119 protein-coding genes and 2 tRNA genes (1 of these 121 running past the window's edge) are annotated in these 106994 nt (G+C 70.5%); 82 read left to right on the top strand and 39 right to left on the bottom strand.

Annotated elements, in window-relative coordinates; all coding sequences use genetic code 11:
- Together ABD292_RS42640 and ABD292_RS42635 are read right to left on the bottom strand one after the other, a co-directional pair.
- Positions 1–442, bottom strand: the beginning of a protein-coding gene (locus ABD292_RS42640) for a M56 family metallopeptidase (RefSeq protein ID WP_344217952.1). The gene continues 464 nt to the left of window position 1, outside the view; only the first 442 of its 906 coding nucleotides appear in the window; it begins with the start codon at positions 440–442; its stop codon lies off the left edge, out of view.
- Positions 439–885 carry a BlaI/MecI/CopY family transcriptional regulator gene (locus ABD292_RS42635; protein ID WP_344217950.1) on the bottom strand — a complete coding sequence of 149 codons (447 nt, stop codon included), beginning with the start codon at positions 883–885 and terminating at the stop codon, positions 439–441. The genes ABD292_RS42640 and ABD292_RS42635 overlap by 4 nt, the downstream gene beginning before the upstream one ends.
- Between ABD292_RS42635 and ABD292_RS42630 the strand changes: the two genes are divergently transcribed.
- Entirely contained in the window at positions 884–1390 is a 507-nt protein-coding gene (locus ABD292_RS42630; RefSeq protein WP_344217948.1) for an O-acetyl-ADP-ribose deacetylase, read from the top strand. The two genes, ABD292_RS42635 and ABD292_RS42630, sit on opposite strands and share 2 nt — an antisense overlap.
- Here the strand turns inward: ABD292_RS42630 and ABD292_RS42625 are convergent.
- Entirely contained in the window at positions 1387–2187 is an 801-nt protein-coding gene (locus ABD292_RS42625) for a class I SAM-dependent methyltransferase (protein WP_344217946.1), read from the bottom strand. The genes ABD292_RS42630 and ABD292_RS42625 overlap by 4 nt on opposite strands.
- A 38-nt stretch (positions 2188–2225) precedes the next feature.
- Positions 2226–2966 (bottom strand): SDR family NAD(P)-dependent oxidoreductase, encoded by a 741-nt coding sequence (locus tag ABD292_RS42620; RefSeq protein WP_344217944.1) that lies wholly within the window; start codon positions 2964–2966, stop codon positions 2226–2228.
- 111 nt (positions 2967–3077) lie between these two features.
- Here ABD292_RS42620 and mshA point away from each other — a divergent pair, with 111 nt between their 5' ends.
- The 3 genes from mshA to ABD292_RS42605 are packed head-to-tail and all read left to right on the top strand — an operon-like array spanning position 3078 to position 5627.
- A complete protein-coding gene (mshA, locus tag ABD292_RS42615) occupies positions 3078–4355 on the top strand; it encodes a D-inositol-3-phosphate glycosyltransferase (RefSeq protein WP_344217942.1) in 1278 nt (425 codons plus the stop codon).
- A gap of 11 nt (positions 4356–4366) precedes the next feature.
- Positions 4367–4846, top strand: a complete 480-nt coding sequence (locus ABD292_RS42610; protein ID WP_344217940.1) for a type III secretion system chaperone family protein — start codon at positions 4367–4369, stop codon at positions 4844–4846.
- A 37-nt stretch (positions 4847–4883) separates the two neighbouring features.
- Positions 4884–5627, top strand: coding sequence for a phosphoglyceromutase (locus tag ABD292_RS42605; RefSeq protein WP_329585812.1), 744 nt, complete (start codon positions 4884–4886; stop codon positions 5625–5627).
- A 4-nt stretch (positions 5628–5631) separates the two neighbouring features.
- Here ABD292_RS42605 and ABD292_RS42600 read toward each other — a convergent pair whose 3' ends face one another.
- Both ABD292_RS42600 and phoU read right to left on the bottom strand, forming a co-directional pair.
- Positions 5632–5865 carry a hypothetical protein gene (locus ABD292_RS42600; RefSeq protein ID WP_344217937.1) on the bottom strand — a complete coding sequence of 78 codons (234 nt, stop codon included), beginning with the start codon at positions 5863–5865 and terminating at the stop codon, positions 5632–5634.
- 49 nt (positions 5866–5914) lie between these two features.
- On the bottom strand, positions 5915–6559 hold the full coding sequence (gene phoU, locus ABD292_RS42595) for a phosphate signaling complex protein PhoU (RefSeq protein WP_344217935.1): 645 nt from the start codon (positions 6557–6559) through the stop codon (positions 5915–5917).
- Positions 6560–6692: 133 nt separating this feature from the next.
- On the opposite strand from phoU, the gene ABD292_RS42590 reads away from it, so the two are divergent.
- Entirely contained in the window at positions 6693–7868 is a 1176-nt protein-coding gene (locus ABD292_RS42590) for a sensor histidine kinase (RefSeq protein ID WP_344218092.1), read from the top strand.
- A 45-nt stretch (positions 7869–7913) separates the two neighbouring features.
- Positions 7914–8606, top strand: coding sequence for a response regulator transcription factor (locus ABD292_RS42585; RefSeq protein ID WP_242377497.1), 693 nt, complete (start codon positions 7914–7916; stop codon positions 8604–8606).
- A gap of 67 nt (positions 8607–8673) precedes the next feature.
- Here ABD292_RS42585 and ABD292_RS42580 read toward each other — a convergent pair whose 3' ends face one another.
- On the bottom strand, positions 8674–9255 hold the full coding sequence (locus ABD292_RS42580) for a copper chaperone PCu(A)C domain-containing protein (protein ID WP_344217931.1): 582 nt from the start codon (positions 9253–9255) through the stop codon (positions 8674–8676).
- Positions 9256–9529: 274 nt separating this feature from the next.
- Here ABD292_RS42580 and ABD292_RS42575 point away from each other — a divergent pair, with 274 nt between their 5' ends.
- The 4 genes from ABD292_RS42575 (at position 9530) to ABD292_RS42560 (ending at position 11352) form a co-directional block, all read left to right on the top strand.
- Positions 9530–10012 (top strand): CarD family transcriptional regulator, encoded by a 483-nt coding sequence (locus tag ABD292_RS42575; RefSeq protein WP_020544658.1) that lies wholly within the window; start codon positions 9530–9532, stop codon positions 10010–10012.
- 17 nt (positions 10013–10029) lie between these two features.
- A complete protein-coding gene (gene ispF / locus ABD292_RS42570) occupies positions 10030–10503 on the top strand; it encodes a 2-C-methyl-D-erythritol 2,4-cyclodiphosphate synthase (protein WP_344217929.1) in 474 nt (157 codons plus the stop codon).
- A gap of 187 nt (positions 10504–10690) precedes the next feature.
- The gene (locus tag ABD292_RS42565) at positions 10691–10987 is read left to right on the top strand and encodes a GlsB/YeaQ/YmgE family stress response membrane protein (protein WP_344217927.1); all 297 of its coding nucleotides are present in this window, start codon (positions 10691–10693) and stop codon (positions 10985–10987) included.
- A gap of 95 nt (positions 10988–11082) precedes the next feature.
- Positions 11083–11352 carry a GlsB/YeaQ/YmgE family stress response membrane protein gene (locus ABD292_RS42560; protein WP_026214636.1) on the top strand — a complete coding sequence of 90 codons (270 nt, stop codon included), beginning with the start codon at positions 11083–11085 and terminating at the stop codon, positions 11350–11352.
- A gap of 120 nt (positions 11353–11472) precedes the next feature.
- On the opposite strand, the gene ABD292_RS42555 is transcribed toward ABD292_RS42560, so the two are convergent.
- The gene (locus ABD292_RS42555) at positions 11473–12933 is read right to left on the bottom strand and encodes a DUF2637 domain-containing protein (protein ID WP_344217925.1); all 1461 of its coding nucleotides are present in this window, start codon (positions 12931–12933) and stop codon (positions 11473–11475) included.
- Between the two features lie 52 nt (positions 12934–12985).
- On the opposite strand from ABD292_RS42555, the gene ABD292_RS42550 reads away from it, so the two are divergent.
- The 4 genes from ABD292_RS42550 (at position 12986) to ABD292_RS42535 (ending at position 15944) form a co-directional block, all read left to right on the top strand.
- Positions 12986–13372 carry a PPOX class F420-dependent oxidoreductase gene (locus ABD292_RS42550; RefSeq protein WP_344217923.1) on the top strand — a complete coding sequence of 129 codons (387 nt, stop codon included), beginning with the start codon at positions 12986–12988 and terminating at the stop codon, positions 13370–13372.
- 43 nt (positions 13373–13415) lie between these two features.
- The gene (gene cysS, locus ABD292_RS42545; RefSeq protein WP_344217921.1) at positions 13416–14807 is read left to right on the top strand and encodes a cysteine--tRNA ligase; all 1392 of its coding nucleotides are present in this window, start codon (positions 13416–13418) and stop codon (positions 14805–14807) included.
- Between the two features lie 66 nt (positions 14808–14873).
- Entirely contained in the window at positions 14874–15851 is a 978-nt protein-coding gene (gene rlmB, locus ABD292_RS42540) for a 23S rRNA (guanosine(2251)-2'-O)-methyltransferase RlmB (protein ID WP_344217919.1), read from the top strand.
- A gap of 20 nt (positions 15852–15871) precedes the next feature.
- Positions 15872–15944 (top strand) — tRNA-Thr (locus ABD292_RS42535).
- 96 nt (positions 15945–16040) lie between these two features.
- Here ABD292_RS42535 and ABD292_RS42530 read toward each other — a convergent pair.
- Complete coding sequence (locus ABD292_RS42530) at positions 16041–16448, bottom strand: hypothetical protein (RefSeq protein WP_344217917.1); 408 nt, start codon at positions 16446–16448, stop codon at positions 16041–16043.
- Positions 16449–16625: 177 nt separating this feature from the next.
- On the opposite strand from ABD292_RS42530, the gene ABD292_RS42525 reads away from it, so the two are divergent.
- On the top strand, positions 16626–17111 hold the full coding sequence (locus tag ABD292_RS42525) for an HAD family hydrolase (protein ID WP_344217915.1): 486 nt from the start codon (positions 16626–16628) through the stop codon (positions 17109–17111).
- 313 nt (positions 17112–17424) lie between these two features.
- Here ABD292_RS42525 and ABD292_RS42520 read toward each other — a convergent pair whose 3' ends face one another.
- The 3 genes from ABD292_RS42520 to ABD292_RS42510 all read right to left on the bottom strand — a co-directional run bounded on the left by ABD292_RS42520 (position 17425) and on the right by ABD292_RS42510 (position 22776).
- Complete coding sequence (locus ABD292_RS42520; RefSeq protein ID WP_344217913.1) at positions 17425–19761, bottom strand: hypothetical protein; 2337 nt, start codon at positions 19759–19761, stop codon at positions 17425–17427.
- Between the two features lie 1641 nt (positions 19762–21402).
- Complete coding sequence (locus ABD292_RS42515; protein WP_344217911.1) at positions 21403–21816, bottom strand: DUF4279 domain-containing protein; 414 nt, start codon at positions 21814–21816, stop codon at positions 21403–21405.
- Positions 21817–21867: 51 nt separating this feature from the next.
- Positions 21868–22776 (bottom strand): DUF1963 domain-containing protein, encoded by a 909-nt coding sequence (locus ABD292_RS42510; protein ID WP_344217909.1) that lies wholly within the window; start codon positions 22774–22776, stop codon positions 21868–21870.
- Between the two features lie 300 nt (positions 22777–23076).
- On the opposite strand from ABD292_RS42510, the gene ABD292_RS42505 reads away from it, so the two are divergent.
- The 5 genes from ABD292_RS42505 to ABD292_RS49120 all read left to right on the top strand — a co-directional run bounded on the left by ABD292_RS42505 (position 23077) and on the right by ABD292_RS49120 (position 25732).
- The gene (locus ABD292_RS42505) at positions 23077–23574 is read left to right on the top strand and encodes a nucleoside phosphorylase-I family protein (RefSeq protein WP_344217907.1); all 498 of its coding nucleotides are present in this window, start codon (positions 23077–23079) and stop codon (positions 23572–23574) included.
- Between the two features lie 281 nt (positions 23575–23855).
- The gene (locus ABD292_RS42500; protein ID WP_344217905.1) at positions 23856–24020 is read left to right on the top strand and encodes a hypothetical protein; all 165 of its coding nucleotides are present in this window, start codon (positions 23856–23858) and stop codon (positions 24018–24020) included.
- An 83-nt stretch (positions 24021–24103) separates the two neighbouring features.
- Entirely contained in the window at positions 24104–24895 is a 792-nt protein-coding gene (locus ABD292_RS42495; RefSeq protein ID WP_344217903.1) for a GNAT family N-acetyltransferase, read from the top strand.
- Between the two features lie 131 nt (positions 24896–25026).
- The gene (locus ABD292_RS42490; RefSeq protein WP_344217900.1) at positions 25027–25515 is read left to right on the top strand and encodes a serine/threonine-protein kinase; all 489 of its coding nucleotides are present in this window, start codon (positions 25027–25029) and stop codon (positions 25513–25515) included.
- Between the two features lie 19 nt (positions 25516–25534).
- Positions 25535–25732 carry a protein kinase family protein gene (locus tag ABD292_RS49120; protein WP_425565244.1) on the top strand — a complete coding sequence of 66 codons (198 nt, stop codon included), beginning with the start codon at positions 25535–25537 and terminating at the stop codon, positions 25730–25732.
- A 44-nt stretch (positions 25733–25776) separates the two neighbouring features.
- On the opposite strand, the gene ABD292_RS42485 is transcribed toward ABD292_RS49120, so the two are convergent.
- The 3 genes from ABD292_RS42485 to ABD292_RS42475 form a co-directional block, all read right to left on the bottom strand.
- On the bottom strand, positions 25777–26127 hold the full coding sequence (locus ABD292_RS42485) for a DUF1330 domain-containing protein (protein ID WP_344217899.1): 351 nt from the start codon (positions 26125–26127) through the stop codon (positions 25777–25779).
- 107 nt (positions 26128–26234) lie between these two features.
- Entirely contained in the window at positions 26235–26963 is a 729-nt protein-coding gene (locus ABD292_RS42480; RefSeq protein ID WP_344217898.1) for an SDR family oxidoreductase, read from the bottom strand.
- Positions 26964–26995: 32 nt separating this feature from the next.
- Entirely contained in the window at positions 26996–28039 is a 1044-nt protein-coding gene (locus ABD292_RS42475; RefSeq protein WP_344217896.1) for a DUF418 domain-containing protein, read from the bottom strand.
- A gap of 384 nt (positions 28040–28423) precedes the next feature.
- Between ABD292_RS42475 and ABD292_RS42470 the strand changes: the two genes are divergently transcribed.
- A complete protein-coding gene (locus ABD292_RS42470) occupies positions 28424–28894 on the top strand; it encodes a hypothetical protein (RefSeq protein WP_344217894.1) in 471 nt (156 codons plus the stop codon).
- Positions 28895–29252: 358 nt separating this feature from the next.
- On the opposite strand, the gene ABD292_RS42465 is transcribed toward ABD292_RS42470, so the two are convergent.
- Positions 29253–29711, bottom strand: a complete 459-nt coding sequence (locus ABD292_RS42465) for a MarR family winged helix-turn-helix transcriptional regulator (RefSeq protein WP_344217892.1) — start codon at positions 29709–29711, stop codon at positions 29253–29255.
- A gap of 63 nt (positions 29712–29774) precedes the next feature.
- On the opposite strand from ABD292_RS42465, the gene ABD292_RS42460 reads away from it, so the two are divergent.
- The 4 genes from ABD292_RS42460 (at position 29775) to ABD292_RS42445 (ending at position 32100) form a co-directional block, all read left to right on the top strand.
- Entirely contained in the window at positions 29775–30278 is a 504-nt protein-coding gene (locus ABD292_RS42460) for an SgcJ/EcaC family oxidoreductase (RefSeq protein ID WP_344217890.1), read from the top strand.
- A gap of 17 nt (positions 30279–30295) precedes the next feature.
- Positions 30296–30640 carry a VOC family protein gene (locus ABD292_RS42455; protein WP_344217888.1) on the top strand — a complete coding sequence of 115 codons (345 nt, stop codon included), beginning with the start codon at positions 30296–30298 and terminating at the stop codon, positions 30638–30640.
- Between the two features lie 41 nt (positions 30641–30681).
- On the top strand, positions 30682–30885 hold the full coding sequence (locus ABD292_RS42450; protein WP_344217886.1) for a hypothetical protein: 204 nt from the start codon (positions 30682–30684) through the stop codon (positions 30883–30885).
- An 81-nt stretch (positions 30886–30966) separates the two neighbouring features.
- A complete protein-coding gene (locus ABD292_RS42445) occupies positions 30967–32100 on the top strand; it encodes an NAD(P)/FAD-dependent oxidoreductase (protein WP_344217884.1) in 1134 nt (377 codons plus the stop codon).
- A 6-nt stretch (positions 32101–32106) separates the two neighbouring features.
- Here the strand turns inward: ABD292_RS42445 and ABD292_RS42440 are convergent, their stop codons facing one another.
- Positions 32107–32562: a flavodoxin family protein gene (locus ABD292_RS42440; RefSeq protein WP_344217882.1), complete on the bottom strand. Its 456-nt coding sequence runs from the start codon at positions 32560–32562 to the stop codon at positions 32107–32109.
- A gap of 204 nt (positions 32563–32766) precedes the next feature.
- A complete protein-coding gene (locus ABD292_RS42435) occupies positions 32767–33759 on the bottom strand; it encodes a sugar-binding transcriptional regulator (protein ID WP_344217880.1) in 993 nt (330 codons plus the stop codon).
- A 297-nt stretch (positions 33760–34056) separates the two neighbouring features.
- Between ABD292_RS42435 and ABD292_RS42430 the strand changes: the two genes are divergently transcribed.
- The 8 genes from ABD292_RS42430 to ABD292_RS42395 are packed head-to-tail and all read left to right on the top strand — an operon-like array spanning position 34057 to position 42613.
- Positions 34057–35049, top strand: a complete 993-nt coding sequence (locus ABD292_RS42430) for a sugar phosphate isomerase/epimerase family protein (RefSeq protein WP_344218090.1) — start codon at positions 34057–34059, stop codon at positions 35047–35049.
- Positions 35046–35939 (top strand): transketolase, encoded by an 894-nt coding sequence (locus ABD292_RS42425; protein WP_344217878.1) that lies wholly within the window; start codon positions 35046–35048, stop codon positions 35937–35939. Before ABD292_RS42430 ends, ABD292_RS42425 begins: the two co-directional genes overlap by 4 nt.
- Entirely contained in the window at positions 35936–36886 is a 951-nt protein-coding gene (locus tag ABD292_RS42420; RefSeq protein WP_344217876.1) for a transketolase family protein, read from the top strand. The genes ABD292_RS42425 and ABD292_RS42420 overlap by 4 nt, the downstream gene beginning before the upstream one ends.
- Positions 36879–38336: an FGGY family carbohydrate kinase gene (locus tag ABD292_RS42415; protein WP_344217874.1), complete on the top strand. Its 1458-nt coding sequence runs from the start codon at positions 36879–36881 to the stop codon at positions 38334–38336. Before ABD292_RS42420 ends, ABD292_RS42415 begins: the two co-directional genes overlap by 8 nt.
- Positions 38333–38977 carry a DUF2291 family protein gene (locus ABD292_RS42410; protein WP_344217872.1) on the top strand — a complete coding sequence of 215 codons (645 nt, stop codon included), beginning with the start codon at positions 38333–38335 and terminating at the stop codon, positions 38975–38977. The genes ABD292_RS42415 and ABD292_RS42410 overlap by 4 nt, the downstream gene beginning before the upstream one ends.
- A complete protein-coding gene (locus ABD292_RS42405; protein ID WP_344217870.1) occupies positions 38974–40512 on the top strand; it encodes a sugar ABC transporter ATP-binding protein in 1539 nt (512 codons plus the stop codon). Before ABD292_RS42410 ends, ABD292_RS42405 begins: the two co-directional genes overlap by 4 nt.
- Positions 40509–41594, top strand: coding sequence for an ABC transporter permease (locus ABD292_RS42400; protein ID WP_344217868.1), 1086 nt, complete (start codon positions 40509–40511; stop codon positions 41592–41594). Before ABD292_RS42405 ends, ABD292_RS42400 begins: the two co-directional genes overlap by 4 nt.
- A gap of 29 nt (positions 41595–41623) precedes the next feature.
- Positions 41624–42613: a D-ribose ABC transporter substrate-binding protein gene (locus ABD292_RS42395; RefSeq protein ID WP_344217866.1), complete on the top strand. Its 990-nt coding sequence runs from the start codon at positions 41624–41626 to the stop codon at positions 42611–42613.
- A 32-nt stretch (positions 42614–42645) separates the two neighbouring features.
- Here ABD292_RS42395 and ABD292_RS42390 read toward each other — a convergent pair whose 3' ends face one another.
- Positions 42646–43032 (bottom strand): winged helix-turn-helix transcriptional regulator, encoded by a 387-nt coding sequence (locus ABD292_RS42390; protein ID WP_344217864.1) that lies wholly within the window; start codon positions 43030–43032, stop codon positions 42646–42648.
- A gap of 91 nt (positions 43033–43123) precedes the next feature.
- Between ABD292_RS42390 and ABD292_RS42385 the strand changes: the two genes are divergently transcribed.
- Together ABD292_RS42385 and ABD292_RS42380 are read left to right on the top strand one after the other, a co-directional pair.
- On the top strand, positions 43124–44086 hold the full coding sequence (locus ABD292_RS42385; protein WP_344217862.1) for an NADP-dependent oxidoreductase: 963 nt from the start codon (positions 43124–43126) through the stop codon (positions 44084–44086).
- 59 nt (positions 44087–44145) lie between these two features.
- Positions 44146–44496 carry a YbaB/EbfC family nucleoid-associated protein gene (locus tag ABD292_RS42380; protein WP_344217860.1) on the top strand — a complete coding sequence of 117 codons (351 nt, stop codon included), beginning with the start codon at positions 44146–44148 and terminating at the stop codon, positions 44494–44496.
- An 11-nt stretch (positions 44497–44507) separates the two neighbouring features.
- Here the strand turns inward: ABD292_RS42380 and ABD292_RS42375 are convergent, their stop codons facing one another.
- Positions 44508–45458, bottom strand: coding sequence for a WXG100-like domain-containing protein (locus ABD292_RS42375; protein ID WP_344217858.1), 951 nt, complete (start codon positions 45456–45458; stop codon positions 44508–44510).
- Between the two features lie 24 nt (positions 45459–45482).
- Positions 45483–45875, bottom strand: a complete 393-nt coding sequence (locus ABD292_RS42370; RefSeq protein WP_344217856.1) for a hypothetical protein — start codon at positions 45873–45875, stop codon at positions 45483–45485.
- 190 nt (positions 45876–46065) lie between these two features.
- On the opposite strand from ABD292_RS42370, the gene ABD292_RS42365 reads away from it, so the two are divergent.
- Both ABD292_RS42365 and ABD292_RS42360 read left to right on the top strand, forming a co-directional pair.
- A complete protein-coding gene (locus ABD292_RS42365) occupies positions 46066–47313 on the top strand; it encodes a ricin-type beta-trefoil lectin domain protein (protein ID WP_344217854.1) in 1248 nt (415 codons plus the stop codon).
- 100 nt (positions 47314–47413) lie between these two features.
- Positions 47414–48448 (top strand): zinc-dependent alcohol dehydrogenase family protein, encoded by a 1035-nt coding sequence (locus ABD292_RS42360; protein ID WP_344217852.1) that lies wholly within the window; start codon positions 47414–47416, stop codon positions 48446–48448.
- Here the strand turns inward: ABD292_RS42360 and ABD292_RS42355 are convergent.
- Positions 48435–49808: a sensor histidine kinase gene (locus tag ABD292_RS42355; protein ID WP_344217850.1), complete on the bottom strand. Its 1374-nt coding sequence runs from the start codon at positions 49806–49808 to the stop codon at positions 48435–48437. The two genes, ABD292_RS42360 and ABD292_RS42355, sit on opposite strands and share 14 nt — an antisense overlap.
- A gap of 129 nt (positions 49809–49937) precedes the next feature.
- On the opposite strand from ABD292_RS42355, the gene ABD292_RS42350 reads away from it, so the two are divergent.
- Positions 49938–51194, top strand: coding sequence for a cation:proton antiporter (locus ABD292_RS42350; protein ID WP_344217848.1), 1257 nt, complete (start codon positions 49938–49940; stop codon positions 51192–51194).
- A 7-nt stretch (positions 51195–51201) separates the two neighbouring features.
- Here the strand turns inward: ABD292_RS42350 and ABD292_RS42345 are convergent, their stop codons facing one another.
- Together ABD292_RS42345 and ABD292_RS42340 are read right to left on the bottom strand one after the other, a co-directional pair.
- The gene (locus ABD292_RS42345; RefSeq protein ID WP_344218088.1) at positions 51202–52800 is read right to left on the bottom strand and encodes an alpha/beta hydrolase; all 1599 of its coding nucleotides are present in this window, start codon (positions 52798–52800) and stop codon (positions 51202–51204) included.
- A 101-nt stretch (positions 52801–52901) separates the two neighbouring features.
- Entirely contained in the window at positions 52902–53663 is a 762-nt protein-coding gene (locus ABD292_RS42340) for a class I SAM-dependent methyltransferase (protein ID WP_344217846.1), read from the bottom strand.
- Between the two features lie 102 nt (positions 53664–53765).
- On the opposite strand from ABD292_RS42340, the gene ABD292_RS42335 reads away from it, so the two are divergent.
- Positions 53766–54302 (top strand): CGNR zinc finger domain-containing protein, encoded by a 537-nt coding sequence (locus ABD292_RS42335; RefSeq protein WP_344217844.1) that lies wholly within the window; start codon positions 53766–53768, stop codon positions 54300–54302.
- Positions 54303–54353: 51 nt separating this feature from the next.
- Here ABD292_RS42335 and ABD292_RS42330 read toward each other — a convergent pair whose 3' ends face one another.
- Genes ABD292_RS42330 through ABD292_RS42320 form a run of 3 tightly spaced genes read right to left on the bottom strand, consistent with a single transcriptional unit; the run spans position 54354 to position 55197 of the window.
- Complete coding sequence (locus ABD292_RS42330; protein ID WP_281249570.1) at positions 54354–54479, bottom strand: hypothetical protein; 126 nt, start codon at positions 54477–54479, stop codon at positions 54354–54356.
- Between the two features lie 31 nt (positions 54480–54510).
- Positions 54511–54894, bottom strand: coding sequence for a ClpX C4-type zinc finger protein (locus ABD292_RS49115; RefSeq protein WP_371251275.1), 384 nt, complete (start codon positions 54892–54894; stop codon positions 54511–54513).
- Positions 54895–54912: 18 nt separating this feature from the next.
- The gene (locus tag ABD292_RS42320; RefSeq protein ID WP_344217841.1) at positions 54913–55197 is read right to left on the bottom strand and encodes a hypothetical protein; all 285 of its coding nucleotides are present in this window, start codon (positions 55195–55197) and stop codon (positions 54913–54915) included.
- Positions 55198–55572: 375 nt separating this feature from the next.
- Here ABD292_RS42320 and ABD292_RS42315 point away from each other — a divergent pair, with 375 nt between their 5' ends.
- From ABD292_RS42315 to ABD292_RS42280, 8 genes are all read left to right on the top strand, one after another.
- Positions 55573–57384: a glycosyltransferase family 2 protein gene (locus ABD292_RS42315; protein ID WP_344217839.1), complete on the top strand. Its 1812-nt coding sequence runs from the start codon at positions 55573–55575 to the stop codon at positions 57382–57384.
- A 93-nt stretch (positions 57385–57477) separates the two neighbouring features.
- Positions 57478–58521 carry an energy-coupling factor ABC transporter permease gene (locus ABD292_RS42310; protein WP_344217837.1) on the top strand — a complete coding sequence of 348 codons (1044 nt, stop codon included), beginning with the start codon at positions 57478–57480 and terminating at the stop codon, positions 58519–58521.
- 4 nt (positions 58522–58525) lie between these two features.
- Positions 58526–59296: a cobalt ECF transporter T component CbiQ gene (cbiQ, locus tag ABD292_RS42305; protein ID WP_344217835.1), complete on the top strand. Its 771-nt coding sequence runs from the start codon at positions 58526–58528 to the stop codon at positions 59294–59296.
- Entirely contained in the window at positions 59290–60027 is a 738-nt protein-coding gene (locus tag ABD292_RS42300; RefSeq protein ID WP_344217833.1) for an energy-coupling factor ABC transporter ATP-binding protein, read from the top strand. The genes cbiQ and ABD292_RS42300 overlap by 7 nt, the downstream gene beginning before the upstream one ends.
- Before the next feature lie 104 nt (positions 60028–60131).
- Positions 60132–60470 carry an STAS domain-containing protein gene (locus ABD292_RS42295; RefSeq protein ID WP_091080528.1) on the top strand — a complete coding sequence of 113 codons (339 nt, stop codon included), beginning with the start codon at positions 60132–60134 and terminating at the stop codon, positions 60468–60470.
- A gap of 48 nt (positions 60471–60518) precedes the next feature.
- Positions 60519–61292 carry an SDR family NAD(P)-dependent oxidoreductase gene (locus tag ABD292_RS42290; protein WP_091080530.1) on the top strand — a complete coding sequence of 258 codons (774 nt, stop codon included), beginning with the start codon at positions 60519–60521 and terminating at the stop codon, positions 61290–61292.
- A gap of 16 nt (positions 61293–61308) precedes the next feature.
- Positions 61309–62073: a crotonase/enoyl-CoA hydratase family protein gene (locus ABD292_RS42285; protein WP_344217830.1), complete on the top strand. Its 765-nt coding sequence runs from the start codon at positions 61309–61311 to the stop codon at positions 62071–62073.
- 111 nt (positions 62074–62184) lie between these two features.
- Positions 62185–62811 (top strand): rhomboid family intramembrane serine protease, encoded by a 627-nt coding sequence (locus tag ABD292_RS42280; protein ID WP_344217828.1) that lies wholly within the window; start codon positions 62185–62187, stop codon positions 62809–62811.
- Positions 62812–62839: 28 nt separating this feature from the next.
- Here ABD292_RS42280 and serC read toward each other — a convergent pair whose 3' ends face one another.
- Both serC and ABD292_RS42270 read right to left on the bottom strand, forming a co-directional pair.
- Complete coding sequence (gene serC / locus ABD292_RS42275) at positions 62840–63949, bottom strand: phosphoserine transaminase (protein ID WP_344217826.1); 1110 nt, start codon at positions 63947–63949, stop codon at positions 62840–62842.
- Positions 63950–64148: 199 nt separating this feature from the next.
- The gene (locus tag ABD292_RS42270; protein ID WP_344217824.1) at positions 64149–65255 is read right to left on the bottom strand and encodes a citrate synthase 2; all 1107 of its coding nucleotides are present in this window, start codon (positions 65253–65255) and stop codon (positions 64149–64151) included.
- Between the two features lie 182 nt (positions 65256–65437).
- Here ABD292_RS42270 and pdxH point away from each other — a divergent pair, with 182 nt between their 5' ends.
- Positions 65438–66091: a pyridoxamine 5'-phosphate oxidase gene (gene pdxH, locus ABD292_RS42265; RefSeq protein ID WP_344217822.1), complete on the top strand. Its 654-nt coding sequence runs from the start codon at positions 65438–65440 to the stop codon at positions 66089–66091.
- 10 nt (positions 66092–66101) lie between these two features.
- Positions 66102–67358: an MFS transporter gene (locus tag ABD292_RS42260; protein ID WP_344217820.1), complete on the top strand. Its 1257-nt coding sequence runs from the start codon at positions 66102–66104 to the stop codon at positions 67356–67358.
- Between the two features lie 89 nt (positions 67359–67447).
- Here the strand turns inward: ABD292_RS42260 and ABD292_RS42255 are convergent, their stop codons facing one another.
- Positions 67448–68083 (bottom strand): UdgX family uracil-DNA binding protein, encoded by a 636-nt coding sequence (locus ABD292_RS42255; RefSeq protein WP_344217818.1) that lies wholly within the window; start codon positions 68081–68083, stop codon positions 67448–67450.
- An 87-nt stretch (positions 68084–68170) separates the two neighbouring features.
- On the opposite strand from ABD292_RS42255, the gene ABD292_RS42250 reads away from it, so the two are divergent.
- The 4 genes from ABD292_RS42250 to ABD292_RS42235 all read left to right on the top strand — a co-directional run bounded on the left by ABD292_RS42250 (position 68171) and on the right by ABD292_RS42235 (position 72467).
- Positions 68171–68878, top strand: coding sequence for an iron-dependent transcriptional repressor DtxR (locus ABD292_RS42250; protein WP_344217816.1), 708 nt, complete (start codon positions 68171–68173; stop codon positions 68876–68878).
- Between the two features lie 123 nt (positions 68879–69001).
- Positions 69002–71227, top strand: a complete 2226-nt coding sequence (locus tag ABD292_RS42245; protein ID WP_344217814.1) for an ATP-binding SpoIIE family protein phosphatase — start codon at positions 69002–69004, stop codon at positions 71225–71227.
- A 16-nt stretch (positions 71228–71243) separates the two neighbouring features.
- Positions 71244–72032: an alpha/beta fold hydrolase gene (locus ABD292_RS42240; protein WP_344217812.1), complete on the top strand. Its 789-nt coding sequence runs from the start codon at positions 71244–71246 to the stop codon at positions 72030–72032.
- Between the two features lie 12 nt (positions 72033–72044).
- Entirely contained in the window at positions 72045–72467 is a 423-nt protein-coding gene (locus ABD292_RS42235) for a MarR family winged helix-turn-helix transcriptional regulator (RefSeq protein WP_344217810.1), read from the top strand.
- Here the strand turns inward: ABD292_RS42235 and ABD292_RS42230 are convergent.
- Entirely contained in the window at positions 72464–72628 is a 165-nt protein-coding gene (locus ABD292_RS42230) for a hypothetical protein (protein ID WP_177240627.1), read from the bottom strand. The two genes, ABD292_RS42235 and ABD292_RS42230, sit on opposite strands and share 4 nt — an antisense overlap.
- Positions 72629–72682: 54 nt before the next feature.
- Positions 72683–73828 carry an acyl-CoA dehydrogenase family protein gene (locus ABD292_RS42225; protein ID WP_344217808.1) on the bottom strand — a complete coding sequence of 382 codons (1146 nt, stop codon included), beginning with the start codon at positions 73826–73828 and terminating at the stop codon, positions 72683–72685.
- 203 nt (positions 73829–74031) lie between these two features.
- Between ABD292_RS42225 and ABD292_RS42220 the strand changes: the two genes are divergently transcribed.
- The 6 genes from ABD292_RS42220 (at position 74032) to ABD292_RS42195 (ending at position 79881) form a co-directional block, all read left to right on the top strand.
- Positions 74032–75390 (top strand): hypothetical protein, encoded by a 1359-nt coding sequence (locus tag ABD292_RS42220; protein ID WP_344217806.1) that lies wholly within the window; start codon positions 74032–74034, stop codon positions 75388–75390.
- A complete protein-coding gene (locus ABD292_RS42215; RefSeq protein ID WP_344217804.1) occupies positions 75390–76178 on the top strand; it encodes a class F sortase in 789 nt (262 codons plus the stop codon). The genes ABD292_RS42220 and ABD292_RS42215 overlap by 1 nt, the downstream gene beginning before the upstream one ends.
- Before the next feature lie 123 nt (positions 76179–76301).
- A complete protein-coding gene (locus ABD292_RS42210) occupies positions 76302–77186 on the top strand; it encodes a hypothetical protein (protein WP_344217802.1) in 885 nt (294 codons plus the stop codon).
- A gap of 5 nt (positions 77187–77191) precedes the next feature.
- Positions 77192–77962: a class F sortase gene (locus tag ABD292_RS42205; RefSeq protein WP_344217800.1), complete on the top strand. Its 771-nt coding sequence runs from the start codon at positions 77192–77194 to the stop codon at positions 77960–77962.
- A gap of 47 nt (positions 77963–78009) precedes the next feature.
- Positions 78010–78663, top strand: coding sequence for a hypothetical protein (locus ABD292_RS42200; RefSeq protein ID WP_344217798.1), 654 nt, complete (start codon positions 78010–78012; stop codon positions 78661–78663).
- Positions 78664–78735: 72 nt separating this feature from the next.
- Positions 78736–79881, top strand: a complete 1146-nt coding sequence (locus ABD292_RS42195; RefSeq protein WP_329585644.1) for an acetyl-CoA C-acetyltransferase — start codon at positions 78736–78738, stop codon at positions 79879–79881.
- A 62-nt stretch (positions 79882–79943) separates the two neighbouring features.
- Here ABD292_RS42195 and ABD292_RS42190 read toward each other — a convergent pair whose 3' ends face one another.
- A complete protein-coding gene (locus ABD292_RS42190; protein ID WP_344217795.1) occupies positions 79944–80297 on the bottom strand; it encodes a MerR family transcriptional regulator in 354 nt (117 codons plus the stop codon).
- Positions 80298–80355: 58 nt separating this feature from the next.
- On the opposite strand from ABD292_RS42190, the gene ABD292_RS42185 reads away from it, so the two are divergent.
- Positions 80356–81549, top strand: coding sequence for an MFS transporter (locus ABD292_RS42185; RefSeq protein WP_344217793.1), 1194 nt, complete (start codon positions 80356–80358; stop codon positions 81547–81549).
- Here the strand turns inward: ABD292_RS42185 and ABD292_RS42180 are convergent.
- Positions 81503–82891 (bottom strand): serine hydrolase domain-containing protein, encoded by a 1389-nt coding sequence (locus ABD292_RS42180; protein ID WP_344217791.1) that lies wholly within the window; start codon positions 82889–82891, stop codon positions 81503–81505. The genes ABD292_RS42185 and ABD292_RS42180 overlap by 47 nt on opposite strands.
- Before the next feature lie 135 nt (positions 82892–83026).
- On the opposite strand from ABD292_RS42180, the gene ABD292_RS42175 reads away from it, so the two are divergent.
- The 4 genes from ABD292_RS42175 to ABD292_RS42160 all read left to right on the top strand — a co-directional run bounded on the left by ABD292_RS42175 (position 83027) and on the right by ABD292_RS42160 (position 88195).
- The gene (locus ABD292_RS42175) at positions 83027–84898 is read left to right on the top strand and encodes an acyl-CoA dehydrogenase family protein (protein ID WP_344217789.1); all 1872 of its coding nucleotides are present in this window, start codon (positions 83027–83029) and stop codon (positions 84896–84898) included.
- A 222-nt stretch (positions 84899–85120) separates the two neighbouring features.
- Positions 85121–86389, top strand: a complete 1269-nt coding sequence (locus tag ABD292_RS42170; protein ID WP_344218086.1) for an extracellular solute-binding protein — start codon at positions 85121–85123, stop codon at positions 86387–86389.
- 79 nt (positions 86390–86468) lie between these two features.
- Positions 86469–87353: a carbohydrate ABC transporter permease gene (locus ABD292_RS42165; protein WP_344217787.1), complete on the top strand. Its 885-nt coding sequence runs from the start codon at positions 86469–86471 to the stop codon at positions 87351–87353.
- On the top strand, positions 87353–88195 hold the full coding sequence (locus ABD292_RS42160) for a carbohydrate ABC transporter permease (protein ID WP_344218084.1): 843 nt from the start codon (positions 87353–87355) through the stop codon (positions 88193–88195). Before ABD292_RS42165 ends, ABD292_RS42160 begins: the two co-directional genes overlap by 1 nt.
- 37 nt (positions 88196–88232) lie before the next feature.
- Here ABD292_RS42160 and ABD292_RS42155 read toward each other — a convergent pair whose 3' ends face one another.
- Entirely contained in the window at positions 88233–88970 is a 738-nt protein-coding gene (locus ABD292_RS42155) for a class I SAM-dependent methyltransferase (RefSeq protein ID WP_344217785.1), read from the bottom strand.
- Between the two features lie 126 nt (positions 88971–89096).
- On the opposite strand from ABD292_RS42155, the gene ABD292_RS42150 reads away from it, so the two are divergent.
- Together ABD292_RS42150 and ABD292_RS42145 are read left to right on the top strand one after the other, a co-directional pair.
- Positions 89097–89636, top strand: a complete 540-nt coding sequence (locus ABD292_RS42150; RefSeq protein WP_344217783.1) for an RNA polymerase sigma factor — start codon at positions 89097–89099, stop codon at positions 89634–89636.
- A complete protein-coding gene (locus ABD292_RS42145; RefSeq protein ID WP_344217781.1) occupies positions 89623–90654 on the top strand; it encodes a hypothetical protein in 1032 nt (343 codons plus the stop codon). The genes ABD292_RS42150 and ABD292_RS42145 overlap by 14 nt, the downstream gene beginning before the upstream one ends.
- Here the strand turns inward: ABD292_RS42145 and ABD292_RS42140 are convergent.
- On the bottom strand, positions 90643–91665 hold the full coding sequence (locus tag ABD292_RS42140; RefSeq protein WP_344217779.1) for an adenosine deaminase: 1023 nt from the start codon (positions 91663–91665) through the stop codon (positions 90643–90645). The two genes, ABD292_RS42145 and ABD292_RS42140, sit on opposite strands and share 12 nt — an antisense overlap.
- Before the next feature lie 81 nt (positions 91666–91746).
- Here ABD292_RS42140 and ABD292_RS42135 point away from each other — a divergent pair, with 81 nt between their 5' ends.
- A complete protein-coding gene (locus ABD292_RS42135; RefSeq protein WP_344217777.1) occupies positions 91747–92403 on the top strand; it encodes a hypothetical protein in 657 nt (218 codons plus the stop codon).
- 51 nt (positions 92404–92454) lie between these two features.
- The gene (locus ABD292_RS42130; RefSeq protein WP_344217775.1) at positions 92455–93024 is read left to right on the top strand and encodes a hypothetical protein; all 570 of its coding nucleotides are present in this window, start codon (positions 92455–92457) and stop codon (positions 93022–93024) included.
- On the opposite strand, the gene ABD292_RS42125 is transcribed toward ABD292_RS42130, so the two are convergent.
- Positions 93025–94233 (bottom strand): pyridoxal phosphate-dependent aminotransferase, encoded by a 1209-nt coding sequence (locus ABD292_RS42125; protein WP_344217773.1) that lies wholly within the window; start codon positions 94231–94233, stop codon positions 93025–93027.
- Positions 94234–94390: 157 nt separating this feature from the next.
- Between ABD292_RS42125 and ABD292_RS42120 the strand changes: the two genes are divergently transcribed.
- From ABD292_RS42120 to rplL, 8 genes are all read left to right on the top strand, one after another.
- Positions 94391–94463 (top strand) — tRNA-Trp (locus tag ABD292_RS42120).
- A gap of 77 nt (positions 94464–94540) precedes the next feature.
- Entirely contained in the window at positions 94541–94786 is a 246-nt protein-coding gene (gene secE, locus ABD292_RS42115) for a preprotein translocase subunit SecE (RefSeq protein ID WP_344217771.1), read from the top strand.
- Positions 94787–94849: 63 nt separating this feature from the next.
- Positions 94850–95614 carry a transcription termination/antitermination protein NusG gene (nusG, locus tag ABD292_RS42110; protein WP_344217769.1) on the top strand — a complete coding sequence of 255 codons (765 nt, stop codon included), beginning with the start codon at positions 94850–94852 and terminating at the stop codon, positions 95612–95614.
- Between the two features lie 121 nt (positions 95615–95735).
- Positions 95736–96167, top strand: coding sequence for a 50S ribosomal protein L11 (gene rplK / locus ABD292_RS42105; RefSeq protein ID WP_020544879.1), 432 nt, complete (start codon positions 95736–95738; stop codon positions 96165–96167).
- A gap of 69 nt (positions 96168–96236) precedes the next feature.
- A complete protein-coding gene (gene rplA, locus ABD292_RS42100) occupies positions 96237–96956 on the top strand; it encodes a 50S ribosomal protein L1 (RefSeq protein ID WP_091080601.1) in 720 nt (239 codons plus the stop codon).
- 195 nt (positions 96957–97151) lie between these two features.
- Positions 97152–97973: an SCO4651 family lipoprotein gene (locus ABD292_RS42095; protein WP_344217765.1), complete on the top strand. Its 822-nt coding sequence runs from the start codon at positions 97152–97154 to the stop codon at positions 97971–97973.
- Between the two features lie 251 nt (positions 97974–98224).
- Positions 98225–98749, top strand: coding sequence for a 50S ribosomal protein L10 (rplJ, locus tag ABD292_RS42090; RefSeq protein ID WP_329585600.1), 525 nt, complete (start codon positions 98225–98227; stop codon positions 98747–98749).
- Between the two features lie 72 nt (positions 98750–98821).
- The gene (rplL, locus tag ABD292_RS42085; protein ID WP_020544883.1) at positions 98822–99214 is read left to right on the top strand and encodes a 50S ribosomal protein L7/L12; all 393 of its coding nucleotides are present in this window, start codon (positions 98822–98824) and stop codon (positions 99212–99214) included.
- A 110-nt stretch (positions 99215–99324) separates the two neighbouring features.
- On the opposite strand, the gene ABD292_RS42080 is transcribed toward rplL, so the two are convergent.
- Positions 99325–99990: a TetR/AcrR family transcriptional regulator gene (locus ABD292_RS42080; protein ID WP_344217762.1), complete on the bottom strand. Its 666-nt coding sequence runs from the start codon at positions 99988–99990 to the stop codon at positions 99325–99327.
- A 52-nt stretch (positions 99991–100042) separates the two neighbouring features.
- On the opposite strand from ABD292_RS42080, the gene ABD292_RS42075 reads away from it, so the two are divergent.
- Together ABD292_RS42075 and ABD292_RS42070 are read left to right on the top strand one after the other, a co-directional pair.
- Positions 100043–101227: a hypothetical protein gene (locus ABD292_RS42075; protein WP_344217760.1), complete on the top strand. Its 1185-nt coding sequence runs from the start codon at positions 100043–100045 to the stop codon at positions 101225–101227.
- A 10-nt stretch (positions 101228–101237) separates the two neighbouring features.
- Positions 101238–103160 carry a glycosyltransferase family 39 protein gene (locus ABD292_RS42070; RefSeq protein ID WP_344217758.1) on the top strand — a complete coding sequence of 641 codons (1923 nt, stop codon included), beginning with the start codon at positions 101238–101240 and terminating at the stop codon, positions 103158–103160.
- On the opposite strand, the gene ABD292_RS42065 is transcribed toward ABD292_RS42070, so the two are convergent.
- The gene (locus ABD292_RS42065; RefSeq protein ID WP_344217756.1) at positions 103147–103548 is read right to left on the bottom strand and encodes a nuclear transport factor 2 family protein; all 402 of its coding nucleotides are present in this window, start codon (positions 103546–103548) and stop codon (positions 103147–103149) included. The two genes, ABD292_RS42070 and ABD292_RS42065, sit on opposite strands and share 14 nt — an antisense overlap.
- Before the next feature lie 85 nt (positions 103549–103633).
- On the opposite strand from ABD292_RS42065, the gene ABD292_RS42060 reads away from it, so the two are divergent.
- The 4 genes from ABD292_RS42060 (at position 103634) to ABD292_RS42045 (ending at position 106450) form a co-directional block, all read left to right on the top strand.
- Positions 103634–104200: a TetR/AcrR family transcriptional regulator gene (locus tag ABD292_RS42060; RefSeq protein WP_344217754.1), complete on the top strand. Its 567-nt coding sequence runs from the start codon at positions 103634–103636 to the stop codon at positions 104198–104200.
- Between the two features lie 65 nt (positions 104201–104265).
- Positions 104266–105267, top strand: coding sequence for an ABC transporter ATP-binding protein (locus ABD292_RS42055; RefSeq protein ID WP_329585583.1), 1002 nt, complete (start codon positions 104266–104268; stop codon positions 105265–105267).
- Between the two features lie 188 nt (positions 105268–105455).
- Positions 105456–105956, top strand: a complete 501-nt coding sequence (locus ABD292_RS42050) for a hypothetical protein (RefSeq protein ID WP_344217751.1) — start codon at positions 105456–105458, stop codon at positions 105954–105956.
- A 2-nt stretch (positions 105957–105958) separates the two neighbouring features.
- Positions 105959–106450: a hypothetical protein gene (locus tag ABD292_RS42045; RefSeq protein WP_344217749.1), complete on the top strand. Its 492-nt coding sequence runs from the start codon at positions 105959–105961 to the stop codon at positions 106448–106450.
- Positions 106451–106994: the final 544 nt, after the last annotated feature.

Genomic DNA, 106994 nt, shown 5'->3' with positions numbered 1-106994 from the left:
CGCAGTAGGCGGCCGCGCCGGGGTGGTCGAGCACCCGCACGCCGGGGATCGCCGGGTCGTCGTGGGCGATGAGCGCGAGCAGCGTGCGGTGCCGGTGACGCGCCCGCAGCGCCTGGACCCCGGCGGTGAGCAGCACCGCGACGAGGACGGCCAGCGCGGTGACGCCCGCGATCATGGCGAGCACGTGCAGCGCGTCCCACGGGGTGGCCGGAGTCTCCCCCCGCGCGAACGCGATGAGCCCCGGCAGCACGCCGAGGTCGTAGGGCTGGACCGCGTACGCCAGCATCGCGCCGGTCGTCGCGAGCCCCCAGGCCACGCCCAGGGACTGCCAGAGGAAGATGGCCAGCCGCGGCGCGCGCGGAGTCCAGTCGGCTCTGGTGAAACGCCAGGAGCCGACAGCGCACGCCGCAGCGAGCACCGCCAGCGCCGCTGCCGTGATCACTCTTCCTCCAGCTCCGTGAGGGCTCTGCGCAGGATGTCCGCCTCGGGGCCTGAGACGGCCTGGGCGAAGCGGGTGAGGGCGGCCGACCGGTCGCCCGTCATGCCCAAGGCTTCCAGCATAAGCTCGGCGACGTAGGCGTCGCGGCTTTCGGCCGGCTGATATCTCCAGGCCCGGCCGTCGCGGGTGCGCTGCAGGAACCCTTTGCGGGTGAGACGGTCGAGCACGGTCATCACCGTGGTCGGCGCGAGGTCACGGTCGGCGATGAGCCTGCCGACCTCGCGGGCGGTCAGTGCGCCGTCCTCCGCCCACAGGATGTCCATGATGCTGCGCTCAAGCTCGCCAAGACCCTTCACGTCCTTCAGGGTAGCTCTACAAGGCGTCGAGCTGGCATTCGGGTGCCGGATGTCACAGACCCGATTCTTGCCGGGGGAAGAGGCGGACATGAACATCACGCTGGTCCAGGGCGACATCACCGCGCAGCAGGTGGACGCCGTCGTCAACGCCGCCAACTCCTCCCTCATGGGCGGCGGCGGCGTGGACGGCGCCATCCACCGGCGTGGCGGCCCCGACATCCTGCGGGCCTGCCGGGAGCTGCGCGCCGGCCGGTACGGGCGCGGCCTGCCGACCGGCCAGGCGGTGGCCACGACCGCGGGCCTGCTGCCCGCCCGCTGGGTGATCCACACCGTCGGGCCCGTCCACTCGGCCGCGGAGGACCGCTCGCACCTGCTGGCCTCCTGCTACCGCGAGTCGCTGCGGGTGGCCGACGAGTTGGAGGCCGCCACGGTGGCCTTCCCCGCCATCTCCACCGGCATCTACGGCTGGCCGATGGACGACGCCGCCCGCATCGCCCTGGCGGCCGTGCGGGCGGCGGAGACGTCGGTGACGGAGGTGAGGTTCGTGCTGTTCGACTCGGCGGCGTACGAGGTCTTCGAGGCCCGGCTCGGTTAGGGCACGGACCGGGGGTCGATGGCGGCCCACGGCAGCGTCAGCTCGCCGAGCCGCCACCGCCGCCACCCGCCGAGCGGCGGCCGGTCGCACACCGGCCAGGAGCCCATGAGGAGGCGTACGGCGGCCAGCCAGCGCTGCCGCGCCCCGTGCGCCCCATAGGGGGCGCTCACCGCCCAGGCGTGGTCGAAATCGCGCAGGAACGCATGGATCCGCTCACCCGGCACGTTCCGGTGGATGAGCGTCTTCGGCAGCCGGTCGGCGAGGTCGGAGGGCCGCTCGAAGGCGTCGAACCTGGCCGAGAACGTCAGCGTGCCCGGCCCCTCGGGCGACAGGCCCACCCAGACCGCCCGCCGCCCGTTCTCCGAGCAGGTGCCCTCGACCAGCGCGCCGTCCGGGGCGAGCTTGCCGCACAGCACCTCCCAGTAGTGCCAAGCGTCCGCCTCGGGGTACTGGCGCAGCACGTTGAACGCCCGGACCAGCGCCGGCGGCCGGTCCACGGGCAGCTCGAAGCCGCCGAGCCGGAAGCTCAGGCCCTCCCGCTCGTACGGCTTCGCCAGCGCCACCCGCGCCGGGTCGATCTCGATGCCCACCACCTCGACCCGGGGCGCGACCCGGCGCAGCCGGGTGAACAGCTCCAGCGTCGTGGTGTGCGAGGCCCCGTAGCCCAGGTCGACCACCAGGGGCCGCTCGGCCGCCCGCAGCCGCCGCCCGTGGACCGCGACCACCCAGCGGTCGCTGCGGCGCAGCCGGTTGTGGCCCGTCGTGCCCCTGGTGACGGCCCCGACGGGCCTGCTCATCGGACCCTGCTCACTGCACCCTGCTCATCGGACCCTGTTCATCGGACGCGGTGCACCTTGTGCTGGGCCGCCTGGGCGCGCGGCCTGATGACCAGGCGGTCGATGTTGACGTGGGCCGGCCTGGTGACGCACCAGGCGATGGCGTCGGCGACGTCGTCGCTGCTCAGCGGGTCGGGGACGCCTTCGTAGACGCGGTCGGCGGCCTCCTGGTCGCCGCGGAACCTGGTGACCGCGAAGCCCTCGCTCCGCACCATGCCCGGCGCGATCTCCACCACGCGCACCGGCTGACCGACCAGCTCCAGGCGCAGGGTCTCGGCCATCGAGGTCTGGGCGTGCTTGGCCGCGCAGTAGCCGCCGCCGCCCTCGTACGACACCAGGCCGGCGGTCGAGGTCAGCATCACCAGCACGCCGTCGCCGGAGTCGATCAGCTTGGGGGTCAGCGCCTGCGTCATGCGCAGGGAGCCGAGCACGTTGACGTCGTACATGCGCTGCCAGTCGTCGAGCCGCCCCTCGGCCACGGACTCCAGGCCGAGCGCGCCGCCCGCGTTGTTGACCAGCACGTCGCAGCGCTCCAGCGAGGCCGCGAGCGTGGCCACCGACTCGTCGGAGGTCACGTCGAGCGTCACCGCCCGGATGCCGGGCACCTCGGCGGCCAGCTTGTCGAGCCGGTCGCGCCGGCGCGCGCCGGCCACCACGTCGTACCCCTCGGCGGCGAGCCGGCGCGCCGTCGCCTCGCCGATCCCGCTGCTCGCCCCGGTCACCACAGCCGTCTTCCGCATGCCCCACATCCTGCCAGCGCGGGGCCGGCGCGTCTGACGTGCCCCCGGTGTGGTCACATGTCGGGAATGTCGTAAAAATCTGGATGGTTAGCAGCAGGGAGGTGATGTCGAGTGAGGCGACGACGGGTCAGCCGGGTCGCGACCATCAGCATGCACACGTCGCCGCTGCACCAGCCCGGTACGGGCGACGCCGGCGGCATGAACGTGTACATCGTGGAGTCCGCCAAGCGGCTCGCCGAGCTCGGCGTGGAGGTGGAGATCTTCACCCGCGCCACCGCCCGCGACCTGCCCCCCGTGGCCGAGCTCGCCCCCGGCGTCCTCGTCCGGCACGTCACCGCCGGCCCGTACGAGGAGATGGACCGCGCCGACCTGCCCGCCCAGCTGTGCGCGTTCCTGTCCGAGGTGCTGCGCATCGAGGCCATGTACGACCCCGGCCGCTACGACGTCATCCACTCCCACTACTGGCTCTCCGGCCAGGTCGGCTGGCTGGCCAAGGAGCGCTGGGGCGTCCCCCTCGTCCACACCATGCACACCATGGCCAAGGTCAAGAACCTCCTGCTCGCCGCCGGCGACAAGCCCGAGCCGCAGGCCCGCGTGGTCGGCGAGGAGCAGGTCGTGCAGATCGCCGACCGCCTGGTCGCCAACACCGGCGACGAGGCCCGCGAGCTCATCGACCTGTACGGCGCCCCCGAGCAGCGCGTCGCCGTCGTCAACCCCGGCGTCAACCTCAACGTCTTCAGGCCCGCCTCGCAGGCCGCCGCCCGGCACCGCCTGGGCCTGCCGCTGGGCGCGCACGTGCTGCTGTTCGTCGGCCGCATCCAGCCGCTCAAGGCGCCCGACGTGCTGCTGCGGGCCGCGTCCCGGCTGCTCATCGAGGATCCGTCGCTGCGCGGGCGGCTCGTCGTGGCCTGCGTCGGCGGCCCGTCAGGCAACGGACTCGCCCGCCCGTCGATCCTCGCCGAGCTGGCCGTCGAGCGGGGCATCCTCGACGTCGTCAGGCTCGTGCCCGCCGTGCCGCAGCAGGAGCTCGCCGACTGGTACCGGGCGGCCACGGTCACGGTCGTGCCGTCGTACAGCGAGTCCTTCGGCCTCGTCGCCCTGGAGTCGCAGGCGTGCGGCACGCCGGTCGCCGCCGCGGCCGTCGGCGGGCTGCGCACCGCCGTCAGGGACGGCGTCTCCGGCCTGCTCCTCGACACCCACGACCCGGCCGAGTGGGCGCGGGCGCTGAGCCGCTTCGTCACCGAGCCCGCCTGGCGCGACCGGCTCGCCGACGGCGCCCGCGCGCACGCCGCCGCCTTCGGCTGGCAGGCCACGGCGTCCCGGCTGGTGGAGGTCTACGCGGCCGCGGTCGCCCACCTGCACAAGACGCCCGTGGCGATCAATCTGTAGCCTGCGTAACCATGCGAGAGATCGTAGAAGCCGCGCTGAAGGCCTCGGAGGTCACCTACGACGAGCCGAGGCCGGGGGCGTTCCTCGTCAAGCTCCCCGGACAGCACAAGCTCGCCACCATGACCTGGCTCATCGTGGGCGAGCGGGTGCTGCACGTCGAGGCGTTCTTCTGCCGCAGGCCGGACGAGAACCACGAGGAGTTCCAGCGCTGGCTGCTGGAGAAGAACGGCTCCATGTACGGCGTGCACTTCTCCCTCGACCCCGTCGGCGACGTCTACCTCGTGGGCCGCGTCCCGCTGGCCGCCGTGGACGCCGACGAGATCGACCGGCTGCTCGGCTGCGTGCTCACCTACGCCGACGACTGGTTCGACCGGGCCCTTGAGCTGGGCTTCGCCTCCTCGATCCGGCGCGAGTGGGCCTGGCGGGCCAAGCGCGGCGAGTCGCTGGCGAACCTCCAGGCGTTCGCCCGCTTCGCCGACCCCGACCGCTGAAAGCCCGCGCGGACCGGCCACCCCTAGGATTGGGGCCATGGCGACTTTGGTGCTGCTACGGCATGGCGAGAGTGACTGGAACGCGAAGGGCCTGTTCACCGGCTGGGTGGACGTGAGCCTGTCCGCCAAGGGCGAGGAAGAGGCCCGCCGGGGCGGCAAGCTCCTGGTGGAGGCCGGGCTGCGCCCGGACATCGTCCACACCAGCCTGCTCAGCCGGGCCATCCAGACGGCCCAGCTCGCGCTGGCCGAGGCCGACCTGGCCTGGCTGCCGGTCAAGCGGAGCTGGCGGCTCAACGAGCGCCACTACGGCGCTCTCCAGGGCAAGAACAAGGCGCAGACGCGCGAGGAGTTCGGCGACGAGCAGTTCATGCTCTGGCGCCGCTCCTACGACGTGCCGCCGCCCCCGATCGCCGACGACGACGAGTTCTCCCAGGCCGGCGACCGCCGCTACGCGCTGCTCCCGCCGGAGCTCATGCCCCGCACGGAGTGCCTGAAGGACGTCGTGGAGCGCATGCTCCCCTACTGGTACGACGAGATCGTCCCCGACCTCTCGGCCGGCCGCACGGTGCTGGTGGCCGCCCACGGCAACTCGCTGCGGGCCCTGGTCAAGCACCTCGACGGCGTCAGCGACGAGGCCATCGCCGGGCTCAACATCCCGACCGGCATCCCGCTGCGCTACGAGCTCGACGCCGACTTCCGCCCGCTCGTCAAGGGCGGCGAATACCTCGACCCCGAGGCCGCCAAGGCCGCCATCGAGGCCGTGGCCAACCAGGGCCGCTGAGGCTTCACCCGCCTGTGGTAGGGCCGAACGGGAGACCCCGTTCGGCCTTGTCCACGCAGTCCGGGCAGACCGGCTGGTCCGCCGAGCGGGCCAGCGCCTCCGGCGTCGCCGGCCGCAGCGTGCCCGCGACGGTGATGCCCGGCGGCAGCCCGGTCGCCCGGTCCACCAGGAACGTCGTCACCTCCGCGGGGTCGTAGTCGAACTCCCGCCTGCACGCGTAGCAGCGACCGCGCTCCATGAGGCCCGCCCCTTCCGACGCCCGACGGGCCCCAGCCTACGACGTGGTTTCAGCTCGGGCGGCTGCCGGTGACGAGGTAGACGACGTCCTGCGCGACCCGTACGGCGTGGTCGGCGTAACGCTCGTAGTAGCGGCCGATGAGCGTGACGTCGATCGCCGACTCCACCCCGTGCGGCCAGTCCTTGCTGAGCAGCATCCGGAACAGCCGGCGGTGCAGCCGGTCCATCGCGTCGTCGTCCTGCGGCAGCTCCAGCGCCGACTCCACGTCGCGCGAGGCGACGCAGCTGCCGGCCTTGGTGACGAGGGCCTCGGCGATCTGGCCCATCTCCACGATCGTGGAGCGCATCTGCGCCGGGATCGCCGAGTCGGGGTGGCGCAGCCGGGCGACCTTGGCGACGTGGACCGCGAGGTCGCCCATCCGCTCCAGGTCGGTGCCCATGCGCAGCGCGGTGATGACCAGCCGCAGGTCCACCGCCACCGGCTGCTGCCTGGCCATCAGGTCGAAGATGGTGGTCTCGATCTCGGCGAAGATCGCGTTGACCTCCTCGTCGCGCGAGATGACGCTCTCGGCGATCGCCAGGTCCGAGTCGAGGAGGGCGGTGGTGGCACGGGAGATGGCGGACCGGACCAGCCTGGTCATCTCGACCAGTTTGTCGGTCAGTCCTTCGAGTTCTTCATGGTAGGCGTCGCGCATGTCGTCACCGTACGAGGCGCATGATGAACGAACTTCGACCGCGAGATGAACTTTCCACGAAAGGGACGTTCATCCCCTGATGAGAGGGCATGTAGCCCGAAGCGGGCCACCTACCATCGAAGACATGAGTGAGATGGCCATGAGCTTCGCGGCCCTGGCCGGGTTCGTCGTGGGAGCCCTGGCGGTCCTGTTCTACCGCAACCAGATCGAGGCGCCGAGCCGCGCCGCCGCCGACGAGGGGGCGACGCCGGGGACGGCGCTGCCGCAGGGCGTGGCCTCCGTGCTCGCCGTGCTGCCCTCCTCCGCCGTGGTGCTCGACGCGCACGACCGGGTGCTGCGCGCCAGCTCGGCGGCGCGGGCGTTCGGGCTGGTCAGGGGGGACCGGCTGATGGCCGCCGAACTGCTCGCCCTGGCCCGCCAGGTACGCCGCGACGGCGAGATCCGCGAGAGCGAGATCGACGTCGCCGGGCACAAGTTCGGCCAGGAGACCACAAACTTCGCCGTCCGCGTCGCGCCGCTCGGCTCCTACGGCCAGGTGCTGGTGCTGGCGGAGGACCAGACCGAGCGGCGCCGCGTCGAGGCCGTGCGCCGCGACTTCGTCGCCAACGTCAGCCACGAGCTGAAGACCCCCGTCGGCGCGCTCAGCCTGCTGGCCGAGACCATCCAGGACGCCGCCGACGACCCCGAGGCCGTCACCCGCTTCGCCAACCGCATGCAGCACGAGGCGGCCAGGCTCAACTACCTGGTCCAGGACCTCATCACGCTGAGCAGGATCCAGGGCGCCGAGCCCATCCCCATCCCCGAGCAGGTCGCGATCGACGAGGCCGTCCAGGACGCCATCGACCACTGCAACACCAAGGCCGGGGCGAAGGACATCGCGATCGTCACCGGCGGCACCGAGGGCCTGCGCGTCTGGGGCGACGACGAGCTGCTCGTCACCGCCCTGCGCAACCTCATCGACAACGCCGTCGCCTACAGCCCCGAGCACACCCGGGTCGTCGTCAGCGTCAGACCGGCCGGTGACTCGGTCGAGATCAGCGTCAGCGACCAGGGCATCGGCATCCCGGAGGAGGCGCTGGAGCGCATCTTCGAGCGCTTCTTCCGGGTCGACGCGGCGCGGTCCCGAGCCACCGGCGGCACCGGTCTCGGCCTCGCCATCGTCAAGCACGTCGCCGTCGCGCACGCCGGCGAGGTGTCCGTCTGGAGCAAGGAAGGGTCCGGCTCCACCTTCACCCTCCGCCTGCCGGCCTTCGGCGGCACGGCGGTGGCAGTACCACCCGCAACCCCTCTGGAGGCAGCCCGTGACTGAGCGGAGCCCACGAACCATCGGACACAGCACCCCTAAGGAGGCGTCGTGACCCGGGTGCTCGTCGTCGAGGACGAGGAGTCGTTCTCCGACGCCCTGTCCTACATGTTGCGCAAGGAGGGGTTCGAGGTGTCGGTCGCGGCCACCGGACCGGAGGCGCTCGACACGTTCGACCGCAACGGCGCCGACCTGGTGCTGCTCGACCTCATGCTGCCCGGCCTGCCCGGCACGGAGGTGTGCCGGTCGCTGCGGCAGCGCTCCAAGGTGCCGGTGATCATGCTGACCGCCAAGGACAGCGAGATCGACAAGGTCGTCGGCCTGGAGCTCGGCGCCGACGACTATGTCACCAAGCCGTTCTCCTCGCGCGAGCTGGTCGCCCGCATCCGGGCGGTGCTGCGCCGCCAGGGCGACGTCGTGGAGGAGCTGGAGAGCGCCGTGCTCGCCGTCGGTCCGGTGCGCATGGACGTCGACCGGCACGTGGTGGCGGTGCGCGGCGAGCAGGTGCAGCTGCCGCTGAAGGAGTTCGAGCTGCTGGAGGTGCTGCTGCGCAACGCCGGCCGGGTGCTCACCCGCGGCCAGCTCATCGACCGCGTCTGGGGCGCCGACTACGTGGGCGACACCAAGACGCTCGACGTGCACGTCAAGCGCCTGCGCGCGAAGATCGAGGCCGATCCGTCCAACCCGCGGTGCATCCTCACCGTGCGCGGCCTCGGCTACAAGTTCGACGTGGTGGACGACTGAAAAACCCCTTGTTCCGGTACGTGACGCGTACCGGGACAAGGGGTTTTCCGCTGTCTCGGGGCTGTCGCTAGTGCGACTCCTCCTCGGCGGGGGCCGAGGCGGAGGGAGTGGGCGTGGGGGCGGGGGTCGCGCCGGGGGCCGGGGGGTATTCGGCGAACTCGCGGCTGCGCGTGACCACAGGCACGTTGAGGGACACGGTGCCGGCGTTGGCGAACTGGAGGTCCAGCTTGATGGTCTCGCCGCCCCTGAGGCTCTTGGAGATGCTCTCGAGCATGAGCTGAGGGCTGGGCTTGCCGGTGTTGACGAGCTGGTTGCTCGGGATCTGGATCGGGCTGGCGATCTTGACGCTGCCCATGTTCCCGGCCGAGACCGCCTGCAGGGTGTCGGGGGTGGCCGCGGTGTTGAGGATGTTGAGGTAGATCGGGGCGGAGCCGCGCCACGGGAGCTGGGCTCCGGAGTCGGGGCCGAGGATGAACGCCTGCGGGATGTTGATGCCACGCGAACCGTAAGCGCCGTTCTCGATCAGAACCTGAGCTTCGTTAGGGGCGTACGGCTTGGCGGTGGTGGCGTCGAATCCCGCGCCGCAGCCGGCGAGCACGGGGGCAGCCAAGAACGCTGCGGCGGCGACAATCCAGCGACGGCTGGTCACGAGCGGGTACTCCTTGGGTCTTGCGCATGCGTGTCGGGGGCTCTCGCGCATGTATCAACGGCGCGTGAGTGCAGCGCCAACCATATCGATCCGAATCCATGGTCATATCCGCGCCCCCGCAGGTCATTCGCTATGTCCGGAAATGTCAGGCATAGAGTTGAGCGCATGTCAAGCCCCAATATGCGGCTTTGACCTGCAGTTATGAGGATTTCACTGTTCCGGGAGGCTGTGGATGCGTGGTACCCTGGAGTACAGCGGAAGGGGTACTTGTCACATGACTTTCCAGGTCGGCGACACTGTCGTCTACCCCCACCATGGGGCTGCTCGGATCGAAGCAATCACGACGCGATCCATCAAGGGTGAGGAAAAGACCTACCTGGTGCTCAAGGTCGACAAGGGCGACCTTACCGTCCAGGTGCCAGCCGAAAACGCAGAACTTGTCGGTGTGCGCGATGTCGTCGGCCAGGAAGGCCTTGAGCGGGTTTTCGATGTCCTTCGCATGCCGCACACGGAAGAGCCGACCAACTGGTCTCGTCGATACAAGGCCAATCTGGAGAAGCTCGCGTCCGGAGATGTGAACAAGGTCGCCGAAGTCGTTCGGGACCTGTGGCGGAGGGACCGCGAGCGCGGTCTGTCCGCGGGCGAGAAGCGCATGCTCGCCAAGGCGCGCCAGATCCTGGTCAGTGAGCTGGCGCTCGCCGAGAAGACCAATGAGGACAAGGCCGAGGCCCTTCTCGACGAGGTTCTCAACAGCTGAACACGAATCTTCCACGGGTGGGCGTCGGTGTCGACGTCCACCCGTTCGCTTCCAAGGACTCAGGGCGCGAGCTGAGCCTCGCCGGGCTGCGCTGGCCGGGGGAGCTCGGGCTTGAGGGCCACTCCGACGGCGACGCCGCCGCCCACGCGGCCTGCGACGCGCTGCTGTCCGCGGCCGGCCTCGGCGACCTCGGCCGCCTGTTCGGCACCGCCGACCCGCGCTGGGCGGGCGCCACGGGCGTCGTCCTGCTGGAGGAGACCGCCCGCCAGGTGCGCGCCGCGGGCTACGAGATCGGCAACATCGCCGTCCAGGTGATCGGCAACCGGCCGAAGCTCGCGCCGCGCCGCGTCGAGGCCGAGCTCGCGCTGACCAACGCCGCGGGCGCGCCCGTGAGCGTCTCCGCCACCACCACCGACGGGCTCGGGCTGACCGGCCGTGGTGAGGGCATCGCCGCCGTCGCGACCGCGCTGGTGGTGAACCTCTCCGGCTAGCCGGGCGTCTCTCATGTGGGATGCGTGAGGGTGTCCCGGCGGGTCGTCAGCCAGCCCGCCTGAATCGGAGGCGGCGGTTCGTCACTGGCGCGGTACGGACCGCCGCCTTCTTCGTACATTGGGTTGTTTGTCCTGTTCAGGGGTACGTCTTCCCGAGACATGTGAACGTCTTCGGGGGGAGCTACACATGATCGGCGCGATTGTCTCCGCCGTGATCATCGGCGCCATCGTCGGTGCACTCGGCCGCCTGCTGGTCCCGGGCCGGCAGAACATGTCCATCGGGCTGACCCTCATCGTCGGCATCGTCGCGGCCTTGATCGGCACAGCGATCGCGTCAGCGCTCGGCGTGGCCAACACGAAAGGCATCAACTGGATCGAGCACATCATCCAGATCGTTCTGGCCGTCATAGGCGTGCTGCTCGTCACCCGGATGGGCATCAGGGGCGGTCGCGGAGGACGTTCTCGCGGCAGTACGACCACATGACCTGCGCAAATCAAAATCAGCGCATAATCGCCGGAGATCGGGTAGCGACATTCCCGTGAGCGTGAATGGGTCACCTCACGGGGAGGTTTCGAACCATGACAATCCAGTCCATCCTTGGCGCCATCGTGATTGGTGCCGTGATTGGCGCAATCGGTCGCCTGCTGCTTCCCGGTAGGCAGGCCATCGGGTGGATCCTCACCGTCGTCGTCGGCATCGTGGCCGCCCTCGTGGGCACGCTGCTCGCGCAGGTGCTGGGCGTGGAGACGACCCCCGGCATCGACTGGATCGAGCTGGTGATGCAGGTCGTGCTCGCCATCGTGGGCGTCGGCCTGGTCGCCGGACTCAAGCGCGGCCACCGCGTCTAGCGAACGCGAACAGACAGCAGGCCGGCGGCACGGCACTGGCGCGCTTACGCCGGAGATGCGCCGGACATACATCGGCCCGCCTCGCTCCGCGAGGCGGGCCTTCCTGCTGCGGCTTGTTCGTCAGTCCTCCGGCTCCGGAGGGCGCGGAGTGCTCCGCAGACGGCCGGACGGGGCCGGGGTGTCCTCGCGGATCACCGGGTGGGGGGCCGTGTCCTCTAACTCGCCCTCAGGGGCGTCCGGCGGGGACTGGGGCTTTGAGGGTTCGTCCCTGATGACGGGCTGGGGCTGGGTGTCGGCGTTCCTGGGGTCGGGGCGGGGGTGGACCAGGACGTCGGTGGGCTTGTAACGGTCACCCCAGCGGACCGGGCGGGTGGGGGGCTCCTGCGGTCGGGGGGCGGGTTCTGCGGGCTGTGCGGGCTCTGGGGCGGCGTCCTGGCTGGGCTGAGCGCCACGGCCCTCATGCTCGTCGTCCAGAGCGTCGTTGTGATGGTCGTCGCGGGGGGCGGGGTGTTCCTGCGGCGGCTCCTGGGCGCGCTCAGACGCGGGTGCGTCCGTGAACTCAGGCCGGGACTCCGGCTCCCGGAACTCCGGCTCTCGAGACTCTGGCTCCCGAGACTCCGGCTCTCGAGACTCTGGCTCCCGAGACTCCGGCTCCCGAGACTCTGGCTCCCGGGACTCCGGCTCCTGGGGCTCTGGCTCCGAAGCTTGCGGCTCCCGGGACTCCGGCTGCTGCCGCTCCTGTTCCCGGAGCTCCGCTGACTGCCCCGAAGCCCGCTCCGAAGCCCGCCCCGAAGCCCGCTCCCGGTCCTGGGGCTCCTGGGACTCTTTGGCGGCATGCCATTCGGCGACCTGAGCCGATACTGGGGCCTGAGGCGATGCCGGAGCGCTCAGCGACCCGGGCTCGTCGTCCTCCCTCGTGGCCGCCGCCCCCGCTTCGTAAGGCGAGACCGGGGGAGTCTCGGGGGCGGGGGTGGGCCCGACGACCGGCGTGGGCTCGAGCACCGCGGCCGCCGCCGCAGCCGGGGAACCCGTCGTACTCGCCGTCACCAGGGGCGGCGGACCCGCCTCGGCCGCGCTTCGCCCCCGGTGGAACGGCACGATGTCCGTCTCCGCGGCGCCGTCGTCCCCGGCACCCGAGGCACGCCCACCGGTCACCCTCCCGCCCGACTGGACGTGCTTGATCAGCAGCAGCCACAGCCACAGGGCCACGGCGAGCATGACCCACGGAGCCAGCGCCACCCCCACGGCCACCTGCCGGGCGTCGAAGGCGAAACGCGTCGCGGTGGCCACGTTGACCGCCGCCGCGGCGACGATGAGCAGGACCAGCACGGTCGCCGCCTGCACGCGTACCAGCACGCGGGCCGAACGCAGCAGCAGCACGCACACCAGCGCGACCACGAGCAGCGCGTCGAAGGCGGCCGGGTAGAGATAGGCGAGGTCGGTCCTGGCCTCGCCGACGACGGCGAGCGCGCGCAGGTCGTCGAACGAGAGCGCGCACGCGGCACCGGCGAGCGCGGCGACCGCGAGCCCCGCGAGGGCGATGCCCAGGCGGCGGAGCAAAGAGGGGGGAGTCACGTCCATGGCGGTTTCGAGCCTACAGAAGAATGTGATCCGAGACCGATCAAGGAGAGACATGGCCGAGTTGCCCGAGGAAGCGCGCAAACTCCTGGACGCGCCCAATTACGCCACCGTCACCAGCCTCAACGCCGACGGCGGCCCCCAGTCGACGGTGGTGTGGGTACGCGCCGACGGCGACGATGTGCTCTTCTCCACCGTGAAGGGCCGCGTGAAGCCGCGCAACTTCGAGCGCGACCCGCGGGCGAGCCTGCTGATCATCGACCCCGATGATCCGTACCGGTATCTGGAGGTCCGGGGCACGGTGACCATGACTCCGGACCCCGAGGGAGCCCTGATTCAGGAGCTCTCGCAGAAGTACCGAGGCCAGCCGTGGCAGGACAAGCCGGGCACCGAGCGCCTTGTTGTCCGGATTCGGCCGGACAGGGTCGTGTTGCGAGACTGATTTATCGGCCTGATGACGGCCATGAGGCGTTAGCCTTGCCTTCGTGAGCCTGCACATCTACGACACCAGCACGCGCGCCATCCGTGAATTCGTTCCGGTCGAAGCCGGCCGGGCGTCGATTTACCTGTGTGGGGCCACCGTGCAGGCTCCGCCGCATATCGGGCACATCCGCTCGGGCGTGAACTTCGACGTGCTCCGGCGCTGGCTGACCCGTTCCGGCTATGAGGTGACGTTCTGCCGCAACGTCACCGACATCGACGACAAGATCATCAGGGTGTCGGCCGCGGAGGGCGTGCCCTGGTTCGTGGTGGCCGAGCGCAACCAGCGGGCCTTCACGTGGGCGTACGACACGCTGGGCTGCCTGCCGCCGACGGTCGAGCCGCGGGCGACGGGGCACGTGCCCGAGATGATCACCCTCATGCAGCGGCTGATCGATCGCGGGCACGCCTACGCCTCCGGCGGTGACGTCTACTTCGACGTCCGCTCCTGGGCCGACCACTACGGCTCCCTCTCCAACCAGAAGCTGGAGAACATGCGGGGCGCGGGCGACACCGACGACGAGAGCTGCAAGCGCGACCCGCGCGACTTCGCCCTGTGGAAGGGCGAGAAGCCGGGCGAGCCCACCTGGCCCACGCCGTGGGGCCCCGGGCGTCCCGGCTGGCACCTCGAATGCTCGGCGATGGCCACGAAATACCTCGGGCCGACGTTCGACATCCACGGGGGCGGCATCGACCTGATCTTCCCGCACCACGAGAACGAGATCGCCCAGTCCCAGGCGGCCGGCGACGGGTTCGCCCGCAACTGGATGCACAACGGCATGCTCAAGATCGGCGCGGAGAAGATGAGCAAGTCGCTCGGCAACTCCCTGCTGATCCCCGAGATGGTGCAGAAGGTGCGCCCGGTCGAGCTCCGCTACTACCTGGCGGCGCCGCACTACCGCTCCTCCATCGAGTACTCCGAGGAGGCGCTGCTGGAGGCGGCGGCCGCCTACCAGCGCATCGAGGGCTTCGTCACCCGCGCCGCCGAGGTCATCCACGACGTGGACGCGGACGCGCCGCTGCCGCAGGCGTTCGTCGACGCTCTCAACGACGACCTGGGCACGCCCCAGGCGCTGGCGGTCGTCCACGAGGTGGTGCGCGAGGGCAACGTGGCGCTGTCGCGCGGCGACAAGGAGGCCGTGGCGCGGCTGCTCGCCGAGACCCAGAACATGCTCGACGTCCTCGGTCTCGACCCGCGTTCGCCGCAGTGGCGCGGCACCGGCTCCGACCTGTCGCCCGTCGTGGACGCGCTGGTGGCGGTGGCCCTGGAGCAGCGCAAGGCGGCCCGCGCCCGTAAGGACTACGCGGCGGCCGACGCGATCCGCGACCAGCTCGGGGCCGCGGGCATCACGGTCGAGGACACGCCGCACGGCGCCCGCTGGGAGCTGTCCCGCTGACGGAGCCTCACTCCGCCCGAGTGCGAGTGGAGTGAGGCGCCCGGCGGCCCGAGTACCCTTGTTCACATGGCAGCAGGCGGTAGGGCTTCGGGCAGGCCCGCGAAGAAGAAGGGCCCGACCAAGGGCACCGGAGGCCAGGTGCGCCGCGGTCTCCAGGGCAAGGGCGCGACCCCGCCTGCCGAGATGCGTCACTGGTACAAGGACAAGGCCCGCTCCGAGCGCGTCGCGCGCGAGGAGCGCGGCGGGGGCACGGGCGCCCGCCGCCCGTCCGCCGGAGCGTCCCGTCAGCGCCGCTCCGAGGACACGCCGGAGTACATCGGCGGCCGCAACCCGGTCCTGGAGGCCCTGCAGGCCGGCGTGCCCTGCACCGCCCTCTACGTCGCCCAGCGCATCGACAACGACGACCGCGTCCGCGACTCCATCAAGATCGCCGCGGAGCAGGGCATCGCGCTGCTCGAGATCACCCGCGACAAGCTCGACCGCCTGACCGAGGGCGCGGTCCACCAGGGCATCGCACTCCAGATCCCGGCGTACGACTACGCGCACCCGTCCGACCTCGTCGAACTCGCGCAGGACGCCGCCGAGACACCGCTGATCGTCGCCCTCGACTCGGTCACGGACCCGCGCAACCTCGGGGCCATCGCCCGCTCGGCCACCGCGTTCGGCGCCCACGGCCTGCTCATCCCGTCCCGCCGCTCGGCCGGCGTCACGGCGGGAGCCTGGAAGACCTCGGCCGGCACCCTCGCCAGCCTCCGCGTCGCCCGCGCCTCCAACCTCACCGCCGCCCTCCGCGAATACCGCGACGCCGGCCTGTTCGTCATCGGCCTGGACGGCACCGGCGACACCGACATCGCCGACGTCGACCTCCTGGCCGAACCCGCCGTCATCGTCGTCGGCTCCGAGGGCAAGGGCCTGTCCCGCCTGGTCCGCGAACAATGCGACGTCCTGGCCCGCATCCCGATGCAGGCCGCCGCCGAATCCCTGAACGCGGGGGTGGCGGCCGGAGTGGCGTTGTACGAGGTCGCTCGTCAGAGACGCCTCTAGCGTCTACACTGATAGGCCGCGCCGACGTAGCTCAATCGGCAGAGCATCTGTCTTGTAAACAGAAGGTCAGGGGTTCGATTCCCCTCGTCGGCTCTGCAGCTCAAAGGCCCTTCGGGATGATCCCGGAGGGCCTTTGTGATCTCCGTACAGCAGCGCCGTACAGCAACGGCCTCGCACCGAACCAACGCACTACTTCACGCCGAGCTCCTTACGCACTGCATGAACGTAGTTGTCGAAGGCAGCTTGGAGATCATCAAGATGCTGCATCCCATTCGTCCCCATGTAGGCCATTAGCTGATCCCTGGCCTTCTCCGCCGCGCGATAGCTCTCTGCGGAAGCGAAGACCTGGACCGTCAGCAGTGCGTTGAACAGGGCTTCGAACTGGTCTGGATCGAGGTCGGAGGGGGCCGGTCCCTCGTCGTACATCGTGTGGTACGCCGTCGCGTTCCAGTACCGGTTGAAAGTGTTCAGGAACTGGACGTGAGCCTCTCGGCGGTGCTCGTAGGAGCGGGTGATGGTCTCCCTACGGCCTTGCCAGAACTGGGTCAGTGCGACTCCACCGAGCGCGCTTACTGCCCCGAGAATGACCTGCCACATACCGTCCTTCTCCTGATCGAGAGCTGTTCCAGCCCACAGTGTCAGGAGAATCGGTGGCTTCAGTACCGATCAAGAAAAATGCCCCGCTTAGATCAGCGGGGCAGGCGTTGAGTAGATCTAGGTTTCAGGTTGGTGGAGTTTGCGCGAGCCGATCCAGAGCCTTACGGGTCTCGGGACTTGCGCCGCACGGCCGACATCGCGCCGGAGCTGGTCGACAAGGTGGAGACCGCGCTCATGGGCAACGAGGTCGAGGCCGCAACCAGCGCCGAGATCACGCCGGGTGTTCGCGAGTTCCTCGAAGCGTGCGCGGAGGCCGGCAGGCCGGTCGCCATCGTGAGCAACAACTCCGCGCCCGCTATCGAGACGTTCCTTGCTCTGGCCGACTTGGGGGAGTGGATCACCGCGGTTTCCGGGCGCCCGATTGGAGCGCCGGAGCAGATGAAGCCGCACCCGCAGTCTGTGCTGTGGGCATGCAAGGCGCTGGGCGTCGAGCCAGGCGAGGCCGTGCTAATCGGGGATTCCGACTTCGACATGCAGGCCGCGCGCAACGCCGGAACGTGCAGTATCGCCTACGCCAAGGGGTCAGGAAAGGCCGACAGGCTTACGCAAGCGGGAGCCGATGCAGTGACCGGCAGCATCGCTGAACTGGTCGAGCAGCAGTAGCAGGTCAAGATCAGCAGCCGCGCAGAGCGGTGCATGATTCAAACCTTCCCTACGTCATCAAGCCCCGCCCGATGGGCGGCGGGCGGCCGGGCGGTCCGGGCGGGCGTGCGGCCTCTCCGGGCCCGTCCCGCCCGGCCACCCCGCCGCACCAACGAACGCAGGCAGAAGACGCACACAGGACGTTCACCAGCACCATGCGAGATTGGCCCCGGGACTGAGCCGATGAGGTCAAAGCCTGCCTTCGGCCGGAGCACTCCGGGGCCGGGCGATCGCCACATGGCCCTGCACGTATGGGTGGCTGGGGCTGAGGGTCTCAACCGTCTCCCGAAGCGGGGGCAGATGTATCCAGCTCAGCATGCTCGACGGCGATAGGCGAATGCGCGTCCAGCAGCTCAGTAAATGGCGTGTCGTCGACGAACTTGAGGCGCAGCGGCTGATGCGAGTGGAGCAGCCGGATCCCATGCGGGACTAGCTGTGGAACCGCGACGTCGGGTAGCCAGGGCGCCGCGGTAGCGGATCCACTGAGTAAGAGCTCACGGCGCTCGCCGTCCTGCAGGACATACTCCGTTCGGCCGACGAAGTCGGTGACCGTCCTGGTGCACACGTACACGTTGGGGAATAGCCCATTGTGACGCAAGGTCGAGACCACCCGGCGGATCGAGGCACAAGCCATGGCGATTTCCGGTTCCTGAGGGAGCGAGGAGCGTGGGTGGCTGAGACCGTTCCTCACCCTTGCCACTTGGCCTGACCGCAGGTCCGCCGCGACACCGTGAAGCACGCTGATGATCTCTTGGAGTGATCCTGGTTCGATGTCGAAGACCAGGCTTCGGTGCAGGAAAGGGAAAGAATGTAGGGGCGAGTGGCGTGCGAGGTGGGGGAATGAAGCGTATGGCCTGTCCGCGGCGGGGATCAGGGCCTCGGGTTCCGCGCACATTCCGGCGATCATTGCGAATGTTTCGACGAGGGTGCCGAGTGCGTTGGCTCCGTCAGAAGAGTACTGTATGCCCCCGCGGGCCACCGCGGCCCTGGCGAGCAGAGGGTTGGCGAAGGCGCGCGCCCAGGACACACGGTACGTGAACCGCTGATCGCGCTTCTCGGGGTAGTGGTCGGCGAACATGAGCCAGCAAACGTAGGTGATCGTTTCCTGGAGGAGTTCTTCCAAGGCGACGAACAGGCTGACCCCGGAGCTGCGAACTTCCTCCGCATCCTGCTCCGTCTGGACGGCCCCATACTGCTCAAAAGCCGGAAGATGCCGAAGGACACGTGCCTCGACCACAGGCGGCGGAGGGAGCGGCATGCCGAGTTTCCAGAGGATCCGCTGCACCAGGACCCGCTCATTGTCTGCACTGGTTGGCAGCTCGAACCGTCCAGGGCCGACCAGTCGGAAGGCGTGCGTAGTCTGGGCGCGGCTGGCGAGCACGAGGGAACTCAGAGCATCCTCGGGTGTCCGGCTGGCCACAAAGTGCTCCAGTTGGTCCTGGACGCTCTTTCCTGGCTCGTTGCGCAGCGCCCATGACAGATCCTCCCTCAGGGGGCCGTCGTATAGCGCAAGCAGGAAGTTCGTTAGCCGGAGCGACGTCCAATTCCGCCGAGGCCTGAAACGTACCCCCAACCGACTCAGCTCGGCCTGACTGTTGAAGTAGCCGCCTTCGGTATGACGATTCCGGATTGGATAGCGAGTCTCGCTAGGGCCGAGGACGATCTCTCCAACGTCAACCAGCCGCTCCAAATGGCAGATGATCTCCGCGTTGGAGACGATCAGAATGAGCTGCAAGAGTTCAGCCTCGGATACGCCGGCAGCCAGGTCCGACGGTGCCTTGCGGGATGCGCCGCGGTCGAGGAGAAGATTTGCTTGCTTCCGAAGGCCGTTCGAGTCCTGTGTGAGCAATGACGCGAGGAGAGCCCTTCGCTCATAGGTGGTCAGCCCGCTCGCCACAAGCCACGGCAAGCCCCAATCATTGTTGGGACGATAGTAGGCCTCATCCGGCTTCATGATGTCACCAAAAAGTCGGGTGATCGCGATAGAGAGAGGAATATCCCTGCCGATGCTGCTATAAATCACTCCAGCATCCGTGGCGCCCGTACTAAACTTGACATGATTGACTTCGGGGCAACCCGGGTCGACGCAGACCACCTCGGCGCCGCACAGTGTGTTCGGCAGGCACCTGTGCTCGGCCACAGGCACGATGCCAAACGGTCCGACCGTGAGATCCGCGACCTGGAAGACCCCCTGTGGCAAGAGTTTGATGATCTCCATGCTCTCTTGGTGGGGCAGGAATCTTTGGTGGTCTCGGCCGTGGACGCTCATGTAGGCGGCCTCGACCTCGTTGCTGTAAACCCAGGGATAGCGGATCTTCAAAGCGCGGATGTCGGCGCCCAACGCGTCAATGAGGACGGGAAGATCGGTTGCCTTGTAATCCACTAGAAAGTTGTCACCCAGGGCAAATTGCCCGAGGATAGCCGCCTTGATGTCAGCCGGAGTCTTGTCCGGATGCTCGGCAGAGAGGGAGTCATAGAGATCGGTGCCGCCATCAGAGAGCGCGATCGCAGTGTCAAAGGCGTCCGGGAAGTGGTAGCCGTTCGACAGGATGCAGTCCAGTGTGAACTCACGGACGGCGAAGAGTCGTTGGAAGTTCAGATCTTCACGCAAGTCCATGCTCCTCAATCGCTAGGACTCCTCTAATATCGCAGTGGAGTCTCCCATGGCTCGAAATTTTGGAAACGCGTGGATTCCGTTGGGCGTCAGCTAACAGTGGTGGGGGGTGGGCAGATGTGCGCTTCGCTCGGGTCCTGCTGTCGTAGCCACTATCCACCCCGCAGGGGACTGTTGTCCGATCACAACATGATCGAGAGTGTGGTGTTCGCCTGACGAAGCAAGAGAATCGCTGATGAACGGGTTGATAAACACAATTATTCCCGTCACAACCAAGGGCTCTGGTGCCGTTTTACCGTCTTGCGGTCGATTTGTCGCCTCCAACCCGGAACTACCTGGTCGTAATCACCCGGAAGCATCGCACGGCGAGCGGCACGCCCTGGCGGCGGCCCCATCCCGGGCAACAGGCCATGCTCGTCCGCACCGACCGCGTTAAGGCAGACCGACCGTACTACTCGGTTAGCACCGCCCATGGTATGAACATCCAACTCATCTCCTCCTCGACCGGGACGATCATCTGGACCTCCGACGCGCTGCCAGGCACAACCTATCGTCGTCCTGCACAACTACATCGTTTGAGAATGAAAATGCATTACTGCAGATCGCCCGATAGTGGGAGCGACACTGGCCGTGCTCCAGGAGGAGGAGTCATCGCTCTGCCGTAGCGAGGGAGTTACGCAGCTGAGCGGGAGGGCTGGCCGGTGGAGTGCTGAATGGCCAGCTAAGTGGCAGCGGCTACGGATAGGGCCGGACGATTATAGGCGACGGATGACCGTCCGCGCAGGTCAGGTAGCACGTAGGCCAGGCTCTTGACCTCGATGAAATGGTTTCGCGTCGAAGTGGTGGAGGCCGAGACGATCGCTCACTTCGGTACTCGTCGTTGGGCCTGGGGCGATCGCTGCCGCGGACCGACTTCGTCGGCCCTTGCCACCGAATCCGAGGGCTGAGGTCTGCTGTACAGCAACCAGTACAGCAACGCCGACTCGGCCAACCGCACGGCGACCGGCTAGATCTGCTGGTCAAGTCTGTGCGAGGGTCATCGACGTGCCGTCTGCCCTGCCCTTGTAAACAGAAGGTCAGGGGTTCGATTCCCCTCGTCGGCTCTGCAACTCAAAGGCCCCTTCCGGGATTCGGGAGGGGCCTTTTTTTGATCTCTGTGCAGCCGCGCCGTACAGCAACGGCCTCGCACCGATCCGACGCCTACTGCACACGAAGCTCCTTACGCACTGCACGGATGTAGTTGTCGAAGGCAGCTTGGAGATCGTCGTGATGCTTCATCCCATCTGTCTTCGTGTAGATGATCAGATGATCCTTGGCCTTCTCCGCCGCCCGATAACTCGCTGCCGAGGCGAAGACCTGGACTGTCAGCAGCGCGTTGAACAGGGCTTTGAACTGCGCTGGATCGAGGTCGGGGGGCCCTGGTGGTACTTCGTGTGGAACGCCGTCGCATTCCAGTACCCGTTGAAGGTCTTCAGAAATTGGGCATGAGCCTCTCGCCGGTGCTGCGGGGATTGAACAGGCGCTGAGCCGCTGAAAGCTGTCGAGAACATCAGGCCGTGCACCGTCCAGCCTTCGCCGGTTTCGAGTGTTCCTGGTTGTGGGCGGCCTTGCGGCGATGAGGCTACTCCGTCGCCAGCTCTACGATAAGTCGTACTCGTCGATCCATAGATCGGCTCCAGCTTTGTGGAGAAAGCTGATGGCTTCTGCGTCGAGGATGAGCCCTCGCGGGTTGGAGTGCTCTCCCGGTTCGAACGACCGAAGCATGACCAACGTGGCCGTTGTGCCACCGGCGGTCAGCTCTCCGATTCGATCCCAGGCGCCGGCCAGCTGATTCATCACAGCTTCCGTCTGCTCACCGAGTGAGGTGGTCTCCGCGAGGCCGGAGTCGAGCATCCATTCGTGTCGTGGCGGTAGCAGGCGCCCACTCTTCCTGCCGCGTCGTGACTCCTTCGCCTCGGACCGAGTCGGCTCGACGCCCACGTATCGGGTGATCTGCTCGGGATCGTATTCATCGGACTGGATCATGAAGTAGACCTGCTGCTCGACGATCATGTGGAAACGGTAGCGGTAGAGCGTGAAAGGTGGCGTGCCATGTGGGTGAGTTCATGAGCCTTGGCTGAGGGACTCCACGGGGCGCTCGGGGCACTCCAAGCAGACGAACAGGTAGAGCGATCCGGCATCCTGGATCATGACATCGGCGGGATTCTGCACTTCCGGAGGAGCGTGAGGGGTCAGCAGCGGACGCTCTTCGATGGGAGCCCAGCGCCTGCCGCTCTCGATGTCGAGTTCCCCGCTCGCAATGGTCAGCAGATGTGCCATCTCGTGGCCTCTGCCGCACACCGACTGCTCCGGATCCTGAATCCAGTTCGCCCAGCCTCCGACCTTGCTTCCTGGAGCAGCCGCAAGGTGGGAGAAGTAACTCCAGCCGTCAGAGTTCGCGGCACTCTCTTCCCACGCCCAGACCCTGGCCCTGAGCTCTGCTGGAAGCTCCCAGCCATCCGGATACTCCTCCACCCGCTCCGGCGACAGGACGCAGGCCGTGGGGAGATACGAGTCGTCGCTCTCGGGATCGGGCTCGGGGGCCTTAATGAGCGGACTTCCGACCTCTTCAGCCTTCCGCCAGCGCACGATCGTGTGAGGCTCACTGTACGGTTTGTGATCGACCGGGCACCACAGCACTTGGAGGGTGTCTGTGTCATCAGGGAAAGGCAGCTCAGGAACATCTCGAGCGAAAAACTGCATGACCGGGATCAGCGGAAGTGGATCCCGGCCTTTAGATGGGCCATGGGACAGCGGCTCAGGACAGCTTGGCCAAGGCTCATCCGCAGGCCACAACAGCGGGCCACCCATGGAACTGTCGGTGATGGCGGGCTGTCCCTGACGCGGGTGCAGTCGGACCGTGGTCCGGCGCTGACCGGCCAGTTCAGGGAAAACAGTCGCTACATCGAACGGCGCCGAGGACGTCGTCAGTCCCATGCTCACCACTCCGATCGCAACGGACGACGTCGTCATGGCACACCGTAGAGCAGGGGACCGACAGAACCCCCTGTTCGCAGTTGTGATCGTCGTGCCATTCGCGTGCCGTCCCGAGGTGACGAGTGGGCGGCCACGAACTGCGGCACCTTCTTGCATCTGTTCAAGGGCAGTATCGAGCTGTAGCCTGTGGCTCAGTGATGATGATCTACCTAATGGGGGCCGATCGTCCCCTTGCTGGGAAGAGGATTTCTGTCGGCTGTGGCCTCCAGTTGAACCGTTCTCTCCAGGGATTTGGCCATGCGGAGACCGACCTTGGCGCTCGTGGCGATAGCGGGAATGGTGATCGTCGTGATCGCGGCTGCCGTCGCAGCCCTCGTGCCCGTCTTGTCGCTGTCATCGAGCGAAACCAGCTTGGCGATCACGCCGGCTCCTGCCGCGTCCCAGCAAGCCGGCGACCAGGAAGAAGAAGACGGGGAGCGGGTAGCTCCCGGAACCGCGTGGTCGCTGCAGCTCGACGAGACGGAGCGCCGAAGCCTCGTCGAGGCCGCGCGTAGAGCAGGTGCGTCCGTAGCGGTCGGTGTAGTTGCGAGTGGGATGATATATTACGGCGCCGTATATGGTCAGACCGAAGCCCAGGATAACTTCTACGCGATCGCCATTACCGACCGGATTAACTTCTGGAGCAGGCAGGGCGACAACGAATGGCGCTATGAGGGGGAATTTCAAACAGCGGGCTGCATTCCTCCCGTACCGCTCCGGCTGTACACCGAATGGGGCCTGAGTCTCTCGACAGAACGGCCGACCGGCCAGCCGCCGTGCCCCGTTCCTCAATAGGCAGCAATGCAGTGAGAAGCCCCTGAACAGGCGATTCGCAGCCAGGGCGATTTCGTGATCTTGCTGGCGGGCTTGTCGGCACGTCCGCGGCTGCTCGTGGATGACGTGGGCGTGGGGAGCCGGCTGGGTTTGTTCGGGAGGAGTAGCGGTTTCCGCAGCCGGTCGGGAAGGCGTACGCCTCCGTCGTTCCAGATACGCGATCTCCGCTTTCGAGCGGCTCGGCGCCGGTGGAGGAGTGACTCGACATCGTCGTCGCCATCGCCCGGCCACTGCGGCGGGGCATGGCCGAGGGGGTGTTCCGCCTGATCGGTCCGAAGGTCGTGGCCACGATCCTGCTCACCGTCGTGCACGGCGCCGCGGACGTGATCGCCGCAGGCGATCCACCGGAGCGCTGGTTGGAGGCCGTACGCGACCTCACCCGCCAATGGCTCGGATCGCCGGCGTGACGAGGCGCCGCTGGGGTTCGCTCGGTTGCGCCTAGTGGTGGGGCCGGACAAATCAGTTGTCATGACCCTTACTGTCTTGTCCTGTGACAGACATCGACGATTTGCTCGCGGCCTATGACCAGCAGATGCGGGGAGTGCCTCCCCACCCGCCCGCCGGGGTCACGTACGAGCAGGACGGTCCGCTGTTGCGGATCGTCGGACAGTTCCGCGGCTTCGTCAGCGCTCCGCGCGATGTCGGCGTCCGCGGCGGCGAGCTCGACCGGCTGATCATCCGCCAGCGCGACTACTTCGCCGCGCGTGGCGAGGCGGTCGAATGGAAGACCCGCGGGCACGACCAGCCGGCCGACCTCACCGAGCGTCTGCTCGCGGCGGGCTTCGTACCGGAGGAGCAGGAGACGGTCCTCATCGGCCTGGCCAAGGACATGACCGCCGCACCGGCTCTGCCGAGCGGTGTCACCCTGCGGCAGGTGACCGAGGATGTCGACATGCGTCGCATCGCGGCCATGGAGTCCGTCGTCTGGGGACAGGACTGGTCCTGGCTCGGTGAGGACCTGATCGCCCGCGTGGCGGCGGCTCCGGACGAGATCGTGGTCATGGTCGCCGAAGCCGATGGGGAGGTGGTCTCCGCAGCCTGGCTGGTCTTCCGGGAGGGCACCGAGTTCGCCGGCTTGTGGGGCGGCTCCACGTTGCCGGCATGGCGGGGCCGGGGCATCTACCGCGCGCTGGTCGCCGCCCGGGCGGAACGCGCCGTTGCCCGCGAGGTCAGGTACCTGCACGTGGACGCGTCCGACGACAGCGCGCCGATCCTGCGGCGGCTCGGCTTCCGCGCGGTGACCACGACCACGCCGTACGTGTGGTCGCCGCCTCAGCCTTGACGGGTAGGGGGTCGTGCCTGCCACGTCACCTGTCCGAAGGCGTTCGGCGTACACCGCGGGTCTGGGGATTTGACAGATTCGCGCGCGTACGCACAGGTACGCTGTCAGGACTTCGGTGCAGACGAGGGAGCATGGTGGCCGCGCAGACACAGCCAGGACGTCTGATCAGCGGGCGGTACCGCCTGGAGTCTGTTCTGGGCGGCGGGGGCTTCGGGCGGGTCTGGAAGGCTCACGACGAATCTCTCGATGTGGATGTGGCGGTGAAGGAGGTCTGGCTCCCGTCGGCCGCCTCCGACGAGGAGCATGCGCAGCGGCTGCGGCGCGCCGAGCGGGAGGCGCGCAACGCGGCACGGCTGCGGTCGCATCCGCACATCGTCACCCTCCATGACGTGGTGATCGAGGATCAGGCGCCGTGGATCGTCATGGAACTCGTCGACGGCGGCACTCTCGCTGAGCGGATTCTCCAGAATGGTCCGTTGGAGGCCCTTGGTACGGCGCACGCGTCCGGGATCGTGCACCGGGACGTGAAGCCGGCGAACGTGATGTTCGGGCGGGACGGGCGCGTGCTCCTCACTGACTTCGGGATCGCGGTGAAGCGGGGGACACCGCTCTCACGGTGAGCGGTGTGCTGATGGGCTGATGGGCTCGCTGGAGTACGTCGCGCCGGAACGGTTCAACGGCGTGGACAGCGGTGGTGCGGGGGATCTGTACTCGCTCGGGGTGACGCTGTATCAAGCGTTGGAGGGGGTGTCCCCGTTCCATCGGGACACCCCGACGGACGTATCGGCAGGCCGTGGCGAAGGACAAGCTCAAGCACCCGAAGGACGGCAAGCATAGGCCGCCCGGTGAGCCTGCCGACCCCGGCGCGACGTCGTCATTGCCTATCCACGGGCGCCTAGCGCCTCCCGCATCTCGTTCGCGGTGGAAATCGGGTCGAAGCCCTCGGGGACGCCTTCCACCAGGATGATGTCGCCCTCGATGTGCCGTGAGCGCAGTGGTGCGATCTCCTGGTACGCGGGCGAGTCCCACCAGCTCTGCGCTTCTTCGATCCCCGGGAAGCCGATCATCACGATGTCCCCCGGCCAGCTGCCCTCCAGCACCTTGCGCTTCGCGCCGCGCACGAGAAAGCGGCCGCCGTACGGCTCGAAGGTGGCGGGGATGCGTTCCATGTACTCGACGATCTCCGGGTGCGGGGCGGACTCTCGCAGGTGAGCTATGACGTAGGCAGACATGGGATCCCTTCCGGTCGGTCGCGCTTCGTACTTCCGTGATCGTGGCAGGCGGCCGTGCAGTGAGTCGATGACGTCACAGGTAAAGAGCGGGCGGCGATGTGACCCGCTCAGACCTGTTCGAAGTGGAATGCCTTGATGAAGCAGTCGCGGGGCTGGGTGACCGCGAAGAGGATGCCATCCACGAGTGACTGCGCGGTGAGGGCGTCCTTGGCCTCCCGTGGCGTGGACTCCCACTCCTCGGAGAGGGGGTCGGGGTTGTCGAAGTCGGGCGGGTAGAGCGATATCACCCGGACTCCCTGGGGCCGCAGGCGCTTGGAGAGAATTTCGGTGAAACCGGCTTGGGCGCTCTTGGCCGCGTAGAAGGCGTCGTGCGCGTCCGAGCGGTGATGTCCGGCCGTTCCGCAGGCGGAGACCATCGTCACTACGTCCGGCTTGTCCGAGTTGAGCAGGAGGGGGAGGAAGTTCTTCACGGTCAGGACCGTGCCGGTTGCGCCGGATGCGATGGTGTCGACGACATCCGCGTCGGAGGCCGACTGGAGGTCCGGGCCGTGGAGGTAGCGCGCGCCGTTGTTGATCAGGATGTCGACGTGGTCGGTGTGCTGGGCGACGCCGGACGCGAAGTCGCGGATCGAGGCGGGGTCGGTCAGGTCGCAGGCGTACGCGTGGACCTGCTGGTGGCCTCGGTCGCGGATCTCGTCGCGGACGTGCTCGGCGGCGGCGAGGGTGCGCGCGGACAGGAAGACCTCCGCGCCGAGGTCTGCGAATCGGAGGGCCAGGGTTCGCCCGAAGTCGCGGCCGGCAGCGGTGATGACAACGCGATGGTCGTCGAATCTCATGGGTTCGCTCCTTGTTCGGTTCGGGGCATGGATCACTCACTATGCCCGCCCCTGCTGAGGGGTGGGCGGTGCGTCCAGGTGGCCCAGCGCCAGAGCCACTCGACGGGGCCCTGGCGGTAGTGGCGGAGCCAGAGCGTGCAGAACAACCACTGGGCGGCGAGGATGGCTCCGGCTGTCCAGTACGCCGTCGTCAAGGACTCGCCGATCGGCAGGCCGAGGACGCGCGCGGCCAGGAGAACGAGGAGCGTGGCGGTCAGGTAGCCGGTCAGCGCCATCCGGCCCAGTGGTGCGAAGACGAAGCGCAGTGCCGGTCGCAGCGGGGTTCTGAGCAGGATCAGCATGCCGCACACGTACACGCCGACGAGCAGCAGATCGGCCAGGGTGGTCACGGCGGGCAGGTACGTCGTGGCCCCCACGGCCCGCATGCTCGCCTGGGCCCACACAGCGGCGGCCAGTCCCGCCGCGAACGCCAGGCCCAGCAGGAGCGGGCCGCGGGTGGAGCGCTCGATCCGGCCGATGACCCCGTAGCGGACCAGCGTCGCGCCCAGCAGGAACAGGCCGGCGATCAGCAAGGGCCCGCCCCCGCCGAGGACCAGCGCCGCCGGGATGAGTACGGCGGCGAGGCCGGCCATGGCCCAGCGCGGCAGCCAGGTCGAGGGCAGCAGCACCAGCATGCCGACGACGGCGTAGTCGGTCAGGATCTCGCCCGGCCACAGCAGCATGTGGACGAGGCCGATCGCGAGCAGCGCCCCGAGCCGGCGCAGCAGGACCAGGCGTGGGCGAGGGACGCGGCTCGCGGCGGAGTCCAGCAGCAGCGCGAAGCCTATGCCGAACAGCAGGGAGAAGATCGGCAGCCCGAGCCAGGGATCCCAGTCGCCCATCGGCTGGACCGCGACGGCGGAGCCGCCGGTGGCCATGAGCTGGATGTTGGCGAGCAGGATCTCGCACAGCGCGAAGCCGCGCAGCACGTCGAGCGCGAGGATCCGGGGGCGGCCCGAGGAGGGCGCGGCGCTCTCGGGTCGCCGGTCGGCCGGGACCTGGGGGTGCGAGTTTTGGTGGAGATCTTCGCGTGGCATGGGGCTTCATCCTGGAGAGCCACGGAAGGTGACGGCACCGGTCGGAAGCAGGGGCCGTGGGGGCCGGGATCATACTTTCGGTCGGTTCAGGGGCGGGTGTGCGGTGTACGGCCATCCGGCGGAGTGGTTCGTCGCATGCCGAAGCCGTCGGGGAGTCCATGGGGCGGGGGAGCGCACGCGTATGGGGCCGATCCCGCCTGTCGCGCCGAACCGAGCCATGATGGCGAGCGCTGCCACGGTGCCGGAGCATGGCGACCTGTCGCCGGCCGCCAGGATGGAGGAATGCGTACAGCCCCGTGGATGGTTCTCATCGGTCCGGCCGCAGCAGGAAAGACCACGCTGGGGGAGGGACTGGCCTCAGCCACAGGTAGACAGTTCGTCGACGTGGACGCGCTCGGCGAGACCTATTACGCCGAGGTCGGATGGAGCATGGATCGGCTGCGTGACCGGATCCAGGCCGTGGGCAGGGTCGCGGCCGAGCGGGAGTGGGAACCCGCGCGTGCTCATGCCGTGGAACGCATGATGGCCGACCATCCGGGCGCGATCGTCTCCCTCGGAGCCGGTCACAGCCACTACACGCGGTCCGAGTTGTTCGAGCGGGTTCGGCTCGCGCTTCGCCCCGTCGGTCATGTGGTGCTCGTGCTGCCCTCCTCCGACCGGGAACGGTCCGTCCAGATCCTGCGGCAGCGCAGTCTCGCCACGAAGGGGACCGACTGGATCAGCCGGGACGGGCACGACTTCCTCCGTCAGTGGGTGCACGACCCGGGGAACGAGGCTCTTGCGACGACGGTCCTCCACACCGAGGGGGAAGAGCCCGGGCAGAGCATCAGCCGCCTTTTCACCATGTGTGCGTGATTCACGTGCACAGGTCCCGGTAGCCGCGGTCTTCCACCCCCTCAAGCCCTGCGGACGCTGGGGTACCGGGGGTGCCTGCGGCACGGCGACCGCGGCCTCCCACTGCGGGTCGGCGCTCGACAAGCTGAACCGGCACGGCGGCCGTTACGACCACCGGCAGGCAGGCGGTGGACGAGCTGCGCCGGCACCTCGGGGTGCTCGCCGACGCCGGGCTGCCGCACCCTGGCATCGAGGACCCGGGGTCGGTCGCCGCCGGCCTGCCCTCGCGGGTGGATCAGCACGGTACGGCCCGGCCGCTCGACACCACTGTCGGTGTGGCCGCAGGCGGACGGGGGCGCCGGGTCCCGGCGCCGCCCGTTCATGAAGAGCTTCTGAGGCGGGTGGCCTGGTCCTCCTGGACGTCCCGGGCGGTGCGCAGGAAGTCGAGGATGACGGCGAGCTCGTCCGGGCCGTACCGCTGGAGCGCCTGGGCGCCCGCCAAGCCGACCGGGGCGAAGATCTCGGACTCGACCGTACGGGCGGCGTCGGTGGCTGTGACGAGGACGCGGCGGCGGTTGTCCGGATCGGGGGAACGGGTCACCATGCCCGCGCGCTCCAGCCGGTCGATGACCGTGGTGGTGGCCGCCGGGCTGAGCTTGAGCGCGGCACTGATCTGACCTGCCGTCACCGGGCCGTCGGTCAGCACGCCGTCGAGGCAGCGCAGGTCGGTGCGGTTCAGTGCGAGCCGGGCGGCGGCGGCTTCGTCGAAGGCGTCGAAGCTCTGCTGCAGCAGCCGGAGCTGCATGGCGATCTCTCTGATGAGTTGACGTTTCGACATTCGAATCTTTCTGTTATCGTACATTTCGTTGATCGAAAGAACGATATCAGCCGAGGAGGCATCATGCGTACACCTGCCCTCGCCGAAGGGTCCACCAGCCGCGACACCGAGCGGATCGAGCGGCTCTTCGCCGACTTCAAGGCCGCCTGGACGGCGGGGGACGCGGAGGCGTTCGGGGCGTTGTTCACCGACGACTCCGACTACGTCTCCTACGACGGCACCATCGCCCGCGGCCGGCACGAGCACCAGCGCAATCACGACACGCTCTTCCGCGGCGTCCTGGCCGGCTCGGCGCTGGTCGGCGAGCTGGAGTCGATCCGCTACCTCACCCCTGACGTGGCGGTCGTGCACGGCACGGCCTCCGTCCTGATGCCGTGGCGGTCCGCTCTCCCCGAGCGGCGGCTGTCCCAGCAGACCGTCGTCGTGGTACGGACGGACGCCGGATGGAGGATCGGCGCCATCCACAACGGGCGCGTCCGTCCCGTCACCGTTCCTGAACCTGACGCCCTTCCTTCCCGTCTGTCGCGGTTGATGGCGCGGATCGCGCGCAGGTTCGGCCGCGGATGATCGCTACGCTGGCGGTCATGCGTGTGAGCCAGATTGTGGTGGACTGCCGGGATCCGGCGAACTTGGTGGGGTTCTGGGCGGCGCTGCTGGGCGGGGAGCCGGTGCACCGGGCGCGGGGATGGGCGCACGTGGAGCCGCCCGGCGGCGTACGGCTCGCGTTCCAGCCGGTCGCCGAGGGCAAGGCGGTGAAGAACCGGCTGCACCTGGACATCGAGGTCGAGGCGATCGGGCCGGCCGTCGCCGCCGCAGTACGGCTCGGCGCCGCGCCGATCCGCGAGCAGGTCGTGGACGATCAGGGGGCGTTCCAGGTCATGGCCGATCCCGAGGGCAACGAGTTCTGCTTCGTCGCGCCCGCTGGCTGAGGTCTGGTGCTGCTCCCGGGTGCACTCCGGTCAGCCCGAGGGTGAGCAGCCGGTCGGCTCGGGCCGCCGCGCCGGGTCGGCTGGTGGACGCCCTGGTCGTCACCGGCGGACCTGAGGACGTCATGCGGCGGGTCGAGGAGCAGCACGAGGCCGGTGCTGATCATGTCAGCCCGCACGTGCTGACGGCCACGCCGGATGAGCCGCCTCTGCGGCAGTGGCGCGCGCTGGCCGCGCCTTTGTGGTGAATGCGGAGAAGAGGTGAGGGTGCCGGGCGGATACCGTGCAGACCGCCGTCCCGGCGCGGGAGCGCGCCTACCTTGCGAGATATGCGAAGAGTGGACGTACTGGTGGTGGGGGCGGGGCTGGCCGGTCTGCACACCGCCCGGCTGCTCGCCCGGCGCGATCTGGACGTGCTGGTGATCGACCGGCGCAGATCGCCGGACTCGGGGATCCGGACGACGGGGATCTTCGTCCGCCGTACCCTCGACGACTTCGACCTGCCCGAGCACCTGCTCGGGCCGGGCATCCGGGACGTGCTGCTGTACCCGCCGTCGCGGCGCTCGCCGGTCCGGCTCACCAGCGACCGGGACGAGTACCGCGTGGCCGACATGCCGGGCGTCTACCGGTACGCGCGCCACGCGGCGGAGGCCGCCGGGGCGGAGGTCGTCCCCGGTGTCCGGTACGTCGGGGCGCGGTCGGGCGTCGTGACCCTGGAGGGGGCGGAGCCGGTGGCGGCGCGGTTCGTGGTCGGCGCGGACGGCGCCCGCTCGCACGTGGCCCGTGACCTCGGCCTCGACGTCAACCGGCGGTTCCTGGTCGGGGCCGAGCTGGTGCACCCGATCGCGCCGGGCACGGACGGTCCGGCGTTCCACTGCGTGCTGGATCCGCGGGTCGCGCCCGGCTACCTCGGGTGGGTGGTGGACGACGGGCGGCAGGCGCACGTCGGCGTCGCGGGGGATCCGGGCGCGATGCGCGCCGGGGTACGGCACCTGCTGGACGCCTTCCTGGCGGACGGCGCGCCGGGGCACGCGCCGCCGGCCGGTCCGGTCGAGCGGCGGGGCGGGCCGATCCCGGTGGGCGGGGTGCTGCGGCGGCTGGCCTGCCCGGCCGGGCTGCTCGTCGGGGACGCGGCGGGCGCGGTGTCGCCGCTGACGGCCGGTGGGCTGGACCCGTGCCTGCGCCTGTCGGAGCTGGCGGCGGCGGTCGTGGCGGGATACCTGCGGACCGGCGACCAGGAGGTGCTGCGACGGTACGACGGGGGCGCGCTGCGGGCGCGGTTCCGGGGGCGGCTGCTGCTGCGGCGGGCGCTCGCCGGCGTACGGACGGCCGCGGCGGCCGAGGCGGCGGTGGGGCTGCTGCGCGGCCGGGCCGGGCGGGCGCTGGCGGCGCGGGTCCTGTTCGGCGACGGCTCGTTCCCCGACGTACGGGCCGGGCTCGCCGACCTGGCGGCCACCCGATGACGCGCCCTACGTGGGGCTGATGGTCGCGGCGAGGGTGGCGCCGAGTTCCCAGCAGGCCGCGAGGTCGTCCTTGCCCGGCGGCCCCGTCACCGTGACCGGCCGGACGACCCGCTCCCACCCGAGCCCGGCCGCGATCGACTCGACGGCGCGCACGGCCCCGGTCGTGTCGTTGTTGCCGTGGACGTACAGCCCGTACGGCATCCGCCGCGTCTCCTCCAGGCACGGGTAGTAGACGGTGTCGAAGAAGTGCTTGAGCGCGCCGCTCATGTAGCCGATGTTGGCGGGCGTGCCCAGGACGACCCCGTCGGCCTCGAACACGTCGACGGCGGTGGCCCGCAGCGCCGCCCGGGTGACCACCTCCACGCCTTCGACCTCGTCGGTCGTGGCGCCGTCGCGCACGGCGGTGAAGAGCTCATGGAGCGTGGGCGAGGCGGTGTGGTGCACGATCAGCAGGCGTGACACGGCGACGATCCTCTCACGCCTCCGGCGGGCGGCCCGTGTCGGCGCGCGCGACGTGCGCCGCAGCGGTCCGAGGACCAGGCGCTGACGGCGGGCGGCCCGGGAACCGGCAGGGCGGGCGGCGGGACGGCCGGCTTCCCCGCCGTCAGGGCCGGCTTCCCTGCCGTCAGGGCCGGCTTCCCTGCCGCCAGGGCGGGCGGCAGTCCCTCAAAAATCGTCCGGCTCGTCGAGCAGGGCGCGGGCCGTGGCGACGTCGGTGATGATGACGTTGACCCAGCCGCCGCTGATCGCCGCTCGGATGGCGGCGTGCTTGCGCTCGCCGCCCGCCATCCCGATGCGGCGCGGGATCGCGCGGAAGACCTTGGGGTCGATGCCGACGACCCGGCTGTTGAGGTCGCTGTGGATCAGCTCGCCGGTCGCGTCGAAGAAGCGCTGGCAGACGTCGCCGACCGCGTGGGCGGCGATGAGTTTGTCCTGGTCGGTGGCGGCGAGGGCGTTGCCGCTGTCGCGCAGCAGCGGCGAGGGCTGCACGCTGCCGATGCCGACCAGCGCCATCGTCAGGCTCTGCCACTCCTCGGTCACCGTGCGCATGGCGGCGTCGCCGACCAGGCTCTGGCTGATCTCGGCGGTGCCGACCAGGCCGGGCGCCTGGACGTAGATCGGCTCGGCGCCGACCAGCTCGGCGAGGTGGCCGAGGAGCCGGTTGGCCTTGGCCTGGACGGTGCGCTCGCCGACGCCGCCGACGAGCTGGACCACGCGATCGGCGCCGGCCACCCGCAGCGGGCGGAGCCGGTCGGCGACGGACAGGAGCGTCTGGCTCCACGGGGAGATGCCGATGCGCTCGCCGCCGGCGAGGGTCGACTCGAGGTAGGCCGCCCCGGCCGAGCCGATGCCGGCGAGGATCTCCGACTCGTCGCCGTCGACGTCGACGACGACCGCCTCCCGTAACCCGTAGCGGTCCTCCAGCGCCTGTTCGAGCGTGAGGTGCACGCCCTGGGAGACCACGACGACGGTTCGTACGATGCCGATCTCGCCGGCCCGCTTGAGCAGCCGGGACACCTTCGTCTGCGAGATGTGCAGGGCGTCGGCGATGTCGGCCTGGCGGATGCCGCGCTCGTGGTACATGTGCGCGACCTTGGTGATCAGCCGCACCCGCCCTTCGGGGCCGGACCGGCCGACGCCGCTCGCGTGCACAGCCATCAGGATCCGCCCTTCTCGCCACCGCGAAGACTCCTCGCCCAACATTTTCCATCGGACGGGTCGTTCCCCGCGCCGCCGCGGCGACGGCCGATTGTTTCGCGCACGCTACGTCATCCTCACAGTCGGGTGGAGGAGGTGGCGAGAAGTTATTGACAGCCACCTCACGGATCAGCCACCCTACGGGAACGGAAGATTATGCGTTAGAGCATAAATATGCAATGGACCGTGGTGATGTGCCGCGTGCTGACCGCCGGGACACCACGACCTGCTCAACAAGGAGTGATCGACGTGACGGGCATGCCGACCTTCGGTGCCGGGATCTGGCACTTCGCCACCTACAAGGACCGTTACGCCACCGACGGGTACGGTCCACCGGTCGGGCTGCTGGAGCAGATCGACCGCGCCGGCGCGGTGGGCGAGCTGTCGGTGGTGGACCTGAACTGGCCGTTCGTCGGGTTCGACGGCAGCCTGGACGACGTCAAGGCGGCGCTGGCCAAGAACGACCTGAAGGCCATCGCGATCACGCCCGAGATCTACACGCGCGACTTCGTCAAGGGCTCGTTCACCAACCCCGACCCCGCCGTGCGCAAGAAGGCGATCGCGTTGATGCACGACGCCACCGAGGTTGCCTTGGAGCTGGGCTGCTCGTACGTGAAGCTGTGGCCGGGCCAGGACGGCTGGGACTACCCGTTCCAGGTGAACTACCACGACATCTGGCAGCTCGCGCTGGACGGCCTGACGGAGCTGTGCTCCGCGCACCCTGAGATCAACTATGTGATCGAGTACAAGCCGCGCGAGCCCCGCGTGAAGATCATCTTCCCGAGCGTGGCCCGCACGCTGCTCGGCATCGAGCGCATCGGCCTGCCCAACCTCGGCATCCTGCTCGACTTCGGCCACTCGCTCTACGGCCAGGAGACCCCGGCCGACGCCGCGCAGCTCGCCATCGACCACGGCCGGCTGTTCGCCATCGACGTCAACGACAACATGCGCGGCTGGGACGACGACATGGTGGTCGGCTCGGTGCACCTGGTGGAGACGTTCGAGTTCTTCCACACCCTGCGCCGCAACAACTGGGACGGCGTCTGGCAGCTCGACCAGTTCCCCTTCCGCGAGGACAGCGTCCAGGCCGCCAAGCAGGCGATCCGCTTCCTCAAGGCGGTGCACCGCGCGCTCGACGTCCTCGACGACGACGCGCTCGCCGCCGCCCAGGCCGCGCACGACGCGCTGGCGGCGCAGCGGCTCGTCCAGAACGCGCTGCTGACCTCGATGGCCGGGCTGGAGGAGGCATGACCGAGCTGGCCGTGCACGAGCACGTCGGCCTGCCCGTCTTCGAGCGGCTCGGCCCGCACGCGAGCCGCGCCGAGCAGGTCGCGCACCTGGCCGAGGCCGCCCGGCAGATCCGCATCCAGGACCTCAAGCTCGTCCACCACGCGCGGGCGGGCCACATCGGCGGCGACTTCTCGGCCATCGACATCCTGGCCACCTTGTACGGCGCGGTGCTCGACCTCAGCCCCGAGCGGGTCGCCGACCCGGAACGCGACCGGTTCATCCTGAGCAAGGGCCACGTCGCAGGGGCTTTGTACACGACGCTGGCCGCGTTCGGCTATCTGCCGGTGGCCGAGCTGGCGACGTTCCTGCAGCCGCTGTCGGCGCTCAACGGCCATCCCAGCCGGACGAAGGTCGCGGCCGTCGAGGCCAACACCGGGCCGCTCGGGCACGGGCTGCCGGTCGCGGTCGGGCACGCGCTGTCGGCCAAGCTGGACGGCTCACCGCGCCGGACGTACGTGCTGGTCGGCGACGGCGAGCTGCAGGAGGGCAGCAACTGGGAGGCGATGATGGCGGCCTCCCAGCACCAGCTCGACCGGCTGACCGTGATCGTCGACCGCAACCGGCTGCAGCAGGGCGCCACCGTCGAGGAGACCAATGACCTCGACCCGCTGCACGACAAGGCGGCCGCGTTCGGCTTCGCCGTGACCGAGGTCGACGGGCACGACCACGGCGAGCTGCTGGACGTGCTGTCGTCGGTGCCGCTGCGGCCCGGCAAGCCGACCTTCGTGATCGCCCACACGCACAAGGGCCACCCGATCTCGTTCATGAGCGACAACGTCGCCTGGCACCACAAGGTGCCGAACGAGGCCGAGTATCAGCAGGCGCTCACCGAACTGGAGGACAAGCCATGACCTCGGTCGCCGACCGGCCCCGCTTCGACTGCCGGGACGCCTACGTCGCGACCCTGTCGGAGCTGGCGCACGAGGACCACCGGATCGTCGGCGTGGTCAACGACTCGGTCGGCTCCAGCAAGCTCGCCGGCTTCCGCACGTCCTTCCCCGACCGGCTGATCAACGTCGGCATCGCCGAGCAGGACATGGTCGGCGTGGCCGCCGGCCTGGCCAACGGCGGCCGGATCCCGTTCGTCTCCGCGGCCTCCTGCTTCCTCACCGCCCGGGCCCTGGAGCAGATCAAGGCCGACGTCGCCTACTCCAACCACAACGTCAAGCTGTGCGGCATGAGCCCCGGCCTGGCCTACGGCGAGCTGGGCGCCACTCACCACTCCATCGAGGACATCGCCTGGCTGCGGGCCATCGACAACCTGACCGTCATCGTCCCCGCCGACCCGATCGAGACCAGCGCCGCGCTGCGCTGGGCGGCCGAGGTGGAGGGGCCGGTGTTCGTCCGGGTCAGCAGGATGAGCGTGCCGCAGGTGAACGCCGACGACTACACCTTCGTCCCCGGCCGGGCGGTGACGCTGCGCGAGGGCGGCGACGTGACGCTGATCGCCAACGGCACCGTGCTGTGGCGGGCGCTGGTCGCCGCCGAGCAGCTGGAGGCCGAGGGCGTCTCGGCGCGGGTGCTGTCGATGCCGACGGTCAAGCCGCTCGACACGGAGGCGGTCGTAGCGGCCGCGCGGGAGACCGCGGGCATCGTCACCGTCGAGGAGTCGACCATCGCCGGCGGTCTCGGAGGAGCCGTCGCCGAGACCGTCGTCCAGCACCACCCCGCCAGGGTCGCCATCCTCGGCGTCCCCGAGTTCGCCCCCACCGGGTCGGCCGCCTTCCTGCTCGACCGCTACGGCATGTCCCCGGAGGGCATCGCCGCCTCGGCGCGGAGCCTGCTCAGCCATGGCTAGCCCGCTCATCCTCGCCATCGACCAGGGCACCAGCTCCACCAAGGCGCTCCTGGTCGATGAGGACGGCCGGGTCGTCTCCCGCGCGGCCGTCCCGCTCGCCGAGGCCCAGCCTCGGCCGGGCTGGGTCGAGCAGGACCCCGCGGAGCTGTGGCAGAGCGTGCGGCGGGCGGTCGCCGCCTGCGTCGCCCCCGAGCACGCCCACCGGGTCGCCGGCGTCGGGATCAGCAACCAGCGCGAGTCCCTGGTCCTGTGGGACCGGCGCACCGGCGAGCCCGCCGGGCCGCTGCTGAGCTGGCAGGACCAGCGCACCGCCGACCGCTGCCACGAGCTGGCCGGCTCGGCCGAGCTGGTCCGCTCGGTCAGCGGCCTGCCGCTGGACCCGATGTTCTCCGCGCTGAAGGCCCGCTGGCTGCTCGACACGTACGGGCGGCGCGGGCTCTGCCTCGGCACGATTGATTCCTGGCTGCTCAGCCGCTTCGGCGGCGAGCACGTCATCGAGGTCGGCAACGCCTCCCGCACCCAGCTGCTCGACATCGGGACCGGGCAGTGGGACGAGCGGCTGCTGGAGCTGTTCGGCGTGCCGGCCGAGGTGCTGCCCCGGGTGACGGCCTCGACCGGGCCGTTCCCCGCCGTCCGCGACCTGCCGCCGCTGCCCGACGGGACGCCGGTGCTGGCGGTGCTGGGCGACTCGCACGCCGCGATGTTCGCCCACGCCGGCTGGCGGCCCGGGGTGGTCAAGGCCACCTACGGGACCGGTTCCTCGGTGATGGCGGTCGGCGGCGGGGACGCGCCGGGGCTGTGCCGCAGCATCGCGTGGGACCTCGGCGACGGCCCGGTGCCGGCCGTCGAGGGCAACATCCGGGCCACCGGCCGCGCGATCTCCTGGCTGGCGGACCTGCTGGACGCGCCCGCCGAGACCCTGCTGGCCGAGGCGGAGGACGCGGACACCGGCGGGACGCACTTCGTGCCCGCCTTCGGCGGCCTCGGCGCCCCCTGGTGGGATCCGTACGCGACGCCCGTCATCACCGGCTTCTCGCTGGGCACCCGGCGGGCGCAGCTGGTGGCCGCCGCACTGGAGGCCGTGGCCTTCCAGGTCGAGGACGTCGTGGCCGCCGTCGAGGCGGCGACCGGACGGGTCCGCGTCCTCATGGCGGACGGCGGGCTCACCCGCAGCGCCCGGCTCATGCGCCTGCAGGCCGACCTCAGCGGGCGGATCGTCGCCCGCAGCGGCGAGCACGACCTGTCCGCGCTGGGCGCGGCCGACGCCGCCGGGCTCGCCGCCAAGCTCTGGACCCTCGACCGCCTGGAGGCCAGGCACCGGCCCGCCGACACCTACCGGCCCGCCATCGACGAGGCCGGGCGCGCCAGAAGGAAGGCTGCCTGGCACGCGGCCGTCCGTCAGGCCCGTCCCGAGCACTCCGGGCCCTCGCAGGAAGGAGAAGTCACATGACCGCATCGGCGCCGGCCGCCCGCCGGCGCGTCCCGGCCCGGTGGATCGCCGCCGCACTGGTCGCCCTGCTGATCGTGCTCATGGCGGTCGACACCGAGTACCGCACCGCCGAGACGGCCGCCGCCGCGGCGCCCGCGAAGTTCGACCCGGCCGCCTTCGGCGCCCAGAACTACCAGGCCAAAGTGGTGCCCGCCATCGAGCAGTCCGCCGTCGACCTGCCGGTCCTGCTCAAGGCCCTGGCCGACGACAAGGAGGCCGCCGGCCAGAAGTACGGCAAACGCCAGGGCACCGGCCCGTACAGCTTCGCCGTCAAGGGCACGGGCACCGCGGGCAAGGCCCGCTCCGGCCTGCTGCCCGTCACGGTCGAGGGCCTGCCGGAAGACACGAAGGTGTCGCTGCAGATCGGCCCGGCCATCAACGGCACGGCGCTGCGCGACGCCGCAGGCTTCATCACCTTCGGCCAGTTCACGAACCAGGTCGAGTACGCGGACGCCGCCACCGCGCTGAACAACGAGCTGCGCGGCAAGCTGCTGAACGGCCTCGACGTCGCCGCCCTGGACGGCAAGGAGATCACCTTCACCGGCGCGTTCACGCTGCTCACCCCGCAGACCGTGACCATCACCCCGGTGGCGATCTCATGAGCGCTCCCGTGCTGCGGGCCTGCGAGGTCACCAAGGTCTACGGCGGCACCCACGCGCTCAGAGGCGTCGACTTCCCCGTCACCGCGGGCCGCGTGACCGCGCTGTTCGGCGAGAACGGGGCCGGAAAGTCCACGCTGATGAAGATCCTGGCCGGCATCGAGCGGCCCACTACGGGTCACGTCGAGCTGGACGGGCGGGCCGTGCGGCTCCAGTCCTCCCGGCACGCCGCCGACCTGGGCATCGCCATCATCCACCAGGAGCTGAGCCTGTGCCCGAACCTCAGCGTCACCGACAACCTGTTCCTGGCCCGCGAGGTCCGCACCGGGTTCGGCACCGTCGATCGCAAGGCGCAGCGCGCGGCCACCCGGGCCGTGCTCGACCGGCTGGAGGAGCACACCGACCCGGACGAGCTGGTCGGCGACCTGCGGCTGGGCCAGCAGCAGCTCGTGGAGATCGCCCGCGCCCTGCTCCAGGAGGCGCGCGTCCTGATCATGGACGAGCCGACCTCCGCGCTGACCGCGCCCGAGGTCGAGGTGCTGTTCAAGGTGATCAGGGAGCTGACCGCCGCGGGCGTGGCCGTCGTCTACATCTCCCACCACCTCGACGAGGCGCTCGACATCGCCGACGACGTCGTGGTGCTGCGTGACGGCGCGCTCGTCGCCACCGCCAGGGCGGACGAGGTGGACATCCGCTGGATCGTCGAGCAGATGGTCGGCCGCGACCAGGACACCCTCTTCCCCGACCGCGAGCCCGTGCTCGGCGAGGAGGCGCTGACCGTGCGCGGCCTCACGGTCGCCGACCCGGCCGTCCCCGACCGGCTCGCCGTGGACGGGCTGTCGCTCGCCGTGCGCGCGGGCGAGATCGTCGGCGTCTACGGCCTGATGGGCGCGGGCCGCACCGAGCTGCTGGAGGCGGTCGCGGGCCGGCTCCGGCCGGTGTCCGGCGAGATCCTGCTGGCCGGGACACCCCTGGAGGGGCCCGGCATCCGCGAGCGCATCGAGCGCGGCGTGGTGCTGGTGCCCGAGGACCGCCAGCGTGACGGCCTCGTCCAGACCATGTCGGTGGGGCAGAACCTGTCACTCGCGGCGCTCGGCTCGTACGTCCGCGGCCTGTTCGTGTCGCAGCCGCGCGAGCGGGCCGCGGTCACCCGCGCGATCACCGACGTCACCGTCAAGACCAGCGGCCACGCGGCGGCCATCGGCTCGCTCAGCGGCGGCAACCAGCAGAAGGTGGTCATCGGCAAGGCGCTGCTGACCGGGCCGCGCGTGCTGCTGCTCGACGAGCCGTCACGCGGGGTCGACGTCGGCGCCAAGGCCGACATCTTCGAGTTGATGGCGGCCCAGGCCAGGAGCGGGCTGGCCGTCCTTTTCACCACATCCGACGCCGAAGAGGCTCTGCACATCCCCGACCGGCTGCTCGTGCTCGCCCGCGGCGCCCTCGTCGGCGAGTTTCGGCGCGGCGAGCTCACCCGGGAGGAACTCATGCGCGTGTCCGACGGCGGAACCCAGGCCGAAGAACGGGACGGCGCGTCATGACGGCGACCGCCACCGCCGCGCCCCCGGAGCGGGAAGCCGCCGCCCGCGCCCGCCGCCTGTCGCTGCTCAACGTGGCCTTCGAGGCGCGCGCGTTCATCGCGCTCGCCGTGCTCATCGTCGTCTTCGCCCTGCTGTCGGACGCGTTCCTGACGGTCCCGAACCTGATCACGATGACCAAGCACGTCGCCATCAACGCGGTCATCGCGCTCGGCATGCTGCTGGTCATACTCAAGGGCGGCATCGACCTGTCGGTCGGCTCGATCGTCGGGCTGTCCGGCGTGGTCGCGGGCGAGCTGCTGGGCGGCCTCCACGTGGGCGGCGTGATCGCCTATCCGCCGGTGTGGGTGGTGATCGTGCTGTGCGTGACGGTCGGCATGGCCGTCGGCGCGCTCAACGGGCTGCTCGTCACCCGCTTCAACGTCGCGCCGTTCATCGCGACGCTCGGCATGCTGTACGTGGCCCGCGGCGCGGCGATGCTCATCTCCGACGGCGCCACCTATCCCAATCTGGCCGGCAACCCCGCCCTCGGCAACACCGGCTTCGGCCTGCTCGGCAGCGGCCGCCCGCTCGGTCTGCCCACCTCGATCTGGATCATGATCGCGCTGGCGGTGGCGGCGACCCTCCTGCTCGCCAAGTCGCCGTTCGGCCGCTGGCTCTACGCCACGGGCGGCAACGAGCGGGCCGCCGACCTGTCCGGCGTGCCGATCCGGCGGGTCAAGACCCTCGTGTACGTCATCTCCGGCGCGTGCGCCGCCGTGGCCGGGCTCATCATCGCCTCCGAGCTGACCTCGGCCGCGCCGCAGGCGGGGGAGACGTACGAGCTGAACGCCATCGCCGCGGTCGTCATCGGCGGCGCGGCGCTCAGCGGCGGCCGGGGCACCGTGCGCGGCACCCTGGTCGGCGCGTTCGTCATCGGCTTCCTCGCCGACGGCCTGGTGATCCTGGGCGTGTCGACGTTCTGGCAGATCCTCATCAAGGGCGCCGTGATCATCCTCGCCGTCATGCTCGACCAGGGGCAGCAGCGATTCAAGCGCCGTGGGGCCGCCGCCGCGGCGGTCGCCGCGACCAAGCACCACGACTAGACAGCACCACCCCCCGAAGGAGAACCACCATGCGCCGTGTGCTCACCATGGCCCTGTCCCTGACCATCGGCTGCGCCGCGCTGACCGCCTGCGGAGGGGGCGGCGGCGAGCAGCCGGCCACCAGCGCGTCCGCGAGCGGCGGCGCGAGCGCGGCCGGCGGGCTGATCGCGATCATCACGCCCTCGCACGACAACCCGTTCTTCAAGGCCGAGGCCGACGCCGCCAAGGCCCAGGCGGAGAAGCTCGGCTACCAGACCTCCGTGGCCTCCCACGATGACGACCCCAACAAGCAGAGCGAGCTGATCGACGCGGCGATCTCCCGCCAGGCCAAGGCGATCATCCTGGACAACGCCGGCGCGGACGCCTCCATCGGCCCGGTGCGCAAGGCGACCGACGGCGGCATCCCCGTCTTCCTGATCGACCGGGAGATCAACGCCACCGGCATCGCCAAGGCGCAGATCGTCTCCAACAACGCCCAGGGCGCGCAGCTCGCCGCGCAGTCGTTCGTCGAGGCCATGAAGAACAAGGGCAACTACGTCGAGCTGGTCGGCAAGGAGTCCGACACCAACGCCAGCGTGCGTTCCAAGGGCTTCGCCGACGTCATCTCGCAGTACCCGGACCTGAAGCAGGTCGCCAAGGAGAGCGCCAACTGGGACCAGCAGGAGGCGTTCACCAAGATGGAGACCATCATCCAGAAGAACCGCGACATCCAGGGCGTGATCGCCGGCAACGACACCATGGCCCTCGGCGCGGTCGCCGCGCTCAAGGCCGCCGGCCTGCTGGACAAGGTCACGGTCGTCGGCTTCGACGGCAGCCCCGACGCGATCGCCGCCATCAAGGCCGGCGAGATGCACGCCACGGCGCTGCAGCCCGCCGCGCTCGGCGCCATCAGCGCCGTCGACCAGGCCGACCAGTTCATCAAGACCGGCAAGACGGGCAAGGAGGAGAAGCAGTCGATCGACTGCGAGCTGGTCACCGCCGACAACGCGGACGAGTTCGGGGTGTTCGCCAGGAAGTAGCGCACAACCCGGCCGACACGTGGGTGGCCACGCTACTCGTGGCCTCCCGCGTCGGCGCGCGCGGCGTGGATCTCGTCGAGGTGCTGCTCCACCCAGGAGCGCAGCAGGCCGAGGGGGCCGGCCACGCCGCGGCCGAGGTCGGTGAGCGCGTATTCGACGTGCAGCGGGACCGCCGGGTAGATCGTCCGGTCGACGAACCCGTTCTCCTCCAGGCGGCGCAGGGTCTGGGTGAGCACCTTGGGGCTCACCCCCTCCAGGCGGCGCTGCAGCGCGCCGAACCGCTGCGGCCCCTCCTCCAGCGCGCCGACGGCGAGGGCGGACCACTTGTTGGCCAGCAGATCGAGGACGTCCCGGCAGGGGCACTGCGCGGCGTAGACGTCGTGCCGGTCGTGCAGGCCGGAGCGGCAGGTCAGCGCCATGACCTGGTCCTTTCCTTCATGGGTGATTACTACCCAAAGGATAGTAGTGTCCCTTGCTAGTTACTACCCTCTCTTGGGTAGCGTCGGCTGCATGTCATCCACCATGCACGCGATCGTTCAGGACTCCTTCGGCGGCCCGGAGGTGCTGCGCCTCGCCGAGGTGCCGCGACCGGCCCCGCTGCCCACCGAAATCCTCGTACGGGTGCACGCCGCCGGCGTGAACCCCGTCGACTGGAAGACCCGCCAGGGCGGCGGCATGGCCGGGGTGCTGGGGGAGCCGCCGTTCATCCTGGGCTGGGACGTCTCCGGCGTGGTCGAGGAGACCGGGTTCGGCGTGACGATCTTCGAGCCGGGGGACGAGGTGTTCGGCATGCCGTGGTTCCCGCGCCAGGCGGGGGCCTACGCGGAGTACGTCACCGCGCCCGCCCGCCACTTCGCCCGCAAGCCGCGCGCCTTCGGCCACGAGGCCGCCGCCGGGACCCCGCTGGCCGCCCTCACCGCCTGGCAGGCCCTCGTCGACACCGCCGCGCTCGGCAGCGGGCAGCGGGTGCTGGTCCACGCGGCGGCGGGCGGCGTCGGCCATCTGGCGGTGCAGCTCGCCCGGCACGCGGGCGCGTACGTCATCGGCACCGCCAGCGCCGCCCGGCACGACTGGCTGCGCTCGCTGGGCGTGGACGAGGTGATCGACTACACCACGACCAGGTTCGAGGAGGCCGTACGTGACGTGGACGTGGTCCTCGACCTCGTCGGCGACTCCCACGACCGGACGAGCACCCGTTCGCTGGAGGTGCTGCGGCCGGGCGGGCTGCTCATCGCGGTGCCGTCGGGCGTGCAGCCCGAGCTGGTCGAGCGCGCCCGCGAACGCGGCGTGCGCGCCACCGGCATCCTGGTCGAGCCGGACGGCGCGGCGCTGACCAGGATCGCCGAGCTGATCGACAAGGGCGAGCTGAACGTCGAGGTCGAGGAGGTCTTCCCGCTCGCGGAGGCCGCCGAGGCGCACGCGCGCGGCGAGCGCGGGCGCAACCGGGGCAAGATCGTGCTCCGCGTCCCCTGATCTGCTGTGTCTTTTGTTAGGTATTGCGCCTTATGTGAGTTTTGTGGCACAACTGGCGCATGATTCAGCGCGATCTCCGCAGCGGCGATCCGGAGCTCGACCGCCTCATGGCGGAGTTCCAGACGAGTTCTCAGGAGTTCTCCGAGGTCATCGGCAAGGTCGGTGACGTGGTGGGGCAGGCCGAGAGCACGGACGGCAAGATCAAGGTGCGCGTCTCGTCCTCGGGACAGCTCCTCGGCCTGCATCTCGACCCCAGGGCGATGCGGCTGGGGTCGCAGGAGCTGGCGGGCGCGATCATGGAGCTGTCGCGGCGCGCGACCGACGACGCGGCGCGACGGCTTATGGAGGTGACGCGCCCCTACCTCGACGGCGACCGGCCTCCCGCCCAGGGCGATCGGCGCCGCCGATAGCCGCAGCGTCGTCACGGGCGCGCGATGAGGCTGCGCGTGCCGTGGATGAGGAACTTCTGGTACATCTCCTCCTTGGTCAGGCCGTGCTCCGCGCCGGGCAGCGGGTTGTCCCCGTGCTGCGCGTCCATCGTCATCGAGTACGTGACGGAGGACGCCATCCGGGGCAGGAAGCTGCCGGTGTTCAGCTCGGTGCCGTTCGGCAGCTTGACGTGGGTGGCGACGTTCCGCAGGCCGGGCACCTTCGCCATCAGCGCCGTGCTGCCCTCGGCCACCGTGTCGAAGGCCATGTTCGCCACGAAGTGCTCGCGGAAGGCGTCGAGGTTGTAGCCGGCCGACCTGACGTCGTTGCCCGACAGGTCCTTCTTGACGCCGCCCAGGTAGTTGATCCCCAGGGGCAGGACGACCTCGCCGGTCGCGTACGCGGCGCTGTCGGCCAGCATGTACGCGAACAGCGGCAGCAGCATGACGACGAACCGGTTGGCGGTGTACTTGAGCACCAGCGCCTTCCGCTTCATGATCGCCTGAAGGATCTTCCAGGTGACCACCTGGTAGCCGATGGTGTACATCATGTCCACCGTCAGGATCCAGCACAGCACGTGCAGGGCGTGATTGATCTTCTCGATCGTGTCGGCGTAGGCGCGGCAGGCGTTGGCCACGTTCCGGTGCTTGAGCGAGACGGCGAGCACGGCCGGGCCGTACTGGGTGGTCCAGAACTTCTTGAACTCCTCGACCGCCGGGTCCTCGCTGGTCTTCCAGACCTTCTCGGCGGTCGCGTTGGCCTCGCGGAAGTGCTTGTCGATGTCGTCGGCGACGTCGTCCAGCGTGTCGGCCAGCTCGCGGATCTTCTTCGGGTCGCCGTCCAGGTACGAGATGCCGAACAGCACCTCGGGCGCCAGCACGCCCGCGGCTCCGGCCCCGGCCATGCCGGTCAGCGCGACCTTCGCTCCGAGCCCCAGGGCCATGCCCGTCCCCTCCCTCGCCGGCCGTCAGGCCAGCTCGACCGGTGTGGTGGGCACGGCGAGGTCCTTCGGCTGCTGCTTGCCGAACTCCACCAGGTCGTGCACGAAGGCGTTCTTGTCGACCATGCTCGCCCAGTCGGCGGTCTTGACGTTCTTGCTCATGGCCGTGACGGCCGCGCCGATGGCCTCGTACGACTTGGTGAGGTTGTCCAGGGCGGTGAACAGGTCCTTCTGCGCGGCGTCGTAGCCGGGGTGGCCGTCCTTGCCCCTGCGGAAGATCAGCGCCGCCTCGTCCTCGCCGAGGTAGGCCCTGAGGGTCTCCACCGCCGAGCGGTCCAGGCTGACGGCCCTGGCGAACTCGCCGCCCTCGTCGTGGATCGCCTTGCCGGCGGCCTCCATGCTCTTGTGATCGATGTCCACAACAGCCCCTCCTGCCACTTCTGCACGGAATCGCCAGTCTCTGAACGGATTATTTCGGGGCGATGTCCTAACGGTTGCTACTTCGAAGCGAAGTCGGGTCTTCAGTGAGAGCGCTCTCTTGACAGGGACGGTGAGATTGCCGGAAGGTTTCCGTAAAATCACGACTCGTGGATCCGATGAGGTAACCCGAATGATCCGCACCCCCCGAACATCCCGCACGTTGCTCGCCGTCGGCGCCGCGCTCGTCTCGGTGCTCGCCCTGCTCGTCCCCCTGGCCGGCACCGCGAGCGCCGCCCCCGCCCCCGGCCCGCTGGTCTGGTCCGACGAGTTCGACGGAGCCGCCGGCAGCGCCGTGAACGCCGCCAAGTGGCGCTTCGACATCGGCGGCGGCGGCTGGGGCAACAACGAGCAGCAGTACTACACCGACAGCACCCGCAACGCCGCCCTCGACGGCTCGGGCAACCTGGTCATCACCGCCCGCCGCGAGAACCCGGCCAACTACCAGTGCCACTACGGCACCTGCCAGTACACCTCGGCCCGGCTGCTCACCTCCGCCACCTTCACCCGCGCCTACGGCCGCTTCGAGGCCCGCATGAAGCTCCCCAGGGGCCAGGGCATCTGGCCGGCCTTCTGGATGCTGGGCAACGACATCGGCTCGGTCGGCTGGCCCAACAGCGGCGAGATCGACATCATGGAGAACATCGGCCGCGAGCCGAACACCGTCCACGGCACCATCCACGGCCCCGGCTACTCCGGCGGGGGCGGCATCGGCGCGGGCTACACGATCGGCGGCGCGTTCGCCGACGCCTTCCACACCTTCGCCGTCGACTGGTCGCCCAACCTGATCGTCTGGTACGTGGACGGCGTGGAGTACCAGCGGCGCACCCCCGCCGACCTCGGCGGCAACCGCTGGGTCTTCGACCACCCGTTCTTCATGATCATGAACGTCGCGGTCGGCGGCAACTGGCCCGGCTACCCCGACGCGACCACCACGTTCCCGCAGACGATGACCGTCGACTACGTCCGCGTCTACGCCCCGCCCACCGACACCGGCACCGGCGGCCGCATCACCGGCATCGGCGGCAAGTGCGTCGACGTGGCCGGGGCCGCCACCGCCAACGGCACCGCCGTCCAGCTCTGGGACTGCAACGGCACGGGCGCCCAGAACTGGTCGTGGAACGCCGACGGCTCGGTGCGCGCGCTCGGCAAGTGCATGGACGTCACCAGCGGCTCCACGGCCAACGGCGCGAAGGTGCAGCTCTACGACTGCAACGGCACCGGCGCCCAGAAGTGGACGTACAACTCCGGCAACGGCCAGATCGTCAACCCGCAGTCGGGCAGGTGCCTCGACGCGACCGACGTGAGCTCGGCCAACGGCACCCGCCTGCAGATCTGGGACTGCGGCGGCGGCGCCAACCAGAAGTGGTCCCGCTCCTGAGAGAGCGCGTTCTCGGCGGCCCCGCCCGGCGAACGGGCGGGGCCGCGTCATTCCCCGCGGGGAATTGTCCCGGCCCGCGCGGTCACCGCAGGATCGGCCCATGACCGATACGACGACCGGCACGACGACGAGACGGCGGATGCTCGGCTGGCGCGCGCGCAGCGGGGCCGGGATCGACGGGCTGGAGCTGCGCGAGGAGCCGGAGCCCGTCCCCGGACCCGGCGAGGTGCTGGTGGCGGTGCGGGCGGTCACGCTCGGCTACCGGGAGCTGCTGGTGCTGCGGGGCGAGTACGTCCTGCCGGTCAAGGACGACCTCGTGCCGGTGTCGGACGGCGCGGGTGAGGTGGTGGAGCTCGGGCCGGGGGTGCGGCGGGCGCGGATCGGCGACCGGGTGACGGCCGGGCTGTTCCCGTACTGGCTGGACGGGCCGTTCGGCCGGCCTGAGCACTTCCCGCAGCTCGGCGGCTCGCTGGACGGCTGGCTCGCCCAGAAGGTGGTCCTGCCGGAGAGCGCCCTCGTGCCGGTGCCCGCCCACCTGTCCTACGCCGAGGCCGCGACGCTGCCGTGCGCCGCGGTGACCGCCTGGCACGCGCTGGACGGCGTACGGGCCGGCGACACCGTGCTGACGCTCGGCACCGGCGGCGTGTCGCTGTTCGCGGCCCAGCTCGCCAAGCTGCTCGGCGCGCGGGTCCTCGCCACCACCGGCGACGCCGCCAAGGCCGGGCGGCTGCGCGCGCTGGGCGTGGACGAGGTGGTGCTCCGCGGCGACGGCGACTGGCCCGAGCGGGTACGCGCGCTCACGGACGGCGGGCGGGGCGTGGACCGGGTCGTCGACGTGGTGGGCGACCTGCCGCGCGCGCTCCGCGCGGTGGCGATGTCGGGGGAGGTGGCGCTGGTCGGGTTCCTCGGCGGGGAGCCGCCCGTGCTCGATCCGCGGGCGCTGTTCGGGGCCAGCGCGCGGGTACGGCCGCTCGCGGTGGGGAGCCGGGCCCAGTTCGAGGCGATGAACCGGGCCATCGAGGCGGGCGGGATGCGGCCGGTGGTGGACCGGGTGTTCGGGTTCGAGGAGGCCGTCGCGGCCTTCCGCCACTACGCGGAAGAGCGCCCGTTCGGCAAGGTGGTCATCGCCCTCTGAGAGCCGGCAGCCGCAGCACGAAGCGGGCGCCCGCGTCGGAGTCCTCGATCGTCAGCGTGCCGCCGTGCGTCCGGGCGATCTCGCGGGCGATCGGCAGGCCGAGCCCGGTGCCTCCCGCGTCCCTGCTGCGGGAGGCGTCGAGGCGGGTGAAGCGCTGGAAGACCATCTCGCGGTGCTCGGGCGCGATGCCCGCGCCGTCGTCCAGCACCTCCAGCACGGCCTCCCCGCCCTGCTGCCGCACGGTGACGAGGATCTTCCGCTCGGCGTGCCGTTCCGCGTTGTCCAGCAGGTTGGTGAGCAGGCGGACGAGCTGGAGCGGGTCGCCGCTGACGACGACGCCCGGCCGCAGGCTGGTGATCACCCGCTTGGCGCGGGGCCGGACGGTCTCGGCGGCCACCAGCTCGCCGAGGTCCACCGGCTCCCGGGAGGAGGGCGCGCCCGCGTCCAGCTTGGTGAGGGTGAGCAGGTCGCCGACGATGCCCTGGAGCCGGTCGAGGCTGGTCAGCACCTCACGCCCGGTCTCCGGCCAGTCGGTGTCCTCGGGGTGGAGCAGCGCGTCCTCGACCTGGGTGCGCATGGCGGTGATCGGGCTGCGCAGGTCGTGTGAGGCGTCGGTGGCGAACCTGCGCTGCCGCTCCATCGCGAGCTCCTGCTGGTGTCTCGCCTTCTCCAGCCGCTCCAGCATGTGGTTGCCGGTCACGGCGAGGTCCCTGATCTCGTCGTCGTGCTGCGTGACGGGCAGACGCATCGGGCCGTCGCCGCCCGCCGTGATGTCGGCCAGCTTCCTCGTGATGGCGCTGACCGGGGCGAGCGCCCTGGCCACGATGTGGGAGACCCCGAAGTAGGCCAGCGCGACCAGCAGCGCCGTGACGACCACCTGGAAGACGATCAGCCGCGGGCTGACGTACCAGGGGACGGACGGGGCGAAGGCGAGGATGCGGTAGTCGCCTTCCGGCTGGTAGGCGATCAGCCCGGCCACCGTCTTGCAGGAGCCGGGGAAGGCGGGCAGGTCGCAGACCTCGTCGGCGACGTCGCTGGCCATGGTCCCGCGCGGGACGACGGTCGTCTGCCTGGGCTGCCCGGCCAGGTTGGGGGTCGAGGAGATCACCTGGCCGGACGGGTCGAGCACCTGGATGCCGTCGAGGCCGTTGGCCGGCAGGGTCGCGCCGAGCCTGTTCCGCTTGATCAGCAGGAGCACGAACAGGGCCTTGCCCGACGTCTCGTGCGCGTGGGCGATCGCGGCCTGGTTCCGGACGCCCCACACTACGAACGCGCTGACCACCACGTTCAGCAGCAGCATCACGATGGCCGCGTACAGTGCCAGCCGGCTGCGGAGCGAATGCCCCAAACGTGTCTTCACGCCCCTCCCCCGCTGGCCAGGACATCACAGCCCATGTCTTCGGCGAAGGATCAGCCACCCCAAGGTTGGATAAAAAGGTCGCGGCGGCGGCACGACTGTCCGCGGCCGGGCAGGGAAGTGACCCGGCTGATGTCCTCCCCTGATCTTGTCCTGGCCCTCGCGGGCGCAGCCGCGCTGCTCGCCGCCGTCCTGCCCGGCCTGCTGGCCCGCCGGGCGCTCTCGCTTCCCCTCGTGTACCTGCTCGCCGGCATGGCGCTGTACCTGCTGCCGTTCGGGCTCCCCGAGCCCGACCCCGTCGTCCACCGGACCGCCGTCGAGCACGTCACCGAGATCTGCGTGCTGGTCTCGCTCATGGGCGCCGGGCTGGCGCTCAACCGGGCGGCCGGGTTACGGAGCTGGTCGAGCACATGGCGGCTGCTCGGCTGGGCCATGCCGCTGACCGTCGCCGGGGTCGCCGCCGCCGCGACGGGCATCCTCGGCTGGCCGCTCGCCGCCGCGCTCCTGCTCGGGGCGGTGCTCGCGCCGACCGACCCGGTGCTCGCCTCCGACGTCAGCGTGGGCGAGCCGGTCGACGCCGAGAACGCCGACGACGAGGTCCGCTTCGCCCTCACCTCCGAGGCCGGGCTGAACGACGGCCTCGCCTTCCCCTTCGTGTACGCCGCCATCGCCCTCGCCACCGCCGGCGGCACGGGCTGGCTGGGCGAATGGGCGCTGACCGACGTGCTCTACCGGGTGGTCGCGGGCGTGGTCTGCGGCCTGCTCATCGGCCGCCTGATCGGCCGGCTCACCTTCCACTCGCCGGCGGAGGAGCTGCGCCTGGCCGAGCGCCGCGACGGCTTCGTGGCGCTGGCCGCCACCCTCCTCGCCTATGGGGTGACCGAGCTGGCCGGCGGCTACGGCTTCATCGCCGTGTTCGTCACCGCCTGCGCCATCCGCAGGGTCGAGCACGGCCACGGCTACAACAGCGTCCTGCACGGCTTCGTCGAGCAGCTCGAACGGCTCTTCACCGCCTGGCTGCTGCTCCTGCTCGGCGGCTTCGTGGCGGCCGGCGGCCTGGCCCCGCTCACCTGGGGCGGCGCCGCCGTCGGCCTGCTGCTGCTCCTGGTCATCCGCCCCCTGGCCGGCTGGCTCTCCCAGCTCCGCGGCCCGGCCGGGCCACGGGAGCGGGGGGTGATCTCGTTCTTCGGCATCCGGGGGATCGGGTCGCTGTTCTATCTGGCGTACGCGCTGGGCCACGCCGACTTCGGCGTGCCCGCGGAGGAGCTGTGGGCGGTGACCGCCTTCACCGTGGTGGTCTCGGTCGTCCTGCACGGCATCACCGCCACCCCGGCCATGAACCGCCTCGACGCGCTCCGCGAGCGCGTCGAGGCGGGCGGCCGGAGCTAGGGGCAGGTCACCGGCGGGCGTACGTCCAGCCGGGCAGACCGGGCCGCGGACCCGGGTACGGACGCGGCGCGCTCTTGGCGCTCACCTCGGCGGGCGGTACCGCCGGGCAGCGGGCGCCCTTGGCGGGCAGCTCACCGGAGACCAGGTAGCGGTCGATGGCGCCCGTCGGGCACTCGCCGTGGCCGTAGATGCCGTGGCCCCACCCTTCGTACGTCAGCAGCCGGGCCTCCCGCCCGATCTGCGCCGCCGCGTTGACCGCCCACGGGTAGGGCGTGGCGGGGTCGTGCAGGGAGTTGCCGATCAGCAGCGTCGGCGAGCCATCCACCTTCAGCCGGTGCTGCGGGTTCGGCGTGCGCGTGCCCTGGCAGGTCAGCGTCAGCGGGTGCGCCGCGGAGCTGATCAGCATGTCCGGGGCGATGGCCGCCGACCTGCGGAGCAGCCGGTCCCATTCGCGGAAGTCGCGTACGGGCAGCGCGTAGTCCTGGCAGAAGACGAAGCTCGCGTCGTTGATGGTCTCCTCGGCGGCGACGGCGGCCTTCTTGGCGGTCACCGGGGCGAGGAGCGGGCTCACGGTCCCCGTGCCGCTCTCCATGGCCGCCAGCAGCTCGGCCAGCTCGCGCCAGATCGGGCCGTAGAAGGCGCTGAAGGCGATCCCGACGAGGTCGAGCTTGCGCAGCACGAAATCAGGCTGCCCGGGGAAGGTCAGCTCGCCGCGCTCGGCCTTCGCCAGCAGCTCGTGCCAGAGCGCGCGGACGTCCCTGCCGTGCAGCGCGCAGGTGTCGGTCCGGCCGCACCAGGCCACGAACTCGTCGAAGGAGTCCTGCGCGGTCCACGACTCGGTGTCCAGGAACGCCTGGGTGCCGAGGCTGTGGTCCATGTTGCTGTCGAGCGCGAGGGCGCGGACCCGGCGGGGGTAGCGCTCGGCGTAGAGCTGGCCGATCAGTGTGCCGTAGGAGATGCCGTAGTAGGTGAGCTTGTCGTCGCCGAGCGCGGCGCGCAGGGCGTCGAGGTCGCGGATCACGTTACCGGTGTGGACGTGGTCGAACAGCGGGCCGGTGCGCCGGCGGCAGTCGTCGGCGTAGCGCCGGTTGAAGGCCAGCATCGCGTTCCAGTCGGCCTGGCCGCGCAGCGCGGTCGGGTCGGGGGCCTGGACGGCGAGCTCCAGCGAGCAGGTGATGGGGTGGCTGCGGGCCACGCCGCGCGGGTCGAAGCCGACCACGTCGAACCGGCTGGTGATCTCGGGGGTGAAGCCGAGCCACTCGCCCAGCACGGCGTCCACGCCGGAGCCGCCGGGGCCGCCGGGGTTGATCACCAGGGAGCCGATGCGGGCGGCCGGGTCGCTCGCCCTGCGCCGGGCGAGGGCCAGCTCGAAGGTCCCGCCGCGCGGGTTGTTCCAGTCGATCGGCACGGTCAGCGTCCCGCACTCGACGGCGGCGTTCTCCGCGCAGGGGGCCCACCGCACGGCCGGCGCCGCGCCCGTCGCGCCGGTCGTGCTGGTGGTGGCGGCCGGGTCGGCCGGGGCGGCTGTCGCGCCGGCGGCGGTCGCCGGCGCGAGCGGCGCGGCGAGACCCAGGAGGAGGGCGAGGATCAGGACTGGTCTTCGCATCACGATTCCCATCGTCGGGGGACTCGATCATCGGTCAGCGAACCCGACAAGAGCATCCGACTGAAGTAGGAAATCGTGTCATACCAGGGTCCCAGCCGGGGTCACCCGCGTACGGCGCACAGCAGCCGGTTGTTGCCGCGCTGCCAGAGCGTGCCCACCTCGCCGAACCCGGCCGCCCGCAGCGCCTCGACGTGCTCCGACAGCAGGTGGGACTCCGAGCCGTGGTGGTCCGCCCCGGCGGTGGTCCGCTCGCGGTCGAGCTCGGCGAGCGCCGGGTCCGCGCTGACGGCCTCCCACCAGGCGCGCCAGTCCTCGGGCCGCTCGGCGCCGAAGACCCGCTCGGTCTCGCGCTCGTGCAGCGCGCGCTCCAGCCGGGCGAGCTCGGGCGTGACGTCGTCGCTGTCCAGGTGGTCGCCGTTGAGCAGCAGTCCGCCGGGGCGGAGCACCCCGGCCAGCTCGGTGTAGACCCTGAGCAGGTCGGGCCCGGAGATCCAGTGCAGCGCCGTCGTGCTGACGGCCGCGTCCGCGGGCCGGTCGAGGCCGAGCAGGTCGCTCCAGCCGGGCGTACGCAGATCGGCGGGGACGAACGTGAGCCCCGGATAGGCCGCCCGGCCGAGCCCGAGCAGCAGCGGGTCGGCGTCCACGGACACGACCCTGGCCTCGGGCAGCCGCTCCACGATCCGCGCCGACAGCGACCCGGGCCCGCACCCCAGGTCGATGACCAGCGGATCGGGCCGGTCCAGGGCTTCGAGGGCGTCGATCAGGGCGGTGAAGCGCTCCTCGCGGTCGGGCAGGTAGCCCTCCTGCTGGCGGTCCCAGCGCGCGATCCACTCCCGTGCGGCATCGTGAGTGAGCACAGACATCTCCTTGTGACTGTCGTTTATGCTTTCGTCAGTCACAACATAGAACGCGAAGGTGTAACCGGTCAATTGGACTTCAACAGTCACACCGATGGAGTGGTCCGGGTGACGGTGGCGTTGGTGAACGCCCTGACCCCCGGCGAGCAGCGCGGACGCCCCTATCCGGGGCCCGCGGACGCCGGCGTCGCGGCCACCGACGCGCTGCGGACCGTCTACCGGACGTACCGGGAGGTGAGCGCCGCCGAGGGCGGCGAGCTGGCCGCGGTCGCCGCCCGCCTGCGCGCGGTCTTCGCCGCCGTCGCGGCCGACGACGTCGACACCGCCGCTATCACGGTCAACGGGCTGCTGGAGGAGTTCCGCGCCCGCCCGATGCTCGAACGGCACGACGGCGAGCCCTGGCACCTGCACTTCCACGGCCCGAGCGGCACTCCGGCCGGCGAGTGGGGGGCGAGCTGCGCGACGGGCCTCGCCATCGTGCTCGGCAGCGAGTTCGCCGAGCGGCTCGGGGTGTGCACGGCGCCGCACTGCGACCGCGTCTACGTGGACGTCTCGCGCAACGGCACCCGCAGGTTCTGCTCCACCGCCTGCCAGAACCGGGTCAAGACGGCCGCCTTCCGCGCCCGGGGCCGTGCGGGGGAGTGAAAGCCCCCCTGCTCCAGCTCCCCGTGCGCGGACGGGGAGCTGGAGCCCGTTCTAACCGGCTTCCTGCGCCGGGGCGCCGAGCCGTTCCGCCTCTTCGTGCAGCGCGAGGACCAGCACCAGCTCCAGGCGGAGCTCGTCGAGGTCCGGCGCGGCGAGGCCGCCGAGGACGCGCATCATCAGCCTCCCTGCCGATGAGACGCCCCAAGGGTCACACGGGATTACCGACCGGGCCCTCGGATCTGAACCGTTCCCACGCCGACTGCCGCGTCATGCCGAGCGCGGAGCCGATGCGTTCCCAGCTCACGTTCCGGTCGCGGAGTTGCGCGACCCAGTCGTGCAGATTGTCGTCCACCTGAGCCTGTACGGCGGCGATTTTCGGCAGATGGTCGAGGATTTCCTGATCGGACATGGATTCCCAGGCGGGAAGCCGGGGCTCCGGGGAAGCGGTGGTGCGTTCGCTTTCCAGGATTACGTTGCACAGGTCTACGCATTCGTTGCAGATGTGTACACCTGGGCCTGCGATGAGTTTGCTCACTTCCGCGCTTCTCTTGTGACAGAAGGAGCACCGGAGTTTGTCTTTCCAGTCAGGCATGGCCTGACGATACGCCCGTCAGGCGACTCCTGACAAGCCCTGGTGCCGCGAATCTCGCGCGAACTGCTCCTCCACGATGGCCCGGCGCTCCTCGGTGATGCGCCCGCAGATCGCCACGTAGGCGTTCAGCACCTTGCAGTACGACTGCCGCGCCCGCTCCACGTCCGCACGCAGGGCGAGGACGCGTTCGGCGTCGCCGCTCAGCTCGGCCTCGGCCAGCAGCGCGCGGGCCTCGGCGACGATCTCCTCGGCGCGCCTTCTCGTACGGCGGAGCAGCGCCGAGCATTCGTGCAACTCGGTCAACCGAGCCGAGGAGACGATGAACTCAGCGACATGCACGGCCGATCCCATTTCCTGCCACCTCCCGGTCACGGTTGCCTAACTGTAGACGCGCGTACCCCATGAGTGGATCACACGGTCCGTAGGGGAGTACCTCAGTGCACCCCCCGGAGAGGTTTCTACCACCGGGAGGGAAAACCTCTTTCCTGAGCCGCGTTCGGTCGCGCGGTAATGCGGCAATTGGCGGCCCTGCCGGTGCCTATTGGCGAAATGCGGTCATTATCCGTTGTCTGCAAAAAGCCGGAGACGAAGACAGCCGATCGGCCCCCCGGAGGTCGCGTCTTGGTCACATACTGAGACCACAACGCGACTGACAGTGATCACGGGAGTGGTGGAGCGATGCCGGCGCCTGGCAACGACGACGCGGTGGACGTCAGTGTCGTCATCCCCGCACACAACTGCCGCGACTACCTGGACAGATGCCTCACGTCCGTGCTGGTGCAGCGGGTGAAGAAGGAGATCGTCGTGGTGGACGACGGCTCCACCGACGGCAGCGCCGACCTGCTCGACCTCTACGCCGCCTACCACCGCGACAGCGTGCGCGTCGTGCACATCAGGGGCGGCGGCGGCGCCGGCCGCCCGCGCAACGTCGGCATGGAGCACGCCACCGGCCGCTACGTGTTCTTCTGCGACGCCGACGACTACCTCGGCCCCGAGGCGCTCGAACGCATGGTGGCCATGGGCGACCGCAACGGCTCCGACATCGTCCTCGGCAAGATCGTCGGGCACGGCCGCCGCGCGCCGCAGTCGATGTTCCAGCACAACGCCGACCGCGCCGACCTCGGCGACAGCACCGTCTACAACAGCCTGAGCTGCTTCAAGCTGTTCCGCAGAGACCTGCTGGAGCGTCACCGCATCCGCTTCGGCGAGGGCATGCTCGTCGGCGAGGACATCATCTTCACCGTCCACGCCTACTGCCACGCCCGGGTCATCTCCGTGGTCGCCGACTACGACTGCTACCACCTGGTGTCCAGGCCCGACGGCAGCAGCATCATGCAGCAGCCGGGCAGCCGCGACCCGCTCGCGTGGCTCGCCATGATCCGCGAGCCGATCCGGCTCATGGCCCGGCACATCCCGCCCGGCGCGCTCCGCGACCACCTGCTGCGCCGGCACTTCAGGCTCGACGCCTTCGCCCAGCTCGGCTCGGTCTTCCTGGAGAGCGACGACATCCGGCGCAAGGACATCGCCCGCGAGGTCGCCGCCCTGTGCGAGGAGTGGTACACCCCGGGCGTGCACGAGCGGCTCAACAGCATCGACCGGCAGCGGGCGGGCGCGCTCGACGACATCGACCGGCTGGTGCGCCTGGCCCGCATCGAAAGCGCCACCGTACGCCGCCGGCTGACCGGGCTGAGCTGGGACGGCGACCGCCTGGTGGTGACGGGAGCCGCCCGCCTCGACGGGATCAGCAGGGACGACGGGGTCACGCTGGTCCTGCGCTCGCGCTACGACCCGCACGCCGAGCTGGTCGTGCCCGCCCGGCGCAAGGGCGGCGAGTTCGTCGCCCCGATCGACGTGGCGGCGCTCGACTCCGGCGTCTGGGACCTCCGGGTCGCCGTCGAGCTGGAGGGCGTGGTGCGTCACGGCCGGCTCGGCGCCGAGCGCGACAAGGGCGTCGCCCGCCCGGAGCCCCGGCTGGTGGGCGAGATGGCGGTGCTCCCTTACTTCACCCGCGACAACGGCAACCTGAGCATCGACGTCGGCGGGCACGTGGTCGACGTGCCCGGCGCGGTGCGGCTGCTGCGCACCCGCTGGTCGCTCGGGCGCCGGCTGCAGGTCCACGGCGAGGTGAGCGTCGCCGGGTCCACCCCGTCCGCCGCGGCGGTCCGGCAGCTCGTCTGGCGCGAGCGGCGCAGCGGGCGCGAGCGGGCCGAGCCGGTGACGGCGCTGCCCGGCGGCGCCTTCACGGCCAGGCCCGCGATCGGGCGGCTCGCGCCCGGCACCTGGGACGCCTACCTGGAGCTCGATCTCGGCGGTCCGCCCGCGCGGTTCAGGATCGAGGCCGACGCGGACGCGGTCGCCACGCCGCGCCGGTGGCCGGGGGCCGCCCTGCTGCGGAGCGTGCGGCCGTACGCGACGTCGGGCAAGGGGCGGCTGAGCGCGGTGGTCAGGCGGATGTCGGCCAGGAGCCTCGCGAGGCGCATTCTCAAGTAATTGCCACCCATGTGCAGGTGCAACACCATGTCCTAAAGTAGGGGGTTGTTCGTCCCCATTTGGCGGGTCGTCCCCTTTTTGGGAGGCAAGGTCGTGCACGTACCTGATGGGTTCTTCAATGTGGCGACGTCGGTTTCCGCCGGAGCGGTGGCGGCGGCCGGCGTCGCCGTGTGCCTGCGCGGCGCGCGGCGGGAGCTCGACGACCGTACCGCGCCCATGGCCGGGCTGGTCGCGGCCTTCATCTTCGCCGTCCAGATGCTCAACTTCCCCGTCGCGGCCGGCACCAGCGGGCACCTGCTGGGAGGGGCGCTCGCCGCGATACTCGTCGGCCCCTACACCGGCGTGTTGTGCATGGCCGTGGTCCTCCTCGTCCAGGCCGTGTTCTTCGCCGACGGCGGGCTGACCGCGCTGGGCGTCAACGTCACGATCATGGGCCTGGTCACCGTCCTCGCCGGATGGGCGGTCTTCCGCGTGGTCACCGGCTTCGCGCGGGGCAAGGGCGGGGTGACGGCGGCGGCCTTCCTCGCGGCGCTGGTCTCCGTACCGGCCTCGGCGCTGGTGTTCACGCTGCTGTTCTGGATCGGCGGCACCGCGCCGATCTCGGTCGGCGCGGTCGCGGCGGCGATGGGCGGCGTGCACCTGCTCATCGGCATCGGCGAGGGCGTCATCACGGCGGTCACCGTGGGCGCGGTCCTGGCCGTCCGGCCCGACCTCGTGTACGGCGCGCGCAATCTGGCCAGGCCGCTGGTGCTGCGCGGCGCGGACGGCGAGAGCACGACCGTCGCGGGCTCCGCCGCGCCCCAGCCCGTGGCGGCGGCGCCGGCGGGAGGGCGGCTCAAGCCGTTCCTGCTCGGCGGCGTCGGCGTGACGCTGGTGCTGGCCGGGCTCGTGTCGTTCTTCGCCTCGCCCGACCCCGACGGGCTGGAGGCCGTGGCCGAGAACCAGGGCTTCGGCGAGCAGGCGGGCGAGCACGCCTTCAGCGGGTGGGCGCTGGCCGACTACGGCGAGGTCGGCGACATCCCGGTCGGCATCGCCGGGATCATCGGCGTCGGGCTGGTGCTGCTCATCGCCGGAGCGGTGGCCTTCGCCGCCAGGAACCGCGACGCCGCCACGAAGCGCGACGGCGTCAGGGCGTGACGACGTGAGCGCGGGCCACCACCACCGGCTCCACCTGCCGGGCGACTCCGTCGTGCACCGGCTGCCGCCGCAGTGCAAGCTGCTGGCGGTCCTCGCGTTCGCGATCGTGGTGGTGGCCACCCCTCGGGAGCGGTTCTGGGCGTTCGCCGCCTACGCCGTGCTGCTCGGCGCGGTCGCGGCGGCCGCCAGGGTGCCGGCCGGGCACATCGCGCGGCGGATGGTGATCGAGGTGCCGTTCGTGCTGTTCGCGGTGCTCATCCCGGTCATCGGGCTGGGGGAGCGGGTGAGCGTGCTCGGCCTCTCGCTGAGCGTGGAAGGGCTCTGGGCGGCCTGGAACATCCTCGCCAAGGCCACACTCGGCGTAGTGGCCTCCATCCTGCTGGCCGCCACCACGGAGCCGCGGGTGATCCTGCTCGGCGCGCAGCGGCTGAGGCTGCCGGACCTGCTCGTGCAGATCGCCATGTTCATGCTGCGCTACATGGACGTGATCCTCGACGAGATGCGCCGGATGCGGGTGGCGCGGGAGTCGCGGGGGTTCGAGGCCAGGAACGCCCGGCACATCCCGGTGATCGCCCGCTCGGCGGGGGCGCTGTTCATCCGCTCGTACGAGCGGGGCGAGCGGGTGCACCTGGCCATGCTGAGCCGCGGTTACACCGGCCGGATGCCGATAATGGCAGACATGACGGCATCGACCGCCCAATGGGCCACCGCGCTCGCCCTGCCCGCCGGGGCCCTCGCCGTGCTGGGACTCTCCCTGGCGGGGCTCGGGTGGTGAACTCCCTGGAGGTGAGGCGGCTCGCCTACGCCTACCCGGACGGCACGCAGGCCCTGTTCGGCGTGGACCTGTCGATCGCCCGGGGCGAGCGGGTGGCGCTCCTCGGCCCCAACGGCGCGGGCAAGACCACGCTCGTCATGCATCTCAACGGCATACTCGCGGCGGGCCACGGCACCGTCACCGTGGCCGGCACCCCGGTGCGCAAGGACACGCTCAAGGAGATCAGGCAGCGCGTCGGCCTGGTCTTCCAGGACCCCGACGACCAGCTCTTCATGCCCACGGTCCGCGACGACGTGGCCTTCGGCCCGGCCAACGCCGGACTGCGCGGCGCGGAGCTGGACCGGGTCGTGACGGCGGCCCTGGAGCGGGTGGGCATGCTGGACGCGATCGACCGGCCGCCGCACCACCTGTCGTTCGGCCAGCGGCGCCGGGTGGCCGTGGCGACCGTGCTCGCCATGGAGCCCGAGATCCTGGTGCTCGACGAGCCCTCCTCCAACCTCGACCCGGCCGCGCGACGGGAGCTGGCCGAGATCCTGCGCTCGCTCGACGTGACCGTGCTCATGGTCACGCACGACCTGCCGTACGCGCTGGAGCTGTGCGAGCGCTCCCTCATCCTCTCCGGCGGCGTGATCGCCGCCGACGGGCCCACGCGCGAGCTCCTGGCCGACGCGGAGCTGCTGGCCGAGCACCGCCTGGAGCTCCCGTACGGGTTCACCATCCCGGCCGCGTGACCAGGGCTGTCCCAACTCGCCCGTTTTATCCGGCTGTTCGTGGTCTGTGCATGCCCAGTGGAGGGGCATGTCGAAGTACAGTGGCTCATCGAGGAGGGGCCCAAATGAAGCTGCGGCTTGCGCGACATGCCCTGGGAGACGCCGTGGTGGTGGCCGTTGAGGGAGAGCTCGACCTGTTCACCGCACCGTTCCTCCGGGACGAAGTACGCGACGCCATCAAGCAGGACAGCGCGAAGCTCGTGCTCGACCTGCAGCAGCTGTCGTTCATGGACTCCAGCGGGCTGTCGGTGCTGATCGAGGCCTGGCGCCTGGCCACCGGAGAGGGCGGCGGGGTGTCGCTCGCGGCCCCGCAGGCCCCCGTCGCGCGCATCCTGCGCACCACGGGCCTGGACCGCCGGATCAAGGTTTACTCCGACGTGGACAGCGCCGTGGGCGAGATTTAACCACCCCAAAGTAGAACTTCATTCGGTTCTCGGGTTAGGGTCCGGGTTATGGACGTGAACGGATCCTCAGCAATCATCTCCGGCGGCGCCAGCGGCCTCGGCGAGGCGACCGCCCGCGAGCTGGCCCGCGCCGGCGCCACCGTGGTCGTGGCCGACCTCAACGAAGAGCGCGGCAAGTCGGTCGCCGACGAGATCGGCGGCGTCTTCGCCAAGACCGACGTGTCGGACGAGGAGCAGGTGCAGGCCGCCGTGGACGCCGCCGTCGCCACCGGCAAGCCCCTCCGCGTGGTGGTCAACAGCGCCGGCATCGGCTGGGCCGAGCGCACGGTCAACCGCGATGGCAGCCCGCACAACCCGGCCACCTACCGCAAGGTCATCGAGGTCAACCTGATCGGCACGTTCAACCTCATGCGCCTGGCGGCGGCCGCCATCGCCAAGACCGAGCCGGCCGACGCCGACGGTCAGCGCGGCGTCGTCGTCAACACCGCCTCCGTCGCCGCTCTGGAGGGCCAGACCGGCCAGCTCGCCTACTCGGCGTCCAAGGGCGGCATCGTGGGCATGACCCTGCCCGCGGCGCGCGACCTGTCCGCCATCGGCGTCCGGGTGAACACGATCTGCCCCGGCATCATCGACACCCCCATCTACGGCTTCTCGCCCAACTCCGAGGAGTTCAAGGCCAAGCTCGTCGCGCCGGTCGTCTTCCCCAAGCGCATGGGGCGGGCCGACGAGTTCGCGCACCTGGTGCGCTCGCTGGTCGAGAACGACTACATGAACGGCGAGGTCATCCGCTTCGACGGCGGCATCCGCTTCCAGCCCAAGTAGCCCGGGAGTCTTTCTCGTGTCTGACGAAGTGCTCGTCGAGGAGTCCGGCAACGTCGCGATCCTCACGATCAACCGCCCCAAGGCCCGCAACGCGGTCAACGGCGCGGTGGCGCGCGGGATCGCGGAGGCCCTGGACGGCCTCGACGCCCGCCCGGAGATCTCCGCGTACGTCCTGACCGGCGCGGGCGGCACGTTCTGCGCCGGCATGGACCTGAAGGGCTTCCTGACCGGCGACCTCCCGGTGGTGGAGGGACGCGGCTTCGGCGGCCTCACCGAGGCCCCGCCGAAGAAGCCGCTGATCGCGGCCGTCGAGGGCTACGCGCTCGCCGGCGGCTTCGAGCTGGCCCTGGCCTGCGACCTCATCGTGGCCTCCGCGGAGTCCACCTTCGGCCTGCCGGAGCCCAAGCGCGGCCTCGTGGCGGGCGCGGGCGGCATCATGCGGCTGCCGCGGCGGATCCCGTACCACGTGGCCATGGAGATGGCGCTGACGGGCGACCACTACCCGGCCTCGCGCCTGTACGAGCTGGGTCTGGTCAACCGGATCGCCGAGCCGGGCAAGGCCCTTGAGGAGGCGCTGGAGCTGGCCCGCAAGGTCGCCGCCAACGCGCCGCTGGCCCTCGCCGCGACCAAGAAGGTCGTCATCGAGTCGCAGGACTGGTCGCTGGAGGAGATGTTCAAGAAGCAAGGGGCGATCATCAACCCGGTGTTCGGCTCCAAGGACGCCATGGAGGGCGCCGCCGCGTTCGCGGAGAAGCGCGCCCCCCAGTGGAAGGGCGAGTAACGCCCTGGTCCCGGCCCTCCCGTCCCCGCTCAGGGACGGGAGGGACTTAGCGCGCGCATAGCTCGTTCCGCTTACGGTAAAGAAAGAGGGAACAAGCTACCGGGAGAGCGCATGGGCGACTATTCGGGTTCGAGGTTCGACTCCGTCAAGCGGGGCGCGGGGTCGCTGCTCTCGGGCGCGTTGAGCGCGTTCCTCATCGTGGCCGCCATGCTCGCCATCATGTGGATCGTCGAGGTCGTGGACGTCTTCCTCAACGGCGCGCTGGATCGCAACTTCGGCATCGTCGGCTGGGAGAGCGACGGACTGGTCGGCATCCTGTTCGCGCCGTTCCTGCACGGCGGCTTCGGCCACCTCATGGCCAACTCGCTGCCGCTGCTCGTGCTGGGTTTCCTGGCCGGGCTGCGTGACCTGCGCAAGTTCTTCCTGGCCACCCTGATCATCATCGTGCTGGGCGGGCTCGGCACCTGGCTGATGAGCCCCATGGTGATCACGGTGGGCGCGAGCGGACTGGTCTTCGGCTACTTCGGCTACATCATGGCGCGAGGACTGTTCGACCGGCGGCTGCTCGACCTCGTCATCGCCGTGGGCGTCGGCATCGCCTACTGGGGCATCCTGGCCGGCCTGCTGCCCAACCAGCCGGGCATCTCCTGGCAGGGACACCTGTGCGGGCTGATCGCCGGCGTGCTGGCCGGCTGGCTGCTGCGCCGCAGGAGCAAAAAGGAGATCCCCGCCTACTGAGCGCGCAGGCGGGGACCTCGCAGGAGCGCTAGAGGCGCTCGACCACGTAGTCGACGCAGGTCGTGAGCGCCTCGACGTCGGCCGGGTCGATGGCCGGGAACATCGCGATGCGCAGCTGGTTGCGGCCCAGCTTGCGATAGGGCTCGGTGTCGACGATGCCGTTGGCGCGCAGCACCTTGGCCACGGCGGCGGCGTCCACGTCGTCGCTGAAGTCGATCGTGCCGACCACCTGCGAGCGGAACTCGGGCGCGGCGAACGGCGTGGCGTAGGACGACTTCTCGGCCCAGGTGTAGAGGCGCGAGCTGGAGTCGGCGGTGCGGGAGGTGGTCCAGGCCAGGCCGCCGTTGCCGTTCATCCAGTCGAGCTGGTCGGCCAGCAGGAACAGCGTGGCCACGGCCGGGGTGTTGTAGGTCTGATCCTTGCCGGAGTTGTCGATCGCGATGGGCAGGCTGAAGAACTCGGGCACGTAGCGGTCGGTCGCGGCGATCTCCTCGACGCGGGCCAGGGCGCGCGGCGACATGAGCGCGATCCACAGGCCGCCGTCGGAGGCGAAGCTCTTCTGCGGCGCGAAGTAGTAGACGTCGGTCTCGGAGACGTCGACCGGCAGGCCGCCCGCGCCGGAGGTGGCGTCCACGAGCACCAGGGCGTCGTCGCCGCCGACCCGCTCGATCGGCATGGCGACGCCGGTCGAGGTCTCGTTGTGGGTGAGCGCGTAGACGTCGACGCCGTCCTCGGCGACCGCCTTGGGGTGGGTGCCGACGTCGGACTTGATGACGCTCGGCTCGGCCAGCCACGGCGCCTTCTTGGTGACGGCGGCGAACTTCGAGGAGAACTCGCCGAAGGACAGGTGCTGCGACTTCTCGCGCACCAGCCCGAAGGCGGCGATGTCCCAGAACGCGGTGGTGCCGCCGTTGCCCAGGACCACCTGATAGCCCTCGGGCAGCGAGAACAGGTCGGCGAGACCGGAGCGTACGCGGCCGACCAGGTTCTTGACCGGCTTCTGGCGGTGCGAGGTGCCCATGAGCTCCGCCCCGGAGGCGGCGAGCGCGGCCAGTTGCTCGGTGCGAACCTTCGAGGGCCCGCAGCCGAAGCGGCCGTCGGCGGGCTTGATGTCAGCGGGAATCACGATGTCAGCCACATGATGGAGCCTACCGACCGGAGCCGGGTGGCTCGCACGGGGTCCGACATCTGAGATTGACGCGTTTTGCTGCTATGTGCCCAGGTCAGCGGCCCTGCGGGAGGGGGCGGGCAGGCGGGCACGGAACGGCCGCCGCGCGGGTGCGAGCCACGCGGCGGCCGTCCGTTCCGTCACCGGAGTCTCGTCCGGGGAGGGGGTGTCAGAGCTTGCCGACGACCTCGTCGGCGCCCGGCACGTCGCTCAACGGGCGCGAGGACGGGCCGACGTAGTTCGCGCTGGGGCGGACGAGCCTGCCCGTGCGCTTCTGCTCCAGGATGTGCGCCGCCCAGCCGGCCGTGCGGGCGCAGGTGAACATCGAGGTGAACATGTTGGAGGGGACCTCGGCGAAGTCGAGCACCACGGCCGCCCAGTACTCCACGTTCGTGGCGAGCACCCGGTCGGGCTTGCGGGCGTGCAGCTCCTCCAGCGCGGCCTGCTCCAGCGCCGCGGCGACCTCGTACCGGGGAGCGTCGAGCTCCTTGGCGGTGCGGCGCAGCACGCGGGCCCGGGGGTCCTCCGCGCGGTAGACGCGGTGGCCGAAGCCCATGAGCCTGTTGCCCTTGTCGAGCTCGCTCTGCACGTACTTCTTGGCGTCGCCGAGCTGCTCGACGCCCTCGATCATGTGCAGCACGCGGGCCGGGGCGCCGCCGTGCAGCGGGCCCGACATGGCGCCCACGGCGCCGGAGAGCGCGGCGGCCACGTCGGCGCCGGTGGAGGCGATGACGCGGGCGGTGAACGTGGAGGCGTTCATGCCGTGCTCGGCCGCGGAGGTCCAGTAGGCGTCGATGGCCCTGACATGCTTGGGATCGGGCTCGCCGCGCCAGCGGATCATGAAACGCTCGACGATGCTGGTGGCCTGGTCGACCTTGCTCTCGGGAACCATCGGCAGGCCGAGACCACGGGCGGATTGCGCCACGAACGACAGGGCCATGACCGACGCGCGGGCGAGCTGGTCGCGGGCCTCGTCGTCGCTGATGTCGAGCAGCGGCTTGAAGCCATAGGCCGGAGCCAGCATGGCGAGCGCGCTCTGTACGTCTACGCGGATGTCACCGGAGTGGACAGGGATGGGGAACGGCTCCGCCGGGGGCAGACCCGGCTGGAACGTGTTGTCGACCAGCAGGCCCCAAACGTGCCCGAAGGGGACACGGCCGACCAGCTCTTCGATGTCGACGCCCCGGTATCGAAGGGCGCCCCCTTCTTTGTCCGGTTCCGCGATCTCGGTCTCGAAAGCTACGACGCCTTCGAGCCCGGGTTTGAAGTCGGACATACTCGGCCGCCTCCCTTTCTGCCATGTTCCGGCAATGCAAAGCCTTGATGTCGAGATACCGGCGGGTCAATTTAACCCCCTCCCAGCTCCTGCTCGGTCTCCGGACCCGCCGAAGCGCCAAAGCCGCTGGTGGGGAGCGGTGTAGTGGGATCTACCACACGAGCGCGCAACAATACCGTCTCGTGGATGCCACCCCGCGCCCGCCCTCGCTGGCGGGGCTCCGACGCACGTACGAGGGCGAGCCGCTGCTCGAAGCCGATCTCGCGGCCGACCCGATCGCCCAGTTCACTCTCTGGTTCCAGGAGGCCACGGCCGCCGGGATCCCGGAGCCCAACGCCATGGTGCTCGCCACCGCCTCGGCAGGCGGCCGGCCGAGCGCCCGCATCGTCCTGCTCAAGGGCTACGACGAGCGCGGCTTCGTCTTCTACACGAACTACGAGTCCCGCAAGGGCCGCGACCTGGCCGAGAACGCCCGCGCGTCCCTGCTGTTCCCCTGGCACGCGATCCGCCGCCAGGTCCGCGTGGACGGCACCGTGAGCCGCATCTCCCACGAGGAGTCGGCCGAATACTTCAACTCCCGCCCGTACGGCTCCCGCATCGGGGCGTGGGCGTCGCGGCAGTCGGCCGTCGTACGCTCCCGCGAGGAGCTGGACGCCCGCTACGAGAAGCTGGCGGCGCGCTGGCCGGAGGAGCCGCCGGTGCCCGAGTTCTGGGGCGGGTTCCGCGTCCATCCCGTGGAGATGGAGTTCTGGCAGGGACAGCTCGACCGGATGCACGACCGGCTCCGCTACCGGCGGACACCACCCGGATGGGTCCTGGAGAGACTTGCACCTTAATGTTCGTTAAGTGGCATTCGGGGACTTGATCAAGCGTCATCTCGTGGACACCCGGCCGCTCGGCGTGCCGGCCTACCGGCGGATCTGGCTCGGCCAGGCGGTCTCGCACGTAGGGGTCGGGGTCACCGTCGTCGCGGTCGGCAAGCAGGTCTACGACATCACCGGGTCCTCGTTCTGGGTCGGGCTGCTCGGCCTGGCCAACCTGGTCCCGCTCATCGTCTTCGGGCTGTGGGGCGGGGCCGTGGCCGACGCCGTCGACCGGCGCAAGCTGCTGCTCGCCGGATCGGCCGTGGCCTGGACGGCGACGCTGTTCATCCTCGTCCAGGCGCTGATCGGGCTCGACAACGTCTACGTGATCTTCGCCGCGGTCGCGGTGAACGCCACCGGGTTCGCCATCACCGGGCCGACCCGGGGCGCGATCGTCCCCCGCATCCTGCGGCCGGAGCTGGTCCCCGCGGCCAACGCGCTCAACTCGCTGGTCTACAGCATCGGCGCGGTGATCGGGCCGATGCTCGGCGGCCTGCTGCTCGTGGGCGGCGGGTACGCGGCCGCCTACGCCGTGGACGCCCTCCTCTTCACCGCCGGCCTCTACGCGGCCTTCAAACTCCCCGCGCTGCCCCCGCTGGGCGAGGTGACCCGGCCGGGTGCGCGGGCGGTGCTGGAGGGGCTCGCCTTCATCATGCGCAGCCCCGTGCTGCTCATGTCGTTCGTCGTGGACATCATCGCCATGGTCTTCGCCCTGCCCAGGGCGCTCTTCCCCGAGGCGGCCGACCTGTGGTTCGGCGGCTCGGCGCTCGCGCTCGGCTGGCTCAACGCGGCCATGGCCATCGGCTCCGTCGTCGGCGCGCTGTTCTCCGGCTGGGTCGGCAGGGTGCGGCGGCAGGGCGTCGCGCTGGTCGTCGTCATCGCCGTGTGGGGGCTCGCCGTCGCCGCCGCGGGGATGACGGGGAACCTGTGGCTGGTGGTGACGTTCATGGCCGTCGGCGGGGTGGCCGACGTCATCTCCTCGGTGTGGCGGCAGTCGATACTCCAGCTCTACGCGCCGGACGAGATGCGCGGGCGGATGCAGGGCGCCTTCATGGTGGTCGTGGCCGGCGGGCCGCGCCTCGGCGACCTGCGGGCCGGCGCGACCGCCACGATGCTCGGGCTGAGCGGCGCCTGGGTGGGCGGCGGCCTCGCCTGCGCGGCCGTGGTGCTCGTCGTCGGGCTGTCGGTCGCGGGCTTCCGCAACTACCGCGCCGACCTGGTGACCGAACGGGCGGGCTAGGCGACGCCCACCGCCGAGGCGGGCGGGTTGGGCGACGCCCACCGCCGAGGCGGGCGGGTTGGGCGACGTCCTCCGCCGAGGCGGGCGGGCTAGGCGACCTCCGCCGCCGCGCGGAGGTCGGACAGGAAGCCCGCGTACGCGGCCTCCCGGTCGGGGGCGCGCAGCACGGCGGACGGGTGGATCGTCGCCACCGCCAGCCGGTCCCCGAGCGGCACCGCCTCGCCCCGGTGCCGCGTCACCCTGAACGCGGCGCCGAGCAGCGAGCGCGCCGCCGTCGCGCCGAGCACCACGACCACGCGCGGCTCCACCGCGGCCAGCTCGGCCTCCAGCCACGGCCGGCAGGCGGTGATCTCGCCGGCCGTCGGCTTCTGGTGGATGCGCCGCTTGCCGCGCGGCACCCAGGAGAAGTGCTTGACGGCGTTGGTGACGTACACGTCGTCGCGGGCGATGCCCGCCTCCTCCAGCCCCCTGTCCAGAACGCGGCCCGCCGGGCCCACGAACGGATGCCCCTGCCGGTCCTCCTGGTCGCCTGGCTGCTCGCCCACGAGCATGAAGGCCGCCTTCCCCGGCCCCTCGCCGAACACCGTCTGCGTGGCGTCGCGGTAGAGATCGCAGCCCTCGCAGCGGGCCGCCGCCGCGCGCAGCGAGGCGAGGTCGAGCCGGTCGGGAAGGAAGTCGCCCGCGCCGTTGTTGCCGTCCTTGACCATCGTCGGTCGTTCTCCCAATAGGGTTCCCTGCGTGACCTACGTGCCCGAGGCGGACGGGCTCAGTCCCCGCCACGACCGACGTAACATTCAGTTGGGAGGACTGCCTTGACCGCACACGGCCTGATCGACACGACGGAGATGTACCTCCGCACGATTTACGAGCTCGAGGAGGAGGGCATCGTCCCGCTGCGTGCCCGCATCGCCGAGCGCCTGCAGCAGAGCGGCCCCACCGTGAGCCAGACCGTCGCCCGCATGGAGCGCGACGGCCTCGTCCGGGTCGAGGGCGACCGCCACCTCGCGATGACCGACCTGGGCCGCCAGCTCGCCACCCGCGTGATGCGCAAGCACCGCCTCGCCGAATGCCTGCTCACCCAGGTCATCGGCCTGCCGTGGGAAGAGGTCCACGTCGAGGCGTGCCGCTGGGAGCACGTGATGTCGGAGTCGGTGGAGGCCCGGCTGGTGACCCTGCTCGACAACCCCACCGTGTGCCCGCACGGCAACCCCATCCCCGGTCTGGCGGAGCTCGGCGCCAAGGAGCCGGCCGAGGCCGCTCCCGACGGGCTCACGTCGATGAGCGACCTTGCTGTGGGCCCCATGGGCGTGCCCGTGGTGGTGCGGCGAATTAGCGAACAAGTGCAAAGTGATCCCGCTGTGATGCTTAAACTCAAGCAAGTTGGGATACAACCCGGACGCGAGGTCACGCTCGCGGCGAGCGACGACGGTGTGCGGGTGACAGGTGACGGTGACGCGAACGACAATCCCGCGGAGCTTCCGCGTGATGTTGCCGCGCACGTTTTTGTCTCCAAGCGCTGACGTGCGCGCAGCGGCTTGGTTGAATCCCTTCTGGGAGGCCCTCCACTCTCCCCAGACCAAGACTGTTGCAGGAGCGCTCGTGGTTCGCTGTGCATGCTCGCCACCCCGAGGAGTGGTCTTCGGATGAAGCGTTGGGGGGATCTGTCACAGGACGGGGTTGATCATCTCGCCGCCGGGTCCGTTCTCGACCATGCCGAGATGGCGGTGGTCGTCACCGACCGCTTCAGCAATCTCCTCTACTGGAACCCCTTCGCCGAGAAGCTCTTCGGCCGGCCGGGCCCCGCTTCGCCGGGGGACACCTCGGTCCTGTCCCTCGGGATCATGGAGAAGGACCACCCGCAGGCGATCGAGCTGGCCAAGCACGTGCTCAAGGGCGGGGTGTGGGAGGGCACCTTCGACGTCAAGCGCGGCGACGGCACCATCGTCTACGTCCGCGCCCAGGCCGTGCCGCTGCGCCACACCTCCGGAGCCGTCACCGGCATCGTGATCACCGCCCGCGAGGCCCTGCGCAGCAACGAGCGCGAGAAGGACCGCTTCGGCCTGCTGGAGCGCATCGGCGAGCGGCTGGCCGGCTCCCTCTACGTCGAGGAGACGCTCAAGCGGGTCGCCGAGATGCTCGTCCCGCAGTTCGCCGACCACTGCTTCATCGAGCTGATGGAGGGCGACCGCCTCGTCCGGCGGGTCGCGCACCACGTGCAGGGGTGGACCCCGCCGTCGGGCACGTGGAAGCCGCTGGGCGCGGAGATCCGCTACCCCATCGGCCACTACGCCGACACCGCGCTGCGCCGCCAGGAGACCATCCTCGTCGAGGACTTCGCCACCAGCAGCTTCCCCTCGCCCAGCGAGGGCAGCGCCCGCCTGTGCGGCGAGATCGGCATGACCTCGGCCATCGTCGCCCCGCTGCTGGTGCGCGGCGAGACCCTGGGCCTGATGTACCTCGGCCTGTCCAACCTCACCGACCGCCGCAGCCCTCATTACGACGCCTTCGACCGTGACTTCGTCGGGGCCATCGCCACCCGGGTCGCGGTCGCGATCGACAACGCGCTGCTGTTCGAGGAGGAGCGGCACACCGCCGAGTCGTTCCAGAAATACCTGCTGCCGCGCGGCGCGATGCCCCGTCTCGACGGCCTGCAGATCGCGGTGCGCTACTTCCCTGCGGCTCCGCTGGCCTCTCACGGGCAGGGGATCCAGACCCAGGTCGGCGGCGACTGGTACGACGTGATCCCGCTGTCGGCCGGCCGGGTTGGCATCGTCATCGGCGACGTCGAGGGCCGCGGCGCCAAGGCGGCGGCCGTCATGGGCCAGCTCAGGGCCGCCCTGCGGGCCTTCGCGCAGGACGACAAGTCGCCCGCCGACATCCTCGCCAGGCTCGACGAGTGGACCCGCATCATCGCCACGCCCGAGCAGGACGACAACGGCGCCGACATCAGCATCCCGCCCATCGTGACCTGCCAATACCTCGTCTACGACGCCTGGTCCCGGCAGCTGTCGTTCGCCAACGCCGGGCACGCCCCGCCGCTGCTGCTGGTCGACGGCCAGTGCGTGGAGCTCGACATCGAGGAGGTCGGCCAGCCGCTCGGCGTCCGCGCCAAGGGCCTGCACGCCGACCTGGTCTACAAGGAGGAGACGCGCACCCTCCCGCCGGGCGCGGCGCTGCTGCTCTACACCGACGGCCTGGTCGACCGGCGGCCCGGCCGCGACGGCCACCCGCCGACCGAGTCCGAGACGCTGGGCGTGCTCTGCGAGAAGCTGTCCAAGCTGTCCGACGCCGACGTCGAGCGCATCGCCGAGACCGCCACGGTCGCGGTGCCCGGCGAGATCGACGACGACATGGCGATCCTGGTGGTCCGCTCCAGCGACGTCGATCTCGACGTCGAGGAGCGCACGTTCCCGGCGCAGCCGATCATGGTCGGCGAGGCGCGGCGGATGGCCGCCGAGGCCTTCTCCGGCTGGAACGTGCCCGAGGAGCGGGCCGAGCTGGCCTGTCTGCTGGTCTCCGAGGTCGTCACCAACGTCGTGCTGCACGCCTCCACCGCCACCGTGCCGCGCAGGGAGCTGTCCGTGGACGGGCCGCCGCTGCCGTTCGAGGAGTCCTGGGACCTGCCGGGCTTCGAGGACGAGGCGATCGGCGACAAGGAGTTCACGCTCCGGCTGCGCAGGGGCGAGGAGGCGGTCTGGGTCGAGGTGTTCGACCAGGATCTGCGCCTGCCGCGGATCCGCAGCGCCGGCGAGAACGACGAGGGCGGGCGCGGCCTCTATCTCGTGGACCAGCTTGCTCGGCGTTGGGGCTCGCGTCCTACCAAGGAAGGCAAAGCCGTCTGGTTCGAGATTCCCACCCGCGGCAGGTGAGTGGTCTACTGGCCGCATGGACCTGGCCTTCGAACGGCGGGGCACCGGCGCGCCGCTGATCCTCATCCACGGCATCGGGCACCACTGGCAGGCCTGGCTGCCGGTGCTGGACCGGCTCGCCGCCGCGCGCACGGTCTTCGCCGTGGACCTGCCCGGGTTCGGCGACTCCCCGGGGCTGCCGGAGGGCACCCCGTACACACCGGAGTCGCTGGCGGACGCGGTCGAGTCGTTCTGCGCGCTGCTCGGCATCCGCGAGCCCGCCGTCGCGGGCAACTCGCTCGGCGGCTACCTCGCGCTCGAACTCGCCGCCCGCGGCGTCGTCAGCTCGGCCGTCGCGCTGTCGCCGGCCGGCTTCTGGACCCGTTCCGAGTTCCTGTACGCCCGCACGGTGCTGCGCGCGCTGCGCGCCACGGCCCGCGCCCTGCCGCCCGAGCAGGCCGCCCGCATGGCGGAGGAGCCCGCCTCGCGGGCGCTGTCCGCCGGGATGCTGGTCGCCCACCCCACGAGGATGGAGCCTGCGGCGCTGGTCGCGGCCACGCAGGCGCTGGCCGCCGCGCCCGGGTTCGACGAGACGCTCGCCTCCTTCGAGGGGCTCATGCCGCCCGCGCCGCCGAAATCCCCGATCACCATCGCGTGGGGCGAGCACGACCGGCTGCTGCTGCGCAGGCAGGCGGTCCGCGCCGGGCGGTGGTCGGGGCAGCGGGTCAAGCTGCTGAACGGGTGCGGCCACGTCCCGATGAGCGACGATCCGGCGCTGGTCGCGCGGGTGATCCTGGACGCGATCCAGCCGGTCGTGCCGGGGTAGCATCGCCACCCTATGCACGAGGACAAGGACATCGCCGCCATCGAACGCGCGATGGTCGCCATCAGGCGCAGGCAGCGGCGGCGCGCCCTCGCCGCGGCCGACGGCGCGGGCCCCGAGCACGACGTCCTCGACGTCATCGAGGCCGCCCGCGAGCCGGTCACGGTGACCGGGGTCGCCGAGGCGCTCGGCGTGGACCAGCCGCGGGCGAGCCGGCTGGTGGCCGCCGCCGTGACGGGCGGCCTGGTGCGGCGCGAGGCCGACCAGGCCGACGGCCGGCGCTCGCACCTCGTGCTGACCGACGCCGGGCGGGACGCGCTGGCCCGTGCGCACGAGAGCAGGCAGGCGAGCTTCGCGGAGGTCACGCGGACGTGGACGGCGGCCGAGCGGGCGGAGTTCGCCCGGCTGCTCACCCGGTTCGTGGAAGGGATGCGCTAGACCTTCGTCTGGCCCCAGACGAGCAGCATGGCGATGATGAACACGATCATCACGCCCGCGTAGCCCACGGCTCCCAGGCGGAAGGCCCGGCGCACCCGGTTGAGCAGCCAGGCGAACAGCAACGCCAGGAAGACCAGGAGGATCAGGCCGCCGGATTCCATGCTGTCCAGTATGCGGCGCGGGGCCGGTCCGCGCGCGGCCCCGCGGGCTTCCGGTCAGAAATCGAAGGACCGGCCGATGATCTCCTTCATGATCTCGGTGGTGCCGCCGTAGATCGTCTGCACCCGGCTGTCCAGCCAGGCCCTCGCCACGGGGTACTCCGTCATGTAGCCGTAGCCGCCGTGAAGCTGGAGGCAGCGGTCGATGACCTTGTTCTGCAGCTCGGTGGTCCACCACTTGGCCTTGGCCGCGTCCACCGCCGTGAGCTCGCCTGCGTTGAGCGCGAGGATGCACTTGTCGACGTAGGTGCGGGCGATGTCGGTCTCGGTCGCCAGCTCGGCCAGGACGAACCTGGTGTTCTGGAACGAGCCGATGTTGCGGCCGAAGGCCTGGCGGGACCTGCAGTACTCGATGGTCTGCTCCAGCACCGACTCCGCCGAGGCCACGGCCGCCACGGCGATCGACAGGCGCTCCTGGGGCAGGTTGTGCATGAGCTGGAAGAAGCCCTCGCCGTCGTTCGGGCCGAGACGGTTGGCAACGGGGACCCGGACGTTCTCGAAGAACAGCTCGGCGGTGTCCTGGGCCTTCATGCCGACCTTGTCCAGGTTGCGCCCGCGCTGGAAGCCCTCCGCGCCCCGCTCGACCACGATCAGCGTCGTGCCCCTGGCCCTGGCCGCCGGATCGGTCTTGGTGACCACGACCACCAGGTCGGCGTTGATGCCGTTGGTGATGAAGGTCTTCTGGCCGTTGATGACGTAGTGGTCGCCCTCGCGGACCGCGGTCGTCCTGATGCCCTGCAGGTCGCTGCCCGCGCCGGGCTCGCTCATCGCGATCGCGGTGATCAGCTCGCCGCTCACGAAGCCGGGCAGCCAGCGCTGCTTCTGCTCGTCGTTGGTGAGGTCCACGACGTACGGGGCCATGACGTCGTTGTGCAGCGAGAACCCGAGGCCGGACGCGCCGTGCCGGATGATCTCCTCGACGATCACCGCGTTGTAGCGGAAGTCCTTGACGCCCGCGCCGCCGTACTCCTCGGGCACCGAGAACCCGAACATCCCCAGCTCGCCGGCCTGTTTCCAGACCTCGCGCGGGACGATGCCCTCCTTCTCCCACCGCGCGTGATGCGGCACCACCTCGCGGGTCATGAACTCGCGCACCGTCTCACGGAAGAGCAGGTGCTCCTCGTCGAAAAGATCTCTCTCCATACGCCACCTCCAGAACGGGATTCTGTTACTGGACACGGCTTCATCACAAGTGATGGAAGATGGGGCATTCCGCATGTGTTGTCGGTCTTCGCGACTCTAGGATTTACCCTCGGTCTATTTGTGGGTGATCGGAGTCTCCCGTGAGTCGGTTGCGCAAGGCGTTGATCGCCGCATCGGTCGGTTCCGTGGCGGCATTAGGTGTGATGGTGTCGTCGAACCTGCCCGCGTCGGCGGCGCAGGCCGATCTTGAGGTCGAATACATCTGTAAGCCGACCGGTACGAGCAGCATCGTCAGGCACGGTCCGGTGCGGCTGGTCACCAATCTGACCTTCGACACCGACCTCGTCGTGGGCGGCCCGCTCAACTACACGTGGAAGCTCCAGTACACCGGTGACGGCAGCCGGTTGCAGTCACCCGGCTACTTCGGGCCGGGCGGAGAGGTTCACGCCATCGGCAACCTCGAGCTCAAGAGCAACTGGGTTGGCATCCTGCAGCCCAAGGGCAGCGCCGATCCGGAGAAGGCCCTGCGGCCTGATGACGAACTCGGCCTGCCTCCCATGCTGAACGACCCCGGCCTCATCGACAAGCCGGGCACTATCAAGATCACCCCGAAGGACATCGACCTCGACTTCACTCCGCCGGACAGCAGTGTGGTCATCAACGACGGTGACGACACCGACAACCCGAGCGACATGCAGATCGTCTACCACGGCACGTGGACGCCCGTGGGCGGCCGCCCGTCCTCCGAGCATCACGTGCACAACGACCTGCACGAGACCACCGAGTTGAACGCCTCCGCTGAGCTGACCTTCGTCGGCACGAGCGTCAAGTACATCGGCCCGACGGACAAGGACGCCGGACCGGTCAACATCTACATCGACGGCATCAAGCGGGCGACGGTGGACCCCTCGCGCGACGGCAACGACGACCCGGTGAACCACGACCTCAACGGCGGCCAGCCGTTGTGGGTCTCGCCCAAGCTGACCTACGGCAAGCATGTGATCAAGGTCGAGAACGCCTCGACCAAGCCCGCCTGGCTGGACGCGTTCGAGGTGTCGACGGCCACCGCGCAGCTTCCGACCGGATTCCACGGCGCGAAGTGCACGCCGGCCAGCCCTCCCGGATCCATCGTGGTCACCGTCGGGGAGAGAGTGACCAGCCCGCCGCCCACGACGAACGAGCCCACGACCACCCCGCCGACCAGCCCGCCGGCGACCAACACCAGCACCGGCACCCCGACGACCACGGCGACCGGCACGAGCTCGCCGTCGCCGAGCTCGCAGTACACCCACCCGGGGATCGTGATCGTCGGGCCCGGCGGCACCAGCACCACCACCCCCACCACCTCGACCTCCGCCACCCCGACCGTGACCAAGTACGTCAGGCCGCAGGTGGTCAAGACGCCCAAGGGCGGGGTGAACACCGGTGAGGCGCCGGATCCGCCGGTGGACTCCGGGGCGTACACGTTGATCGCGGGCGGCTCCGCGATGATCATGGGCAGCGCCGCGGGCGGCCTGGTGCTGTGGCGTCGCCGCGCCGCGCACGCCGGAGGTGTGAAGTGATGAGCGAGCAGAAGCAGAAGTCGACTCTCGACAAGGCGATGCCGGGCCTGCTGATCGCGGGCTCGCTGGCCGGGGTGGGCGCCGTCATGGTGGGCCTGCTCTCGCTGGCGCCCACGGTGGACGACGGCTCCGGCCCCGGCGGCCCCCTCGCGGCGGGCCAGCCGTCCACGGTGCAGATCGAGAACGCGGGCGCGTTCGTCCTGCCGCCGACCGTCGGCCCCGGCGGCAAGAGCGGCCTGACCCCGGCCCGCATCGACGCGCCGCCGCCGCTGGCGGCGGTGCCGACCGTGGCCCCGATCCCGGCGGCGAGGACCACGAAGGCCAAGGCCAAGGCGAAGCCGTCGCGCATCAAGATCCCGAAGATCAAGGTGAACGCGCCGGTCGGCCAGGTGACGGTGGACCTCAAGGGCAACCTGGGCACCCCGTCGCTGAGCAAGCCGAACCAGACCGGCTGGTACCGCTTCTCCCCGCTCCCGGGCGAGAACGGCCCGACGGTCATCAACGGGCACGTCAGCACCCGCAAGGGCCCCGCCGTCTTCGCCCGGCTCTCGGAGCTGGTGAAGGGCGACAACATCTACGTGTACCGGTCGGACGGCAAGGTCGCCCGCTACACGGTGAGCGGGATCGAGCAGGTCAGCAAGACGACGTTCCCGACGAAGCGGGTCTACGGCAACACCGAGGGCGCGCAGCTCCGGCTGATCACCTGCGGCGGCGTCTACAACAGGGGAGCGCACAGCTACAAGGACAACATCGTCGTGTACGCCACGCTCTCGAAGAAGAAGGTCTGACCCGGGAGCAACCGGTTTGACGGTTTACGGGAAGTTGACAGGTAGAGTTCGTAAGATCTCAACCTAGCCGAGACCAAGAATTGGAAAACTGGCACACTCCCGCCAACCTGCACTGAATTGGAGATGGAAGTGCTGACGTCCAAGGCGCGGCGCCGCCTCGCCCTCAAGACATCCGCCATGGCCGTCCTCGGTGCAGGGATCTTCGGTGGGCTGCCGGTGGTGGCCGCGCTGGCCGCCCCGGTCGACGTGGTCTACAACTGCGGACCGGCGGCGGGCGCGAAGTCCTCTCACTGGTTCAACATGGAGCTGAGGACTCCGGCGAGCGCGGTCACGCCCAACGCGACGGTGACCGTCACGTGGGACGTCAAGCCCCCGACCGGGACCCCGTCGCACACGCCGGCGGCGACCGCCAGCGCGCAGATCACCCCGACCAGCACCATCGTCGCGAGAGGCGCGCTGAGCCCCAGCGGCTCGCCGATGCCGTCGGCCTCGATCACCGCCAGTGGCGCCGCCACGCATTACACGGCCATCTCGCCCGGCGCCACCCTGCCGGCGGTGGCCATGACGATGGTGATCAAGCCGACGGCGACGGGCACGATCGGGCTCAAGGGCGGCAACTTCGAGCTCCAGGTCAACGGCGACACCTGGTACGAGTGTGAGCCGGGCGCTTCCGGGGGGCCGTCGGCGCAGTTCGTCGTGACGACCGGGGGCACGGGCACGCCGACGGGCACCGGCACCCCCACCAGCACCGGGACCGGCACGCCGACGCCCACGCCCACCACCTCCACCCCCCGGCCGACCAAGACGACCACCGAGATCGTCACCATCACCCCGTCCAGCAAGCAGTCCACGAAGAAGTCCCAGACCCCCAAGGCGGGCGCCGACACCGGTCTGGGCGGCACGATGGGGCCGGACGGGCGGACGTTCATCCTGGCCGGAACCGCGCTGATCGGCGCCGCCACGGTGGGCGGGCTGCTCATGCGCCGGCGCAACGCGACCAGGGGCTGAGCGCGGTGTCGGGATACCACCCGTACGGCGGCGGACTTCCTGCCCCGCAGCCGCCGCAGCCGGACAAGGGGAGCACGGCGCTCAGGGCGGTGCTGATCGTGGCGGCCATCGCCGGGGTCGTGACGGTCGTGGCCGGGCTGCTGATCGTGCTGAACTCGCCCGACGAGTACGGCCTGGCCGCGAACAACCGCGACAGCCTGGCGCTGCCGTCCCAGCCGCACGCCGCGGGCAACAACCCGGAGCAGGCGCTCTTCCAGGCCGACCCCGACGCGCCGCCGCCGCTGCCGCAGATCACCCCGGCCCCGCCGATGCTGCCGTCCACCCCGATCCGGGTCGTGATCAAGCGGCTGGGGATCAACGCCCCGGTCAAGACCGTGGGCCTGGCCAAGGACGGCACGATCGAGGTGCCGCCGGCGGACGACCCGAACCTCGTGGGCTGGTACCGCAACATGTCCACGCCGGGCGAGGCGGGCCCGGCCGTGCTGCTCGGGCACAAGGACACCAGGACGCGCAGCGCGGTGTTCAGCAGGCTGCCCGAGATCAAGAACGGCGACACCATCGAGGTCAAGCGGCAGGACAAGACCACGGCGGTGTTCACCGTGGGCGGCGTGGAGCAGGCGAACAAGAAGACGTTCCCGACCCAGCGCGTCTACGGGCCGCAGGACAACGCCCAGCTGCACCTCATCACCTGCGGCGGGACCTACGACCGGCGCACCGGGCACTACACCGACAACGTCATCGTCTACGCGACGATGACGAGCTCCTATCGAAGCTGACCGCATAGAGCGGCTCACTGGCAAGCGCGGAGGCGGGCATGGGCTGGATGGCCAAGCGGAGACTGCGTACGGGCCCGACGGCGGTGCTGCCGGCCAAGGTCCAGCCGGCCGAGCTGTTGCGGGTCGTACGGCTGGCCGACCCGGCCGCCCGCCTGGACGGCGACGACGTCGTGGCCACGGACGTACGGGTGTGCGCGCCCGTGGAGGCCGAGCCCGGGCTGACGGGCGGCGTGCTGGAGAAGTCGTGGGCGGTGCGGGTGGCCGGCGAGGGGCCGTTGCCGCTGGACTTCTTCGACCGGTTCCTGGCCGAGGGCATCGCGTTCCGGCTGAAGGGGCTCGCGGTCTGCCGCGGCGAGGTGAGCGACCCGGCCGACGAGGAGGACACGGGCCCCGCGGTCATCGTCCCGGTGCGCCCGTCCGCCGAGGAGCTGGCGCCGCTGCTGGAGCCGCAGGAGGACGACGAGTTCACGTTCACGGCGGGGGAGATCCGGGCTGTGCTGGTGCCGCAGAAGGGGCAGCCGCCCGCGGTGGGGGAGCTGCTGCCGTTCGCGACCGAGCTGACCGCGATCGAGCTGCGCGGCGACGAGCCGGCCAAGCTGGGGGCGTTGGCGCTGGAGCTCGCCGACCAGCTCAACGGGCTGGTCGTGGACCGGTGGCGGTTCCGCGTGGACGCCGCGGAGGACCTTCTCCCCCCGGAGTGAGCAGCGCCAGAACGTCGTTCTGTTGTAGGCTGCCCTTAGTAACCGAATAATGCTCGGTTTCCAGGAGGCACTGTGGCAGAGGCGTACATCGTCGGGGCGGTCCGCACCCCGGTCGGCAAGAAGAAGGGCGGTCTTTCCACCGTCCACCCCACTGACCTGGCCGCTCACACGCTGAAGGCGCTCGTCGAGCGCACCGGCGTGGACCCCGCCGCGGTCGAGGACGTCATTCTGGGATGCGTCATGCAGTTCGGCCCCCAGAGCATGGACATCGCCCGTAACGCCTGGCTGTCGGCCGGTCTGCCGGAGACCGTCCCCGGCGTCACCATCGACCGCCAGTGCGGCTCCTCGCAGCAGTCGATCCACTTCGCCGCCCAGGGCGTCATGTCCGGCACGCAGGACCTCGTCGTGGCCGGCGGCGTCGAGTCGATGAGCATCGTCCCCATGGGCTCGTCCATCAAGGCCGCGCTGGACATGGGGATGCCGTTCCCGTTCGGCGAGAAGTGGGTCGAGCGGTACGGCAAGCAGGAGATCTCGCAGTTCCGCGGCGCGGAGCTGATGTGCGAGAAGTGGGGCTACACCCGCGAGGTCCTGGAGCAGTTCGCGCTGGAGTCGCACCAGCGGGCCGCCAAGGCCATCGCGAACGGCTACTTCAAGGAGCAGATCGCCCCGATCAACGGCGTCGAGGACGACGAGGGCCCGCGGGCGGACACCACCCTGGAGAAGATGGGCACCCTCAAGACCCTGAAGGAGGGCGGCCAGATCACCGCGGCCACCTCCTCGCAGATCTCCGACGGCTCGGGCGCCGTGCTCATCGCCTCCGAGCAGGCGGTCAAGGACCACGGGCTGACCCCGCGCGCCCGCATCCACCAGCTCGCGCTCATGGGCGACGACCCGGTCTACATGCTGACCGCGCCGATCCCCGCCACGCAGCGGGCGCTGAAGAAGGCCGGCATGTCGATCGACCAGATCGACGTCGTGGAGATCAACGAGGCGTTCGCCCCGGTGCCGCTGGCCTGGATGCACGAGCTCGGGGCCGACCCCGCCAAGGTCAACCCCAACGGCGGCGCCATCGCCCTCGGCCACCCCCTGGGCGGCACCGGCGCGATCCTGATGACCAAGCTCCTGCACGAGCTGGAGCGCACGGGCGGCCGCTACGGCCTGCAGACGATGTGCGAGGGCGGCGGCCAGGCCAACGTCACGATCATCGAGCGGCTCTAGGAGCAGACGAAAGAGACGGAGCGCCGTCTCCTCGGCCGACGAGGAGGCGGCGCTCCCGCATGTCACACGCGCGACGCCGCGATCACCCGGTCGAGGGCGTCGCGGGACTCGCTCAGGTCCGCCATCGCCCGGTCGATGCGCTCGCGCTCGCCGCGCAGCTGTCCGACGACGTCCCGGCAGGTGGGGGCCAGCACCTCGCCCTCGGGCTCCAGGCAGGGCAGCACGGTCGCGATCGTCGAGGTGGACAGGCCCGCCGAGAGCAGGCAGCGGATGCGGCGCACGGTCTCCACATGGGCCTCGGTGTAGACGCGGTAGCCGCTGGGAAGGCGCTCCGGGGCCAGCAGGCCCTGCTCCTCGTAGTAGCGCAGCAGCCGCTCGCTCACGCCGGTGCGCCGGACCAGCTCGCCGATCCGCATGTGATCTCCCTCACCGCCGATTGACTCTCACATCCATGTGAGACTTTAGCGTACCCGCATGAAACAGGGACTTTTCGTGCCCGCCATGCTCATGGTGAGCGTCTTCGTGGTCGGCACTTCCGAGTATCTGATCGCCGGGTTGCTGCCGCAGGTGGCCGCCGACTTGGACGTCACGCTGTCCACGGCCGGGCACGCGGTGACGGCGTACGCGCTGGGCGTCGTGGCCGGCGGGCCGCTGGTGACGATCGCGACGGTGCGGCTGCCGCGCAAGGGGCTGGCGCTGGGGCTGCTGGTGCTGTTCGCGGCGGGCAACGCGATCTGCGCGGTCGCCGGGTCGTACGGGGTGCTGATCGCCGGCCGGGTGGTCGCCTCGCTCAGCCACGCCGCCTTCCTGACGCTGGCGCTCATGCTGACCGTACGGGCGGTCGCGCCGGAGCGGGTGGGGACGGCCATCGCGGTCGTCGGCTCAGGGTTCTCGGCGGCGACCCTGCTGGGCGTGCCGGTCGGCGTGCTGGTGGGGGACGGGGCCGGGTGGCGGGCGCCGTTCGCGGGGCTCGCGGTGCTGGCGCTGGCCGCCGTCGTGCTGCTGGCCGTGGTGCTGCCACGGGAGGCCGCGCCGGACACCAGCGTCGCGGCCGAGCTGCGGACCATGCTGCGCCGGCCGGTGCCGGTCGTGATCGCGACCACCGCCGTGGGGCTGGCGGCCACCTCGACCGTGTTCACCTACCTCGCGCCCGCGCTGTCGCGGATCACCGGGTTCGCGCCGACGGCGGTGTCGGCGTTGCTGCTGGTGTACGGCGTGGGCGGGCTGGCGGGCGGCCTGGTCGCGGGACGGCTGGCCGACCGGACGCTGCCGGCCACGGTGCGCGGGACGTTCGCCGGACTCGCGGTGGTGCTGGCGCTGTTCCCGTTCGCGCTGGGATGGCCGGTGGCGGCCGTGGCCGTGGTGCTCGCGTTCGGCCTGCTGACCTCCGCCACGACCCCGGTGCTGCAGAGCCTGCTGCTGCGGCACGCGGGCGGCGCGCCGACGCTGGCGGTGTCGGTGAACGTGTGCGCGTTCAACATCGGCATCGCGGCAGGCTCCGCGCTCGGCGGCGGCCTGGTCGCGGCGGACGGCCTGCGGTGGCTCGGGCTCGCCGCCGCCGCGCTCGCCCTGGCCGCGCTGGCCGTGAGCTACGCGGCCGTCCCGGCGGCCCGCCGTCAGGTCAGCGCGGCCGGCGGTTCCGTAGCGCGAGCACGCGGGCGAGCGTGACGGCGGCTCCCGCGAGGGCCGTCACCAGCAACGTGATCGACAGCGGAGCCGCGAAGTACGTGAGCTGCGCCCACGTGACGGTCCTGCCGTTCATCAGGAACGACACCCAGTCGGGGTAGGTCGCCAGCACCACGGCCGGCAGCAGGGCGGGCAGCAGCCGGAGCGCGTACCACCGGCGGGGCCTGGCCGCCCAGCGGCGGGCGCGGAGCACCCCCAGCGCGCCGAGCCCGGCCGCCACGAGCGCGACCGCGGCCAGGATCCCGTCGTAGAGCCGCCGGTCGGCGCCCGGCGGCTCGGGTACGCGGCCCTCGCTCAGCGCCGTCAGCCCCTGCATGATCGTGTACGTGTCGTCCTGCAAGGCCGCGCTGTTGCTCATCACCGCGAAGCCGTAACCGGTGCGCGGCGAGAGGGCGGCCACCGCCGTGTACGTGAACAGGTTCCCGGAATGCACGAGCTGCCCGGACTCCTCCTCCACGCCCCAGCCCATCCCGTACGGGCGGACCGCGGCGGGCGTGTGCATGGTCTCCAGGCTCCGCTTCCCGACCACCGGACGGCCGTCCCCGGACTGGGCGATGAGCCACTTGCCCATGTCGTTCGCCGTGGTGACGACGCCGCCCGAGCCGCTGCCGTTGAGGAAGGCGGGCAGCTCGGGGCGCGGCAGCCAGGCCCCGTAGACGGAGTTGTAGCCGTCGGCGGGGCGGACCACCTGGTCGCTCACGGCGCTGGAGGTCATGCCGAGCGGCCCGAAGACCCGATCGCGCAGGTACGAGCCGAAGTCCCGGCCCCCGGCCACCTCGACCAGCCGGGCGGCGAGGTCGTAGTTGACGTTGCAGTACTCCCATCGGGTGCCCGGCTCGGCCCGCAGCCGCCCGCCGGACAGCCGGGCGGTGTAGTCGGCGAGCGTGGTCGTCTTCTCCAGGGCGTTGACGTCGACCGTGGTGTCCGACAGGCCGGAGGTCTGGTTGAGCAGCTGGCGCACGGTGACGCGGGCGGCGCGCGGGTCGGCCATCCGGAAGCCGGGGAGCTGCGCGGCGACCGGGTCGTCCAGCCGGATCTTGCCGCGCTCGACGAGCGTCATGACCGCCGTCGCGGTGAACGCCTTGCTCACCGAGGCCACCCGCATCGGCGTGTCGGCGGTGACCGCGTGGCCCTCGGAGTCGTGGCCGTACCCGGCGGCGTGCACGACCTGCCCGTCGTGGGTCACGACCACCGACACGCCCGGCAGGCCGGTGGTGGCGACGGCGTCGCGCACGTACGCGTCCACGGAGGCGGGAGTCAGGGCGGGAGCGGGGGCCGGGAAGAGGGCGCCCGCCGCGAACAGGCTGATCAGGAGCGTTTTCACGTCACGAAACCTAGGGAAGGAGCAGCCCCCTCCGGATCTGCCGTCCGGTCATCGGCACCCCTGACGAAAGTCGGGTCTCATCTGAGAAAGAGGGCATATAACCGGCACCGGGACGGCGTGACGTCTGGAGGCGCGATGACGCAGCACACCAGGTACGAGGAGTCCAGAGCGGTCGGCGAGCAGGCCCGCGAGCAGGAGTGGACCCGGCCCAGCTTCGGCAAGCAGCTCTTCCTCGGCGACTTCCGGCTGGAGCTGGTCCATCCGGCGCCCGCCCTGCCCGACGAGGCCGCCAAGCGGGGGGAGGAGTTCGTCCGGGCGGTCCGCCGGTTCCTGGACGGGCACGTCGATCCCGCGCTCATCGAGCGGACCGGGCAGATCCCGGACGACGTGGTCAAGGGCCTGGCCGGGCTGGGCGCGTTCGGCATCACGATCGGCGAGGAGTACGGCGGGCTCGGTCTGCCCTACCTGTACTACTGCCGGGCCCTCATGCTCGTCGGCTCGTACTGCCCGGCGCTGGCCACGCTGCTGTCGGCGCACCAGTCGATCGGGGTGCCGCAGCCGCTGAAGCTGTTCGGCACCGAGGAGCAGAAGCGCGCGTTCCTGCCGCGCTGCGCGCGGGGCGAGATCTCCGCCTTCCTGCTGACCGAGCCCGACGTGGGCTCCGACCCGGCCCGCCTGGCGACCACCGCCGTCCGCGACGGCGACGACTACGTGCTCGACGGCGTCAAGCTGTGGACGACGAACGGCGTCATCGCCGACCTGCTCGTGGTCATGGCGCGGACCGGGAAGAAGATCAGCGCGTTCGTGGTCGAGGCCGACTCGCCGGGCATCACGGTCAGGCGGCGCAACACGTTCATGGGCCTGCGCGGCATCGAGAACGGCGTCACCGAGTTCAAGCAGGTCAGAGTGCCCGCGAGGAACCTGATCGGGCGCGAGGGCGACGGGCTGCGGATCGCGCTCACCACGCTGAACACCGGCCGGCTCTCCCTGCCCGCCACCTGCGCGGGCAACGCCAAATGGGCGGTGCGGATCGCCCGCGAGTGGAGCAACGCCCGGGTGCAGTGGGGCCACGCCATCGGCCGGCACGAGGCCGTGGCCACGAAGATCGCCTTCATCGCGGCCACCGCGTACGCGCTGGAGGCCGTCATGGAGCTCAACTGCCGCCTGGCCGACGACAAGCGCAACGACATCAGGATCGAGGCCGCGCTCGGCAAGCTGTACGCCTCGGAGATGGGCTACCGGGTGCTGGACGAGCTGGTCCAGATCAGGGGCGGGCGCGGCTACGAGAGCGCGGAGTCGCTGGCCGCGCGCGGCGAGCGCGGCGTGCCCGCCGAGCAGATGCTCCGCGACGCCAGGATCAACCGCATCTTCGAGGGCTCCACCGAGATCATGCACCTGGCGATCACCCGCGAGGCCGTGGACGCCCACCTGTCGGCCGCCGGCGAGCTGATCAACCCGGACGCCTCCCGCCAGGAACGCGCAGCGGCGGTCAAGCGGGCCGGCCGCTTCTACGCCGGCTGGCTGCCCACGCTGGTCGCCGGCGCGGGCACCCTGCCCGGCGGGTACGCCGCCTTCGGCCCCCTCGCCGCCCACCTCCGTTTCGTGGAGCGGACCAGCAGGAAGCTGGCCCGGTCCACCTTCTACGCGATGTCCCGCTGGCAGGGCAGGCTGGAGCACCGGCAGGCGTTCCTCGGGCGGGTCGTGGACATCGGGGCGGAGCTGCTCGCCATGACCGCGGTCTGCGTCAAGGCCGAGGGCGACTCCGCCGATCTCGGGCGGCGGCCGTACGAGCTGGCCGACACCTTCTGCCACCAGGCCAGACGCCGGGTGGACACGCTGCTCGACCGGCTCTGGGACAACACCGACGCCAGGGACGTCCGGCTGGCCGGGTACGTGCTGGACGGCCGCTACGACTTCGTCGAGGAAGGCGTGCTGGACCCGTCCATCGACGGGCCGTGGATCGGCGCCCCCGAGGGCGGCGAGAACGTCCGGCGGAAGATCACCTGACATCTGGTCTAGACCGGTTGTGCGCAGCCGTCGCGATGACTGTTGTCGAACCGCAATAGACCGGTATAGACCGGGTGGGGAACGCTCGCTTACGCTGGCGCAAACACGGAGGGCTTCCGGGTCATCGCAGTGCCTCCGTGAGCTCATCCCCCTGGGCGGGGTCCGACCACTGGTACGGACCAGCGTCACCCGTCCGACGAGAAGGCGGTATCTCCAGTGAACATGAAGCTTGTGGGCGGCGCCGCTCTCAGCCTCGCCACGCTGCTGGTCCTGACCAGCTGCGGCTCGGGCGACGGCGGCAGCGGCAACGGCAGCGGCGACCAGGCGTCCTCCGGCGGCGAGGTCACGCTCAAGATGGTCGCCGCCGACTACGGCGACGGGCCGGGCAAGCCGAACTCGGGCGAGACGTTCTGGAAGGGCGTCGTGGACGAGTTCCAGGCCGCGAACCCCGGCATCAAGGTCGACGTCCAGGTCATCAACTGGAACGACATCGACAAGCAGGTCGCCACCATGGTCCAGAACGGCCAGGTGCCCGACATCCTGCAGACCGGCGACTACTCCGGCTTCGTCAAGGACGGGCTGCTCTACAAGACCGACGAGGTCCTCTCCCCGAACGTCTCCGGCGACCTGCTGCAGAAGTTCGCCGACTTCGGCAAGGTGGACGGCACCGGGTACGGCATCCCGTTCGTCTCCTCCGCCCGCGCCATGTTCTACAACAAGGACCTGTTCAGCAAGGCCGGCATCAGCGAGCCCCCCAAGACCTGGGACGAGCTCAAGGCCGCCGCCGAGAAGCTGAAGGCGGCCGGCGTGACCCAGCCGTTCGGCCTGCCCCTCGGCCAGGAGGAGGCCCAGGGCGAGTCGTTCCTGTGGATGCTCGGCAACGGCGGCGGCTACAAGGACGCCTCCGGCAAATGGGCCATCAACTCCCCGCAGAACATCGAGACCTTCACGTACATGAAGGGCCTGGTCGACGCCGGCCTGACCACCCCCAACCCCGGCACCAAGGACCGCAAGACGGTCTGGGAGGACTTCGGCGCCGGCAAGGTCGGCATGGTCAACGGCGGCCCCATGTCGATCCCGATCTTCGACGCGGCCGGACTGAAGAACTACGGCGTCGCGCCCATCCCCGGCAAGAGCGGGCCGCTCGACACCACGCTCGGCGTCATGGACTGGATCATGGCGTTCAACAAGAACGGCCACGCCGCCGAGATCAAGAAGTTCTTCGACTTCTTCTACACCGGCAACGCCGCGCAGAAGATCTCCGACACCTACAAGCTGCTGCCTGTCACCAACGGCGGCATCGAGAAGCTGTCGGGCGACGAGAAGCTGAAGCCGTTCCTGGACGCGCTGCCCAACGCCAGCTTCTACCCCTTCCAGGACCCGAAGTGGGCCGAGGTGAACCCGGCGATCAAGCAGACCATCGGCGGCGCCGTCAAGGAGGACCCGGCCAAGGTCCTCGGCGAGCTGCAGAAGGTCGCCGAGGCGGGCTGATCACGGTGGCCGGCCCGGCGTCCGTGACGGGCGCCGGGCCGCCTCCCGTGACGACACTGTCCCACGTGGAAGGTTCTGCATGAGAAGGTTGCGCGCCCTCGAACCCCTCGCCTGGGTGGGGCCGGCCGTGGTGCTCATCGCGGTGGTCGTGCTCTGGCCGGTGATCGAGATGATCCGGTCGTCGTTCCTCAAGATCAGCCGGTTCGGCGTGGTCCAGGGCGGCAACGGGCTGGCGAACTACGAGAAGCTCTTCAACGAGAAGGACTTCGCGGACATCATGGTCCGCAGCGTGATCTGGGTGGTCGCGGTCGTCGTGCTCACCGTGCTGGTCTCGCTGGCCCTCGCCCAGCTGTTCAACCAGCGTTTCCCGCTGCGCAAGGTGGCCCGCTGGGCGCTCATCGCGCCCTGGGCGGCGTCCGTGCTGATGACGGCGATCATCTTCAAGTGGATGCTCGACCCCGAAGTGGGCGTCATCAACCAGATCCGCCTCAAACTCGGGCTCATCGACGCGATGGGCGGTGCGGCGGCCGACCAGCTCGGCGACGCCTCCACGGCCATGCCGTGGCTGGTGTTCGTGGCCGTGTTCGTGTCGGTGCCGTTCACCACGTACGCGCTGCTCGCCGGCCTCGCCACCATCCCCGGCGACGTCTACGAGGCGGCCAGGATGGACGGGGCGGGGCGGCTGCGTACGTACTGGTCGATCACGCTGCCGCTGCTGCGCCCCGCGCTCACCGTGGCCGCGCTGATCAACGTGATGAACGTCTTCAACAGCTTCCCGATCATCTGGGCCATGACCCACGGGCAGCCCGGCTACTCCACGGCCACCTCGACGATCCTCATGTTCATTCTCAAGAGCTCCGACATCGGCGAGTCGGCCGCCATGTCCGTGGTCAACTTCGGCATGGTCGTCGTGCTGACCGTGATCTTCCTGCGGGTGTCGCGGTGGAACAAGGAGGTGGCGTGATGGCGAGCCGCGGCGCCGTCGTGCGCACAATGCCCAGGCTCAAGACCGTGCTCGTCGCGGCCGCCGCCTACGTCGTGGCGCTGATCTTCCTGTTCCCGTACGTGGTGATGCTGCTCACCTCGCTGCGCAGCCAGGACTCGCTGCGGGACGTGACGTTCTGGCCCGACGAGTGGGTGTGGTCGAACCTCGCCGGCTTCTGGAGCAGCGGCCTGGCGGGCAACCTCTGGGTCACGATCAAGGTGGCCGCCGGCTCCACCGTGCTGGTGCTCCTGGTGGCGCTGCCCGCGGCGTACTACTCGGCCCGGCACCGCTTCAGGGGACGGACCGCGTTCCTGATCCTGGTGCTGATCACCCAGATGTTCCAGCCCACGGCCATGCTGGTCGGCATCTACCGCGAGTTCTACCAGTTCGGGCTGGTGGACTCGATCTGGTCGCTGATCCTGGTCAACGGCGGGTTCAACCTGGCGTTCGCGGTGTGGATCCTGAACGCCTACTTCGCCTCGATCCCGCGCGAGCTGGAGGAGGCGGCGTTCATCGACGGCAACGGGCGCTTCGGCGCGCTGTTCCGCATCACGATGCCGCTCGCCATGCCCGGGGTCATCACGGCGCTGATCTTCACGTTCATCGCGGCGTGGAACGAGTTCGTGGTCGCGCTCACGCTGACCACGACGCCCGACAGGCAGCCGCTCACCGTGGCGCTGAACTCCTTCATCGGGCAGTACCAGGTGGACTGGCAGAACCTGTTCGCCGGTTCGGTGATCGCCACGATCCCGGTGATCATCCTGTTCGCGCTGATCGAGCGCAAGGTCGTCGGCGGCCTGACCGCCGGATCGATCAAGTGAGGCGCGGGGGAGGCCCACCGGCCTCCCCCGGCCGCCCTCAGCTCTGGGGAACGCGCGCCACGCAGAAGACCGTCTGGCCGAACGGCGGACGGAAGAACCGCTCGATGAGCCGCGTCAGCGGCACCACCGTGCGGTCGTAGATCTTGACCAGGCGCGGGTCGGGATAGCCGACGCCGCCCCGGCGCACCGCCGCCCACCAGGCGATGCCGCCCAGGAAGTTGATCGGCTTGAGCACCTCGACGTCCAGGCCCGCCCGCGCGACCGTGGCGCCCAGCGTCTTCGGCGTGTAGCGCTGGACGTGGCCGACCTTGCGGTCGAAGTCGCCGTAGAGCTGGGGGTAGCCCGGCACCCAGATGATGATCCGGCCGCCCGGCAGCGTCACCCGCGCCAGCGAGCGCAGCGCCTCGGCGTCGTCCTCGATGTGCTCCAGGACGTTCATCAGCACGACGGTGTCGACCTTGTCCTTCAGCGGGATGTCGGTCGGCAGGCCGAACTGCAGCACGTCGATCTCGTCGCGCCCCGCGAAGCGCTTCTCCAGCTGCTCGACGCAGTAGGGGTCGAAGTCGCTGACCACGAGCCGGTCGAGGCGCGGCAGGAACTGCTCGGCGAAGTGCCCGAGACCCGAACCGATCTCCAGCATCGAGCGGCCCACATGCGGGGCGACCATGTCGAACTCGTACTGCCGGTAGTTCTTGGCCTCGTCCCCACCGAGGTGGTTCTCCAGGGCCTCGTCACCGGCCGCCGGTTGCACTACACGGTCATACCCAGAAGACATAGTCCCGTTCCTTCAAGGGAGCACACGGATTGCCCGAGTCTAATGCCCCGATCAGCGGCAGGGGTCACGCGATCCGATGGACGCTCTTCCCTGCTGGCCCTGGTTTGCGGTGGAATCTGACTCGTCATGGACGACGACGAGGCGATCGCGCGCTCGCTCGACGGTGACCTGAACGCCTATGAGGCTCTGGTCGCCCGCTACAGCGCGCTCGCCCACCGTACCGCGTACCTGCTCGGCGCGGGGGACGAAGCCGAGGACGTGGTGCAGGAGGCGTTCGTCAAGGCGTTCCGGCACCTGCCGGGCTTCCGTCGGGAGTCGCCCTTCCGGCCGTGGCTGCTGCGGATCGTGGCCAACGAGACGCACAACCTGACCCGGTCACGGGGGCGGCGCGCGGAGCTGGCGCTCCGGCTGGGCGCGGCCGCCGACGAGCGGGCGCCCGACGACCCCGAGGGGGCCGCCGTCGCCACCGACCGGCGCGCCCGGCTGCTGGCCGCCGTCCGGTCACTGCCCGAACGGGAACGCCAGGCCGTGGTGTGCCGGTACTTCTTACAGCTGACGGAGGCGGAGACGGCCCAGGTGCTGGACTGTCCGCTGGGCACCGTCAAGTCCAGCACCCATCGGGGGCTGGCGCGGCTGAGGGAGGAGGTGGGCAATGAACTCGCATGACCCGAACGACCCGGACACTCCGGACACGCACGCAGACACTCCGGACCGGGATGCGGACGCTTCGGACGCGCGCCCGGACGCGCTGGAGTCCGAGCTGCTCGCCCTCGGCGCCCTGCTCGACGTGCCCCCTGCCGCCCCCGCCACCGACATGGCCGCCACCGTCCGCGCCCGCCTCACCCAACCCGACCCCTCCGCGTCCGCCTCACCGGACCCCGCCCTGCCTGCCTCACCGGACCCGGGCGTGTCCGCCCAACCCGACCCCGTCGCGTCCGCCCGGCCGGACCCCGACGTGCCCGTCTCGCCGGACCCTGGTGCGCCTGCCCGGCCGGACCCCGGCGTGTCCGCCCCACCCCACCCCCATGTGCCCGCTGCTCCGGCCGATCCAGTGCGGGAGGCGCGCGGGTCGCGGCGGCCAGGTGGGCGGCAGGGGCGGCGGAGGCGGCGGTGGGGTGTCGTGGTGGCCGTGGTGGCGGTGGTCGTGGCCATCACCGCCGCCACCCCGCAGGGCCGGGCCGCCGTGGTGAAGATCCTCCGCTTCGCGGGCGTCGAGCTGCGGGTCTCCGACACCCCGCCCCCGCCGCTCACCACCACCGCGCCGCTCCCAGGCGAGCGCACCGTGGCCCCGGAGGAGCTGCCGGCCCTGGCCCGCTTCCCGGTACGCACCCCCACCCGCCTGGGCCCCCCGCGGACGGCGACGGTCTCCGACGGCGGCCGGGTGGTGTCGATGTTCTGGCCGGACGGCATCCGCCTCGACCAGTTCGACGGCGAGATGAGCCCGTACTTCTTCAAACAGCTCGGCCCTCCGTTCCCCACGCACGTCGAGCTCGACGGCGGCGCGGAGGGCTGGTGGGTCGGCGGCGAGCACCCGCTCGGCTACCTCCGCCGCGCGGACGGCACGGCCGTGCCGCTCCGCCAGGCGGCGCCCACGCTCATCTGGACGAGCGGCGGCGTCAACCACCGCCTGGAGGGCGTACGCACCGCGCGCGAGGCCGCCGAGATCGCCGCATCACTCCGGTGACCCGGTGAGCCAGTCGTCGACGCCCTTCAGCAGCTCCTTGCGCACCGCCTCGGGCGCCGCCGACGAGCGCACCGACTGCCGGGCCAGCTCGGCGAGCTCGGCGTCGGAGAAGCCGTACTCCTCCCTGGCCAGCTCGTACTGCCGCAGCAGCCGGTCGCCGAACAGCAGCGGGTCGTCGGCCCCCAGCGCGATCGGCACCCCCGCGTCGAACAGCCGCCGCAGCGGCACGTCGGCGGCCCGCTCGGCCACCCCCAGCCCGACGTTCGAGGTCGGGCAGACCTCGCAGCAGATCTGCCGATCGGCCAGGCGGCTCATGAGCCAGTCGTCCTCGGCCGACCGCACGCCGTGCCCGACCCGGTCGGCCCCCAGGTCGTCCACGCACTGCTGGACGCTGCGCGGGCCCAGCAGCTCGCCGCCGTGCGGCACGGCCAGCAGCCCGCCCCGCTTGGCGATCCTGAAGGCGCGCTCGAAGTCGCGGGCCTCGCCCCGGCGCTCGTCGTTGGACAGCCCGAAGCCGATGACCCCGTGATCGCGGTATTGCAGGGCGAGTCTGGCCAGCGTGTTGGCGTCCAGCGGGTGCCTGGTCCGGTTCGCGGCCACGATCACCGCGATGCCGACGCCGGAGTGCTCGGCGGCCTGGCGTACGGCGTCCAGCATCAGCTCCAGCGTGGCCGTCAGCCCGCCGAACCGCTGGGCGTAGCCGGACGGGTCCACCTGGATCTCCAGCCAGCGCGACCCGGCCTCCGCCTCGTCCTCGGCGGTCTCGCGCAGCAGCCGGTAGACGTGCTCCGGGCGGGTCAGGACGGACCGGGCGATGTCGTACAGCCGCTGGAACCTGAACCAGCCGCGCTCGTCAGTGGCCCGCAGCTTGGGCGGCCAGTCCTGCTCCAGCGCGTCGGGCAGGTGCAACCCCTGATCCCTGGCCAGCTCGATCAGCGTGGCGTGCCGCATGGAGCCGGTGAAGTGCAGGTGAAGATGTGCTTTGGGGAGCGTGACCAGGGACTTCGGCATCTCCTCATCTTGCCACCGGCGTCGCCATCGGTTGGCTCAAAAGAGGGGTAGGAGGCGGGCCGAGCAGGGGATCATCGGGGAATGATCCCCGAGGGGCGCGTGTACGGGCAGGAACCCGCGGCCGGAACCGCGGACGCGGGCGGGCAGAGCAGGCGGGCGGCGCTCGCGGCGCTGGCGTTCGCCGCGACCGCGGTGGCCATCTACGGGCTGTTCGCGTCGGGCTTCGGGCGAGTGCGCCCGCCCGACCCGGCGGCGGATCCGGCCGTCGCCGCCGGCCAGGGCCCGCCCGCCTCCGCCCCGCCGGCGCGGACCCCGTCGCCCGAGCCGGCCGCGCCGCCGGCGCCCAGGCTGGCTGTGATCGCCGACGGCTTCTACCTCACCTACCTCCCTCCGGGCCTGAAGCGCACCGGCGGTGGAACGTTCGGCGCCGGGGCGGGCGGCTGGGCCAGGTACGCCCCGGCGGGCTCCGGCCAGTCCGGCAGGTACATCGTGGCGCGCGTCGAACGCGGCCCCTTCGCCGCCGACTGGCCGCGCTACCGCTCCCATGCCGCCGTGCTCGACGGTCGTGCCACCGTGCTGCACGGCAGGCCCGCCGTGGTCGGCCGGGACCCGCGCGGCGGCCGGACGATCGCCTGGCTGGAGCGCCGTGGCACAGGCGTGCGCGTCAGGGCAGGTGAATCCCTGCGTAAGGAACTCCTCGCAGTTGCCGCCTCGGTCAAGGCTCGTGTAGGAGACTAGAGCCCCTTCCCGTCCCCTTCCCGGGGTGTCCACACACGTCATGGGGGGTCCATGCGGCGTCCGGCGGCGGTGCTCCTCGCGCTCGCGCTCTTCGGCTGCGCGCTTTCCGGCTGCGCGGGCGACGGCGGCTCGGGCGGCGGCGAGGCCCCGGTGCCCCGTACGTCCGCCGAGCCTCTGTCCCAAGAAACCCTGTCCGAAGAGCCCCTGCCCGAGGAGACCCCGTCCGCCGAGCAGGCCGGCAGCCAGGCGCTGACGCTGTCGTGCGACGCCGCCTCCGAGGTCCAGCTGCCCGCCGTGCCCGCCCCGCTCGAACGCGCGGGCGCCTTCTCCCGCCTGCCCGCCCTCACCCGCCCCCTCGCCGTGCACGGCCTGATCTGGAGCCGGAACGACGAGCGGCTGTACGTCGGCGTGGTGTGCGGCCCGCGTACCGCCGAGCAGTTCGTCACGCTGGTGGCGCGGGCGCGGCTCACGGCATGGGAGGGCCGGCCCGCGCTGCACTGGACCACGCGCACGGGCGTGCGCAACCTCATGTGGCTGGACCGCCCCGGCGTCGCCGTCTACGTCGGCGCGACGCCGGGGCTCAGCGACCGGATCCAGCCGATCGCCGCCGGGATCGGCTAGTCAGCGGGCCTCGGCAAGCAGCTTGCCCAGGCGGCTGACGCCCTCGACCAGGTCGTCGTCGCCCAGCGCGTACGACAGCCGGAAGTATCCAGGCGTCCCGAACGCCTCCCCGGGCACCACCGCGACCTCGGCCTCCTCCAGGATCAGCTCCGCCAGCTCGGCGGACGTGCCCGGCCGCCGCCCCCGCAGCTCCTTGCCGACCAGCGCCTTGACCGACGGGTAGGCGTAGAACGCCCCCTTGGGCTCCGGGCACAGCACGCCCGGGATGTCGTTGAGCATCCGCACCATCGTCTGCCGCCGCCGGTCGAAGGCCGTGCGCATCTCGGCCACCGCCGACAGGTCGCCGGAGACCGCCGCCAGCGCCGCCATCTGCGAGACGTTGGAGACGTTGGAGGTGGCGTGCGACTGCAGGTTGGTGGCCGCCTTCACGACGTCGGCCGGGCCGATCAGCCAGCCCACCCGCCAGCCGGTCATCGCGTACGTCTTGGCCACCCCGTTGAGTATCACGACCCGGTCGCCCAGCTCGGGGACGGCCGTGGCGATGCTGGTGAACTCGGCGCCGCCGTACACCAGGTGCTCGTAGATCTCGTCGGTGATCACCCACAGGCCGTGCTCGGCGGCCCACCGGCCGATCTCGACCGTCTGCTCGCGGGTGTGGACCGCGCCCGTCGGGTTGGACGGCGAGACGAACAGCAGCGCCTTCGTCCGCTCCGTGCGCGCCGCCTCCAGCTGCTCGACGCTCGCGAGGTAGCCGGTGGACTCGTCGGTGACCACGTCGACCTGCGTGCCCCCGGCCAGCTTGATCGCCTCGGGGTAGGTCGTCCAGTAGGGCGCCACGACGAGCACCTCGTCGCCCGGGTCGAGCAGGGTGGCGAACGCCTCGTAGACGGCCTGCTTGCCGCCGTTGGTGACGAGCACCTGCGAGGGCTCGGCCGAGTAGCCGGAGTCGCGCCGCGTCTTGGCCGCGATGGCCTGCTTGAGCTCGGGCAGCCCGCCGGCCGGGGTGTACTTGTGGAGACGCGGGTCGCGCGCCGCCTCGACCGCCGCCTCGACGATGTAGCCGGGCGTCGGGAAGTCGGGCTCGCCCGCGCCGAACCCGATGACCGGGCGCCCGGCGGCCTTCATGGCCTTCGCCTTGGCGTCCACGGCCAGGGTGGCGGACTCGGAAATCGCGGAGATTCTTGCGGAGATGCGGCGTCGGCTCGGCATGGTTCCATCGTCGCACGACACGCTGACCTGGGGGATCAGGTTTTGGTTCGACGTGCCGGGCAATCCCCCGTATGCTTCAGCTCGGTCCTTCCGCCGCATGTCGGCGAGCGGTTCGGTCCAGGCAGTGATTCAATCAGGGTAACCTGGTTGATGACATAGGGCACTGGCGCAATTGGTAGCGCACCGGTCTCCAAAACCGGCGGTTGGGGGTTCGAGTCCCTCGTGCCCTGCGAGTGCGGTCCGCGCAAGATAGGCGTGTAAGCGCGCCGCAGAACTGCGTTGGATACGACGAATTCAGGTGAGGACTGTGGCGATCGACACGCGCGGCGAGACCGCAGACAAGCCCAGTGGCGAGAAGAAGACGCGCACTTCACCTGCCCTCTTCTATCGGCAGGTCGTCAACGAGCTTCGTAAGGTCATCTGGCCGACACGCAAGGATCTCATCACTTACACCACGGTCGTTCTGGTATTCGTTCTGATCATGGTTGCCATCGTCTACGGGCTCGACAGCGCCCTGGGATGGGCAGTGCTGAAGGTCTTCGGCGGGGCCTGATCCTGACGCCGCCGGTCGACTGACGGAGTCGCCCTTCGATTCGACGAAAGAGGAAGAGTCACCGTGTCCGAGTCTTCATTTCCGGCGGACGAGTCTCGCGACGAGTGGGACGACGAGCTGGAAGAGGCCACTGAGGAGACCGCCGAGGCGGAGTCCGAGGAGGCCGAGGTAGCGGAGAGCGACGAGCCGACCGAGGCCGATGCTTCCGCCGCCGAGGACGCTTCGGCCCTTCCCGACGTCGATCCCGTCGAGGAGTTCAAGCAGTCGCTGCGCGGCCTGCCCGGCGAGTGGTACGTCATCCACTCCTACGCCGGCTACGAGAACCGCGTGAAGTCCAACATCGAGAGCCGCAACGTCTCGCTCAACATGGAGGACTACATCTACCAGGTCGAGGTGCCGACGCACACCGTCCAGGAGTTCAAGAGCGGCAAGAAGGTGCCGGTCAAGGAGCGCGTGCTGCCCGGCTACGTCCTGGTGCGCATGGAGCTGACCGACGAGTCCTGGGCCGCGGTGCGCAACACCCCGGGCGTCACCGGCTTCGTCGGCCTGTCCAACAAGCCGAGCCCGCTCAGCCTCGACGAGGTCGCCAAGCTGCTCGCCCCCGAGCCGACCGAGGAGACCAAGAAGGCGGCCACCAAGACCGCCACCGGCCCCACGGTCGAGTTCGAGATCGGCGAGTCCGTCACGGTCATGGACGGCCCGTTCGCCACCCTGCCGGCCTCGGTGAGCGAGATCAGCCCCGAGTCGCAGAAGCTCAAGGTGCTCGTCTCGATCTTCGGCCGGGAGACCCCGGTGGAGCTGTCGTTCAACCAGGTCTCGAAGATCTAGGTCGATCACCTACACTTAGACGTTCGGACTGGCCGCCTGCGCTGTCGGGCGGCCTCCGACATGTCAGGGCCGCATCCGCCGCCCGGCATCGCATCACAATCCAGGACCCGGAGAAGGACACATGCCTCCGAAGAAGAAAATCGCCGCGTTGGTGAAGGTCCAGCTCCCCGCTGGCCAGGCCACCCCGGCGCCGCCGGTGGGTACCGCCCTCGGTCCCCACGGCGTCAACATCATGGACTTCGTCAAGCAGTACAACGCTGCGACGGAGGCCCAGCGGGGCAACATCATCCCCGTTGAGATCACCATTTTCGAGGACCGCAGCTTCACCTTCGTCACGAAGACGCCGCCGGCCCCCGAGCTGATCAAGAAGGCCCTCGGCCTCGACAAGGGCAGCGCGGTCCCGCACCGCGACAAGGTCGGCAAGCTGAGTCGCGAGCAGCTGCGCAGCATCGCCGAGACCAAGATGCCCGACCTCAACGCCAACGACATCGAGGCGGCCGAGAAGATCATCGCCGGCACCGCCCGGTCGATGGGCATCACGATCGCCGAGTAACACCCCTTCCCAGACGTCGTGGGAGGGCCGCCGCGACGGCGACGGCCCGAGTACCACTAGGAGTACGCAATGAAGCGCAGCAAAGCGCACAAGGACGCGGCGGCCAAGGTCGACCGCGACAAGCTCTACACCCCGGTCGAGGCCGCCAAGCTCGCCAAGGAGACGTCGACCACCAAGTTCGACGCCACCGTCGAGGTCGCGCTGCGGCTGGGCGTCGACCCTCGCAAGGCAGACCAGATCGTGCGCGGCACGGTCAACCTTCCGCACGGCACCGGCAAGACCGCCCGGGTCCTGGTCTTCGCGACCGGTGACCGTGCCGAGGCTGCCCGCGAGGCGGGCGCCGACATCGTCGGCGCCGACGAGCTGATCGACGAGATCTCCAAGGGCAACCGGCTCAACGAGTTCGACGCCGTGGTGGCCACGCCCGACATGATGGGCAAGGTCGGCCGCCTGGGCCGCGTTCTCGGCCCGCGTGGCCTCATGCCCAACCCGAAGACCGGCACGGTGACGCCCGACGTCGCCAAGGCCGTCACGGACATCAAGGGCGGCAAGATCGAGTTCCGCACCGACCGGCAGGCCAACCTGCACTTCATCATCGGCAAGACGTCCTTTGGCGAGCGTCAGCTCCTGGAGAACTACGCTGCCGCGCTGGACGAGGTGCTGCGTCTCAAGCCGTCGGCCGCCAAGGGCCGCTACCTGAAGAAGGTCACCTTCTCCACGACGATGGGCCCGGGCGTTCCGGTCGACCCCAACGTCACCCGCGGCATCACCGCCGAGCTGGGCGAGTAATCGCGTCTGCTCAGGTAGAGCCCCGCCCGTCTCGTACGGGCGGGGCTCTTCTGCTTGGGTCAGGCGTTCTTTGCGCCGGAGGGGTTGGGGGGTTGTGGAGGAGCTGTGCAGAGTGTGTGGGGGAGAACCCTGGGTTTTCCCCGAATTGTGCGGGGAAGCCGCTACAGTCCCGGATCGCAAACGTAGGGTCAAGACATGCTGAAGCGCACGATAAGTCTCGCCGCGGCCGGAGCCGCGCTCGTCGTGGCCGCGGTTGCCGGTTGTGGCACGAACGCCCAACCCATCCAGGTCAACTTGGCGGCCTCTGAGGTCCTGGCGCAGGCCGCGCAGAAGACCTCCGAGGTCACCAGCTACACCGTCGACGCCGTCGTCAACGCCTCCGCCGCCCAGGAGGGCAACGGCCGGGTGCAGGGCCGCATGCTCTACCAGAGCAAGCCCGAGCTCGCCGTGGACCTCACGCTGGACACCGTGGACATGGGCGGTCAGAGCCTGCCTGGCGGCGTTCGCGCCGTGCTGCAGGGCGACACCGTCTACGTCAAGGTCGAGGCGCTGAACAAGATGCTGGGCGCCACCAAGCCGTGGATCAAGGTCTCGCTGAATGAGGTCGGCGACCGTACGCAGGTCGACCAGTACCTCGCCCAGATCCAGCAGTTCGACCTGGCCAACGTCACCAAGCTCGTCACGGCCTCCAAGGACGTGAAGCAGGTCGGCACCGAGAGCGTCAACGGCGAGGACACCACCCACTACAGCGGCACCTTCCCGGTCGAGGCGGCCGTGCTGCTGCTGCCGGCCGACCGGCAGGAGCAGGCCCGCTCGAACCTGGCCGAGCTCAAGGACGTCGCGTTCGACGTCTGGGTGGCCGCCGACGGCCTGCCCCGCAAGCTCGCCCTGAACGGCCAGAAGGACGGCGGCAAGCTGGACGCCACGCTGTTCTTCAAGGACTACAACAAGCCCGTGACCATCCAGGCCCCGGCCGCCGACCAGGTCGGCGAGATGCCGAAGACCACGACCAACTAGGAACCACCACCGAGAACGATTTGGAAACTCGGCGGCCAGCGCGTACTCTGGTCGTTGCCGAAGACCGCCGGTCGTCGTCAGGTGCTCACATCCTGGCGGCCGAAGGTTCCACGTCTTGTGGACGACCCGCGCAGGTGTGATGCGAGTTTCCCGCATGGTCATCCATGTGCGTGAGCCCCGTGTGCGCCCTGCGCCCGGGGCTGTTCTCATTTCTGAAGACCTTCGCCGGCGGCACATCTGGAAGGAGGCCCATGGCGAGGGCGGATAAGGCGACGGCTGTTGCCGAGCTCAAGAACGAGTTCGAAGGTAGCGCCGCCGCCGTTCTGACCGAGTACCGCGGTCTCACCGTCGCGCAGCTCAAGGACCTGCGCAAGTCCCTCGGTGAGAATGCGAAGTTCGCCGTGGCGAAGAACACCCTGACCAAGATCGCGGCCAACGAGGCCGGCGTGACGGGTCTGGACGACCTGCTGGTCGGCCCCACCGCTGTCGCCTTCGTCAAGGGCGACGTCGTGGAGGCGGCCAAGGGTCTGCGTGACTTCGCCAAGGCCAATCCCCTTCTGGTGATCAAGGGCGGCGTGCTCGAGGGCAAGACGCTCGACGCCACCGAGATCACCAAGCTCGCCGACCTCGAGTCCCGCGAGGTCCTCCTCGCGAAGCTTGCCGGTGCGCTCAAGGCGAAGCAGAGCGCCGCTGCCGCGATGTTCGCCGCGCTGCCCACGCAGATGGCTCAGCTGGCCGAAGCCCTTCGCGCGAAGCGCGAAGAAGCAGGCGAGTAACACGGGGGTTGCCGCACCCACCGCGGTCCCGTTCCTAGTTTTCAGCAAGTCCTAAACGTAAGGAAACGCATCATGGCGAAGCTCAGCAACGACGAGCTCATCGACGCTTTCAAGGAGATGACCCTCCTTGAGCTCTCCGAGTTCGTGAAGCAGTTCGAGGACATCTTCGACGTCAAGGCCGCCGCCCCCGTCGCGGTCGCCGCCGCCCCCGCCGCCGGTGGCGGTGCCGAGGCCCCGGCCGCCGAGGAGCAGGACGAGTTCGACGTCATCCTCGAGGCCGCCGGCGACAAGAAGATCCAGGTCATCAAGGAGATCCGCGCCCTGACGTCCCTGGGCCTCAAGGAGGCCAAGGACCTGGTTGACGGTGCTCCGAAGCCGGTCTTCGACGGCAAGGTCAACAAGGAGCAGGCGGAGAAGGCCAAGGCTGCCCTCGAGGGCGCCGGCGCGACCGTCACCGTCAAGTAAGACGGCTGGAGCTCCTGGCTCGACGCTGAAGGGGCGGAGGACATCCTGGTGCCGGATGTCCGCCGCCCCTTTTCGTATGCCCGGGGGCTTTCGCGGCACCGACGGCGGTGTCAGAGCCGGCTCTGGATGCCGTCGAGGATGAGCGTGAGCCCGAGCTCGAACTGGGCGTCGAAGTCGTCGATGCGCACCTGGGCGAGCTCGGCGAGCTGCGGGCGGTGCCGTTCTAGATGCCGCGCGGTCCGCTCGCGCAGGTCGGTCTCGGCCGGAGGGGTGCGGACGACGGTCCGCCAGGTGTTCTCGGCCGCGACGAACCCGTTGACGTAGGACGACAGGGTCCCGACGGCGGCGACCAGCTCAGGGCCGGACAGGCCGGCGTCGGCGAGAGCGGCGTAGCAGCGTTCGGAGCGGGCCAGGGCGTTGGGGCCGAGCAGCGGGCGGGTGGCGGTGAGCGCGGGAGCCCACGGGTGCCGCCGCATGACCTGCCTGCTCTGGGTGAGCTGGGCGGTCAGCAGGTCGCGCCAGGACGGGTGCTCGCGCAGCTCGACCTCGCCGATCACCTCGTCGAGTGCCAGGTCGAGCACGTCCTCCTTGCTCGTGACGTACTCGTACAGGGACATCGTGCCCGCCTGCAGGCGCGCGGCCAGGGCGCGCATCGAGAACCCGGGCACGCCCTCCGCGTCGAGCAGCGCGACGGCCGCCTCGACGATGCGCGCGCGGGACAGGCGCGGCTTGCGCGGGCGTTCGTCGTCGCCGCGCAGCCAGATCGACTCGGGCATCCGTCCTCCGGCCGTGCGCTGTACGGAAAACCGTACGGCTAGCTTACGCGCCATGACCGAACCGCGCTGGACGCACGCGTACGCCCTGCTCGCCCTGCGCCTGAACCGCCTGATGGGCGGCGGCGCACTCATCTACCGAGGCCCGCGAGAGTGGCGTGACCAGGCCGAGTCCGAGGCCCCCGCCGTCGCCGGCCGCCTGGCGGACGACGCCGACCGGCTGCTGGAGCGCCCGCCGTCCCCCTACCTGGCCGCCCACGTGACCGCGATGCGGGCGGTCGCCCGCTATCTGGCCGGCGAGCGGCTGCCCCTCACCGAGTACGCCCGCCAGGTCCTGGGCCTGGAGCCGCGGTGGCTGCCCGAGTCGCTGTTCGAGCAGGCGCACGACCGGCTCGACCGGGCACTGCCGAAGCGGCCGGGGCCGTTGTCCGACCGGCTGCACGACTGGCAGGCCGCGCACACCCTGCACGCCGTCGAACGCCTGCCCGGCATGGTCGCCGAGGCGGTGGCGGAGTGCCGCCGGCGGACGAACGAGATCATCCCGCTCCCTCCCGGCGAGGTCGTCGACTGCCTGCTCGTCCGGGACACGCACTTCCACGCGGCCGGTGACTATCAGGGCGGGCTGAGGTCGGCGATCCACATCAACGTCTCGATCCCTTTCAACCTGGCCGATCTGCTGTACGTCGTCGCGCACGAGGGCCATCCCGGACATATCGCGGAGTCCATGCTCAAGGAGGCGCGCGCGGACCAGCGCGTGAGGTTCATGGTGTCCCCGTCGTTCCTGCTCAGCGAGGGGCTGGGGCTGCTGGCCGAGGAGATCGTCTTCCCCGGTGACGAGGCCCAGGAGTGGCTGACCGCCCACATCCTCCCCACCTGCGGCATCCGTCCGGACGGGAGCGACTTCGCGGCCGTTCACCAGGCCAGGAACGTGTTGTGGGGCGTCTGGGGCAACGCCGCGCTCATGGCCGCCGAGGGGCGCGGGGAGGCGGAGGTGGGCGCGTACCTGGCCCGATGGGCGCTGTACGACGACCGGGAGGTGGCGGCGGCGCTGGCGGGGCTCAAGCCGTCGGCGGCCAGCCCGTACATCTTCGGATATTTCCATGGATGGGAGCTGCTGCGACCCTGGGTCACCGGCCCCGACCGGGTCCGCCGCCTCCTCACCGAGCAACTTCTCCCCGGCGACGTCGGGCTCAGGAACTTCTCATCCCCGTCTCAGGGCCGCTCCACCCCGCCTGCCTAGCGTGCGGGACGTGAAAGACAAGTCTCGCTGGGCGCTCGCCGCCCTGCTCGCGGGCACGGGCGTGCTCTACGTCTGGGGGCTCGGCGCCTCGGGGTGGGCGAACGCGTACTACGCGGCCGCCGTACAGGCGGGCAGCCAGAGCTGGAAGGCGTTCTTCTTCGGGGCCTCCGACGCCGCGAACGCGATCACCGTGGACAAGACCCCGGCCGCGCTCTGGCCGATGGGGCTGAGCGTGCGGCTGTTCGGGCTGAACACGTGGGCCATGCTGGTGCCGCAGGCGCTGATGGGGGTCGCGACGGTGGCCCTGGTGCACGCCTCGGCGCGCCGGCTGTTCACGCCGTGGGCCGGGCTGCTGGCCGGAGCCGTCATGGCGCTGACGCCGGTGGCGGTGCTGATGTTCCGCTTCAACAACCCCGACGCGCTGCTCGTGCTGCTGCTGACCGCGGCCGGCTACTGCGTGGTGCGCGCCCAGGAACGCGGCGCGACCCGGTGGCTGGTGCTGGCGGGGGCGGCGATCGGGTTCGCGTTCCTCGCCAAGATGCTGCAGGCGTTCCTCGTGCTGCCGGGGTTCGCGCTGGTGTACCTGGTGACCGCGCCGGTGCCGGTGCGGCGGCGGCTCTGGCAGCTCCTGGCGACCGGGGCCGCGCTGGTGGCCGCCGCCGGGTGGTGGCTGCTGGCGGTGGCGCTGGTGCCCGCCGGCGAGCGGCCCTACATCGGCGGCTCGCAGGGCGACAGCGTGCTGGAGCTGGCGCTCGGCTACAACGGCATCGGGCGGCTCAACGGCGACGACTACGGCGGGCTCGGCAACCTCGACCAGCAGGCCGGGTGGCTGCGGCTGTTCGACACCGAGGCGGGCGGGCAGATCGCCTGGCTGCTGCCGGCGGCGCTGGCGCTGCTCGTCGCGGTCACCTGGCGGACCAGGCGGGCGGCGCGGACGGACGCGGTGCGGGCCGCGTTCTGGGTGTGGGGGAGCTGGCTGGTGGTCACGGGGCTGGTCTTCAGCCTCATGCGGGGGATCTTCCACGCGTACTACACGGTGGCGCTGGCTCCGGCCATCGCGGTGCTGGTGGGCATGGGCGTGGCGGCGCTGTGGGAGCGTGGGGCGCGTCGATCGCTGGCGGTCGTGGTCATGGGGACGGTCGTGTGGGCGTACGTGCTGCTGTCGCGCAGCGCCGGCTGGAACCCCTGGCTCGGGATCGCGGTGGTCGTGGCGGGGCTCGTGGCCGCGCTGGCGATGTTGCTGACCCGGCGGGTGACGGCCGTGGCGGCCGTCGCGGTGGTGGCGTGCCTGGCGGGGCCGGCCGCGTACGCGGTGGACACGGCGGCCACGCCCCACACCGGGGCGATCCCGACGGCCGGGCCCAGCACGGGCGGCGGCTTCGGCCGGGCTGGTGGAGGCGGGTTCCGGCCCGGAGGCGGGCGGGCGTTCCGTCAGGACGGGGACGGGGACGGGGCCTGGGACGGGGACGGGGACGGCGCCGGAGCGGGCAGCGGCGGTGTCGGACGCGGCGGCGTGGGCCCCGGCGGCGTGGGCCCCGGTGGGAGGGGGCGCGGCGGCGGGGGCGGGCTGCTCGACGCCGGTGCTCCGAGCGCCGAGCTGACCGCGCTGCTGAAGGCCGGCGGCTACACGTGGACGGCGGCCACCGTCGGCTCCAACAACGCGGCCGGCTACCAGCTCGCCACCGGCCTCCCGGTGATGGCGGTGGGCGGCTTCAACGGCACCGATCCCGCGCCGACGCTGGAGGAGTTCCAGGGCCACGTCGCGGCGGGGAAGATCCACTACTTCCTCGGAACGGGGATGGGCGGCTTCGGCGGAGGACGTAAGGGGGCGGGCGGCAGCGACGACGCGGCCAGGATCGCCGCCTGGGTCCAGGAGAACTTCACCGCCACCACCGTCGGCGGTGTCACCGTCTTCGACCTCACCCGGAAGTGACAGTTTCGGAACGCACCCGGGCGATGGCACTGGTGTCCATGTAGTCCCTGGCGTGGACGATCGCGCCGTCCCGTACCCGGAGGATCACCAGGCTGGGGACCTCCACGGCGCGCTCCCCGGCCCTGACGCGCGTCACCTGCTCCACGACCACCACCTCGGGGTCCTGAGCGCGGTGCAGCGCCACCAGCCGCACCTCCTCGGCCTCGAACGGCGAGCCGCCCCACATGGCCTGGTACGCGTCCCTCACGGCCTCCCGCCCGGCGAGCGGCGCGAGCCCCCCGAACGGGAACTCGTGCAGCCCCTCGGGGGCGTAGAGCCCGGCCAGCTCGTCGGGCGACTTGTGCAGCATCGCGGCCTGGTAGCCGACGACGATCTCCTCGATGGACATGGCCGTCCCTTTCGCTCAACGTTTGTTGACTCAACGAGCGTAGAGCGAAAAGGCTCGGCCGGTCAACGCGGGTAGAGTCGGCGGCGTGAGCGAACGACTGCCGCCCCGGGCCGAGCGGCGGCGCAGGACCGAGCGGCACATCCTCGACGCGGCCCGGACGCTGTTCGCCGAGGTGGGGTACGAACGCACCACGATCCGGGCCGTCGCCCGCGCCGCCGGAGTGGACCCCGCCCTGGTCATGCAGTACTTCGGCAGCAAGCAGGAGCTGTTCAGGCACGCCGCCGAGGCGGTCCCGCCCCCGGAGGAGGGCCTGGACGCCGACGAGCTGGTCGACCACCTCCTCGGCACCCTCGACACCAAGATCGGCGAGCTGTCCCCGGGATCGCTGGCCATGCTGCGCTCGATGCTCACCCATCCCGAGGCCGGCGCCGCCGCCCGCGAGGCGCTGGCCCGGCAGATCGACCGGCTGGCGACCGCGATCCCCGGCGACGACGCCCGGCTGCGGGCCGCGCTGATGGCCGTGGTCATGCTGGGCGTCACCATCGGCCACCAGCTCCTGGAGTTGGAGGAGCTGCGGGGCGTCCCGCCGGAGGAGATCGCCCGGCTGCTGCGGCCCGGCCTGCTGGCCCTTACTGGACCCGAGGTCTCATAGCCGCTTCCCAAGCGGGCCGCGTCCCCGTTACGGTGAGGCCATCGTTCGCGACTGGGAGGTGGCCGGTGGGCGTCGAGGTCGTCGTGGAAGGGCTCACCAAGTCGTTCGGGCGCCAGGTCATCTGGGAGGACGTCTCCTTCACCCTCCCGGCCGGGCAGATCTCCGTGCTGCTCGGCCCGTCCGGCACCGGCAAGTCCGTCTTTCTCAAGACGCTGGTCGGCCTGCTCCGTCCCGACCGCGGCCACATCTGGATCGACGGCCACGACCTCGCCAACTGCCGCGAGAGCAAGCTCTACGAGCTGCGCAGGCTGTTCGGCGTGCTCTTTCAGGACGGCGCGCTGTTCGGCTCGCTCAACCTCTACGACAACATCGCCTTCCCGCTGCGCGAGCACACGAAGAAGAGCGAGTCCCAGATCCGCGACGTCGTCATGGAGAAGATCGAGCTGGTCGGCCTGCGGGGCGCGGAGGACAAACTGCCGGGCGAGATCTCGGGCGGCATGCGCAAGCGGGCCGGGCTGGCCAGGGCGCTCGTGCTGGAGCCCGAGATCATCCTGTTCGACGAGCCGGACTCCGGGCTCGACCCGGTGCGCACCGCGCTGCTCAACCAGCTCATCGTGGACCTCAACGCCGAGGTCGAGGCCACGTTCCTGATCGTGACGCACGACATCAACACCGCCCGTACCGTGCCGGACAGCATCGGGATGCTCTTCCGGCGCGAGCTGGTCATGTTCGGCCCGCGCGAGATGCTGCTGTCCAGCGACGAGCCGGTGGTGCGGCAGTTCCTCAACGCCCGCAGGCACGGCCCGATCGGCATGTCGGAGGAGAAGGACCTGTCCGAGCTGGAGGCCGAGGCCCAGCTCGGGCACGACCCCGGCGTGCTGCCGCCGATCCCGCCGCAGCTCATGCCGACGGGCAACCGCGTCCGCCGCACCCAGCAGCCGCCCGGCACGTGGCTGGCGGCCAACGGAGTGATCCCGCCGCAGGGGTCGTTCGTGGACGAGCGCGGGCGCAACTGGCTGGAGGAGTACCCCCGCCTGGTCAACGCCCACCTGCACGGCGTCCAGTAGTCGGGCCGGCCGGGGGGAGAGGCCCGACCGGCCGGAGTTCTGCCCGGAGCGGCCGTCTCAGGGCCGTCTGGGGGCATTTTAGGGACGCATCTGCCTTCGCCCCCGTTACCACACCGCCTCGGTCGTTTCCGGGACTCCGGGGACGAGCGCCGCGTTATGATCCGGCGATCTGGGAGGGGTGAGCGGTCATGACATGGCTGGGCGTCCGTTCCGCGCGCATCGTGATCACGGTGCTCGGCGGGATGCTGGCGGTGCTCGTGGGCATGGGCGCCTGGATCGCCGCCGAGGCCCGCGAGGTGCAGGGCAGGGCGGGCGACCGCGAGGCCGTGCTGCTGGCCGCCGGCGCCCACGCGAGGAACCTCGTCTCGCTCGACTACCGGACCGTGGACGCCGACCTGCAGCGCATCCTCGACACCTCCACGGGCCCGGCCAGAGCCGAGTACGTCGCCACCGCCGCCAAGCTGAAGACCACCACCGTCGAGAGCAAGGTCGTCCAGACCGGCGTGCTGCGCGCCACGGGCCTGGTCTCGCTGACCGGCGGCAAGGCCAAGGCGCTGGCCGTCGCCGACGTGGAGATCCACTGGGACGGCTCCGACAGCCCGGCCCAGGAGCGCTACTACCGCTGGTCGATGGAGCTGGAGAAGGTCGGCGGCGTCTGGCGGGTGTCGAAGGCGGTGCAGGTGCTGTGAGGATGTTCGCGATCGTGCTGCTGGGCGTCCTGGTGGCGGTGGGCGCCGTGCTGGTGCCGACCATGTGGTTCAACCTGCGCGACCTGCGGGAGGCCGACGCGGCCGGCGACTCCGCGATGGCCGCCGCCCGGCAGGTCGCCCCCCAGTTGCTCTCCTACGACTACCGCACGATCGAGCAGGACCTCGCGCGGGCCGGCGGGCACACCACCGGTGAGCTCACCCGGCACTACAAGGAGCTGGCCACCAGCCTGGTCACGCGGGCCAAGGCGGAGAAGATCGTACGGACCGCCGCCGTCGCGGGGGCCGCGGTCGAGAGCGCAAGTCCCGACCGCGTGGAGGTTCTGCTGTTCGTGAACATGGGTACGGTCAGACAGGTGCCCGGTCAGGCCGGGCCGCAGCAGCAGGTGGCCCAGAACCGCGCCAGGCTCGTCATGGTCCGCCAGGGGGAGCGCTGGCTGGCCGCCGATCTCTCCACGCTCCTGGGGAGCGCGTGAGGCCCGCAGGGCCGATGACCTGCGCCTGGAGCCCCCGGGCGCGCCGCCGGGTTCAATTGTTACCAAAAAGCTGGTTTAGCGCCGTCCAAGAGACGGGTAACCCAGTCACAGCTACACCGGTGATCGGCATGGGTTCGACCCCCGGTGTGACGGAGCGTTAACCGCCCCCGTTCGCGGGTATCGTCTTGGGCCATGGCGGTAGGCGATCTGTCACGCAGGGAAGAAAACCCAGCGTCCGGGCCCCGAACCGGCTATTAGTCGGGCTCGCGGGCTTGACGTATCCGCCCGAACGGGCGATGCTGCGACCAACGTGGAGCATGCAGCGAGAGCGAAGTGGACAGGCGTGTGCCGATCGGCTACACTGCCCCTTTGCGCTGCCCTTTGACGACCCGTGATGCTTGCTCACGTTGCGAGGTTGTCTGGCGTGCGTGTAGTCAGTCCGCCGCGAGCCCTCGGAAGGACATCTGTTGGCAGCCTCGCGCAACGCCTCCGCCGTACCCGCTGGTCCCCGTCGCGTGTCTTTCGCGCGTATCCAGGAGCCGCT

Source organism: Nonomuraea bangladeshensis (assembly GCF_039529455.1).
Lineage (GTDB): Bacteria > Actinomycetota > Actinomycetes > Streptosporangiales > Streptosporangiaceae > Nonomuraea > Nonomuraea bangladeshensis.
Note: the sequence above shows the minus strand (reverse complement) of the source record. Positions and strands in the feature narration are given on the sequence as shown.

What these genes read in the sequence shown, in the direction of transcription:
- ABD292_RS42630 (WP_344217948.1), top strand. Translation starts at nt 884, where the DNA reads ATGAACATCACGCTGGTCCAGGGCGACATCACCGCGCAGCAGGTGGAC.
- rplK (WP_020544879.1), top strand. Translation starts at nt 95,736, where the DNA reads ATGCCTCCGAAGAAGAAAATCGCCGCGTTGGTGAAGGTCCAGCTCCCC.
- ABD292_RS42560 (WP_026214636.1), top strand. Translation starts at nt 11,083, where the DNA reads ATGACAATCCAGTCCATCCTTGGCGCCATCGTGATTGGTGCCGTGATT.
- rplA (WP_091080601.1), top strand. Translation starts at nt 96,237, where the DNA reads ATGAAGCGCAGCAAAGCGCACAAGGACGCGGCGGCCAAGGTCGACCGC.
- ABD292_RS42200 (WP_344217798.1), top strand. Translation starts at nt 78,010, where the DNA reads ATGGCCAAGCGGAGACTGCGTACGGGCCCGACGGCGGTGCTGCCGGCC.
- ABD292_RS42620 (WP_344217944.1), bottom strand. Translation starts at nt 2,966, where the DNA reads ATGCGGAAGACGGCTGTGGTGACCGGGGCGAGCAGCGGGATCGGCGAG.
- ABD292_RS42380 (WP_344217860.1), top strand. Translation starts at nt 44,146, where the DNA reads ATGATTCAGCGCGATCTCCGCAGCGGCGATCCGGAGCTCGACCGCCTC.
- ABD292_RS42475 (WP_344217896.1), bottom strand. Translation starts at nt 28,039, where the DNA reads ATGCCACGCGAAGATCTCCACCAAAACTCGCACCCCCAGGTCCCGGCC.
- ABD292_RS42445 (WP_344217884.1), top strand. Translation starts at nt 30,967, where the DNA reads ATGCGAAGAGTGGACGTACTGGTGGTGGGGGCGGGGCTGGCCGGTCTG.
- ABD292_RS42515 (WP_344217911.1), bottom strand. Translation starts at nt 21,816, where the DNA reads ATGATCGTCGAGCAGCAGGTCTACTTCATGATCCAGTCCGATGAATAC.
- ABD292_RS42435 (WP_344217880.1), bottom strand. Translation starts at nt 33,759, where the DNA reads ATGGCTGTGCACGCGAGCGGCGTCGGCCGGTCCGGCCCCGAAGGGCGG.
- ABD292_RS42065 (WP_344217756.1), bottom strand. Translation starts at nt 103,548, where the DNA reads ATGTCCATCGAGGAGATCGTCGTCGGCTACCAGGCCGCGATGCTGCAC.
- ABD292_RS42165 (WP_344217787.1), top strand. Translation starts at nt 86,469, where the DNA reads ATGAGAAGGTTGCGCGCCCTCGAACCCCTCGCCTGGGTGGGGCCGGCC.
- phoU (WP_344217935.1), bottom strand. Translation starts at nt 6,559, where the DNA reads ATGCGCGACGCCTACCATGAAGAACTCGAAGGACTGACCGACAAACTG.
- ABD292_RS42280 (WP_344217828.1), top strand. Translation starts at nt 62,185, where the DNA reads ATGGGCGACTATTCGGGTTCGAGGTTCGACTCCGTCAAGCGGGGCGCG.
- ABD292_RS42135 (WP_344217777.1), top strand. Translation starts at nt 91,747, where the DNA reads ATGATCCCCGAGGGGCGCGTGTACGGGCAGGAACCCGCGGCCGGAACC.
- ABD292_RS42600 (WP_344217937.1), bottom strand. Translation starts at nt 5,865, where the DNA reads ATGGAGCGCGGTCGCTGCTACGCGTGCAGGCGGGAGTTCGACTACGAC.
- ABD292_RS42125 (WP_344217773.1), bottom strand. Translation starts at nt 94,233, where the DNA reads ATGCCGAGCCGACGCCGCATCTCCGCAAGAATCTCCGCGATTTCCGAG.
- ABD292_RS42315 (WP_344217839.1), top strand. Translation starts at nt 55,573, where the DNA reads ATGCCGGCGCCTGGCAACGACGACGCGGTGGACGTCAGTGTCGTCATC.
- ABD292_RS42175 (WP_344217789.1), top strand. Translation starts at nt 83,027, where the DNA reads ATGACGCAGCACACCAGGTACGAGGAGTCCAGAGCGGTCGGCGAGCAG.
- rplL (WP_020544883.1), top strand. Translation starts at nt 98,822, where the DNA reads ATGGCGAAGCTCAGCAACGACGAGCTCATCGACGCTTTCAAGGAGATG.
- rplJ (WP_329585600.1), top strand. Translation starts at nt 98,225, where the DNA reads ATGGCGAGGGCGGATAAGGCGACGGCTGTTGCCGAGCTCAAGAACGAG.
- ABD292_RS42350 (WP_344217848.1), top strand. Translation starts at nt 49,938, where the DNA reads ATGTCCTCCCCTGATCTTGTCCTGGCCCTCGCGGGCGCAGCCGCGCTG.
- ABD292_RS42415 (WP_344217874.1), top strand. Translation starts at nt 36,879, where the DNA reads ATGGCTAGCCCGCTCATCCTCGCCATCGACCAGGGCACCAGCTCCACC.
- ABD292_RS42505 (WP_344217907.1), top strand. Translation starts at nt 23,077, where the DNA reads ATGGTGATCGTCGTGATCGCGGCTGCCGTCGCAGCCCTCGTGCCCGTC.
- rlmB (WP_344217919.1), top strand. Translation starts at nt 14,874, where the DNA reads ATGGCAGCAGGCGGTAGGGCTTCGGGCAGGCCCGCGAAGAAGAAGGGC.
- ABD292_RS42405 (WP_344217870.1), top strand. Translation starts at nt 38,974, where the DNA reads ATGAGCGCTCCCGTGCTGCGGGCCTGCGAGGTCACCAAGGTCTACGGC.
- ABD292_RS42410 (WP_344217872.1), top strand. Translation starts at nt 38,333, where the DNA reads ATGACCGCATCGGCGCCGGCCGCCCGCCGGCGCGTCCCGGCCCGGTGG.
- ABD292_RS42430 (WP_344218090.1), top strand. Translation starts at nt 34,057, where the DNA reads ATGCCGACCTTCGGTGCCGGGATCTGGCACTTCGCCACCTACAAGGAC.
- ABD292_RS42610 (WP_344217940.1), top strand. Translation starts at nt 4,367, where the DNA reads ATGCGAGAGATCGTAGAAGCCGCGCTGAAGGCCTCGGAGGTCACCTAC.
- ABD292_RS49115 (WP_371251275.1), bottom strand. Translation starts at nt 54,894, where the DNA reads ATGCCTGACTGGAAAGACAAACTCCGGTGCTCCTTCTGTCACAAGAGA.
- ABD292_RS42460 (WP_344217890.1), top strand. Translation starts at nt 29,775, where the DNA reads ATGCGTACACCTGCCCTCGCCGAAGGGTCCACCAGCCGCGACACCGAG.
- ABD292_RS42500 (WP_344217905.1), top strand. Translation starts at nt 23,856, where the DNA reads ATGGCCGAGGGGGTGTTCCGCCTGATCGGTCCGAAGGTCGTGGCCACG.
- ABD292_RS42210 (WP_344217802.1), top strand. Translation starts at nt 76,302, where the DNA reads ATGGAAGTGCTGACGTCCAAGGCGCGGCGCCGCCTCGCCCTCAAGACA.
- ABD292_RS42385 (WP_344217862.1), top strand. Translation starts at nt 43,124, where the DNA reads ATGTCATCCACCATGCACGCGATCGTTCAGGACTCCTTCGGCGGCCCG.
- ABD292_RS42485 (WP_344217899.1), bottom strand. Translation starts at nt 26,127, where the DNA reads ATGTCTGCCTACGTCATAGCTCACCTGCGAGAGTCCGCCCCGCACCCG.
- ABD292_RS42550 (WP_344217923.1), top strand. Translation starts at nt 12,986, where the DNA reads ATGGCCGAGTTGCCCGAGGAAGCGCGCAAACTCCTGGACGCGCCCAAT.
- ABD292_RS42345 (WP_344218088.1), bottom strand. Translation starts at nt 52,800, where the DNA reads ATGCGAAGACCAGTCCTGATCCTCGCCCTCCTCCTGGGTCTCGCCGCG.
- ABD292_RS42230 (WP_177240627.1), bottom strand. Translation starts at nt 72,628, where the DNA reads ATGGAATCCGGCGGCCTGATCCTCCTGGTCTTCCTGGCGTTGCTGTTC.
- ABD292_RS42215 (WP_344217804.1), top strand. Translation starts at nt 75,390, where the DNA reads ATGAGCGAGCAGAAGCAGAAGTCGACTCTCGACAAGGCGATGCCGGGC.
- ABD292_RS42145 (WP_344217781.1), top strand. Translation starts at nt 89,623, where the DNA reads ATGAACTCGCATGACCCGAACGACCCGGACACTCCGGACACGCACGCA.
- ABD292_RS42295 (WP_091080528.1), top strand. Translation starts at nt 60,132, where the DNA reads ATGAAGCTGCGGCTTGCGCGACATGCCCTGGGAGACGCCGTGGTGGTG.
- ABD292_RS42395 (WP_344217866.1), top strand. Translation starts at nt 41,624, where the DNA reads ATGCGCCGTGTGCTCACCATGGCCCTGTCCCTGACCATCGGCTGCGCC.
- ABD292_RS42490 (WP_344217900.1), top strand. Translation starts at nt 25,027, where the DNA reads ATGGTGGCCGCGCAGACACAGCCAGGACGTCTGATCAGCGGGCGGTAC.
- ABD292_RS42130 (WP_344217775.1), top strand. Translation starts at nt 92,455, where the DNA reads ATGCGGCGTCCGGCGGCGGTGCTCCTCGCGCTCGCGCTCTTCGGCTGC.
- ABD292_RS42425 (WP_344217878.1), top strand. Translation starts at nt 35,046, where the DNA reads ATGACCGAGCTGGCCGTGCACGAGCACGTCGGCCTGCCCGTCTTCGAG.
- ABD292_RS42575 (WP_020544658.1), top strand. Translation starts at nt 9,530, where the DNA reads ATGACTTTCCAGGTCGGCGACACTGTCGTCTACCCCCACCATGGGGCT.
- ABD292_RS42360 (WP_344217852.1), top strand. Translation starts at nt 47,414, where the DNA reads ATGACCGATACGACGACCGGCACGACGACGAGACGGCGGATGCTCGGC.
- ABD292_RS42095 (WP_344217765.1), top strand. Translation starts at nt 97,152, where the DNA reads ATGCTGAAGCGCACGATAAGTCTCGCCGCGGCCGGAGCCGCGCTCGTC.
- ABD292_RS42605 (WP_329585812.1), top strand. Translation starts at nt 4,884, where the DNA reads ATGGCGACTTTGGTGCTGCTACGGCATGGCGAGAGTGACTGGAACGCG.
- ABD292_RS42050 (WP_344217751.1), top strand. Translation starts at nt 105,456, where the DNA reads ATGACATGGCTGGGCGTCCGTTCCGCGCGCATCGTGATCACGGTGCTC.
- ABD292_RS42400 (WP_344217868.1), top strand. Translation starts at nt 40,509, where the DNA reads ATGACGGCGACCGCCACCGCCGCGCCCCCGGAGCGGGAAGCCGCCGCC.
- ABD292_RS42365 (WP_344217854.1), top strand. Translation starts at nt 46,066, where the DNA reads ATGATCCGCACCCCCCGAACATCCCGCACGTTGCTCGCCGTCGGCGCC.
- ABD292_RS42635 (WP_344217950.1), bottom strand. Translation starts at nt 885, where the DNA reads ATGTCCGCCTCTTCCCCCGGCAAGAATCGGGTCTGTGACATCCGGCAC.
- ABD292_RS42340 (WP_344217846.1), bottom strand. Translation starts at nt 53,663, where the DNA reads ATGTCTGTGCTCACTCACGATGCCGCACGGGAGTGGATCGCGCGCTGG.
- ABD292_RS42455 (WP_344217888.1), top strand. Translation starts at nt 30,296, where the DNA reads ATGCGTGTGAGCCAGATTGTGGTGGACTGCCGGGATCCGGCGAACTTG.
- ABD292_RS42420 (WP_344217876.1), top strand. Translation starts at nt 35,936, where the DNA reads ATGACCTCGGTCGCCGACCGGCCCCGCTTCGACTGCCGGGACGCCTAC.
- ABD292_RS49120 (WP_425565244.1), top strand. Translation starts at nt 25,535, where the DNA reads ATGGGCTCGCTGGAGTACGTCGCGCCGGAACGGTTCAACGGCGTGGAC.
- ABD292_RS42240 (WP_344217812.1), top strand. Translation starts at nt 71,244, where the DNA reads ATGGACCTGGCCTTCGAACGGCGGGGCACCGGCGCGCCGCTGATCCTC.
- ABD292_RS42170 (WP_344218086.1), top strand. Translation starts at nt 85,121, where the DNA reads ATGAAGCTTGTGGGCGGCGCCGCTCTCAGCCTCGCCACGCTGCTGGTC.
- ABD292_RS42530 (WP_344217917.1), bottom strand. Translation starts at nt 16,448, where the DNA reads ATGTGGCAGGTCATTCTCGGGGCAGTAAGCGCGCTCGGTGGAGTCGCA.
- ABD292_RS42375 (WP_344217858.1), bottom strand. Translation starts at nt 45,458, where the DNA reads ATGGCCCTGGGGCTCGGAGCGAAGGTCGCGCTGACCGGCATGGCCGGG.
- ABD292_RS42390 (WP_344217864.1), bottom strand. Translation starts at nt 43,032, where the DNA reads ATGGCGCTGACCTGCCGCTCCGGCCTGCACGACCGGCACGACGTCTAC.
- ABD292_RS42270 (WP_344217824.1), bottom strand. Translation starts at nt 65,255, where the DNA reads ATGTCCGACTTCAAACCCGGGCTCGAAGGCGTCGTAGCTTTCGAGACC.
- ABD292_RS42045 (WP_344217749.1), top strand. Translation starts at nt 105,959, where the DNA reads ATGTTCGCGATCGTGCTGCTGGGCGTCCTGGTGGCGGTGGGCGCCGTG.
- ABD292_RS42235 (WP_344217810.1), top strand. Translation starts at nt 72,045, where the DNA reads ATGCACGAGGACAAGGACATCGCCGCCATCGAACGCGCGATGGTCGCC.
- ABD292_RS42225 (WP_344217808.1), bottom strand. Translation starts at nt 73,828, where the DNA reads ATGGAGAGAGATCTTTTCGACGAGGAGCACCTGCTCTTCCGTGAGACG.
- ABD292_RS42625 (WP_344217946.1), bottom strand. Translation starts at nt 2,187, where the DNA reads ATGAGCAGGCCCGTCGGGGCCGTCACCAGGGGCACGACGGGCCACAAC.
- ABD292_RS42155 (WP_344217785.1), bottom strand. Translation starts at nt 88,970, where the DNA reads ATGTCTTCTGGGTATGACCGTGTAGTGCAACCGGCGGCCGGTGACGAG.
- ABD292_RS42465 (WP_344217892.1), bottom strand. Translation starts at nt 29,711, where the DNA reads ATGTCGAAACGTCAACTCATCAGAGAGATCGCCATGCAGCTCCGGCTG.
- ABD292_RS42075 (WP_344217760.1), top strand. Translation starts at nt 100,043, where the DNA reads ATGACCGAACCGCGCTGGACGCACGCGTACGCCCTGCTCGCCCTGCGC.
- ABD292_RS42290 (WP_091080530.1), top strand. Translation starts at nt 60,519, where the DNA reads ATGGACGTGAACGGATCCTCAGCAATCATCTCCGGCGGCGCCAGCGGC.
- ABD292_RS42150 (WP_344217783.1), top strand. Translation starts at nt 89,097, where the DNA reads ATGGACGACGACGAGGCGATCGCGCGCTCGCTCGACGGTGACCTGAAC.
- ABD292_RS42185 (WP_344217793.1), top strand. Translation starts at nt 80,356, where the DNA reads ATGAAACAGGGACTTTTCGTGCCCGCCATGCTCATGGTGAGCGTCTTC.
- ABD292_RS42140 (WP_344217779.1), bottom strand. Translation starts at nt 91,665, where the DNA reads ATGCCGAAGTCCCTGGTCACGCTCCCCAAAGCACATCTTCACCTGCAC.
- ABD292_RS42190 (WP_344217795.1), bottom strand. Translation starts at nt 80,297, where the DNA reads ATGCGGATCGGCGAGCTGGTCCGGCGCACCGGCGTGAGCGAGCGGCTG.
- ABD292_RS42080 (WP_344217762.1), bottom strand. Translation starts at nt 99,990, where the DNA reads ATGCCCGAGTCGATCTGGCTGCGCGGCGACGACGAACGCCCGCGCAAG.
- ABD292_RS42510 (WP_344217909.1), bottom strand. Translation starts at nt 22,776, where the DNA reads ATGACGACGTCGTCCGTTGCGATCGGAGTGGTGAGCATGGGACTGACG.
- ABD292_RS42565 (WP_344217927.1), top strand. Translation starts at nt 10,691, where the DNA reads ATGATCGGCGCGATTGTCTCCGCCGTGATCATCGGCGCCATCGTCGGT.
- ABD292_RS42480 (WP_344217898.1), bottom strand. Translation starts at nt 26,963, where the DNA reads ATGAGATTCGACGACCATCGCGTTGTCATCACCGCTGCCGGCCGCGAC.
- ABD292_RS42245 (WP_344217814.1), top strand. Translation starts at nt 69,002, where the DNA reads ATGAAGCGTTGGGGGGATCTGTCACAGGACGGGGTTGATCATCTCGCC.
- ABD292_RS42330 (WP_281249570.1), bottom strand. Translation starts at nt 54,479, where the DNA reads ATGATGCGCGTCCTCGGCGGCCTCGCCGCGCCGGACCTCGACGAGCTC.
- ABD292_RS42160 (WP_344218084.1), top strand. Translation starts at nt 87,353, where the DNA reads ATGGCGAGCCGCGGCGCCGTCGTGCGCACAATGCCCAGGCTCAAGACC.
- ABD292_RS42555 (WP_344217925.1), bottom strand. Translation starts at nt 12,933, where the DNA reads ATGGACGTGACTCCCCCCTCTTTGCTCCGCCGCCTGGGCATCGCCCTC.
- ABD292_RS42220 (WP_344217806.1), top strand. Translation starts at nt 74,032, where the DNA reads ATGGTGTCGTCGAACCTGCCCGCGTCGGCGGCGCAGGCCGATCTTGAG.
- ABD292_RS42590 (WP_344218092.1), top strand. Translation starts at nt 6,693, where the DNA reads ATGGCCATGAGCTTCGCGGCCCTGGCCGGGTTCGTCGTGGGAGCCCTG.